This window comes from Bacteroides sp. BFG-606, assembly GCF_024788145.1.
GTDB lineage: Bacteria > Bacteroidota > Bacteroidia > Bacteroidales > Bacteroidaceae > Bacteroides > Bacteroides vicugnae.
In genome coordinates this window covers 5,422,073-5,537,415 of the sequence record NZ_JANUIL010000001.1, presented here as the reverse complement: position 1 = coordinate 5,537,415, position 115,343 = coordinate 5,422,073, and the positions used below count along the sequence as shown (strand labels likewise).

Annotated in this window: 99 protein-coding genes, 2 tRNA genes, 6 pseudogenes and 1 riboswitch (2 of these 108 running past the window's edge); of the genes and pseudogenes, 94 read left to right on the top strand and 13 right to left on the bottom strand. The window is 40.8% G+C overall.

Features of this window, described 5'->3' with window-relative positions; genetic code table 11:
* Together bioA and NXV01_RS21435 are read right to left on the bottom strand one after the other, a co-directional pair.
* A protein-coding gene (gene bioA / locus NXV01_RS21440; protein ID WP_217721075.1) for an adenosylmethionine--8-amino-7-oxononanoate transaminase crosses the window boundary here: on the bottom strand, window positions 1–2,250 show its 5' portion. The gene continues 165 nt to the left of window position 1, outside the view; 2,250 of the gene's 2,415 nt are visible here — the first part of the coding sequence; the start codon lies at window positions 2,248–2,250; its stop codon lies off the left edge, out of view.
* A 91-nt stretch (window positions 2,251–2,341) separates the two neighbouring features.
* Window positions 2,342–3,451, bottom strand: a complete 1,110-nt coding sequence (locus NXV01_RS21435) for a DUF4421 domain-containing protein (RefSeq protein ID WP_259023470.1) — start codon at window positions 3,449–3,451, stop codon at window positions 2,342–2,344.
* A gap of 157 nt (window positions 3,452–3,608) precedes the next feature.
* Here NXV01_RS21435 and NXV01_RS21430 point away from each other — a divergent pair, with 157 nt between their 5' ends.
* From NXV01_RS21430 to NXV01_RS21410, 5 genes are all read left to right on the top strand, one after another.
* Entirely contained in the window at window positions 3,609–6,737 is a 3,129-nt protein-coding gene (locus NXV01_RS21430) for a TonB-dependent receptor (RefSeq protein ID WP_258981238.1), read from the top strand.
* Between the two features lie 14 nt (window positions 6,738–6,751).
* Window positions 6,752–8,233, top strand: a complete 1,482-nt coding sequence (locus tag NXV01_RS21425) for a RagB/SusD family nutrient uptake outer membrane protein (RefSeq protein ID WP_234132883.1) — start codon at window positions 6,752–6,754, stop codon at window positions 8,231–8,233.
* A 172-nt stretch (window positions 8,234–8,405) separates the two neighbouring features.
* Window positions 8,406–8,672, top strand: coding sequence for a hypothetical protein (locus tag NXV01_RS21420; protein WP_117937562.1), 267 nt, complete (start codon window positions 8,406–8,408; stop codon window positions 8,670–8,672).
* Window positions 8,663–8,989, top strand: coding sequence for a type II toxin-antitoxin system RelE/ParE family toxin (locus NXV01_RS21415; protein ID WP_148364897.1), 327 nt, complete (start codon window positions 8,663–8,665; stop codon window positions 8,987–8,989). Before NXV01_RS21420 ends, NXV01_RS21415 begins: the two co-directional genes overlap by 10 nt.
* Before the next feature lie 105 nt (window positions 8,990–9,094).
* Window positions 9,095–9,892 carry a hypothetical protein gene (locus NXV01_RS21410; protein WP_148364898.1) on the top strand — a complete coding sequence of 266 codons (798 nt, stop codon included), beginning with the start codon at window positions 9,095–9,097 and terminating at the stop codon, window positions 9,890–9,892.
* A 92-nt stretch (window positions 9,893–9,984) separates the two neighbouring features.
* Here the strand turns inward: NXV01_RS21410 and NXV01_RS21405 are convergent, their stop codons facing one another.
* The gene (locus NXV01_RS21405) at window positions 9,985–11,190 is read right to left on the bottom strand and encodes an MFS transporter (protein WP_148364899.1); all 1,206 of its coding nucleotides are present in this window, start codon (window positions 11,188–11,190) and stop codon (window positions 9,985–9,987) included.
* A gap of 161 nt (window positions 11,191–11,351) precedes the next feature.
* Here NXV01_RS21405 and NXV01_RS21400 point away from each other — a divergent pair, with 161 nt between their 5' ends.
* The 5 genes from NXV01_RS21400 to uxuA all read left to right on the top strand — a co-directional run bounded on the left by NXV01_RS21400 (window position 11,352) and on the right by uxuA (window position 15,425).
* Window positions 11,352–11,597, top strand: a complete 246-nt coding sequence (locus NXV01_RS21400) for a GlsB/YeaQ/YmgE family stress response membrane protein (protein WP_005678015.1) — start codon at window positions 11,352–11,354, stop codon at window positions 11,595–11,597.
* Window positions 11,598–11,637: 40 nt separating this feature from the next.
* Complete coding sequence (locus NXV01_RS21395; RefSeq protein ID WP_148364900.1) at window positions 11,638–11,925, top strand: YtxH domain-containing protein; 288 nt, start codon at window positions 11,638–11,640, stop codon at window positions 11,923–11,925.
* A 390-nt stretch (window positions 11,926–12,315) separates the two neighbouring features.
* Window positions 12,316–13,389 (top strand): substrate-binding domain-containing protein, encoded by a 1,074-nt coding sequence (locus NXV01_RS21390; protein ID WP_258981233.1) that lies wholly within the window; start codon window positions 12,316–12,318, stop codon window positions 13,387–13,389.
* A 21-nt stretch (window positions 13,390–13,410) separates the two neighbouring features.
* Window positions 13,411–14,223 carry an SDR family oxidoreductase gene (locus NXV01_RS21385; RefSeq protein ID WP_148364902.1) on the top strand — a complete coding sequence of 271 codons (813 nt, stop codon included), beginning with the start codon at window positions 13,411–13,413 and terminating at the stop codon, window positions 14,221–14,223.
* Between the two features lie 32 nt (window positions 14,224–14,255).
* Complete coding sequence (gene uxuA, locus NXV01_RS21380) at window positions 14,256–15,425, top strand: mannonate dehydratase (protein ID WP_259023201.1); 1,170 nt, start codon at window positions 14,256–14,258, stop codon at window positions 15,423–15,425.
* Window positions 15,426–15,500: 75 nt separating this feature from the next.
* Here uxuA and NXV01_RS21375 read toward each other — a convergent pair whose 3' ends face one another.
* Window positions 15,501–16,097, bottom strand: a complete 597-nt coding sequence (locus NXV01_RS21375) for a 3'-5' exonuclease (protein WP_148364904.1) — start codon at window positions 16,095–16,097, stop codon at window positions 15,501–15,503.
* Between the two features lie 75 nt (window positions 16,098–16,172).
* Here NXV01_RS21375 and NXV01_RS21370 point away from each other — a divergent pair, with 75 nt between their 5' ends.
* Complete coding sequence (locus NXV01_RS21370) at window positions 16,173–16,997, top strand: helix-turn-helix domain-containing protein (RefSeq protein ID WP_148364905.1); 825 nt, start codon at window positions 16,173–16,175, stop codon at window positions 16,995–16,997.
* A gap of 80 nt (window positions 16,998–17,077) precedes the next feature.
* Window positions 17,078–17,494 (top strand): pyridoxamine 5'-phosphate oxidase family protein, encoded by a 417-nt coding sequence (locus NXV01_RS21365; protein ID WP_148364906.1) that lies wholly within the window; start codon window positions 17,078–17,080, stop codon window positions 17,492–17,494.
* 179 nt (window positions 17,495–17,673) lie between these two features.
* Here NXV01_RS21365 and NXV01_RS21360 read toward each other — a convergent pair whose 3' ends face one another.
* Window positions 17,674–17,949 (bottom strand): putative quinol monooxygenase, encoded by a 276-nt coding sequence (locus NXV01_RS21360; protein WP_148364907.1) that lies wholly within the window; start codon window positions 17,947–17,949, stop codon window positions 17,674–17,676.
* A gap of 393 nt (window positions 17,950–18,342) precedes the next feature.
* Between NXV01_RS21360 and NXV01_RS21355 the strand changes: the two genes are divergently transcribed.
* The 23 genes from NXV01_RS21355 to NXV01_RS21250 all read left to right on the top strand — a co-directional run bounded on the left by NXV01_RS21355 (window position 18,343) and on the right by NXV01_RS21250 (window position 50,143).
* Window positions 18,343–19,182 (top strand): RteC domain-containing protein, encoded by an 840-nt coding sequence (locus NXV01_RS21355; RefSeq protein WP_259023200.1) that lies wholly within the window; start codon window positions 18,343–18,345, stop codon window positions 19,180–19,182.
* Between the two features lie 108 nt (window positions 19,183–19,290).
* Window positions 19,291–19,893 (top strand): DUF1062 domain-containing protein, encoded by a 603-nt coding sequence (locus NXV01_RS21350; protein ID WP_148364909.1) that lies wholly within the window; start codon window positions 19,291–19,293, stop codon window positions 19,891–19,893.
* A gap of 85 nt (window positions 19,894–19,978) precedes the next feature.
* Entirely contained in the window at window positions 19,979–20,680 is a 702-nt protein-coding gene (locus NXV01_RS21345) for an SIMPL domain-containing protein (protein ID WP_148364910.1), read from the top strand.
* Between the two features lie 217 nt (window positions 20,681–20,897).
* The gene (rsgA, locus tag NXV01_RS21340; RefSeq protein ID WP_259023199.1) at window positions 20,898–21,986 is read left to right on the top strand and encodes a ribosome small subunit-dependent GTPase A; all 1,089 of its coding nucleotides are present in this window, start codon (window positions 20,898–20,900) and stop codon (window positions 21,984–21,986) included.
* A 535-nt stretch (window positions 21,987–22,521) separates the two neighbouring features.
* On the top strand, window positions 22,522–24,768 hold the full coding sequence (locus tag NXV01_RS21335; protein WP_259023198.1) for a hypothetical protein: 2,247 nt from the start codon (window positions 22,522–22,524) through the stop codon (window positions 24,766–24,768).
* Between the two features lie 269 nt (window positions 24,769–25,037).
* On the top strand, window positions 25,038–25,658 hold the full coding sequence (locus NXV01_RS21330; RefSeq protein WP_148364913.1) for a DNA-binding protein: 621 nt from the start codon (window positions 25,038–25,040) through the stop codon (window positions 25,656–25,658).
* Between the two features lie 78 nt (window positions 25,659–25,736).
* Window positions 25,737–27,449: an ATP-binding protein gene (locus tag NXV01_RS21325; protein WP_259023196.1), complete on the top strand. Its 1,713-nt coding sequence runs from the start codon at window positions 25,737–25,739 to the stop codon at window positions 27,447–27,449.
* Window positions 27,450–27,483: 34 nt separating this feature from the next.
* On the top strand, window positions 27,484–28,059 hold the full coding sequence (locus NXV01_RS21320) for an RNA polymerase sigma-70 factor (RefSeq protein ID WP_148364915.1): 576 nt from the start codon (window positions 27,484–27,486) through the stop codon (window positions 28,057–28,059).
* A 145-nt stretch (window positions 28,060–28,204) separates the two neighbouring features.
* Window positions 28,205–29,203 (top strand): FecR family protein, encoded by a 999-nt coding sequence (locus NXV01_RS21315; protein WP_148364916.1) that lies wholly within the window; start codon window positions 28,205–28,207, stop codon window positions 29,201–29,203.
* Window positions 29,204–29,348: 145 nt separating this feature from the next.
* Window positions 29,349–32,603 carry a TonB-dependent receptor gene (locus NXV01_RS21310; protein WP_259023195.1) on the top strand — a complete coding sequence of 1,085 codons (3,255 nt, stop codon included), beginning with the start codon at window positions 29,349–29,351 and terminating at the stop codon, window positions 32,601–32,603.
* Between the two features lie 228 nt (window positions 32,604–32,831).
* Window positions 32,832–34,190, top strand: coding sequence for a RagB/SusD family nutrient uptake outer membrane protein (locus NXV01_RS21305; RefSeq protein WP_409012943.1), 1,359 nt, complete (start codon window positions 32,832–32,834; stop codon window positions 34,188–34,190).
* A gap of 34 nt (window positions 34,191–34,224) precedes the next feature.
* A complete protein-coding gene (locus tag NXV01_RS21300; protein WP_259023194.1) occupies window positions 34,225–35,631 on the top strand; it encodes a DUF5121 domain-containing protein in 1,407 nt (468 codons plus the stop codon).
* Between the two features lie 31 nt (window positions 35,632–35,662).
* On the top strand, window positions 35,663–38,230 hold the full coding sequence (locus NXV01_RS21295; protein WP_259023193.1) for a glycoside hydrolase family 2 protein: 2,568 nt from the start codon (window positions 35,663–35,665) through the stop codon (window positions 38,228–38,230).
* Between the two features lie 45 nt (window positions 38,231–38,275).
* The gene (locus NXV01_RS21290) at window positions 38,276–40,369 is read left to right on the top strand and encodes a hypothetical protein (protein ID WP_259023192.1); all 2,094 of its coding nucleotides are present in this window, start codon (window positions 38,276–38,278) and stop codon (window positions 40,367–40,369) included.
* A 72-nt stretch (window positions 40,370–40,441) separates the two neighbouring features.
* Entirely contained in the window at window positions 40,442–41,398 is a 957-nt protein-coding gene (locus NXV01_RS21285; RefSeq protein ID WP_259023191.1) for a DUF4380 domain-containing protein, read from the top strand.
* A gap of 72 nt (window positions 41,399–41,470) precedes the next feature.
* Window positions 41,471–41,785, top strand: coding sequence for a hypothetical protein (locus tag NXV01_RS25935; protein WP_148364922.1), 315 nt, complete (start codon window positions 41,471–41,473; stop codon window positions 41,783–41,785).
* An 87-nt stretch (window positions 41,786–41,872) separates the two neighbouring features.
* Window positions 41,873–44,032, top strand: a complete 2,160-nt coding sequence (locus NXV01_RS21280; protein WP_234132902.1) for a TonB-dependent receptor — start codon at window positions 41,873–41,875, stop codon at window positions 44,030–44,032.
* On the top strand, window positions 44,029–44,520 hold the full coding sequence (locus tag NXV01_RS21275; RefSeq protein WP_004309723.1) for a DUF4625 domain-containing protein: 492 nt from the start codon (window positions 44,029–44,031) through the stop codon (window positions 44,518–44,520). Before NXV01_RS21280 ends, NXV01_RS21275 begins: the two co-directional genes overlap by 4 nt.
* 156 nt (window positions 44,521–44,676) lie before the next feature.
* The gene (gene nrfH, locus NXV01_RS21270; RefSeq protein ID WP_148364925.1) at window positions 44,677–45,276 is read left to right on the top strand and encodes a cytochrome c nitrite reductase small subunit; all 600 of its coding nucleotides are present in this window, start codon (window positions 44,677–44,679) and stop codon (window positions 45,274–45,276) included.
* A 39-nt stretch (window positions 45,277–45,315) separates the two neighbouring features.
* Complete coding sequence (gene nrfA / locus NXV01_RS21265) at window positions 45,316–46,797, top strand: ammonia-forming cytochrome c nitrite reductase (protein ID WP_004304071.1); 1,482 nt, start codon at window positions 45,316–45,318, stop codon at window positions 46,795–46,797.
* A 12-nt stretch (window positions 46,798–46,809) separates the two neighbouring features.
* Window positions 46,810–48,045, top strand: coding sequence for a cytochrome c biogenesis protein ResB (locus NXV01_RS21260; protein ID WP_259023190.1), 1,236 nt, complete (start codon window positions 46,810–46,812; stop codon window positions 48,043–48,045).
* The gene (locus NXV01_RS21255; protein WP_074557958.1) at window positions 48,042–48,833 is read left to right on the top strand and encodes a cytochrome c biogenesis protein; all 792 of its coding nucleotides are present in this window, start codon (window positions 48,042–48,044) and stop codon (window positions 48,831–48,833) included. Before NXV01_RS21260 ends, NXV01_RS21255 begins: the two co-directional genes overlap by 4 nt.
* Window positions 48,834–48,862: 29 nt before the next feature.
* Window positions 48,863–50,143 (top strand): alginate export family protein, encoded by a 1,281-nt coding sequence (locus NXV01_RS21250; protein WP_259023189.1) that lies wholly within the window; start codon window positions 48,863–48,865, stop codon window positions 50,141–50,143.
* 151 nt (window positions 50,144–50,294) lie between these two features.
* Here NXV01_RS21250 and NXV01_RS21245 read toward each other — a convergent pair whose 3' ends face one another.
* On the bottom strand, window positions 50,295–50,984 hold the full coding sequence (locus tag NXV01_RS21245) for a Crp/Fnr family transcriptional regulator (protein ID WP_143259630.1): 690 nt from the start codon (window positions 50,982–50,984) through the stop codon (window positions 50,295–50,297).
* A 232-nt stretch (window positions 50,985–51,216) separates the two neighbouring features.
* On the opposite strand from NXV01_RS21245, the pseudogene NXV01_RS21240 reads away from it, so the two are divergent.
* The 21 genes and pseudogenes from NXV01_RS21240 to NXV01_RS21140 all read left to right on the top strand — a co-directional run.
* Window positions 51,217–51,660, top strand: a pseudogene (locus NXV01_RS21240) (site-specific integrase); the annotation flags it as partial.
* Between the two features lie 137 nt (window positions 51,661–51,797).
* Entirely contained in the window at window positions 51,798–52,538 is a 741-nt protein-coding gene (locus NXV01_RS21235) for a TetR/AcrR family transcriptional regulator (RefSeq protein ID WP_259023188.1), read from the top strand.
* Between the two features lie 371 nt (window positions 52,539–52,909).
* On the top strand, window positions 52,910–53,974 hold the full coding sequence (locus NXV01_RS21230) for a toxin-antitoxin system YwqK family antitoxin (protein WP_259023187.1): 1,065 nt from the start codon (window positions 52,910–52,912) through the stop codon (window positions 53,972–53,974).
* Between the two features lie 120 nt (window positions 53,975–54,094).
* The gene (locus NXV01_RS21225; protein WP_259023186.1) at window positions 54,095–55,054 is read left to right on the top strand and encodes a hypothetical protein; all 960 of its coding nucleotides are present in this window, start codon (window positions 54,095–54,097) and stop codon (window positions 55,052–55,054) included.
* 124 nt (window positions 55,055–55,178) lie between these two features.
* Window positions 55,179–56,336, top strand: a complete 1,158-nt coding sequence (locus NXV01_RS21220; protein WP_259023185.1) for a hypothetical protein — start codon at window positions 55,179–55,181, stop codon at window positions 56,334–56,336.
* Between the two features lie 129 nt (window positions 56,337–56,465).
* Complete coding sequence (locus NXV01_RS21215) at window positions 56,466–58,058, top strand: hypothetical protein (RefSeq protein ID WP_229128680.1); 1,593 nt, start codon at window positions 56,466–56,468, stop codon at window positions 58,056–58,058.
* A gap of 37 nt (window positions 58,059–58,095) precedes the next feature.
* Window positions 58,096–58,584 (top strand): hypothetical protein, encoded by a 489-nt coding sequence (locus tag NXV01_RS21210; protein ID WP_259023184.1) that lies wholly within the window; start codon window positions 58,096–58,098, stop codon window positions 58,582–58,584.
* Window positions 58,585–58,628: 44 nt separating this feature from the next.
* Window positions 58,629–59,441 (top strand): hypothetical protein, encoded by an 813-nt coding sequence (locus tag NXV01_RS21205; protein ID WP_195650334.1) that lies wholly within the window; start codon window positions 58,629–58,631, stop codon window positions 59,439–59,441.
* Window positions 59,442–59,541: 100 nt separating this feature from the next.
* On the top strand, window positions 59,542–59,694 hold the full coding sequence (locus NXV01_RS21200; protein WP_195650365.1) for a hypothetical protein: 153 nt from the start codon (window positions 59,542–59,544) through the stop codon (window positions 59,692–59,694).
* Between the two features lie 34 nt (window positions 59,695–59,728).
* On the top strand, window positions 59,729–60,772 hold the full coding sequence (locus NXV01_RS21195) for a hypothetical protein (RefSeq protein ID WP_259023183.1): 1,044 nt from the start codon (window positions 59,729–59,731) through the stop codon (window positions 60,770–60,772).
* Window positions 60,773–60,801: 29 nt separating this feature from the next.
* On the top strand, window positions 60,802–61,224 hold the full coding sequence (locus NXV01_RS21190; RefSeq protein ID WP_143259645.1) for a hypothetical protein: 423 nt from the start codon (window positions 60,802–60,804) through the stop codon (window positions 61,222–61,224).
* A 77-nt stretch (window positions 61,225–61,301) separates the two neighbouring features.
* Window positions 61,302–62,258, top strand: coding sequence for a hypothetical protein (locus tag NXV01_RS21185; protein ID WP_259023182.1), 957 nt, complete (start codon window positions 61,302–61,304; stop codon window positions 62,256–62,258).
* 121 nt (window positions 62,259–62,379) lie between these two features.
* Complete coding sequence (locus tag NXV01_RS21180; RefSeq protein ID WP_259023180.1) at window positions 62,380–63,537, top strand: hypothetical protein; 1,158 nt, start codon at window positions 62,380–62,382, stop codon at window positions 63,535–63,537.
* Between the two features lie 88 nt (window positions 63,538–63,625).
* On the top strand, window positions 63,626–64,423 hold the full coding sequence (locus tag NXV01_RS21175; RefSeq protein ID WP_195650337.1) for a hypothetical protein: 798 nt from the start codon (window positions 63,626–63,628) through the stop codon (window positions 64,421–64,423).
* Window positions 64,424–64,573: 150 nt separating this feature from the next.
* Window positions 64,574–65,494 carry a hypothetical protein gene (locus tag NXV01_RS21170; protein ID WP_259023179.1) on the top strand — a complete coding sequence of 307 codons (921 nt, stop codon included), beginning with the start codon at window positions 64,574–64,576 and terminating at the stop codon, window positions 65,492–65,494.
* A gap of 87 nt (window positions 65,495–65,581) precedes the next feature.
* The gene (locus tag NXV01_RS21165) at window positions 65,582–66,331 is read left to right on the top strand and encodes a hypothetical protein (RefSeq protein ID WP_195650339.1); all 750 of its coding nucleotides are present in this window, start codon (window positions 65,582–65,584) and stop codon (window positions 66,329–66,331) included.
* 439 nt (window positions 66,332–66,770) lie between these two features.
* Window positions 66,771–67,604, top strand: a complete 834-nt coding sequence (locus tag NXV01_RS21160; RefSeq protein ID WP_259023178.1) for a hypothetical protein — start codon at window positions 66,771–66,773, stop codon at window positions 67,602–67,604.
* Between the two features lie 9 nt (window positions 67,605–67,613).
* Window positions 67,614–67,823: a hypothetical protein gene (locus NXV01_RS21155; RefSeq protein WP_195650341.1), complete on the top strand. Its 210-nt coding sequence runs from the start codon at window positions 67,614–67,616 to the stop codon at window positions 67,821–67,823.
* Between the two features lie 144 nt (window positions 67,824–67,967).
* Window positions 67,968–68,507 (top strand): flavodoxin family protein, encoded by a 540-nt coding sequence (locus NXV01_RS21150; RefSeq protein ID WP_143259652.1) that lies wholly within the window; start codon window positions 67,968–67,970, stop codon window positions 68,505–68,507.
* 148 nt (window positions 68,508–68,655) lie between these two features.
* A complete protein-coding gene (locus NXV01_RS21145) occupies window positions 68,656–69,477 on the top strand; it encodes an MBL fold metallo-hydrolase (RefSeq protein ID WP_143259654.1) in 822 nt (273 codons plus the stop codon).
* Window positions 69,478–69,494: 17 nt separating this feature from the next.
* Entirely contained in the window at window positions 69,495–72,746 is a 3,252-nt protein-coding gene (locus NXV01_RS21140; RefSeq protein ID WP_259023176.1) for a S41 family peptidase, read from the top strand.
* A 109-nt stretch (window positions 72,747–72,855) separates the two neighbouring features.
* Here NXV01_RS21140 and NXV01_RS21135 read toward each other — a convergent pair whose 3' ends face one another.
* The gene (locus NXV01_RS21135; RefSeq protein WP_074557991.1) at window positions 72,856–73,527 is read right to left on the bottom strand and encodes a YitT family protein; all 672 of its coding nucleotides are present in this window, start codon (window positions 73,525–73,527) and stop codon (window positions 72,856–72,858) included.
* Between the two features lie 154 nt (window positions 73,528–73,681).
* Here NXV01_RS21135 and NXV01_RS21130 point away from each other — a divergent pair, with 154 nt between their 5' ends.
* Window positions 73,682–74,587: an AraC family transcriptional regulator gene (locus NXV01_RS21130; protein ID WP_009000001.1), complete on the top strand. Its 906-nt coding sequence runs from the start codon at window positions 73,682–73,684 to the stop codon at window positions 74,585–74,587.
* Between the two features lie 67 nt (window positions 74,588–74,654).
* Here NXV01_RS21130 and NXV01_RS21125 read toward each other — a convergent pair whose 3' ends face one another.
* Window positions 74,655–76,412, bottom strand: a complete 1,758-nt coding sequence (locus NXV01_RS21125; protein WP_195650345.1) for a 1-deoxy-D-xylulose-5-phosphate synthase — start codon at window positions 76,410–76,412, stop codon at window positions 74,655–74,657.
* Window positions 76,413–76,712: 300 nt separating this feature from the next.
* Window positions 76,713–76,880: a winged helix-turn-helix domain-containing protein gene (locus NXV01_RS21120; RefSeq protein WP_081352720.1), complete on the bottom strand. Its 168-nt coding sequence runs from the start codon at window positions 76,878–76,880 to the stop codon at window positions 76,713–76,715.
* Window positions 76,881–77,031: 151 nt separating this feature from the next.
* Between NXV01_RS21120 and NXV01_RS21115 the strand changes: the two genes are divergently transcribed.
* From NXV01_RS21115 to NXV01_RS21100, 4 genes are read left to right on the top strand one after another with little or no spacing between them, the layout of a single operon-like run.
* Window positions 77,032–78,063 (top strand): alpha/beta hydrolase, encoded by a 1,032-nt coding sequence (locus NXV01_RS21115; RefSeq protein WP_259023175.1) that lies wholly within the window; start codon window positions 77,032–77,034, stop codon window positions 78,061–78,063.
* A 17-nt stretch (window positions 78,064–78,080) separates the two neighbouring features.
* Window positions 78,081–78,626, top strand: a complete 546-nt coding sequence (locus NXV01_RS21110; RefSeq protein ID WP_148364936.1) for a cyclophilin-like fold protein — start codon at window positions 78,081–78,083, stop codon at window positions 78,624–78,626.
* An 11-nt stretch (window positions 78,627–78,637) separates the two neighbouring features.
* Window positions 78,638–79,501, top strand: a complete 864-nt coding sequence (locus NXV01_RS21105; RefSeq protein WP_074638082.1) for a DUF3737 family protein — start codon at window positions 78,638–78,640, stop codon at window positions 79,499–79,501.
* 3 nt (window positions 79,502–79,504) lie between these two features.
* Complete coding sequence (locus NXV01_RS21100; protein WP_195359578.1) at window positions 79,505–80,665, top strand: MalY/PatB family protein; 1,161 nt, start codon at window positions 79,505–79,507, stop codon at window positions 80,663–80,665.
* Window positions 80,666–80,677: 12 nt separating this feature from the next.
* On the opposite strand, the pseudogene NXV01_RS26075 reads toward NXV01_RS21100, so the two are convergent.
* Window positions 80,678–80,766 (bottom strand): annotated as a pseudogene (locus NXV01_RS26075) (anaerobic ribonucleoside-triphosphate reductase activating protein); the annotation flags it as partial.
* Between the two features lie 192 nt (window positions 80,767–80,958).
* On the opposite strand from NXV01_RS26075, the pseudogene NXV01_RS21095 reads away from it, so the two are divergent.
* From NXV01_RS21095 to NXV01_RS21055, 10 genes and pseudogenes are all read left to right on the top strand, one after another.
* Window positions 80,959–82,096 (top strand): annotated as a pseudogene (locus tag NXV01_RS21095) (OmpA family protein).
* 201 nt (window positions 82,097–82,297) lie between these two features.
* Complete coding sequence (locus tag NXV01_RS21090) at window positions 82,298–83,371, top strand: STM4015 family protein (protein ID WP_259023174.1); 1,074 nt, start codon at window positions 82,298–82,300, stop codon at window positions 83,369–83,371.
* A 3-nt stretch (window positions 83,372–83,374) separates the two neighbouring features.
* Window positions 83,375–84,385: an STM4014 family protein gene (locus tag NXV01_RS21085; RefSeq protein WP_234133874.1), complete on the top strand. Its 1,011-nt coding sequence runs from the start codon at window positions 83,375–83,377 to the stop codon at window positions 84,383–84,385.
* The gene (locus NXV01_RS21080) at window positions 84,372–85,226 is read left to right on the top strand and encodes an STM4013/SEN3800 family hydrolase (protein WP_258981178.1); all 855 of its coding nucleotides are present in this window, start codon (window positions 84,372–84,374) and stop codon (window positions 85,224–85,226) included. The genes NXV01_RS21085 and NXV01_RS21080 overlap by 14 nt, the downstream gene beginning before the upstream one ends.
* Window positions 85,223–86,497, top strand: a complete 1,275-nt coding sequence (locus tag NXV01_RS21075; RefSeq protein WP_259023173.1) for an STM4012 family radical SAM protein — start codon at window positions 85,223–85,225, stop codon at window positions 86,495–86,497. Before NXV01_RS21080 ends, NXV01_RS21075 begins: the two co-directional genes overlap by 4 nt.
* 11 nt (window positions 86,498–86,508) lie before the next feature.
* Window positions 86,509–88,074 carry an STM4011 family radical SAM protein gene (locus tag NXV01_RS21070; protein WP_259023172.1) on the top strand — a complete coding sequence of 522 codons (1,566 nt, stop codon included), beginning with the start codon at window positions 86,509–86,511 and terminating at the stop codon, window positions 88,072–88,074.
* Between the two features lie 236 nt (window positions 88,075–88,310).
* Window positions 88,311–89,675: an MATE family efflux transporter gene (locus NXV01_RS21065; protein WP_217721050.1), complete on the top strand. Its 1,365-nt coding sequence runs from the start codon at window positions 88,311–88,313 to the stop codon at window positions 89,673–89,675.
* A gap of 40 nt (window positions 89,676–89,715) precedes the next feature.
* The gene (locus NXV01_RS21060) at window positions 89,716–90,264 is read left to right on the top strand and encodes a Crp/Fnr family transcriptional regulator (protein WP_148364944.1); all 549 of its coding nucleotides are present in this window, start codon (window positions 89,716–89,718) and stop codon (window positions 90,262–90,264) included.
* Window positions 90,265–90,388: 124 nt separating this feature from the next.
* Window positions 90,389–90,607, top strand: a pseudogene (locus NXV01_RS25930) (AraC family transcriptional regulator); the annotation flags it as partial.
* Between the two features lie 69 nt (window positions 90,608–90,676).
* On the top strand, window positions 90,677–91,099 hold the full coding sequence (locus tag NXV01_RS21055; protein WP_259023468.1) for a pyridoxamine 5'-phosphate oxidase family protein: 423 nt from the start codon (window positions 90,677–90,679) through the stop codon (window positions 91,097–91,099).
* A gap of 600 nt (window positions 91,100–91,699) precedes the next feature.
* Here NXV01_RS21055 and NXV01_RS21050 read toward each other — a convergent pair.
* Complete coding sequence (locus tag NXV01_RS21050) at window positions 91,700–92,236, bottom strand: phosphohydrolase (RefSeq protein WP_259023171.1); 537 nt, start codon at window positions 92,234–92,236, stop codon at window positions 91,700–91,702.
* Between the two features lie 9 nt (window positions 92,237–92,245).
* Window positions 92,246–92,342, bottom strand: a riboswitch (purine riboswitch).
* A gap of 200 nt (window positions 92,343–92,542) precedes the next feature.
* Between NXV01_RS21050 and NXV01_RS21045 the strand changes: the two genes are divergently transcribed.
* The 13 genes and pseudogenes from NXV01_RS21045 to NXV01_RS20985 all read left to right on the top strand — a co-directional run bounded on the left by NXV01_RS21045 (window position 92,543) and on the right by NXV01_RS20985 (window position 105,946).
* Window positions 92,543–92,896 (top strand): MmcQ/YjbR family DNA-binding protein, encoded by a 354-nt coding sequence (locus tag NXV01_RS21045; protein ID WP_259023170.1) that lies wholly within the window; start codon window positions 92,543–92,545, stop codon window positions 92,894–92,896.
* A gap of 207 nt (window positions 92,897–93,103) precedes the next feature.
* Window positions 93,104–94,133: pseudogene (locus tag NXV01_RS21040) on the top strand (tyrosine-type recombinase/integrase).
* Between the two features lie 373 nt (window positions 94,134–94,506).
* Window positions 94,507–94,911 (top strand): hypothetical protein, encoded by a 405-nt coding sequence (locus NXV01_RS21035; protein ID WP_259023169.1) that lies wholly within the window; start codon window positions 94,507–94,509, stop codon window positions 94,909–94,911.
* Window positions 94,908–96,209 carry a DUF3575 domain-containing protein gene (locus tag NXV01_RS21030; RefSeq protein WP_259023168.1) on the top strand — a complete coding sequence of 434 codons (1,302 nt, stop codon included), beginning with the start codon at window positions 94,908–94,910 and terminating at the stop codon, window positions 96,207–96,209. Before NXV01_RS21035 ends, NXV01_RS21030 begins: the two co-directional genes overlap by 4 nt.
* Window positions 96,210–96,301: 92 nt before the next feature.
* Window positions 96,302–97,270, top strand: a complete 969-nt coding sequence (locus NXV01_RS21025) for a DUF5119 domain-containing protein (protein ID WP_259023167.1) — start codon at window positions 96,302–96,304, stop codon at window positions 97,268–97,270.
* A 74-nt stretch (window positions 97,271–97,344) separates the two neighbouring features.
* Window positions 97,345–98,628, top strand: a complete 1,284-nt coding sequence (locus NXV01_RS21020) for a fimbrillin family protein (RefSeq protein WP_259023166.1) — start codon at window positions 97,345–97,347, stop codon at window positions 98,626–98,628.
* Window positions 98,629–98,743: 115 nt separating this feature from the next.
* Window positions 98,744–99,820, top strand: coding sequence for a fimbrillin family protein (locus tag NXV01_RS21015; RefSeq protein WP_259023165.1), 1,077 nt, complete (start codon window positions 98,744–98,746; stop codon window positions 99,818–99,820).
* 71 nt (window positions 99,821–99,891) lie between these two features.
* Entirely contained in the window at window positions 99,892–101,595 is a 1,704-nt protein-coding gene (locus NXV01_RS21010) for a fimbrillin family protein (RefSeq protein ID WP_259023164.1), read from the top strand.
* A 611-nt stretch (window positions 101,596–102,206) separates the two neighbouring features.
* Window positions 102,207–102,686, top strand: a complete 480-nt coding sequence (locus tag NXV01_RS21005) for a putative quinol monooxygenase (RefSeq protein ID WP_409012942.1) — start codon at window positions 102,207–102,209, stop codon at window positions 102,684–102,686.
* An 11-nt stretch (window positions 102,687–102,697) separates the two neighbouring features.
* Entirely contained in the window at window positions 102,698–103,522 is an 825-nt protein-coding gene (locus NXV01_RS21000; RefSeq protein ID WP_195650359.1) for a carboxymuconolactone decarboxylase family protein, read from the top strand.
* A gap of 42 nt (window positions 103,523–103,564) precedes the next feature.
* A complete protein-coding gene (locus NXV01_RS20995) occupies window positions 103,565–104,131 on the top strand; it encodes a sugar O-acetyltransferase (protein WP_148364952.1) in 567 nt (188 codons plus the stop codon).
* Window positions 104,132–104,206: 75 nt separating this feature from the next.
* Window positions 104,207–104,770, top strand: a complete 564-nt coding sequence (locus tag NXV01_RS20990; RefSeq protein WP_259023163.1) for a flavodoxin — start codon at window positions 104,207–104,209, stop codon at window positions 104,768–104,770.
* A 12-nt stretch (window positions 104,771–104,782) separates the two neighbouring features.
* Window positions 104,783–105,946 (top strand): aldo/keto reductase, encoded by a 1,164-nt coding sequence (locus NXV01_RS20985; RefSeq protein ID WP_259023162.1) that lies wholly within the window; start codon window positions 104,783–104,785, stop codon window positions 105,944–105,946.
* A gap of 90 nt (window positions 105,947–106,036) precedes the next feature.
* On the opposite strand, the gene NXV01_RS20980 is transcribed toward NXV01_RS20985, so the two are convergent.
* Window positions 106,037–106,110: transfer RNA gene (locus tag NXV01_RS20980), tRNA-Asp, on the bottom strand.
* 55 nt (window positions 106,111–106,165) lie between these two features.
* Window positions 106,166–106,239, bottom strand: a tRNA-Asp gene (locus tag NXV01_RS20975).
* 442 nt (window positions 106,240–106,681) lie between these two features.
* Here NXV01_RS20975 and purU point away from each other — a divergent pair.
* The 10 genes and pseudogenes from purU to NXV01_RS20925 form a co-directional block, all read left to right on the top strand.
* Entirely contained in the window at window positions 106,682–107,539 is an 858-nt protein-coding gene (gene purU, locus NXV01_RS20970) for a formyltetrahydrofolate deformylase (protein ID WP_004297049.1), read from the top strand.
* Window positions 107,539–108,129, top strand: coding sequence for an imidazole glycerol phosphate synthase subunit HisH (hisH, locus tag NXV01_RS20965; protein ID WP_148364958.1), 591 nt, complete (start codon window positions 107,539–107,541; stop codon window positions 108,127–108,129). Before purU ends, hisH begins: the two co-directional genes overlap by 1 nt.
* Before the next feature lie 95 nt (window positions 108,130–108,224).
* A complete protein-coding gene (hisA, locus tag NXV01_RS20960) occupies window positions 108,225–108,944 on the top strand; it encodes a 1-(5-phosphoribosyl)-5-[(5-phosphoribosylamino)methylideneamino]imidazole-4-carboxamide isomerase (RefSeq protein WP_148364959.1) in 720 nt (239 codons plus the stop codon).
* Window positions 108,945–109,047: 103 nt separating this feature from the next.
* Complete coding sequence (gene hisF / locus NXV01_RS20955) at window positions 109,048–109,800, top strand: imidazole glycerol phosphate synthase subunit HisF (protein WP_148364960.1); 753 nt, start codon at window positions 109,048–109,050, stop codon at window positions 109,798–109,800.
* A 122-nt stretch (window positions 109,801–109,922) separates the two neighbouring features.
* Window positions 109,923–110,533, top strand: a pseudogene (hisIE, locus tag NXV01_RS20950) (bifunctional phosphoribosyl-AMP cyclohydrolase/phosphoribosyl-ATP diphosphatase HisIE).
* Between the two features lie 40 nt (window positions 110,534–110,573).
* The gene (locus NXV01_RS20945; protein WP_004304028.1) at window positions 110,574–111,302 is read left to right on the top strand and encodes a cell division ATP-binding protein FtsE; all 729 of its coding nucleotides are present in this window, start codon (window positions 110,574–110,576) and stop codon (window positions 111,300–111,302) included.
* Between the two features lie 13 nt (window positions 111,303–111,315).
* Window positions 111,316–112,635, top strand: a complete 1,320-nt coding sequence (locus NXV01_RS20940; RefSeq protein WP_099146807.1) for an aspartate kinase — start codon at window positions 111,316–111,318, stop codon at window positions 112,633–112,635.
* A gap of 78 nt (window positions 112,636–112,713) precedes the next feature.
* A complete protein-coding gene (gene lysA / locus NXV01_RS20935) occupies window positions 112,714–113,874 on the top strand; it encodes a diaminopimelate decarboxylase (protein ID WP_099146808.1) in 1,161 nt (386 codons plus the stop codon).
* A gap of 141 nt (window positions 113,875–114,015) precedes the next feature.
* Entirely contained in the window at window positions 114,016–114,495 is a 480-nt protein-coding gene (locus NXV01_RS20930) for a ferritin (protein WP_099146809.1), read from the top strand.
* Between the two features lie 153 nt (window positions 114,496–114,648).
* Window positions 114,649–115,343 carry the start of a sensor histidine kinase gene (locus NXV01_RS20925; protein ID WP_148364962.1) on the top strand. Its footprint extends 1,570 nt past the window's final position, so only the first 695 of its 2,265 coding nucleotides appear in the window; its start codon is at window positions 114,649–114,651; the stop codon falls past the right edge of the window.

Genomic DNA, 115,343 nt, shown 5'->3' with positions numbered 1-115,343 from the left:
CATCTCAATGACTCCGATAGCTCCGAGTATTCGTACATCAGCCACTTCCGGAAATCCCCGTGCAGGTGCCAGTTCTTCTTTCAGTTGGGTTTCGATTCGCTTCACATTCTCTTGCCAACCGGATTCGAGTAATAGGCGGACGGAGGCGCAAGCCACTGCACACGCGAGTGGATTCCCCATAAATGTAGGTCCGTGCATAAAAGCTCCCGGCGCGTGGTTGGAGATGGTATCTGCTATCCGGTTACTGGTCAATACAGCAGAAAGTGTCATATATCCTCCGGTCAGTGCTTTGCCGATGCACATGATATCCGGTTCTACTCCGGCGTGTTCCCACGCAAAAAGTTTGCCGGTACGTCCGAATCCCGTTGCTATTTCATCGAAGATAAGAAGAATATCGTGTTTCCGGCAAAGCTTTTCAGCTTCACGCAGGTACTGCGGATGATAAAACCACATCCCGCCTGCTCCCTGTACCACGGGTTCCAGGATAAGTGCCGCCAACTCTTTTGAATGTTTTTCAATCATCTCTTGTAGAGGTCGTATATCTTCCGGATTCCATTCTCCGTCAAACCGGGAAGTGGGGGACGGAACAAAATAACGTACAGGCAATGCCGAACCGAAAAGACTGTGCATACCCGTCACCGGATCACATACAGACATGGCATTCCACGTATCACCGTGATAGCCGGAACGGATGGTCACGAAATTGTTCTTTTCCGGTTTTCCTGCTGCATACCAATATTGTACAGCCATTTTCAGTGCCACTTCTACGGCTACCGAACCGGAGTCTGCATAAAATATTTTCTGCATGGAGGAAGGAACCAAAGGCAATAACAGTTTCCCTAGTTCAATAGCCGGATCGTGCGTCAATCCCCCGAACATGACATGGGACATTTGATCTAATTGTTCTTTTGCCGCCTGATTCAATACCGGATGATTATATCCATGCACTGCACACCACCAGGAAGACATTCCGTCAATGAGCGTTCGTCCGTCTTCGAGGGTAATGGTAACACCGTCTGCCCGTTTCACTTTGTAGACAGGAAGCGGATCGGTAGTCGATGTGTACGGATGCCAGATATGTTCGCGATCAAATTGGGAACCGGCAAAATGATAGCCTTCTTCCTGAATCATCTTTTTATCTTCTGATACTTTGGAGCCGAGTGTTGTCAATAGGTCACCTACGATAGCCGAGTTAATTCCGATATATAATGCCTTGTGCATCGCTTCGGAAGAAAGTTGTGAACGTCCTCCGGCAAAACGCAGAAAAGCGGTCGGATTGATGAAACGAAAGAGTGCGATGGTTTTAAGTATTTCTTCTTCGCTTAAAGGCTGCTCGTTTTCCAGTGGAGTGCCCGGAATCGGGCTAAGCAGGTTGATAGGTATGGATTGAACATTCAGTTCTGCCAGTGTGAAAGCGAATTCAATCCGTTGTTCCATCGTTTCTCCCATGCCGATGATACCTCCGCAACAGATATCCATGCCTACACGACGGGCTGCATCGAGGGTAGCCAGTTTCTGTTCTTGCGTATGCGTAGAGCAGAGTTTGGAAAAATGAGACGGGGCAGTTTCCAGATTACAGTGATAACGGGTGATCCCGGCTTCATGCAGGGAACGCAATTCCTCTTCATTGAGCAGTCCTAGAGAAGCACAAAGTTGAATCGACGAATGTCGACGCATATAGTGGACTGTATCGCAAAGTTGGGTAATCTGTTTGGGAGATGGTTTTCGTCCGCTGGTAACGAGGGAAAATCGGTTGACGTCCTGGGCTTCATTGTATTGGGCCTGTCGAAGACATTCTTCAGCGGGAAGGAGATCGTAAATCTCGGCTTTGGTTTGGTAGTGGGAGGATTGTGCACACCATTTACAGTTTTCCGGACATCGGCCGGACTTGGCGTTGATGATGGAACACATGTCGAACTCGTGCGAAGCACGTGCGACGGTAATCTCATGTGCGGCGGCATAAAGCGCCTCGCTGTTAGCCATATTGGCTAGCCAAGCAGCTTGGTCGGGTGATATGTCGATACCCGCCAACACTTGGTCTTTGATTTCTTGAAGTGTCATAAATGTATGATAAGGGATAGTTTGTGCAGCATTCTGCTTACGAAGAGCAACGTCCACTACATTGGTATGCAGATGACCGATCTGGAATTCGCGTCCCATACTTGCAAAGGCAGCATAGTTCTTTCTTCCCCAGTAGCGAAAGCGGGAAAGAAGAGTGCGTGTGGTCTGTATGTGGCGTTGTTGCTTCATTGATTTTTTACTTTTGCTCGTTAGAACGTGGCAAATGTACAAAGATTCTTTGGATTAGCAAACAAGTTGATGATTTCTAGTTTCTGTGGTATTATTTCTTTTTCCTGTATTCTTTGCGGGTGTTGAAGTTGAATCCGGCATATATTTGGAGAGTACCGAATCCATTGTCTACAGAGAAATTGTTACGATGATAATTGTAGTTTTTTCCAACAAAGGAAGTACCTATGTAATATTTCCCGGTGTTGTAGACAATCCCTGCGCGAAGCAGAAAATCCAGATTGAATTTACCGTACCACGCTTTTGCCTCATTCGTTTCTGCGTCCACATCGGAAGCTTTGTAGGCAATGGCAGGAGTGAGAGACAGACACGCCAGGCAGTTGCGGGCAAAGACCCAATTGTAGGCATAGCCGAAACTGATGTTGGCATTGGTGTATTTAATATCTTTGACTTTCATGGCAGGATTCATCGCCTCCTGGATAAATCCCGGAAGTGCTGTATAATCGAAGTCGAGATGATGCTTTGAAATGGAAAAACCTGCAATAAATGTACCTGCATTGCGTCGTTGATTGGTGGACTGACTGAATGCGGCAGGGTAGGAGAATTTACGGTTATTGAAGATATAATATAGGTTCAGTCCTTTGATATCTACCTTTATTCCGCTGAAATCTTCGGAATAGTTGGAGGGTATATCGTCTGAAAATCCTCTGATTTTGTGTATCTTGTAATTATTACCGGTGCGGCGATAGAAGATGTCCACGCCTAATTTGGAACTGTATAAGCTAAGATCGAACTCTGTTCCCCTGTTCTTTCGGGTGCCTTTTTTGAAAATATCGTTCACATCTACAGACCATCCCAGGAAAATCCATCGCCAGCCGAAATACAATCCTATCTTGTTGTGCGGGTTGGGAGAAAAACTAAGTTTCTGTGGCTGCGGTAATTCACTGGTGATAGAATAATACTCAAAGTTACTGAAATGAGTAACCATCAGCGCATAGTTATAACGGTTAGGACTGATATAGAGCGTATCGAAATCACTGAAGTTCATAAACTTCTTGATCGCTCTTTTAAAAGCACTTGGCTTGGCGGTTGATGTGGAATCTACTTCTGTACTATCGTTGCCCAAAGAGACTTTCTCTTCAGTCTGTGCCTGTAAGGACAGTGAAAATAACAGAAAAAGATATAGAATAACCCGTTTCCCCATGTGGTTCTTTGTTGGTATAGATATTTTTTGTTTCACGAATGTACTACCTTTCGTTGATTTATACTAGCAATCCTCTAAAAAATGTTTCGTTTCCTAAACAAAAAAGTTCAATGTACTGTTAGTTACAACAAGCAAATAAATCTTAAGCCACAAAATTATGAGAATCTATTTACGTTTATTAGTCGTGTCTCTTCTGCTTTTTGCAGGAAATATAGTATATGCGGAAGCACAGCAGGAGAAACGCGTGACAGGCACGGTGACTTCTGAAGGAGAACCTTTGCCTGGTGTCTCCGTACAATTGAAAGGAGCATCTTCCGGCACCATTACCGATATGGATGGAAAGTATTCGATTGAGATTCCTGCTACCGGCACTTTAGTGTTCCGTTTTGTAGGAATGAGAACGGTAGAACAACCGGTGAATAACCGGAGTGTGATTAATGTTACGCTGGAATCGGAAAGTAAGGAACTGGAAGAAGTAATGGTAGTAGCTTATGCTACCGCTAAAAAGTATAGTTTTACCGGAGCAGCTTCGACGATGAAAGCAGGTGAGATTGAAAAGTTACAGACTTCCAGCATATCACGTGTATTGGAGGGTACGGTATCCGGAGTACAGGCGAGTGCGGCAAGCGGCCAGCCGGGTACGGATGCGGAAATCCGTATTCGTGGTATCGGATCTATCAACGCTTCCAGCGCTCCGCTTTATGTAGTGGACGGTGTCCCGTTCGATGGTAGTGTGAACTCTATCAATCCGGATGACATATCTTCGATGACAGTATTGAAAGATGCGGCCTCTGCTGCTTTGTATGGTTCCCGTGGTGCAAACGGTGTGATTATTATCACCACCAAACAGGGAGATCAGAATACCAAAGCAACAGTAAAGGTAAAAGCTTCGTTAGGAGGTTCCAACCGTGCCGTACGCGATTATGATCGTGTCAGTACCGACCAATACTTCGAATTATATTGGGAAGCACTTCGCAATCAGTACGCTAAGAGTGCGGATTATACTCCGGCAACTGCCGCGACGCAAGCATCCAAAGACTTGGTAACGAAATTGATGGGAGGTGGTCCGAACCCCTATGGCCCTCAATATGCGCAACCGGTCGGTACAGATGGAAAGCTGGTGGCAGGCGCCCGTCCGTTATGGAATTCTGACTGGAGTGACGCCATGGAGCAACAGGCACTTCGCACAGAGTTAAATCTAAGTGTTTCCGGAGGTGGAAAAGCGAATCAGTATTTCTTTTCTGCCGGATACCTGAATGATAAAGGTATTGCACTCGAATCCGGTTACCAGCGTTTTAATCTTCGTTCCAATATCACCAGCGAGATGACTTCCTGGTTGAAGGGAGGCGTCAACTTGAGTTTCGCACATTCCATGCAGAATTATCCGGTTTCTTCCGACTCCAAAACCAGTAATGTGATTACCGCAGGACGTACCATGCCGGGATTTTATCCCATTTATGAAATGAATACGGATGGTAGCTACAAATTGGATGAGAGTGGAGACCGTATTTATGACTTCGGTTCCTATCGTCCTTCCGGTTCGATGGCAAACTGGAACCTTCCGGCTACTTTGCCTTTGGATAAATCGGAACGAATGAAAGATGAAGTCTCCGGCCGTACTTTTCTGGAAGCTACAATTATTGAAGGACTGAAATTCAAGACAAGTTTCAACTTCGACTTGATCAATTATAATACGTTGGATTATACGAACCCGAAGTTAGGTCCGGCTAAAGAAAACGGAGGCGGCGTCAGCCGGATGAATACCCGTACTTTCTCCTGGACGTGGAATAATATCGCTACGTATGACAAGACAATCGGTGAACATCATTTTAATGTCCTTGCCGGTGTGGAAGCCTATTCTTACCGTTACGATGAACTGACAGCATCACGTTCTAAGATGGCACAGCCTGATATGCCGGAATTGGTAGTCGGCTCACAGCTGACCGGAGGTTCGGGATATCGTATCGACTATGCATTGGTGGGTTATCTGACTCAAGCGTTATATGATTATCAGAATAAATATTTCTTCTCGGCATCTTATCGTCGCGACGGTTCTTCACGTTTTGCGCCCGAAACCCGCTGGGGAAATTTCTGGTCGCTGGGTACTTCCTGGCGTATCGACCGGGAAGAGTTTATGGCAAGCACTTCCGACTGGTTGTCTGCCTTAACTTTGAAAATGAGCTATGGTGCACAAGGAAACGATAACCTGGGTACGTATTATGCGAGTAAAGGACTTTATACCATTGTTTCCAATCTGGGAGAAAATGCGTTAGTGTCCGATCGTATGGCGACCCCGAACCTGAAATGGGAAACGAACCTCAACTTTAATGTAGGTATCGACTTCTCCCTGTTCAATAACCGTTTTTCCGGTTCGTTTGACTTCTTTACCCGTCGTTCGAAAGATTTGCTTTACTCACGTCCGATAGCTCCTTCCCTGGGATATGGTTCTATTGACGAGAATGTAGGAGCCTTGAAGAATACAGGTATAGAAATGGTGTTGAACGGAACGATTATCAATCAGAATGGTTGGGTATGGAAACTGGGGATGAATCTGACACATTATAAGAATAAGGTGACGGATCTTCCTTTGAAAGATATGCCGCAAAGTGGAGTGAACAAGTTGCAGGTAGGCCGTTCTGTTTATGATTTCTATATGATAGAGTGGGCGGGAGTAGATCCGGAGAACGGAGATCCGTTGTGGTATATGGATGAAGAAGATGAAAATCACAATCCGACCGGAAAACGTGTCACAACAAACGATTACGGTTCGGCTGACTATTATTACGTCAATAAATCGTCTCTTCCGAAGGTGTATGGTGGATTCAATACCTCTCTTTCCTGGAAAGGATTTGATCTTTCTGCCATCTTTGCTTATAGTATCGGTGGATATATCTACAATCGTGATATTACAATGATTTTGCACAACGGAAGTCTGGAAGGACGCGACTGGTCGACGGAGATTCTAAAAAGATGGACTCCCGACAATCGTAATACAGATGTTCCTGCTTTGAGTACTACCACTAATAACTGGAACTCGGCTTCTACCCGTTTCTTGCAGAATAATTCGTATATGCGATTGAAAAATCTGACTCTTTCCTATAACTTACCCAAACAATGGATTAGTAAGTTGGCATTGAGCAGTGTGCAGGTATATGTACAAGGAGATAATCTGTTTACCATTCACCGGAATCAGGGACTAGACCCTGAACAGGGAATTACCGGTATCACTTATTACCGCTATCCGGCTATGCGAACGATCTCCGGAGGTATCAACGTTTCTTTCTAAATTCAGACTAAATTATGAGAAAAATAAAAATTAAATCCATTCTTGCCGCAGTTGCCGGACTTTTCTTGGCAACGAGTTGTAGCAGCAGTTTTCTGGATACGGACCCTACGGATGCGGTAAGTTCAGAAAAAGTACCTGTGCCCGAAAATGCGGAGGCACTTGTGAATGGTGCCTGGTATAATCTGTTTGATTATTCAAGTACCTATGCCAATATCGGTTATCGGGCACTTCAGTGTCTGGACGACATGATGGCAAGTGATGTTGTTTCCCGTCCGAAATACGGTTTCAACTCTTCGTATCAGTTTAACGATATAGCGTTGCCTTCAAACAATAGAACAGAGTTTGCTTGGTATCTGATATATAAAACGATCGATAACTGTAATACTGCCATTTCCATCCAGGGAGATTCGGAGGAACTACGGCAAGCGCAGGGACAGGCATTGGCATTACGTGCTTTCTGTTATTTACACTTGGTACAGCATTATCAATTTACTTACTTGAAAGATAAAGATGCTCCGTGCGTTCCTATATATACCGAACCGAGTAATAGTTCGACAGTTCCGAAAGGAAAATCAACGGTGGCACAAGTCTATCAGCGTATTTTTGATGATCTGAATCTGGCACAGGATTATTTGAAGAACTATGTCCGGAGTGGTGATAATCAGAAATTCAAACCGAATGTTGCCGTAGTGGATGGCCTCTTGGCTCGTGCTTATCTGTTGACAGGGCAGTGGGAAGAAGCAGCGAAAGCAGCTGAAGCTGCACGTACAGGATATGCGTTGATGACAACTACGGCCGAGTATGAAGGCTTTAATAATATTTCCAATAAAGAATGGATATGGGGATTCCCTCAAATACCTTCCCAGTCGGATGCCAGCTACAACTTTTATTATCTGGATGCAACATACGTCGGAGCTTATAGTAGTTTTATGGCCGATCCTCATCTAAAAGATACCTTTACCGAAGGTGACATTCGTCTGCCTTTGTTTCAGTGGATGCGTGAAGGGTATCTGGGATATAAGAAATTCCACATGCGTGCAGACGACACAGCTGATCTGGTCTTGATGCGTGCTTCTGAAATGTATTTGATAGAAGCGGAGGCGAAAGTTCGTGATGGAGTGGCTTTGAATCAGGCTGTCATTCCGTTGAATACGTTGCGCAATGCCCGTGGAGTGGGAGATTATGACGTGACAGGGAAATCGCAGGAAGATGTTCTTAATGAGATTCTGATGGAACGCCGCCGCGAACTTTGGGGAGAGGGATTCGGTATTACAGATGTACTCCGTACACAGGGTTCCGTAGTACGTACTGCTTTATCTGATGAAATGCAGAAGACAGAAGTCGATTGCTGGCAGGAGGGTGGTAGCTTTGAAAAACGAAATCCTTTGGGACATTGGTTCCTTAACTTTCCGAACGGTAAACCGTTTACAGTAAATAGCACCTATTATTTATATGCTATCCCCCAGAAAGAAATAAACGCTAACCCTAACATATAAATAGCTCTCTTAATTTTTTGACTTTGACCTTAACTTGTAGACCGGTATACGTCGTGACGATGCATACCGGTCGTTTTCTTTCTTCTGTTAAGTATGTTAATAGAATAGAGTTTCGTAGGTTATGTAACTGTTTTATTGTAACTTTGTATAATAAAGAAAGGAGATAATTAATATGTCTACAATGGAACTTAGGGCTTCACTTCTTAAAGAGGTGGCTGCTATTATTGCTGATGATGATCTGACGGCTGAAGCTTTAAAAGCCTTAAAAGCTTTGCGTCGCAAATCGCGTGTTGCGCGTAAAGAGCAGGAAGCGGAATCTCCCTGCAAAGATGAAATAGAATGTATAAAGAAACGTGCAGAAAGTGCTTTAGTACGCTATAAACAAGGAGAATATGCTTCGCAGGATGAGATGTTGAAGCGTACGGAACGATGGAAATAGTATGGGATTACGAGGCATTGGATGACTTAGAGGTCATCCTTTGTTATATTGAAACCCAGTTTTCGATGAAAGAGGCTCGCCTTTTCAGACAACAAGTTGTACATGTTATTCGGAATTTATGTGAGTTTCCATTTCTTGGAAAAGTAGAGCCTTTGCTGGAGGATTTTGAAGAGATGGAATTACGCTCTATTCCTGTTGATAGACTATGCAAACTTGTGTATGCAGTTATGAGTGATCGTGTTTTTATTATCGCCCTTTGGGATACTCGTCGTAATCCCAAAACTTTAGAACATGAGGCTAAAGGAAGACTTCGTTAATAATTAGAATAAATAATATAGTGACTTATTGGAATACCGTATGGTGAATATTAGTATTTTTGTAGGATAATTATTACTCACACTCACAAATTAACAAATTAAAGTATGAAAACTAGACTTTTATTTTTATTGTTGTTCATTGGCTTAGGATTAGTATCCTGTGATAACGATGATGAACGTTTCTTTCTTTATGAAATAGATGATATTTATTTCCCAGATCAACCTATTAGTGATATAGTAATGGAGATAACTGATGGTGCTGCTGTAGGAATGACAGGTGGGGTAGCTCCTTATACTGTAGAAACTGGTGATGAAGAGATAGCAAAAGCTAAGATTCAGGAAGAATATGGTTATGTGATGATAGCTCCCGTTCAATTGGGAACAACATTTCTTGTAGTGAAAGATGCGAATGGACTGACTGCTAAAATTGATGTAAAGATAATCAAAGGTACGAAATCGTTTACTACAAAGAAAGTAAGTGTAAAAGTCGAAGGACTTGAGGGTGATGAGAAAGTAGATTTAGAAAATCAAGTTATTGCAAGCTCGGATATGCATGTAACTGGCGGAATTAAATTTATTTATGATACAAAAGATAGTGGTACGCTTACTGTAATTCCTTCAAAGGATGATATATCTAACATTATTACTGCTTCTTTTACCAGAGAGATAAGGCAAACGGATGAAAAGACATTTACTTCTTTTATTTATGTGAATTATAATGATATAGACCATGTGCTTTATTTCACCTCTCCGGAAAAAACTCCATCAGAAGATGATGCTACTCGCGCTCTTGGCCCACTGTATTGTTGGTTAGTAGAAGATGTAACGAAAATATATAATAAAACATATCCCAATGTCACTTCTGTGAAACGTATCTATGAAGGGCAATCAAGTAGATATTGAAGCTAAAAATGTGAAGACGAGTTCAGATTATAAATAATATAAATCGCCCCACTATAATCATTATAGCAGGGCGATTTTATTTATATAGATTTCTATCCAATCTTTTTCTTCTTCAAATTAGGCAAAAAGAACGTGACTAATCCCAGTAGCGGCATATAAGCACAGATATTATATACATATTCAATGCTCGTTTTATCCGCTAAATTGCCAAGTACGGCAGATGCTACACCGGCCACTCCGAAAGCAAATCCAAAGAACAAACCGGATATCAATCCAAGTTTGGTAGGAAGCAACTCCTGTGCATAAAGCAATATGGCAGGAAAAGCGGAAGAAAGCATCAATCCCACGCAGAAGCTAAGGATAATAGTCCACAGCAGATTGGCATGTGGCATTAGTAAACTGAATGGGGCAGCTCCTAAAATAGAAGCCCAAATCACGTATTTACGTCCAATTCGGTCACCTACCGGTCCGCCAATTAATGTTCCGATAGCAGTAGCTACCAGGAAGATAAATAAATATAGCTGCGAATCTTGTACGCTTACATTGAATTTATGAATCAAGTAGAAAGTATAATAACTCGTGAGACTCGCCATATAGATATATTTGGAGAAAATCAGGATCAGCAATATCGCGATTGAAAGGGCCGTTTTATCCATAGGCAAAGGAAGATGAACAGGTTTTCTGATACTGACAGTCTGTGCTTTCATCCGGTTTAGATATGATTTATACCATTTGCAAATGGGGTACATCACTCCGATAGCAGCTAAAGCCACAAATGCAAAAACGATGAGATGTTGCCTGCCATAAGGAGCCACCAACAGGGCAACCAACAAAGGACCTAATGAACCTCCGAAGTTACCACCTACCTGAAAGAGTGATTGTGCCAGTCCACGTTTTCCGCCGGAAGCAAGGAACGTGATACGGGAGGCTTCCGGATGCAGTACGGAAGAGCCAATTCCGATTAAGAATACGGAGGCTAATATCCAGTATAGATTATCAGAGAATGCTAAGTTTATCAAACCAATCAGTGTAAAGCTCATTCCGATAGGCAATGACCATGCGACGGGATGCTTATCAAAGAAAATTCCGGTAATCGGTTGAAAAACTGAAGCGGAAAGTTGATAAACTAGTGTGATAAGTCCGATTTGCGCGAAACTAAGTCCTAAATCATCTTTGAATAAAGGATAAGATGCTGATAGCACCGACTGTAAGAGATCGTTGAGGCAATGCGAAAGACTCAATGCGATTAAAATGGAAAATGTAATTTTTCCTACGGGTTGTTCCTGATTCTGTACCATAATACCTATTTACTTTTGAAGTGTTCCTGAAAAATTGGCTGCAAAGGTACGTAAACTTCCCGTTTCTCTAAGACTAAGGATTGTAAATAGTCGTTAATTCGGTTTTGTGTTATTGAACTATTCTTCATACCCACTGTTGTTAAATAAAAAAGGAGGATTATATGAGCTTTATTTGGTATATCATTATTGGTATTGTGGCTGGATTCCTCGCAGGTAAAATAATGCGCGGCGGAGGTTTTGGTCTTGTTATAAACTTATTACTTGGTATTCTTGGAGGTGTACTGGGCGGTTGGGTATTTGCCCTTTTCGGACTGGCAGCTTCAGGGCTGATCGGAAGTTTGATAACTTCCACCGTAGGAGCTATCCTTGTATTGTGGATTGCTTCCTTATTCTCGAAATCTAAATAGATATATAATTTATTTTTAATCCTAAAAACAGAACTTAATTATGGAATGTAGACATGGGAATTTCTGGATTGGACTTGGAATTGGGTCAATCCTCGGCGCAGTAGCTTATCGTCTTTCACGTACAGCAAAAGCAAAACAATTAGAAAGTGAAATTTATAATGCTATCCATCGCATAGGTCGTGATGCTGAAATAGCTGCTGCTCATGCTGAAAGAAAAGCAGTGGATCTTGGACTTAAAGCAGTAGAAACCGGTGCGGAAATTGCTGATAAAGTAGCGGAAGAAGCCGATAAAGTGGCCGGAAAAGCAAAAGATAAGTGGGGGAAATAAGCCCTCCAAAACGGGTAATCGTTTTAAATAGAATCGGTTACCTGTTTTGTTTTATATATGTATAATCTTTTATTTCTAGCCTCATCAGTCATTATCTGAATAATGTGTGCTCGAACACATATTGGTGTATATTCCCCATTATTTTCACTTCCTTCAAGAATAAAAAGCTACTTTTTTTCTGATTTCTCATCTGATAAGTGCTTTTTTCTCTATACTATCTTTACTTTTTCTTATGTTTAACAACATGTATACTTCCTGAATGTTGTAGTTAAATTGTTGATTATTAATAATATATTCTTTATTGTGTATTATGTGTGTGCGCACACACTGTTGCTTAATTCAATAATTCATTTTACTTTTGCCGATGAAAAACAAGATACTTATCAATAGATGGATAAAGAGTTTTCAAATATTCGGATTGTAGACATTGCCAAGATGGCAGGTGTCTCTGTTGGCACGGTAGATCGTGTCATCCATAATCGTGGAAGGGTATCTGAAGAAAATAGGAAAAAGGTACAGGCGATTCTGGAAATGGTACATTACCAGCCCAATCTAATGGCACGTTCATTGGCAGCCTCCAAAAAGCAATATCATCTCCTTGCAATTACTCCTTCTTTTGTTCAGGGAGAGTATTGGGAAGCTATTTCCGAAGGTATAGATAAAGCGGCGTCGGAAATGGAATCGTATAACATCACCATTACCAAACTCTTTTTCGATCAATATAATAACAAGACTTTTGATGATATCATCCGCAATCTGCTGCATGAGAAAGTGGATGGGGTACTGATTGCGACTCTGTTTACGGATTCTGTTATCCGGCTTTCGCAGGAACTTGACAGGAATGAAATACCTTATGTATATGTTGACTCCAACATTGGAGGGCAACATCAACTGGCTTATTTCGGAACGGAGTCTTATGATGCCGGAGTGATTGCTGCCAGATTATTGATGGACCGGCTTTCTTCGTCTTCCGATATATTGATGGCGCGAATTATTCATAGTGGGAAGAATGACTCAAATCAGGGAAAGAACAGGCGGGAAGGTTTTTGCCATTATCTCACGCAAACAGGATTCAATGGAAATCTGCACGAAGTGGAACTGAAAATAAATGATTCAGTGTATAACTTCATGAAGCTGGATGAAATCTTTGAAGCTAATCCAAACATAAATGGGGCTGTTATTTTTAATTCAACTTGCTATATCTTAGGGAATTATCTGAAAGCGAGAGGAATGCAGTCTGTCAAACTGGTTGGTTATGACCTTATCGGGAGAAATACACAGTTACTTTCCGAAGGTGTGATAACCGCATTGATTGCACAGCGTCCGGAGCGTCAGGGATATGAGGGTGTTAAATCATTGTGCAATCATCTGTTATTCAAACAGAACAGTGAAAAGGTGAATTTGATGCCTATCGATATTCTCCTTAAAGAGAATCTGAAATATTATCTGAACAATAAATTATAAACATATAAATTTGTAAGAACCATGAATGAATTATTTAACGTAAAAGGCAAAGTAGTTGTTATCACCGGTGGAGCTGGTATTTTAGGTAAGGGTATTGCTGCGTATCTCGCAAAGGAAGGTGCAAAAGTGGTTGTGCTCGACAGAAGTGAAGAGGCAGGAAAAGCATTGGTAGACAGTATCAAAGCCGAAGGAAATGAAGCCATGTTCCTTTACACGGATGTGATGGATAAGGAAGTGCTGGAAGGTAACAAAGTAGAAATCATGAAGGCTTATGGCCGTATTGATGTATTATTGAACGCTGCCGGAGGTAACATGGCAGGTGCAACTATCGCTCCGGATAAGACTTTCTTCGATTTGCAGATTGATGCATTCAAGAAAGTGGTGGATCTGAACCTTTTCGGTACAGTATTGCCTACAATGGTATTTGCAGAAATTATGGTGGAACAGAAGAAAGGTTCTATTGTAAACTTCTGTTCAGAATCGGCTCTTCGTCCATTGACCCGTGTGGTAGGTTATGGTGCGGCAAAAGCAGCCATTGCCAACTTTACTAAATATATGGCCGGTGAACTGGCTTTGAAATTCGGTAACGGTCTGCGTGTAAATGCCATCGCTCCGGGATTCTTCCTGACCGATCAGAACCGTACGCTATTGACTAATCCGGATGGTTCTCTGACTGACCGTTCAAAGACCATTCTCGCTCATACTCCATTCAACCGTTTCGGTGAACCGGAAGACCTTTATGGAACAATCCATTATCTGATTAGCGATGCTTCTAACTTCGTAACAGGTACAGTAGCTGTTATCGACGGTGGATTTGATGCATTCTCAATTTAATACTTAATACTTTATACTTAATACTTATCATTATGTATTTATGTGAACAAACTTGGCGCTGGTATGGTCCTAACGACCCGGTTAGCTTGTGGGATATTAAGCAGGCAGGCGCTACAGGTATAGTAAATGCTCTTCATCACATTCCAAATGGTGAAGTGTGGACAGTAGAAGAGATCATGAAGCGTAAGCAAATGATTGAGGAAGTGGGTCTGACATGGTCTGTGGTAGAAAGTGTACCTGTACACGAACATATCAAGACGCAGACGGGTGACTTCATGAAATATATTGAAAACTATAAGGAAAGCATCCGTAATCTGGCGAAGTGTGGCGTAATGGTAGTTACTTATAACTTCATGCCTGTATTGGACTGGACCCGTACAGACCTTGCCTATACAATGCCGGATGGCTCTAAAGCACTCCGTTTTGAAAAGGCAGCTTTTGTAGCTTTCGACCTTTTCATCTTGAAACGTCCGAATGCTGAAAAAGACTACACTCCGGAAGAAATTGCCAAAGCGAAAGCCCGTTTCGAGCAAATGAGCGAAGACGACAAGAATTTGTTGGTTCGTAACATGATTGCCGGACTTCCGGGATCGGAAGAAAGCTTTACTGTAGAACAATTCCAGGAGGCATTGGACCGTTATAATGATATCGATGCCGAGAAGCTTCGTTCCAACTTGATTTTCTTCTTGAAAGAAATAGCTCCTGTTGCCGATGAAGTAGGAGTAAAACTAGTGATTCATCCGGACGATCCTCCTTATACTATCTTGGGCTTGCCACGCATTTTGAGTACGGAAGAAGATTTCAGAAAATTGATTGAAGCCGTACCTAATGAATCTAACGGCCTTTGCTTGTGTACAGGCTCTTTCGGTGTACGTGCTGACAATGACCTTGCCGGTATGATGGAACGTTTCGGCGACCGTGTCAACTTCGTACATTTGCGTAGTACGCAGCGTGACGAAGAAGGAAACTTTTACGAAGCCAATCATCTGGAAGGGAATGTAGATATGTACAGTGTAATGAAAGCTCTTATTCTTTTGCAACAACGTCGCAAATGCTCTATCGCTATGCGTCCTGACCACGGTCATCAGATGATTGATGACTTGAAGAAGAAAACCAATCCGGGATATTCTTGTCTGGGCCGTCTTCGCGGATTGGCAGAACTTCGTGGATTGGAAATGGGTATTGCAAAATCTATTCTATAAGTAGAAATATATAATTAGTATTTTATCATAAAACACTACGGCTATTATTGATTGAAATAGTAGTTGTAGTGTTTTTTATTTGTTTTTTTTCATCGGTTGAGGAATGAGTGAAGCAAATAAATCTCTCACATGTGTATCTTTGTCGGTTTTCTTCGCTTTTTTTGCTTTTTGGGGTTCGGGAATAATAAGTAAAGCTATTTGTGCACAAGCTTCGGCGTCTGCTAATGCGTGATGATGGTTCGTTAAGTCATATCCGCACCGGGCAGCTACCGTATGTAATTGATGATTGGGTAATTCTTTTCCGAATACCTTTCTCGAAGCGCGGCATGTGCAGTGAAATTTGTAATTAGGGTAAGTCATCTCCCACAGTTCGTGAACTGCCCGAAGGCAACCTTCGTCAAAAGGACTGTTGTGCGCTACAAGTGGCAGACCGTCTATCAACGGTTTGATTTCCGCCCATACTTCCGGAAATTCATCAGCTTCCATCGTGTCGTCATAAGTTAAGCCATGGACAGCTGTTGTCCATTGAGTATAATAATTAGGGCGGGGACGGATCAGGCGATAGATTTTATTCGTTATTTTCCCTTCCCTTACAATGACAACTCCCACACTGCATACACTGGTACGTTTGCCGTTGGCTGTTTCAAAGTCTATAGCTGCAAAATTCCTCATTTTATTTTATTGTTTTGGAATACAAATGTATGAATTAGAATTTATTCTCTTTATATTTGTCTGTAAAATATATCCATGTATACAGAATATCAGCCTTCTCATTTACTTGTTCCCTACATTGATAACTATTGGGAATTTAAGGGCAATCCGGAATATGGTATGCGCATCCATATTCTGCCGGATGGTTGTACCGATTTTATATTTACGCTGGGAGAGGTGGCTAATGCTGTTGAAGAAGGAAGTCTGATTATGCAACCTTATCGTTCCTATTTCGTAGGACCCATGACGAAGTACTCCGAACTTGTCACTTATGCTGAATCCGTTCATATGTTTGGCGTTCGTTTTTTACCTTGTGGTCTGTCTTGCTTTACAAACCTGCCTTTGCACGAGTTTGTGAATAGCAGAATCAGTGTTAATGAGATGAAGGCTGTTTTTGATGACACTTTTATTGAAAAATTAGGTGAGCAGAAGCATGTGGCAGATCGAATACGAGTAGTGGAGGAATATTTGCTGGCATATTTGGCGCGCCATTATCAGCCTGCTGATTCGCACGTCGCTATGGCAGTGAACATGATTAATCATTCCGGAGGAAAACGTTCAGTTCGCAGCTTGATGGATGACGTCTGTTTGTGTCAGCGTCATTTTGAGAGGAAGTTCAAGCATTATACCGGATTTACTCCTAAAGAATACAGCCGTATTGTCAAATTTAAGAATGCTGTGGAATTATTGAGAACCACGACATCAGCCAACCTGTTGACTACGGCGGTTGATGCAGGATATTATGATTTAGCGCATTTTTCAAAAGAGATTAAGTCGATGTCCGGCAATACTCCTGCGTCTTTTCTTTCCCTTACAGTTCCGCAAGAAACCACACTTACTTATATCGAGCCACAGAGATAGATTGGTAAAAGTCGCTTTTTTACAATAGAATGTGAAGATATGCCGTTACCTTTGCAAGGTTAATAAAAACCAATCAGTTTATGACCACAAAAACAATGAAAGAGAAAGCAGCAGAATTGTTGCAAAGATGTGAAGTAGTTACCCTTGCTTCTGTGAATAAAGAAGGTTATCCCCGTCCTGTACCGATGAGTAAAATCCTGGCAGAAGGAATTGCCACTATCTGGATGTCTACCGGGGCAGATTCACTAAAAACAATAGACTTCTTATCGAATCCGAAAGCAGGATTATGCTTTCAGGATAAAGGAGACAGCGTGGCGTTAACGGGGAAAGTGGAAGTTGTAACCGACGAAAAGATGAAGCAGGAACTTTGGCAGGACTGGTTTATCGATCATTTTCCCGGTGGCCCCGCTGATCCCGGCTATGTCTTGTTGAAATTTGAATCGAATCACGCAACTTATTGGATTGAAGGAACATTTATCCATAAGAAACTCGACTAATTTTACTCGGAAAGATAAGGAATACCGGATTGATTTAATGAGAGTGTGTCAAAACGCAGATTATCGCAGATTATTTCAATTGTATTGATGTATTAATCGACGACTTATAAAATTATTTCTGCGATAATTTGCGTTAATCTGCGTTTTATTATTCATTATGACACACCTTCGTAATTCATTTAGAATTCGAATCTCTCTAATTTCATTTCAGCCAATTTCTGAATGATACCTACATATTGAGCGAAATGAGGAGATTTTTCGTGTGCTGCCAATACTTCGGCATTCTGCCAAGTTTCGCAAATCATGAAAACGTCAGGACGCGTGCTGCTTTCGAAAGTATCATAAGCAATGCATCCTTCTTCTTTTAAAGAACAGGCAGTCAGTTCTTTTGCCGCTTTTATCGCTTCTTCGCGGTTGGATTCGTTTACACGAACAAAAACATTTAATCTGATCATAGTCTTTTTTATTTATATGATTAAAAGAATCACTTTCTCACAGTATCTGTGAAAAGCCGAAGGCAAAGATACTATTTTTCTATACTTCTGGTGAGCTTATTTCAAAATTTCATATAAACTTCATGCCATCCTGAAAAAACTATTATATTTGCATCTGAATTCTAAAAGCAATGATTTTGGGCACAATTCTTAAATTTGTTATAGCTTACTATTAGCCTCATAAACCACAGGCTAATTTCTTTCGTTTGAGTAGTTCTATACTTGAACAGGTTTTTCATTTTATCATTTTTATTATTCACTGCATCGTTTTTCAAGACTGATGCAATTTAGCTATTCAAGCTTTCAGTCCGGTTCATAGTAATCAGATGGGAGTGGTGGATGCGTTGAGAATGAATGGAAAATTTCGTAAGAAATAGTAAGCTGAACATAGAAGAAGAAATAAAAAGGATCGAGCTACAGTCGGTTGATCCTTTGGATAGAATCAGGCAGATCATTGGTGTCCTACAGGTTTCACTGACTTCGCTGAAAACAGCAGTTGCCGGATATCAGTTTCGAAATGCTGAAGAAGAGATTCTTTTCTTTAAAGTATCGAAACCGCAGATTTCCGGTCTGTTGATGTTTTATGTCCGTTTGTATCAGATTGAAAAGAATCGTATCGGCAAATCTCTGTCCTCCCAATGCAGATATCTGAAGATTGAATTGGAGAACCTGCAAAAAACATTTTCGAATAATAGCTTTTATGAATATTATCGTGCCGGTCGGACAGAGTTTGATAACCACTATTTTATTCGGGAGAATTATGATATTCTTTCTGATATACATTGTCATCTATTGGATAGAGATACTTCTTTTACCACCTTGCATGATTCGAGTGTTGCAGAAATTCTGGCGAATAATCGTTTGATAGAATATATGTCGGAGGAAATTGAGCAGCTGACAGAGAAACTTCATCTTAAATTTACTTCCATTGTAGACAGTAAGCTGTTGCAATGGACGGACAGTAAAGTGGCTTTGGTTGAGTTTATCTACGCTTTGTATGCAGGTAAATGCTTTAATAATGGAAATACGAGTTTGAAAGACATTGCTTTTTGTTGCGAAACACTGTTTAATATCGAGATAGGTGACTTTTATCGTATATTCTTGGAAATCAGGAATAGAAAGAAAAGCAGGACTCAATTTCTGGATAAGTTGAAAGAACAGATTATAAAGATGATGGATGAGCTTGACAGATAAATTTCAGGGCGTCTTGTGACATCTTGTGAATTATACAAATGGCTAATCTCCAACTTTGCGGAGAAATATAATTGATTCACAAAGAAAGATAATCGCTTTTGTATAGTTATGGAAACAACATTTACATGGGAAATAAGGGTGAAGAATTGCCCCTTATTAATTAAGAAATGCAGTCACTGTGATAGTGACCGCTTTTATTGCAGTGATAAGTTCAGGATGAATGCACAGAAGAAAAACATTGATGTCTGGCTGATTTATAGATGTGTGAAATGTGATAACACTTGTAATATGACTCTGTTATCACGAACAAAAACCGACTTGATTGATAAGAAGCTCTTTCACAGCTTTTCTATGAATGACAGGGAAGTTGCCTGGCAATATGCTTTTTCTGCCGGAGTGGCAAGCAGGAATAATCTTCAATTAGATTATGACAGTGTTGAATATGAAGTGATAAATACCGTCTCTTTAGAAGATATCCTGAATATGAGTAGTGAGATCATAAGTATCCGAGTCAAATGTGATTTCGACTTGAACCTTAAATTATCTTCGTTGATAAAAAGATGTCTTCCTCTTTCCAGTACCCGCTTGAAGCTGCTGTTTGAAAAAGGGTATATTTCTTTACTTTCCGGCAAAACATCTTCCAAGTGTAAGGTAAAGAATGGCGATACTATTTTGATAGATCGAAAAAGCCTGATTGATTTCTTGGGATAAAATCGGTTTTACAGTTTTTTTTAATAGCTTTGTGAAATGATCATTCGCATTCTGTAAAAGAGGTTGTACTATTAAGATTGAAGATATGAAAAAGGTATGTTTATTCGCTTTTATTTTGTTTGCTTGGAGTATCGTTGTGAATGCACAGGAAAGTGATGGACGATACGTTGAAGTGACCGGTTCTTCTGAAATAGAAGTCGTTCCGGATGAGATTCATTTTCTGATTCAGATTAAGGAGTATTGGCAAGAAGAATACACCGGTAAATCAAAAAAAGAAGAAGATTTCCGGACGAAAGTGCCATTGGCAATGATAGAGAAAGATTTGCGTAAAAGTTTGCGCAAAATAGGAATAACGGATGATGCTATCCGCACACAGGAAATAGGAGATTATTGGCGCCAGAGAGGAAAGGAATTTCTGATAGGTAAGCAATTGGATATCCGGCTTACGGATTTTGAGCAGATTAACTCTATTATTCGTTCGGTCAATACGTGGGGAATTGAGTCCATGCGCATCGGAGAACTCAAACATAAGGATTTGCCAATGTATCGGAAACAGGGTAAGATTGAAGCACTGAAGGCTGCCCGTGAGAAAGCATCTTATCTGGTGGAAGCGATGGGGCAGCAGTTGGGTGAAGTGATTCGTATCATCGAACCTGCCGATAATAACATAAGCCGTTATCTTCCTTTCGAGGCGCAGAGCAATGTAAGCATGGGTACGGCAGCTACCGAGCAGTACCGGGTTATCAAGCTACGGTATGAAATGACGGCTCGTTTTGCCATTCAATAAAAATAGTCTATCTTTGTCGCATGACAAGAAATAATAAATCGGATTTGGTTTAGTAAACAATCTGTGTTGCTGATACAGATTGTCCTTTCGTTTGCTCTCGGATGATTCCTTTCGGGAGTACTCTTTATGTCTTTATAATTTCAATTTTTAACTTGCGTACAAGGGTGCTAAAAGCATCGTGGTGCTTTGTAACGTGTGCGCTGTATACATTAAGATCATGAATAACGAAAATCAAACAATTCACAAATTCGACGTTAATTTAAACTGGTATGGCTGGAATGATAAACTAAGCCGACTAAAACAAGAATCACTCTACAGCACTCTTCCTCATGGACGTATATCCATAGTACACCGTACCTGCTACGAGGTCGTTTCCGAAAACGGATTGTTTCAGTGTGAACTCACGGGAAACATGATGTATGGGAAATCTGATGCTGAATTACCTTGTACGGGTGATTGGGCGCTTTTTCAACCATTTGATGAGAATAAAGGGATTATTGTCGATATGCTGCCTCGTGAGCGGACATTGTATCGCAAGAAAAGCGGTACAGTTGCCGATAAGCAGGCCATTGCTTCTTACGTCGATAAAGCATTTATTGTGCAGAGCCTTGACGATAATTTCAATGTCCGCAGAGTAGAACGTTTTATGGTTCAGGTATTGGAAGAAAATATCAAGCCTGTATTGGTACTTAATAAATCCGATTTAGATTTTGACAGGCAGAGTGTTGAAGAACAAATAAAGCATATCTCCAATCAGATACCCGTATTTTTTACGAGTATTCATCAACCCCAAACGATTCTCCGGCTGCGGGAATCCATATCAGAAGGAGAAACTGTTGTATTTGTCGGTTCTTCGGGTGTCGGGAAAAGTTCTCTGGTAAATGCACTCTGTGAAAAATCTGTGTTACTTACCACCGATATAAGCCTGTCCACAGGAAAAGGCCGGCATACATCGACCCGTCGGGAAATGGTATTGATGAATGATTCGGGTGTTTTAATCGATACTCCGGGTGTGCGTGAATTTGGCTTGGTTATCGACAATCCAGATTCACTGGCCGAAGTACTTGAAATCTCTGACTATGCAGAATCGTGCCGTTTCAAAGATTGTAAGCATATCAACGAACCGGGTTGTGCTGTTTTAGAAGCAGTCAATAGCGGTGTATTAGACTATAAAGTTTATGCAAGCTATCTGAAACTTCGCCGGGAGGCATGGCACTTTTCTGCTTCCGAACATGAGAAACGTAAAAAGGAGAAGTCCTTTACAAAACTTGTAGAAGAAGTAAAGAATCGTAAGGCAAATCGCTGATTTCTATTTAAACGATGCAGGTATTGGAATTTATTTTTTTCTTCAAAAGAGCAAAAAAGTTTTAGCTGCGCAAAAAGGCTGCGCACCACTGCATCTATCTTTGTCGAAGAAACAAGAAAACAGGTCAAGTACGGGTTACTTCAACAACTCATTTAAGGTATGGAAATCACTCATACGATTATCCGTTTTCCTGTTTCGCAAAGGGGCAGTAGCTCAGTGGGTAGAGCATCATCTTTAATCTTGAGATTATCCTGATGAAAAAGGTCAATTAAGATTTACTCCTATCCCGTGACCGTCGTCGGTTCGACTCCGACCTGCTCCACAAAAAATAAATATGGAGGTAGGACAGTAGCTTCGGGATTATCTGAAATGAGGTCAACCGGGGCTTACTTCTTAACGGTGGATAACGCTGGTTCGAATCCGGCCTGTTCTACCTCTTTTTATCAACTAAGGTCAAGGAAGACTTACTTCAAAACCGCAGGAATGCTCCATTGATTCACAGTCTTCCGATTACCTTACTTAAAAAAACAAAGTTATGAATAAAGATTTGTTGAAAGTGTCTATCAGGCAGAATGCAATCTATTTGCCTTTGATAGAAGAAGAGAAAAAGCAGGAAGAGTTGACTTCGACTACCATTGCATTGGTAGCCCAACTCCGTAAAGTAGGATATAGCTTGTCCGAAGAACTGCTGCATGCCGTTAATCAGTTATATCCGGCTCAACAGATGATGATTCTTCAGGTGATGAAAGAAGCATTGGGTGTGACGCTAAACTGGGCTCCATTGGTGAAAGGGTGGGATGTACCTACCGGAGAAACGCGTTTGGATCATCTGGTTACATGGATCGCTAACCTGTTTAATACCCCCAAAGGCGTTAAACTACCTTGCGGACACGTGATCCCTGATAATACATTTCCTATGGAACGATACAATGGTTGTCCGTTCTGCGGAACTCCGTTCCAAACGGCTACTACGGAATACTTCGGACAGGGAAGTAAACTGAAAGTGCTGGAACTTTGGCAGGACAAGGAGCTGAATGCTTTTTTCTGTGACTTGCTTGAATCGCGTACGGCTCTTGATGCCACACAAGCAGATAGCTTGAAAATAATGCTTGGCGAACTTCCGTTGCCGGCAGTCGGAATCAAAATGAAGGAGACATTGATGTTGGTGATAGATACATTGGTGGAGCAGGATAGAGCGCAGGAAGCGCAAATCTATTTCTCTACTCCGAATGATATATTGCGTTATCTGTGGTATAAGAAAACCGGATTCCTGCAAATCATAGAACCTAAGACTATTATCCGTAAAACTGGTAGAAACAACACACATATATGTGGAGTTTTGGATAAAAGTCGTTCGGCAGCCCAAGCGAAGCGTGAGGAGTTGAAGTTGAAATATACGCGTCGTGAATGTAAAATGGTAGCTCTTTGGTTGAACAACCTGACAATGGCTCCGGAGAAGGCTTGCGAAATCATGCATCCGAAAAGAGAGATGTGGGTACGTATGATACGTGCGTTGCGTCTGGCGGAATATGCCCGTAAGTCGGAATTCGGAAATTTGAAGGAATTGATGGATATATTCTACCGCCAGGCATATACCGTTTGGCAGGGAGAAGTGGAGCGCAACCGTTTGAAAGCGGATGCGGAACAGACATTTGCTTTGTTAAAGCAGCGACCGGGTATGTTTGCACGTTCTTTATTTGCGAATATGCTTTGGTTCGGAGCGGAAGAGACGTTGGCTGCATTTAAAGAAGTGGTTCATTTGTTGCCGGCACGTTTGGTCGTTACTTTGGGTATGTATGCGGAGAGCTACTTTGAACCGGGACGTAAGAGAATGGTGAAACCTTTAGGGGGGAATGCTCTTTTGATAGAACCACACTATTTGGTGGGTCTGTATATGGAGGATCAGCTAAAAGCGATGGTGAAGGATGTACAGGATTTGTGTAAGGAAGTCGTAGCTGCCCGTTTCGCCGGTGTAGCTGCCGGAAGTGAAAACAAAAGTATGTATATTGACCCTATGTTGTTCCATATCCCGTTGTCTATCGGCGATCGTAGCGAAACAATTCAGGATACTTCCTGTGCTTTGCAGGGAACACGTTTTCCGGTAGAGGGGGATAAAGTGCGGTTGTTTATGCAGTGGGGAAAAGGGCTTCCGGCACAGCATCTTGATATGGACTTAAGTTGTCATATCACTTTGCCTTCTACAACAGAAGTTTGTTCCTTCTTCAACTTGCAGGCTATTGGTGCTAAACATAGCGGGGATATCCGAAGTATTCCTAATAAGAAAGGTACTGCCGAATATATCGAGCTGGATTTGAATGAACTGAACCGTGTAGGTGCGGAATATGTTGCTTTCACTTGCAATGCATATAGCAACGGGACTATCTCTCCTAATTTGGTGGTAGGTTGGATGAACTCTGCCTATCCAATGAAGATATCGGAAAGAACAGGAGTAGCTTACGATCCTTCTTGCGTGCAACATCAGGTACGTATTTCCCAAAGTTTGCAGAAAGGACTTGTTTTCGGAGTTCTGAAAGTGAAAGAACGGGAAATCGTTTGGCTGGAAATACCTTTTGGTGGACAGACGATTCTTTCTTTGGATACACAGACCATCGAAAAGTATCTGGATAAACTGGAAGCGAAAACAACTGTCGGTGAACTGTTGACTGTCAAAGCGCAGGCACAGGGATTGAAGTTAGTTGATATTCCGGAAGCGGACGAGATATATACTCGTGAATGGGCATTGAATACTGCCGCTGTGACTAAATTACTGTTAGGTGATTAAATTCTTGGGAGGAATTGTCTTTTTCCTCCTAAGATTTAAAGGTCGTATCGCATAAAGTTATACCTTTGCATGCGATAGATTAATCGTCTGACAGCTGTTGAACTTTCGTCTGACAACTGTTATCTTTCCGTCTGACAACTGTCAGACGAAAAAGATACAGCTGTCAGACGATTATTTTTATATGAACTGAAGATTAAAGTTCAATGAACAGACGATTAAATATACGCAGTGAAAGTAATAAATGTATGAACTAATAAAAAGATATACTTATGAGTGCTCAATATGATTTGTATGAAACACCGGATCCTGATAGTACCGGAGAACAAAAGCCTTTGCATGCCCGTATCGTTCCAAATGGAACTTACTCGAAAAAAGAATTCCTGGAACGTGTATCTCGTTCTTCCCAGACTTTTAACTATAACGTGATAGATGCGGTAGTAGGAGTTGTATTGGATGAACTTGCCGAAACGTTAGCGGAGGGATATATCGTAGAACTTGGCGAACTCGGGCATTTCAGCATCTCTTTGAAATGTACGCATAAAGTAATGACTAAACGGGAGATTCGTGCCGAATCAATCTGTTTTGATAACGTGCATTTGCGCACTTCCAAAGAGTTCAAAAGGAAGATTAAACGTGAGATAGAGTTGGAACGTGTGGATAAATCCAGACACTCTTCTCAAAAAGTGGAATTTTCTATGGAGCAACGCCAGCAGCTTTTACAGGAATTTCTAAAGAAAAATGGTGGTATTACCCGATTGGAATATAGTAGCCTGACCGGACTTTCCCGTCTGAAAGCAATAGATGATTTGAATACTTTCATTGAGAAAGGGATTCTTCGTAAACGTGGAGCTGGAAGAACCGTGTTTTATGTCTGGCAACAAGAGCAATAACAATCAATTCAAAGATTTCTTCTTGTTATTGCTAACAATTTTGTACCTTTGTTTGTCTATAGAAAAAACAGTAGGATTATGGCAAGAATAACAATTCCTTATGCAGTAGCAGATTTCATAGAAATGCGTGAACGTGGTTTCTATTACGTAGATAAGACCCAATATATAACTAAGCTTGAAGATTATAAGGCTCCTGTATTTCTGCGTCCCCGTCGCTTTGGGAAGAGTTTGTTAGTCTCTACTCTAGCTTGCTATTATGACCGTACGAAAGCGCATCGGTTTGACGAACTGTTTGGAGGAACTTGGATTGGTAACCATCCGACAAAAGAACATAACCGTTATATGATAATCCGTTATGACTTCTCCGCAATGGTAATGTCAGACCATATTCAAGGGCTGGCACAGAATTTTAATGACCTGAATTGCGGTCCGGTAGAAGTAATGGTAGCACATAATCGTGATTTGTTTGGTGATTTTGAATTTAGCAATCGTGGCGATGCATCTAAAATGCTGGAAGAAGTGCTTACTTACGCCCGCTCTCACGAACTGCCTAAAGTTTATATTTTGATTGATGAATATGATAATTTCACCAATCAATTACTTACTGCCTATAATGACCCACTCTATGAAGAAGTTACTACTAATGACAGCTTTCTGCGTACTTTTTTTAAAGTAATTAAAAAAGGTATTGGTGAGGGGAGTATCCGTACTTGTTTTTGTACAGGTGTGCTGCCCGTCACTATGGATGATTTGACCAGTGGATATAATATTGCAGAGATATTGACTCTTGAGCCTAATTTCCTGAATATGCTTGGGTTTACATACGAAGAAACAGAAACATATCTACGTTATGTACTGGATAAATACTCTACGGGACAGGATCGTTTTGACGAAATCTGGCAACTAATTGTAAGCAACTACGATGGCTACCGTTTCCGTCCCAATGGAGATCGGTTATTCAATGCCACTATCCTTACTTACTTCTTCAAGAAATTTGCAGCCAATGCCGGCAGTATTCCGGACGAGTTGGTAGATGAAAATCTACGTACTGACATTCATTGGATTCGTCGGTTGACTCTTTCGCTGGATAATGCGAAAGCGATGTTGGATGCATTGGTAATTGACGATGAACTGCCTTATAATGTGGCTGATCTTGCCAGTAAGTTTAATAAGAAAAAGTTTTTTGATAAAGAGTTTTATCCCATTAGTTTGTTTTATTTGGGAATGACAACGTTGAGGGATAAATTTGTGACAACATTGCCCAATATGACGATGCGTAGTGTATACATGGACTACTATAATCAACTGAACAAAATAGAAGGTAATGCACAACGTTATGTCCCTGTGTATCGGCACTATGATTCCAATCGAAGCCTGGAACCACTCGTTCAGAATTATTTCGAACAATATTTGGGACAATTTCCAGCACAAGTTTTTGATAAGATCAATGAAAACTTTATCCGGTGTTCTTTCTACGAACTGGTGTCACGTTATTTAAGTAGTTGTTATACCTTTGCCATCGAACAGAATAATTCAGTAGGCCGATCAGACTTTGAAATGACCGGTATTCCCGGTACGGATTACTATATGGATGATCGTGTGGTCGAATTTAAATACTATCGTATGAGGGAAGCTGAAAAGATGCTTGCACTTTCCGAGCCTCTTCCCGAGCACGTGGAACAGGTGAAAAGATACGGTGAAGACACTAAGAAAAAGTTTCCCAATTATAATGTGCGGACATATGTGGTGTACATTTGTGCTAATAAGGGATGGAAATGTTGGGAAGTATGAGACAATAAAATCTGCAATATTGCACTAACTGTTTATGAAAAATGAGAGTCATATTATCTCTCGAATGATTTCCGGAGATATAAATGCTTTTAAACTTCTTTTCGATCGTTACTATTCTCAAGTGCGTTTTTTCACATTGGGGATAGTGAAAGATTCTTTTGTTGCCGACGATATAGCCCAAAATGTATTTATCAAGGTCTGGACAAAAAGAGAATTGATTGATTGCGAGCGGAAGTTTAACAACTATTTGTATTCCATCACAAAGAATGAGATAACAGATTATTTCCGTTCTTTAGTCATTTCAGAACCTTTGGAAAGCATCTCTTATCTGAAGGATAGCGATCATACAGATGAAATGATAGAAAGTGTTTATGATCTGTCTCATATTAAAGAACTGGTAATGAAAGAGGTGGATAATATGCCGCCGCAGCGTCGTGCAGTATTTGTAATGAGTCGTTTGCAAGGATTGTCTAATGATGAGATAGCCTCTGAACTAGGAATATCCAAACGCACGGTAGAACGCCATCTGAATATAGCATTGCACATACTTCGTGAAAAACTGGGAGGGTTTCTTTATTGGATTGCTGCTTTGTTTATTCTTTCACTCTGATTTTAATTTTTCCGCTCTGCCATACTACTTTCTGTTACACCTCTATCCTTCAATTAATAGTTTATAAATGTTAAAGTCGAAAAAGCATTGGGTGTACTTTTCATAGCTTCCGTATATCAGATATAACCAGATAATACGAAGAAAAATGAAACTCTTACCTCCCGGAATATTGAAAGACTATTTCTATAACTTGAAGAAGGATATCACTTCAAGTGCATTTGGACGATGGTTCATAGAGAATGAGTCTAAACCGGAATTCGATCAGGAATTGCAAGAAATTTGGAAAGAATCGTCTCAAGTAGCCTGTGACCGGGAAATGACCTCTTCTGCCTTTGTGAAGGTCTGTGAAGCTATTGGCGGAGTAGCTCCGTCTCCTCAAAAGAGTACATTCACGAGAACAATACATTATCTGATACGTGTTGCAGCTATTCTGTTTATTCCTTTATTGGGAGCTACTCTTTATCTATATCTGGATAATAAGGAATCACAAGTCAACTGGATAGAAGTCTATGCCGAATATGGGCAAAAGAAAGAAGTTGTTTTGCCCGACCAGAGTAAAGTCTGGCTGAATTCCGGTACACATATTATCTATCCCGAACGGTTTACCCAAGTTCGCCAGATATTTGTTAGCGGAGAAACCTTTCTGGAAGTGACAAAAGATCCGGAACGTCCTTTTATTGTAGATACAAAAGATTTAAGCATCAAAGTACATGGAACAAGATTTAATGTACGTTCTTATACGGAAGATAAAGGCACGGAAGCCACACTGCTTGAAGGAAGTATTTCTTTGTTGGTAAAAGGAGATTTAAATCAGCATGATATTTTCCTTGTTCCGGGTGAGAAAGCCATACTGGATAAAAAACAAGTTAAACTTGAAAAGTTTGACGTCGATGGGTATCAATCCTGGCGAAACGGACAGTATACATTCAGAGACAAGACACTGCAAGAGATTATAACGGAACTTCAACGTCTGTTCAATGTTCAGATTGTGATAAGGGATAAAGCGCTACTCAAAGAAATTTTCTTTGTCACATTTGCCCAGGGACTTTCTTTGGATGAGATGCTCGAAGCATTGAATATAGACAATGAATTATGTATCAAGCGAGATCAGGATATTATTGAAATTTCAAGAAAGACGAGATAGACAACCCAGTTATTAACCTTAAAATACATGTGCGGAATGGATGGATAAACAAATAAAAAAATAAACGAGAAAGTGGTTGCGACACTTTCCCGTTTTGGAAATCAGTTAACAAAATTAATTATTAACTTAGATCATTGCCAAAGGTATGAAATATCATGAAAAACCGGCTCATTTTAGAGAGCTATTTAGCAATCTTTTACCAATTCTATTGGCGCTATTTATCTGGACGAATCCGGTGTTGGCGCAGAATAATGGAGAACTTATCACGCTTAGTCTCAAAAATAAGACAATTGGTGAGGCGTTGGAAACAATCAATAAGCGATACAACTACACGTTTGTTCTTCGAACACCGGATATTGATACAAAAAGAAAAGTTTCAATAGACGCCAAACAACAAAAGATCGAAGATGTACTGAATAACCTGTTCCGGGGGCAGGATGTCTCTTTCGATATCAATAACAAAACTGTCCGTATCTCCAAGAATGTCAGGCAGAAAGACGCAGAATCTACACAGGCGGCTACTGCCAGAAACGTGACAGGACAAGTTACGGATAGTTCCGGCGAACCGATGATAGGTGTCAGTGTGATGGTGAAAGGAAGTAATAATGGAGTGGTGACCAATATGGATGGTAAGTACGAAATCAAAATCGATCATCCTAATCAAGTACTTCAATACTCTTTTCTCGGTTATCTGTCCCAGGAGAAAAGAATCGGAGACAACCGGATGCTGAATGTAACTTTAGAGGAAGATGTGAAGAAACTGGATGAGGTAGTTGTAGTAGGCTATAGCGTACAGAAGAAGAAAGATATAACGGGAGCTGTATCTACTGTTCTGGCAAAAGATATAGAAAATATTCCCGTGAATGATTTCGGTTCGGCACTTGCCGGACGTTCTCCGGGAGTACAAGTTATCACCCCTTCGGGAAAGCCGAATGAAGGTTTCTCTATCCGTGTCCGGGGAGCTACGTCTATCAATGCAGGAAACGAACCTTTGTATGTGGTGGATGGAGTGCCGACCAGTGACACAAAAACGATCAACCCTTCCGAAATAGAAAGTATTACGGTATTGAAAGACGCTTCTTCTGCTGCAATCTACGGAAATGCAGGTGCGAATGGGGTAGTACTGATTACCACCAAAAGAGGCCGGAAAGGTGAAGCGCAAATTGAGTTGAATGCTTACTATGGCTTTTCGGAACGTGCCAAGAGAATAGATGTCTTGAATAAAGATGAATATCAGGATTTACTTTCCGATTTGGGATATCCGACCATGGATACATCCGTGTATAATGCCAATATCGACTGGCAGGATGAAATGTTTCGCAATGCGGCCATGCAGAATTATCAGTTATCCATTTCCGGCGGAAATGAAAAATCCCTTTATTACATTTCAGCCGGATTTATCAAACAGGATGGTATTGTCAAACCATCTTCGTTTGAACGTATGAATTTTAAGATCAATCTGGAGCAGGAATTGAAAAAATGGGTAAAGATCGGAACGAACCTAAGTTACAGTAAGATCAATGATGTCGATGTTTCGGATGGAAATTCCGAGACCGTTATTCTGCAAGCCATCACCACTCCATCTGTGGTAGGTAAATATAATGCGGACGGAACATTTCCTACGCTACCGTTTTTGTCTTCTTTGGAGAATCCTTTAAGTGCGGTAGAGTCATATACTCGTGATTATGTATATCATAAATTGTTGGGTAATCTCTATGCGGAGATTTCTTTTACCCCGGATCTGAAGTTAAAAACAAGTATGGGTATCGAAATGGGTGCTTCCCGGTACAAGGAATTTCTGGACCCGTTCAGTTCAGCTTGGGGACGTAACCAGCAGGGACAAGCGAGTTATAACACTTCGTTAAATTACAAATGGATCAACGAAGAAATTCTGACTTATAGCAAGAAGATAGGCGATCACAGTTTCTCAGCTTTGGCAGGGTTTGTAGCTTCCCGTTATGTGGGAGAATCGGCAAACAGTTCTATACGTGGATTCTCTGATAATAAAATACATTCAATGAACGCCGGAACTGTATTAAACAAGCCCAGTGAAGATTATGGTGCATCTACCAATGCTTCTGTATTGGGGAGAGTGACCTATGACTACCAGAATAAGTACCTCGCCACTGTCAATTTCCGTGCCGACGGTTCTTCCAAGTTTGGTGTGAACAACCGTTGGGGATATTTCCCTTCCTTCTCTTTGGGATGGAGACTGACTGGGGAGGAATTTATGAAACCATTGGATTGGTTGAGTGATTTGAAACTGCGTGTCGGCTGGGGACAGGTTGGTAATGACCAGGTGGGTTATTATAGTTCTTATGGGATTTATGGAATCGGAGCGAATTATAATATGGATGGCGTTATTCTACCGGGATATTATCAGAGCCAGATAGGTAATGATAAGCTACGTTGGGAGAGGACTACCCAGACAAATGTGGGACTCGACTTTTCTTTCCTTAATGGAAGAATAACGCTGACTGCCGATGCATACTATAAGAAAACAACCGATTTGTTACTAATGGTAAAACTGCCTCAAACTTCCGGATTTGATTCGGGTATGCAGAATGTAGGTAGCGTGGTTAATAAAGGACTGGAGTTCCAACTGACTACCCGTAACCTGACCGGAGAGCTGAAATGGACAACAGATTTCAATATCTCTACTAATAAGAATGAGGTGACAGATATGGCAGGAAGTCCTGCTATCTTTACCGGATCACTTGATAAGAAAATCTCCGGAAATGTGTCTATCATTCAGAAAGGACAGGCTTTAGGTTCTTTTTATGGTTTTCAGGCAGCAGGAGTAAACCCGCAAAACGGACGTATGATGTACGAAAAGGCTAACGGAATGTTAGTGTATGAAGAAGATTTGAGTGCAGATGAAGACCGCCGGATCTTAGGTTGTGCACAGCCGAAATTTCTGTATGGCATCAACAATGTCTTTTCATATAAGAATTTTGACCTGTCTTTCTTCTTCCAGGGCTCATACGGGAATGATATTTATAATGCCACCCGTATGTTTACCGAAGGAATGTTCGACTCCCGCAACCAGTCCGACCGTGTCCTGATGCGTTGGCGTAATCCGGGAGACTACACTACTGTTCCCCGTGCGGAGAAAGATAAATATCCGGCTATTTCTTCCCGTTTTGTAGAAGACGGATCTTACTTTAAACTGAAAAATGTGAAACTGTCATATACCTTGCCGCGTTCGTTGACCCGGAAGGCGTTGATGGACAGAGTGACGGTCTATATATCAGGAGATAACCTGGTGACTTTTACCAATTACAGAGGTTATGATCCTGAGGTGAATATCGGTGGGGGCAGTTCTTCGGCTATGGGAATCGACCAAGGTGTCTTCCCCCATGCGAGAACTTATATTCTGGGAGCTACTATTGTATTTTGAGCATTGTTCAACTCATTAAATCTAAAAAAGACATGAAACAGATATATTCTATATTTATATCCGCAGCTTTGCTGCTCAATGTAGGGGCTGACCTCCTGTGATAGTTTCCTGACAGAAACACCACAGGGAGAACTGACCGAAGCCAATGCTTTTACTTCCATAAAAGATGCGGAAGCACTGATTATCAGTTGCTATGACGGAATACAGAAAGGGCATGAAGAATATTATATGTGGTATTACATGATTCTTGCAGACTGTTTTGCGGATAATGCATACAGTGGTGGTGATGATGTGGATATCAATAATGTGTTCTTGCGCGACCTGACTCCCCGTAATGCGGTTGTTATGAAATCATGGAAGTCACTTTACGGAAGTATTATGCGTTGTAATGTAGCTTTGAAATATATACCTCAAATTAATGATCCGTTATTGGACGCAGAAGCTTTTACCGGAGTGAGTAAACGTGAAGAAATGCTTGGAGAAGCTTCCTTCTTGCGGGCGTTGCATTATTTTAATTTAGTAAAGACTTGGGGATGTGTGCCTGTTGTGACTACTACGGGAAGCACTGCTCCGGCTGATGTGCAAGTGCCTCGTGCCGATTCGGAAGAGGAAGTTTATGCACGTATCATTGAAGATTTGGAATTTGCGTTGACCCGTTTACCGGACAAGCGTGCTACGGAAGCTGAAACCAGGGGATTTGCCAGTAAAGGGGCGGTTAACGCTTTGTTTGCAAAAGTGTATGCAACGAAAGGTGCACCCGGCAATGTAGAATGGGATAAGGTGAAGACCTATTCGGAAGCAGTGATGAATTCGCCGGTATACCGATTGGTGGATACATATGACCATCTGTTTGACGATGAACATCGTAATAATAGTGAGACGATTCTGGCTGTACAGTATATTGCCAACAGTACGGAAAATAATTACGTACCTGTTCTTCTATTGCCTCCTTCCATGACAGAGCAGAATTGGCGTAAATATCTGACACCTTCCCAAAGTTTGCTGAAAGCTTTTGATGACGAAGGAGATCAGGTTCGTAAAAACTCTACGGTCATCTTTGAGGACATTAATAATATTTGGTTCGACCAGTATTATGCGCAACTGAAGAATGGACAATGGGAAACCCGTACATTGCCTTTCCCTTACAAGTGCAGGGCAAAGAATCGGGTAGGATGGGATTGCGGAGACTTGATCTATATTTTCCGTCTGGCTGATATTGTTCTGTTGCATGCAGAAGCAGTCAATGCTTTGTCCGGTCCGGCAACTGCAATAGCGGAACCCAATCTGCAAAAGATTCGTACTCGTGTCGGACTTCAGGAATTGAATGCCAGTTCAAGAGAAGAACTGACCCGGCTCCTTTTGAAAGAAAGACGCTTGGAACTGGCTTACGAAGGAGAGCGATTCTTTGATTTGAAACGTTATGGAATTGCTCAAAGCACCCTGTCAAGTCTGACGTGGTCGGAAATTGTGGATGGAGAGCAAACGACTGTTACGGGTAAATTTCCCGCACACATGTTGCTGATGCCTATTCCACAGGAAGAAAGGGATCGTAATCCGAACCTAACTCAAAATCCGGGGTATAATTAATCCTCTTCCTTTATTAATCTTTAAATGAAGAAATATGAAAACGAATTTATATAAGCTTGTTTCATTCTATATATTTATCGGGTTACTGGCTGTTTCTTGCCAGAATCAGGATGAAATGTTTTTCGATCCGTCTGCCGAAGCACCTGTCATTGGAAAGTTATCCTTGAATCAGGAACAGTTGCAATATGGTGGGTCGGTAAAATTAAACGTGGAGGTGACGGATGCAGATGCCTTGTCGCATGTAGAAATACGCTTGGTTGCCAATCAGGCGGTGCTTTATTCCAAAACTCTTCCGGGAAATAATCAAAAGACATTGAAAGTGGAAGAAGAAATCGAAGTGCCGTTCGGACGTTTGTGTGGCGAGCAACTTGCTTCTCTGGAGGTTGTGGCTACAAATAAAAATGTGAAAACAGCAGAACAATCTTGCGAGATTCCATTGGAAAGGCCGGATTTTGCACAATTATATGTAGTGGTTGGTGAAACAGGGGAAGAAATTGTGCTGCAAAGGGATGAAAGTAATCCGTTAACTCCTTATTTATATAAGGCTACTGTAGACTTGCCGAATAATACAAATGTGTTTATATATAGCGAGCCGGAAAAGAAAGGAATGGTATGGGGATTTGATGCCAGTACGAATACTTGTGAGTTGGCTTCGTCGCGTCCGGTTTCCCTTTGTGATTCACAGAGTACGGAAGAGAAAGTGAGAGAGGTGGTATTCGATGCTTTTTCTTTTGAGATTTCACCTCTGAAAAAGGAAATGACGGTAAATGATGTTGTCTTCATGCTGTATAAGAAGAATGCGTCGGATAATGATTTTGTAAATAATACACTTCGTGCCCAGAATGTTTCTTTGACAAACGGTGAAGAAGTGAGGACAGAATTGATTGATCTCAATGCGTTGAAGTTTGATCCGGATTTCTTTAAACTGGAAGGAGATAAGTTGATGTATATCGGGCAGACAGGTAATGTGACGTTATATATGAATACGATGTTCAACTTTGTTTTTGTAGAGAGTGCGGAAAATCCGTTGACTACTAATGTTTCCTATCCGGAGGTTTTGTTTGTGAATGGTTGGGGAATCGGTCGCCCGGAATTGTGGAGCTATAATCCGGATTGGGATTTTAATAATGCGGTTATTTTCCGTAAGGTTTCGGAAGATGCTACCCAAACAGTTTACTCGCAGACTGTCATTGTCAGTAAATGGGTTCAATTCAAATTCTATAATCAAAAAGACTGGGGAGGTGAGTTCTCTTGTCCGAATATAACGTTTGAAGATGACAACTTTAAAGCCGTAGAAGAAAGCGGTAAACCGGGAAATTATAATATATCACCTTCGTTGGGCGATGATACGAGTTATAAATCAATTACATTTATTGTTCCGAAATCGGGAAATACAACTCATTTCCGGAGTACTATTCTGGTAGAGAGTGACCTGGATTGAGCAATCACTTATCATTAAACTAATTTGTATTATGCATAAAAAGATTCAATATATATTATTGCTTATGTTATTTACCTGTTTGATATCTGTTACGGCGAAAAACAAAAGCCGGATCAGTCTGAATGATGAATGGCAGTTCAAGCAATCTATATCTCAAAATTGGCTCCCGGCACAAGTGCCCGGAGCCGTACATACCGATTTGATGAATAATCGTATGATAAAGGACCCGTTTTACGGAGTGAATGAGAAATCCCTGCAATGGATTGGAGAAAAGGACTGGGAATATAAAAAGACTTTCACAGTAGACGAGGCTCTGCTTCAAGCACCCAACGTACAGCTTGTTTTTGCCGGACTTGATACGTATGCCGATATTTATATCAATGATTATATGGTGATGAAGTGTGACAATATGTTTCGTACATGGACTTTGAATCCTCTTCCTTATTTGAAGAAAGGGGAGAACACTATCCGCATCTATTTCCATTCTATATTTAAGGTGGATATGCCTAAGTACCTGGCATCTCCTTTCCAGTTGCAGGCATGGCCTAATAATGATCAGTCAGATATTATGTTAAGCCTTTATGCCCGCAAAGCCGGATATAATTATGGGTGGGATTGGGGTCCTCGTTTGATTACTACCGGTATTTGGAGAGATGTTTATCTGGAATACTGGGATGATATCCATATCGATGGGACTCAAATTATTACCCGGAAACTGGAATCGGGAAAAGCGAAGATGGAGGCTGTTTGTACGGTGATGAGTGATGAAGATACGAAGGCAACGTTTACGGTGGAATATGATAAGAAAGAGGCTGTTCGTAAACAAGTAGCATTGACTAAAGGGATGAACACGGTGCGAGTAGACTTCGAAGTGAAGAATCCTGAATTATGGTGGACTAACGGATTAGGCAATCCCCGGATGTATGATTTTGATATTGTATTAGATAAAGAAGGACATAAGGTGACAGACCGTGTAAAGACGGGTATCCGTACATTGGAAATAGTTCGTGAAAAAGATGAACAGGGGCAGTCGATGTTTGTGAAACTGAATGGAAAAGCGGTCTTTATGAAAGGAGCCAATTATATTCCTTTGGATAATTTTCCGAACAGGGTGCCTGAAAGTTGGTACGAATATATCATAAAGTCGGCAGCTGATGTGAATATGAATATGTTGCGTATTTGGGGCGGAGGTATTTATGAGATGGATGCGTTTTATGAGATGTGTGACAAATACGGTATTCTTGTCTGGCAGGATATGATGTTTGCCTGTGGCATGTTCCCCGCTGACGAGCATTATTTGAATAGTGTGGCCGAGGAAGTGAAGGACAATGTGAAACGTTTGCGTAATCATCCTTGTATTGCACTCTGGAATGGAAACAATGAAAATGAGATTTCATATTTTGGATGGGGATGGAAAGATCGTTATACGCCCGAAGAAGACAGAATTTATCAGAGTAATCTGCATAAACTCTTTTATGACGTAATTCCGGAAGCGATACAGGCTGTGGATGAAACGAGGTATTATCACCCGACATCTCCTGTGACCGGCTATAATAATATAGATTATAATATGGGAGATGTACATTTCTGGTCTGTCTGGAAAGGAGGATGGCTTGAAGAATATACGGAAGCTAAAAACATAGGTCGCTTTATGAGTGAGTATGGTTTCCAGTCTTATCCGGAGATGCGCACCATCCGTCGTTTTGCAAGTGAACATGATTTGCGTTTGGATTCGGAAGTTATGTTGTCTCATCAGCGTGCCCGCAATGACCAGACCCGTGATCCGAATTTCGGGAATAATATGATGAAGATGTATATGGAGAAATATTTTAAAGTTCCTGATGATTTTAGTGAATTTGTTTATATGAGCCAGTATTTGCAGGCGGAGGCGGTGAAGATCGGAATTGAAGCTCATCGTCGTGCAAAACCCTACTGTATGGGAACACTTTATTGGCAGATTAATGATTGCTGGCCGGTAGCTTCGTGGTCGAGCATTGATTATTATGGCAGATGGAAGGCTTTACAGTATTATGCCCGTGATGCTTATGCTGAGGTATTGGTTTCTCCTTATGCTTCCGGAAAACAAGTTGTGTTCAAAGTCATTTCCGATCGTTTACAAAAGATGAAAGGAGAGTTGGAGATAACGACTCTGACCTTGGAGGGACAGACGGTGTTCTCAAAGAGAGTTTCACTTGAATTGGGTGCTAATGGGTGTGAAGATGTGGCTTCGATAACAACTACGGAACTTTATGGAGGTAAGAAAGAGAACGAAGTTTTCACTTATGTGACGTTGAATGAAAATGGTAAAACGGTTTCTTCGAACATCTATTATCCGGTCTATTCCAATCAATATGCTTATTCAAAGGTAGCTCCTGTTATAACGGTGGAGAAGACCAATGATGGAGTCAATTTACGGCTTCGTTCTTCTGCACTGATTAGAGGGCTTTATCTTTATGTAGATGACGATGAAAGTTTCTTTGAGCAGAATTACGTAACGCTGATACCGGGAAAAGAGGAAGTGGTTCAGGTGAAGACTCATCTTTCAGCGGCGGCTTTTGAGAAGCAATTGAAATATCTCTCGGTAAATCAAGTCAATTGATTGTGAAATGTATATCTCAATCGGACCTATTAATACATAATAAAAATGAAGAAGATAATGAATAATATATTGGCAGCTTGTCTGCTTTCCAGCCTGATAGCTTGCACTTTGGATGATCCCTATATGCCGGTTAATCCAGAAGAAAAACCGGCTCCTCCTGTGGTTACGGAGTATCAGCCTATCGCTTTAACGATAGGGGCTAATGGTCGTTTTGATGTTTCCGGTTCCTCTGTAAAAATAGGGTTAAACGGGAAGAATTCTACTTATGGTGTTTGTCTGCCACAGATTGCGCAGGGACATTTTATTGCGGAGGTAACAGCTGATAAAACAACTAACTTTGGCTTGGCTATTGTCCGGGAGAAGAACGGGAAACCGGATTTCAATAATTATACTTCGGTGAGTGTGTGTACAGAATCCGGTGTGTCGACCGTACGGGTATTGGATCGTCAGGACGGAATAGATAACGTTTTGGATAATACGAAGAAGATAAATAAAAACGATTATTCTTTCCGTTATTCCATACCTCTCAATAATAGCTATTTTTCTGTTCCTTTTACAGCTTCTACAGGTAAGGCACGTATCATCAGGAATAAGATATCCGGTTTCTTTCATTTTTATGTGAGTGTTGGAAAAGAAATTGATGGGAAATTTCATGAGAACTGGATTGAACTTGCTCAATCGAAAGATTGGGGAGGACAGGGACAGAACTATTTTATTTGTCCGATAGTCAGGAATGGTAATGAAAACTCGACAGAAGTGAACTTTTCAGATATTCGTTTTGAAGAGTTTTCGGCTGAAGATGTCGTGGAGTCCTCTCCGGAATTTGATGTAAAACAGCGTAATTTTACATGGGCTGGCTTTCCGGGTGATGCAATGGTAATCAGTTTCAATCCGAAACATTGCCCGGCTGCTGCACAAAACAGACAATTTGTTTTCTGGTCGGAGGCAAACTTTGTACCTGCCTGGCACATGAGCAATGAATTGCTTTATTGCTATGAGTTTGCTGAAACATGGTCGGATTTGAATAAAGGATGTTTTGAGCCGATGTCGGATCGTTTGTTAGCGTATGCAAAAGTAGATATCATAGAGAATAACAAAGTACGGAAAGTGGTTAAGTACCATTATGCGTTGGTAAATCCGGATTATAAGGCTCCTTATCCTGACGGGATATATCCGGAAGTAGACGAGTATTATACTTTCTATGCTGACGGAGTAGGTGTGAGACGCATCGAGTATATTCAGAAACAGGCGGGACAGGCTTATTATCGCTATCATGAGTTGAGTGAACCCATGGTTATTTCCGGCAGTTCATCCATTCCGTCAGATCATGTGAAACAACCGGCTTTTAGTATTTCTAATCTTTCAGGCAACCGGTATGATCTTTATCCGGCTAAACCATTTGATGAAGTCAACCAGAATGTGAAAAACTGGAAAGAGCAAATCTATACTGCTCATTTAAATAATGCTCCTGATGCTTTTTCTGTTTTCTCTTATACTCCCGAACGTCCGGAAGTCTCTCCGTTGCCGATTGAGAATGACTTGACCTGGCATGATATAAATTATCAGATGTCTCATTGGCCGGTAGATAAACAACCCTATTTAAATGCCCGTTATGGGGATTATGATAAGTCGACGGCTACCTGGCCGTCACAGGTCTCTCATTCTTCTTTGATTGGTGTGGAGGCTAAAGGGGACGTTTCCTGGAATACTGCTTATCAGATTAATTCGGATGGAAATAAATATAGAGTATATCTGATGCTGTTGGGTATCAATCAACCTGATGCGGCTTCTGATATAGATGCGTATACAAGAGGATGGCTGTATATGGGAAGTCCGACGAATCTGAACGGAGTTTCTTATAATCCGGATGTAACAGGGTATTCCAAACGGGAGATGGTTTTGATGAAAACGGCAGGTACGGAAAGTTGCCAGTTTACTTGTAACCCTACCGGTGCAGTGAAAAATCCTGTATTTAGAATTGATAATTGGATCGGAAGCGGAAATGTAACGGTCAAGGTTGATGGAAAGGCATTGGTGTCTGATAGTGACTATTTGAGTGATACAGTAGGAGGAAGCCTCGTAATCTGGCTTAATAAAACAATATCTTCTACATTCTCTGTCGAAATTATTCCGGTATAAAATGATCCTTTGGAGAGGACTTTTCAAATCCTCTCCAAAGGATTTTAAATGAATCAAGAGAGGTTGGCTTTTATGAGATATATACTATTCATTCTTTTGTTTTTTCTCTGTTTATCCTGTTCACATCGTCCGGTTCAGGAGGTTGATACAGTTTTTTACAGAGGGTGGGAGAACTGTCTTAAGCTATCTAACAGGGTTGTTTCCGTTATTGTTAATCCGACGTATGGCGGACAAATTCTATATTTCGGCTTAGAGAGTCGTGGAGATAATATATTGTGGAGTGATTCTGTTATCAACGGCTGGACTGTAGAGAACTATATACGAACAAGACGAAGTCCTGATGCCGGTAGATTTGATATCGGTAATGAACGTAAAACGGAGAATATCCATGATTCAATTTGGGCAGGACCTTATCAAACCTTTGTTGAGGAAGATAAATTGCGCTTGGTCAGCCATCCATCACAGGCGATGGGTATTCAGGTGGAGCGGATTTACTTTTTGGAAGAGAACCAGCCGGTTCTGCATATTAAACAGCGAATGTCTAATATATCAAATGGGGAGGTTGAATATTGTTTTTGGACACGTACATTACTGCCTGCCGGTGGTATTTACTATTGTGAAGCGATTCCAAATTCACAATATCCATTGGGATTTAGTGAGATTTCATTGTCAGCAGATACATTAATTCCCTCTCATCATTTGCAGGAACGTATTCATGTAGAGAATCGTTATTTTACAGCCTTTCCCGGAGGAGACGAGCAAAAGAAATATGGGATAAATACTACAAACGGTATGTATTTTTATCAGTTCAATGATTATTTGTATATCAAACAAAATAAGTATGTTCCGCAGGGGAAATATGATAATAATTTGCGGGTGTGCTTTCCTAACATGATTTATTTTAATGATGAATTTTTGGAAATGGAACCGAACAGTCCTATGGTCAAGCTAAAGCCGGGAGAGGCTTATGAATATGAGGAGATTTGGACATTAAGGGAGTTGAACTCTATTACTGATAACACATATTAAGACTGATTATTTGCTGGTTCTTTTTCATACCGGTATATTTGTCCCGCTATTCTATTAATCAATAGAGAGAGAATGTATCAAAAGAAAAATATAAGGGTATATATAGCATGGATGTTATTCATGACATTCATTCCTTTCTTTGTAGTGAAGACCTTTCACTATCATGGAAGTGAGGATGAAAAGTCGTGTTCCCATGCAAAGCATTCCCATAATTCTTCCGATGATTGTGCGATATGTAAATACTCTCTTTCTCTTTTCACGGAACCTCAATTAATAGAATATCATACTATACTGACGCTCGTGCCCTACGAGCCGGTTATTTACCAGGATAAGGTTGTTTGCAAACCAACTTATTCGCATCATTTACGCGGGCCTCCGTTCGCATGATTACATACTCATATTTTCAATGGAGATAGATTGGCTTTCAATCTATCCTCACATTCATTTTACACATTAAATAAAAGATTGTAATTGATGCGTATCGGAATTATTTCGGGCGTAATAGGGTTATTTGTAACCTTATCCGTCCATGCACAGAAATCCGATTCAATCAAGAGCATGCTTTTGCCTGATGTTGTGGTAACCGAAACGTACCAGCAACGTCAAGTAAAAAAGTCTGCCCTTACGGTTGATGTAGCCGATCAGGATTTTTTGCGCAAACATTTTACAGGAAACTTCATGCAGGCGATGGAGAACATTCCCGGAGTACAGGCAATGGATATTGGTTCGGGCTTCTCCAAACCGATGATTCGCGGAATGGGATTCAACCGGATTGCTGTATTGGAAAACGGAATCAAACAGGAAGGACAACAATGGGGAGCTGATCACGGACTAGAACTGGATGCTTTCAATATCGGAGCAGTCAATGTATTGAAAGGACCCTCCTCACTGCTCTATGGCAGTGATGCAATGGGAGGAGTGATTGATGTTGTTCCACCGGCTGTTCCTGCTGATAATCGTGTGTTCGGAGATGTCACACTGCTAGGTAAATCAGTCAATGGAACCATCGGAGGATCACTGATGCTGGGAATCAGGAAGAATGCCTGGTACTCCTATATCCGTTATTCGGAACAACATTTCGGTGACTATCGTATTCCGACGGACTCTATTGTCTACCTGACACAAAGAATTCCCATATATGGGCGTAAACTCAAGAATACAGCAGGCATTGAACGTAATATCGGACTTTTTACCCAATATCAACGAAGAGCCTATAAAGCGAATTATGCTGTGAGTAATGTATATCAAAAGACGGGATTCTTCCCGGGGGCACATGGCATACCCGATGCGTCACGTGTGGAAGATGATGGAGACAGCCGTAATATTGAATTGCCATTCAGTAAAGTGAATCACCTGAAAGTGACTACCCACCAGCAATATGCATGGGAGAAACTGATCTTGTCAGGCGATTTAGGTTTCCAGAACAATCACCGTGAAGAGTGGAGTGCTTTCCATACTCACTACGGTTCGCAACCCGCACCGGAGAAAGACCCCGACAAGGAACTTGCTTTTAATCTGAACACTTTCAGTGCTTCGGTGAAAGCTCGTTTTATTGGTTCTTCTTCGTGGGAACATACATTGGGGTGGGATGGACAACATCAACGGAACGACATTTCCGGCTATTCGTTTTTACTGCCTGAATATCGCCGTTCCACTACCGGAATGCTTTGGCTTACGACATACAGACCTAACAATGTGTTTTCAGTCAGCGGAGGAGTGCGATATGACTACGGATATATGAATATCTCTTCGCATGAAGATGCTTACCTTGCCGATTATCTTCGGAAACAGGGCTATGATCCGGAACAGATAGACTTCTACAAGTGGAACAGTCACTCTGTGAATAAGCACTACGGTGATTATTCTCTTTCTCTGGGACTGGTATGGACTCCCTCCGACAAGCATCTGGTAAAGGTGAATATCGGGCGTAGTTTCCGCCTGCCCGGTGCGAATGAGTTGGCTGCCAACGGTGTACATCACGGCACTTTCCGCCATGAACAGGGAGATGCAAACCTAAAGTCCGAACAAGGCTGGCAACTGGATGCTTCTTATCATCTGAAGTACCGGGGAATTTCTTTCTCCGTCTCTCCATTTGTCAGTTGGTTCAGCAATTACATCTTTCTGCGTCCTACCGGAGAGTGGTCTGTATTGCCTCATGCCGGACAAATCTATCGCTATACCGGAGCGGAAGCGCTATTTGCAGGAACTGAAGCTACCGTAGATGTTGATTTTCTGCGCAACTTCAATTATCGGATTTCCGCTGAATACGTTTACACCTATAATTGTGATGAACATATTCCATTGAGTTTCTCGCCACCTCCTGTCATGCGCAATACATTAACCTGGCAAAAGAATCGGTATATGTTGTATGCAGAATGGCAGAGCATTGCCCGGCAAAATAGAGTGGACCGTAACGAAGACCGTACAGCCGGAGCAAACCTCTTTCATCTGGGTGGTTCATTGAATATTCCGATAGGTGGAAACAACGAGATTGAAATCACCCTGACCGCCCGGAATATATTCAATACCCGATATTACAATCATCTTAGTTTTTACAGGAAAGTTGAGATCCCCGAACCGGGACGTAACTTCCAGATATTAATCAAAGTTCCATTTAAAAAATTACTGAAATGAAAAATAAATTCTATCTCCCAATGATTAGCCTTTTGGCAACAGTTACTTTCATGTTTTCCTCTTGTGATAATGATGACTCCAGCGATACGACCAAACCTCTGATTGAACTTCACGAACCGGAAGAAGGTCAGGCTTTGGAGATCGGAAACGAACATGGGGTTCATTTTGAAATGGATTTGTCGGATGATGTCATGCTGAAATCCTATAAGATTGAAATTCATAGTAATTTCGACCACCATTCACACGGAGGTAATAGCAGGGCTGCACAGGAAACAGTAGATTTTAGTTTCAACAGATCCTACGATGTGTCCGGACAGAAAACCGCCCATATTCATCATCACGATATTGTAATACCGGCCAATGCTACTGCAGGAGATTATCATTTGATGGTTTATTGCACGGATGCCGCAGGTAACGAATCTTATATCGCGCGCAATATTAAATTGAGTAATGAGGTGGAAGACGAAGACCATCACCATGATGAATAAGATAGATTGCAATACATAAGGAAGGAATGTCTACTATCCATAGGACGATAGATAGACTGTTTTTTTGTAATGAGTATTTTTTCTTTTGAAAGGTGTAATATCTATTACACCTTTTTTGTTTCCAATCCTTTACTTTTGTGAAAAATACTTTTTCATATGATGAAGTTTCCAATAATAAATCGACTCTTTCCTTCTTATAAATGGAAGGTAGCGGCTGTCATCATTGGCGGTGTTATTGTGGGTGGAGGAGCACTGTTTATGTATATGCTCCGGGCGCATACCTATCTTGGGGATGACCCGGCTGCGTGCGTGAATTGCCACATTATGACTCCTTACTATGCAACTTGGTTTCATAGTTCGCATGCCCGGAATGCCACCTGCAATGATTGTCATGTGCCGCATGAAAATGCTGTGAAGAAATGGACCTTTAAAGGTATGGACGGTATGAAACACGTGGCTGCATTTCTTACCAAAAGTGAGCCGCAGGTCATTCAGGCTCATGAAGCCAGTTCCGAAGTGATTATGGATAATTGTATCCGTTGTCATACACAACTCAATACGGAATTTGTGAAGACGGGGAAGATCGATTATATGATGTCACAAGTAGGAGAGGGGAAGGCTTGCTGGGATTGCCATCGTGATGTTCCTCATGGTGGAAAGAATTCTCTGTCCGCTACTCCGGGAGCGATTGTTCCTCTTCCGGAATCGCCTGTTCCCGAATGGCTCCGGAAGATGGTGAATCAGAAAGATAAATAAGAAATGAAATACGTAATAAAATAATAAAACCGATATACAATGGAAAAGAAATTAAAATCATGGCAAGGATGGCTGTTGTTCGGAGGTTCAATGGTCGTTGTATTTGTTTTGGGATTATGCGTTTCTGCGTTGATGGAACGGAGGGCGGAAGTTGCCAGCATTTTCAATAACCGTAAAAACGTTATCAAAGGGATTGAAGCACGGAATGAACTGTTTAAGGATGACTTTCCCCGTGAATACCAGACTTGGACGGAGACTGCAAAGACTGACTTTGAGAGTGAATTTAATGGGAATATTGCTGTAGATGCTTTGGAAAAACGTCCTGAAATGGTGATTCTATGGGCGGGATATGCTTTCTCAAAAGATTATTCCACTCCACGGGGACACATGCATGCCATTGAGGATATTACGGCATCTTTGCGTACCGGTTCGCCCATGAGCCCGACCGAAGGTCCTCAACCGTCTACCTGTTGGACTTGTAAGAGTCCGGATGTTCCCCGTATGATGGAGGCATTGGGTGTCGATTCTTTCTATAACAATAAATGGGGGGCTATGGGCGCTGAAATTGTGAATCCTATCGGATGCTCCGATTGCCATGATCCCGAAACAATGAATCTTCATATCAGTCGTCCCGCTTTGATAGAGGCTTTCCAACGTCAGGGTAAAGACATCACTAAAGCTACTCCGCAGGAGATGCGTTCATTGGTATGTGCACAATGTCATGTGGAATATTATTTCAAAGGGGATGGCAAATACCTGACTTTCCCTTGGGACAAAGGTTTTACGGTAGAAGATATGGAGGCTTATTATGATGAGGCCGGTTTCTATGATTATATTCATAAATTGAGCCGTACTCCGATTCTGAAAGCGCAGCATCCTGACTATGAGATTTGTCAGATGGGTATCCACGGACAGAGAGGTGTCTCTTGTGCCGATTGCCACATGCCGTATAAGAGTGAAGGTGGTGTGAAATTCAGCGATCACCATATCCAAAGCCCGTTGGCTATGATTGACCGCACCTGTCAGGTTTGTCACCGTGAAAGTGAAGAGACTTTGCGTAATAATGTGTACGAACGCCAGCGTAAAGCGAATGAAATCCGTAACCGTCTGGAACAGGAATTGGCAAAAGCACATATCGAAGCTAAATTTGCCTGGGACAAGGGTGCCACAGAAACACAGATGAAAGATGTGCTCGCACTGATTCGTCAGGCACAATGGCGTTGGGATTTCGGAGTAGCTTCACACGGAGGTTCTTTCCATGCACCGCAGGAAATTCAGAGAATTCTTTCTCATGGATTGGATCGTGCCATGCAAGCCCGTCTGGCTGTATCCAAAGTATTGGCGAAGAACGGATATACGGGAGATGTTCCGATGCCGGACATTTCAACAAAGGCAAAAGCACAGGAATATATCGGCTTGGATATGGATGCTGAAAGAGCGGCTAAGGAGAAATTCCTGAAAACAACTGTTCCGGCATGGTTGGAGAAAGCGAAAGAAAACGGTCGTCTGGCACAGAAATAAGAGAGTTTATATATGTGGAGCAAACCATGGAGTTATAAAGAAGGGCTGGTGATTGGCGCAGGATTACTGGTGATAGGGTTATTGCTGCAAATGACAGTGGGAGCCATACATTGGGATCTGTTTGCCTGTCCGGTCAATGTGATTGTGTTAGTGGTTTATATCATTGCTTTGCTAGCCATGCACCTTCTTCGCAAACGTATCTATTTATTCGGATGGTTGAGTCATTATTCCGCTGCTGTCTCGTCTCTATTGTGGGTGGTCGGCATGACGGTGGTGATGGGACTGATCCGGCAAGCTCCTTCCGGTCATGCTCCGGCTGATCTGCTGGGGTTTTCGCAGATGATTTCTTCCTGGCCTTTTGTCCTGCTCTACTTTTGGATGGTCACCGCCTTGGGGCTGACAATCCTTCGCACCGGTTTTTCTTTGAAGATCAGCAGGATTTCTTTCCTTCTGAATCATATCGGATTGTTTATTGCACTGATAACAGCCACTTTGGGAAATGCCGATATGCAAAGGTTGAAAATGACAACCCGGATGGGAAGTGCCGAATGGCGGGCTACGGATGATAAAGGTCAACTGATTGAGCTTCCGCTGGCTATCGAACTGAAGGATTTCACAATCGACGAATATCCTCCGAAACTGATGTTGATTGATAATGAAACCGGCCGTACGCTTCCCGACAAATCTCCTGTACATGTATTGTTGGAAGAGGGAGTGACAAATGGCAGCTTGCAGGATTGGCAGCTAACTATCGAGCAATCTATTCCGATGGCTGCTTCTGTGGCTACCGAAGATACCTTGAAGTTTACAAAATTCTATTCGATGGGAGCGACTTATGCTGTCTATCTGAAAGCAGTCAATCAGAAGAATCAAACAACCAAAGAGGGATGGGTAAGCTGTGGTAGTTTTCTTTTTCCCTATAAGGCAATCCGGCTGGATTCTTTAACCAGTATTGTAATGCCGGAACGGGAACCGCAGCGATTTGCATCGGAAGTGAAGATTTACACACAAGAAGGAACGATCACGGAAGGAACCATTGAAGTGAACCGTCCGATGGAGATAGAAGGTTGGAAAATTTATCAACTTAGTTACGATGAAACAAAGGGACGATGGAGCGATGTCAGTGTTTTCGAGTTGGTTCGCGATCCGTGGTTGCCGGTTGTTTACACAGGAATTATAATGATGATGGCAGGAGCCATCTGTCTGTTTGTCAGCGCACAAAAGAGGAAAGAGGAGGACAAAGCATGAGTTGGGAATACTTTATACTATTTGCAATAGCTGCACTGGTTTGTTGGGCTTTGGGAGCTTTTGCTGCCTGGAAAGGTACAAAACCGGGATGGGCTTATGGATTTACTTTCTTAGGTCTGGCTATTTTCTTCAGCTTCATTATCGGAATGTGGATTTCATTAGAACGTCCTCCGATGCGGACAATGGGAGAGACACGGTTGTGGTATTCTTTCTTCCTTCCGTTGGCGGGATTGATAACCTATGCACGCTGGAAGTATAAATGGATTTTAAGTTTCAGTTGCATCCTTTCATTGGTCTTTATCTGTATCAATATCTTCAAACCGGAGATTCACAATAAGACGTTAATGCCTGCTTTGCAAAGCCCGTGGTTTGCCCCTCATGTCATTGTGTATATGTTTGCTTATGCTATGTTGGGAGCGGCGACGGTGATGGCTGTCTATCTGCTTTGGTTCAAAAAGAAGGAGATTGAACGGAAAGAAATGGATTTGTGTGACAACCTCACCTATGTAGGTCTGGCATTTATGACATTAGGTATGCTTACCGGAGCTATCTGGGCAAAAGAAGCCTGGGGACATTACTGGGCTTGGGACCCGAAAGAGACTTGGGCGGCAGCTACCTGGTTCGCTTATCTGGTGTATATCCATTTCAGATTAGGCAAGCCATTGAAGGCACGTCCTGCGTTGATTATTCTGTTAGTATCATTTGTCCTGTTGCAAATGTGCTGGTATGGAATCAATTACCTTCCGGCCGCGCAAGGAGTCAGTGTGCATACTTATAATTTAAATTGAAATATCGTATCACTAAAACTTCAATATCAATGAAAACATTTTATTGGTCATTCTTGCTTATGCTATTGCCAAGCATGGCATATACACAAAACACGGAGAAAGAGAATGAATTTACGATGTCTATGCAAATCAGACCTCGTGCGGAGTATCGGAATGGTGCACTGACTCCACGGGATGAAGGGGTAGCTCCTACCTCTTTCATCAATAACCGTGCACGCCTCTCGATGGATTATAAACGTTCGGATTTGGAACTAAAGATGTCGGCACAGCATGTCGGTGTTTGGGGACAAGACCCGCAGATTGAGAAGAATGGGCGTTTTATGTTGAATGAGGCTTGGGCGAAACTGAACTTTGGTGAAGGGTTCTTTGCTCAACTGGGACGTCAGTCATTGATTTATGATGATGAACGTATTTTGGGAGGACTGGATTGGAATGTAGCGGGGCGTTACCACGATGCATTGAAGCTGGGATATGCCAATAAAAATAATGAAGTCCATCTGATTCTTGCTTTTAACCAGAATAATGACAATAGAACAAGTGGAGGTACTTACTATGATTCTTCTACCGGACAGCCATATAAGAATATGCAAACTGTCTGGTATCATTATAAAGCGGACAATGTTCCGTTTGGAGCTTCTTTGTTGTTTATGAATCTGGGATTGGAAACGGGCGATAAAGCCACGGATGATTCTCATACCCGCTATTTACAAACAATGGGTACTTACCTCACTTATAAGAATAGCAACTGGAATCTGGATGGTGCTTTCTACTATCAGATGGGTAAGAATAAAGTGGCGGAGAAAGTTTCAGCTTTGATGGGTAGCATACAAGCCGCCTATACGTTTAATCAGACATGGGGAGCCGTAGTTAGTTTTGATTATTTAAGCGGTGATAAAGGAAATGGCGGTAAGTATAAGGCTTTTGATCCTCTTTATGGGACCCATCATAAATTCTATGGAGCAATGGATTATTTTTATGCTTCTACATTTGCAAATGGTTATGCACCGGGATTGATGGATGCTCGTATCGGAGGTCGTTTCCGTCTATCTGACAAGGTGGATATGGAACTTAATTACCATTACTTTAGTACAGCAGTTAAAGTTCAGGACTTAAAGAAATCATTAGGTTCGGAAGTTGATTATCAGATAAACTGGTCAATCATGAAAGATGTGAAACTCTCTGCCGGATATTCTTTTATGCGTGGCACGAAGACAATGGATATTGTGAAAACAGGTAATCATAAAAGCTGGCAGGACTGGGGTTGGGTATCATTGAATATCAATCCGAAAATATTGTTCGTAAAATGGTAAACCCAAGGAAATAATAAGAATTAAATAGAGAGAGAATTTTTGAAAAGTTTTGAGTTTATAAAATCATCCTTACTACACATATTGCAGTAAGGATGATTTTTTGTTTTAGAGACTTCCCTGATAATTATCTTTATTGTTATGGAATAGATTATTACAGATATTTCTCTAAAGTTATTTGATCTAAAATCTCTATTCGTTTTCCTTCCATAGTGACAAGCCCTTCTTTAATCATCTTATTGATTTCCTTAGATAGGGCGGGACGTGATACATTTAAGTATTCGGCAAGTTGGGATTGAGTATGCATGATATTTACCACCAATGAATCTTTTTTCTTATGTTCATATAGATAAACAATGAATCTTTCCCGTACGGTTTTGCGTGAAAGAGGTTTCAGGCGGGATACGGTACAGATATTGCAATTTCCTGCTATGCAAAGAAAATTATGTAATACTTGTGGATCCTGACTGATTACTTTGAAAGTTGACTCTTTTGTTGCCATGAGTAATATGCTGTCTTCCAAGGCTGTGAATGTAGCTGGCAATGTGTTGTTTGTATTGAATAGGTGAGGAGTAGCAAAAGTTCGTGGAGCAATGATATATTCAATCATTACTTCGTTTCCAAGTCCGTCTATAATGTCTGTGCGTAGTTTTCCTTCTAATAATACATATAATTTATTGCATGGGGTACCTTGGGTTACAACAATCTCTTTTTTTTCTGCTGCATAGATAACAAATTCAAGTTTCTCAAGCAAAGAAAGTTTGATATTCAGAGGTAAATCCCGAAAAAGAGGGATTTGAAACAGCTTATCTTTATGAGAGTCAGTCAGTAGTATTTTCTTCATTGTATTATATTGTTCGTATCCTGAACAAAGATATGAATTAAAATTGAGACTTAGCGCAAAGCGTAGTAATAAGGCTGACAAATAGCGATTTAGGCGAGAGAAAGAACAGAACAGAACGCCATCCGAAACCAACAAAAAGCCAAGTGAGGACAAAGTTACATTACTATCCCGTTACTTTCTTTTGGCAGGCAGATGATTGCAATATAGTTTTCAAAGTGCTGAGTTACATGGATTTCAAATGCTAAATAACGGTTGGCTACAGTGTGATCCGTTCTACGGGTACAGCATCACAAAAGAAGAAACCAAACGGGGCTTTCTGACAAAAGAGGAAATCACACTGCTTATCAACGGCACGTTCAAGAAGAAAAGCTATGAATTGATTCGTGACTTGTTCATTTTCTGCACATTCACAGGGTTAAGCTGGACGGACATGTATCACTTGACGAAAGAGAATCTGGAAATATCCTTTGACGGTCATCTGTGGATTAAGACCAAACGCCAGAAAACGGGTACGGAAAGTAACATCCGTCTGTTGGAAGTTGCCAAACATATCATAGAGAAATACGAGGGTATGGCGAAAGACGGCAAACTGCTGCCCGTTCCCTGCTATCCCAACTGCAAAAACGAATACCATAATACAAGTATGATTGAAGGGATAAATAAGCAAATTAATTAGTCTATTATCTAAATATCAAGCCACCATTGGCGTTATCTTTATCACCAATATATTGCTTGTAAAGTGTAAAACACCTATATTTGCAATAAAACCATCTATAGAAAAGCAGATATAGCCAGTATAAATACAATATAAGAATGAAGCAGGAAGAGAAAAAAACTCGAAACAGACGGACTAATGAACAATTAGACAGGGATGTAATGTCCGAACTCGAAAAACTCGTGGCGGAACAGGGTTTCGGCAATGTCAATCTAAGCACCTTGACGAAAGCCGCAGGGGTGGAAGCCAACGTATTCTATAGAAGATACGGTTCGATGGATAATCTCTATGACAAACTTGCCAAGCAATATGACTTCTGGATAAACAATGCCATCGATATTTCCAACTTGAATGTATTGGGACCTAAAAAGTTCTTCGCTGAAACACTCAAGATACTCTTCAAGAACTTGTCTGATAATCCCGTTATGCAAAAGCTGTTGCTTTACGAAATGTCAGTTGTCAATGATACCACAAAAAGAACGGCGGAAACGCGAGATGTCATGAACCTTAATTTGATTACATATTACGAAACGCTGTTTAAACCTGCAAAAGTCAATATTAAAAGTATCGCTGCAATCCTAATCGGAGGAATTTACTATTTGATACTTCATAAGGAGTGTGCCAAAATCTGCACGATAGACTTTAATACCCCGGAAGGAGAAAAAGCCTTTTCAGAGGGAATAGACTTTTTGACTGATACCATTTTCAATAGATTGGAAGCGTATGAAAGAGACAGAAACGCAGTCCGGCAAATGCTGGCTGACGGCATAAGCGAGTTAAAGGTATGCAAATACATGGGCATCAGCAAGAATGACTTGAAAATGTTGCTCTCAAAGTAACCACGGTACAACTTTTTATATAGCCATATCAAATATGGCTATATTTCTTTTTCGTACAATGCGATTGGGATAATCATGTTTCCATTTTTAAAAGGATTCGGATGAAATAATATTCAGCTATAAATCAATAGATTGAGGGTAGTTTAGTTATGTGCTCATCCGAATCACAGGCATATTAATTTAGCTCAAATCCTATAATAATTAAAATGTATATTATATTTATAAGCAAAATACTTTTCTTATAATTTATTTGTATTACTTTTGTCGGTTGAGTATTAGCCCGTCATAGCAACCAAGAATTGCAGGTTGCCTGGACGGGCAAAAGGACTATACACTAATTAAATGAAACTCAAGTAATACAATAAAAAAATATGAAAAAAATTATGTTACTGCTCCTTTTCGGAGTAATGGTACTCACGAGTACGGCACAGGAAAAAGTTTACCAAATAGAAGAAATCACTGTTATCAACTATGGGGATGGTCGGATGCTCTTTCGCTTGAATAATGAAGAAAAGACCCCGCTCAACGGCTCTCACCGCCTGATTGACGGCTACCACTCGGAGTACATTCTCGCTGACTTTAAGGATGGCATGTATCATGGTAATTACCGACATTTCAAAGAGAACAAACTACTTGAAGAGTGCCGTTACAAAGAGGGAAACAGGGATGGATTATACAAGCGCTATTATGGTGACGGACAGACCGTGCAAAGTGAGCGAACGTTTATAGACGGCAAAGTGGATAGCGTGAGCAGGACATATCACTCGAACGGCAAAGTTGAAACAGAAAAAGTATATAAGTTAGGGATTGAAGATGGTTATGACCGCCGATACGACAGCGACGGCACTCTGACGCTCGACGAATGTTATAAAGACGGTAAACGCGATGGCAAATGGACTGAACATTTGTCGGGCAACGTAGGTGATGTGACTCGCATCAGTTTCTATAAGAACGGCTTGCCCGATGGTCAGTGGAGCGAAACGTGGAAAGACGGCAAGCCCCGTAGCAAAAGTAGCTATAAAGACGGCAAAAAAGAGGGTGTCTGGATTAGATATGGTAAAGGCGGCAAGCCCGAAAAGTCCACCACTTACAGAAACGATGAAAAGAATGGAGAAGAGATTACTTATTTCACTGACGGCACTCCTGAAAAGTCGTCAAACTACCTCAATGGCAAATTGAACGGAGTAACAAAGGAATTTTATTTTGGATCAGGCCAATGTAAATCGGAATATACTTTCAAGAACGGTAAGCGTGAAGGAGCATATAAACGTTACTTTGATACCGGAAAGTTGCGGGAAGAGGGCCGTTGTGAAGCTGATAGCGAGGTCTATCGCAAGGAGTATTACGCTAACGGCAAGCTCAAATCGGTTGCCGAGCGCAAGGGCGGAGGCTGGAATACCATTGAAAGATATGATTCGGAGGGTAACAAAGAGTAAATATTATAATATCCCTATTCCAAGCAGGTAATATTTTGGCAATTTTACCATTTTTGATAAATATCAAATTGAATAATTGGTTGGCTTTAGCTGTATATATATGACAAGAAAACAGATGAAATGAAGCAACGGAAAAAAAAGAGCAACAAGCAATCGAGGCGTGAAATCATAGCCGATGTCAAGCGTAGAGAGGCTGAGTGGAGAAAGAAAAAGAGAAAGGAAAGGTGGCGTATATGCAAATCCCATATCATGTTGTGGGGCACATTTATATCTTTCTTCCCATTACTTATATTCGTCACGCTGTCAGATATACGTAATACCTTCACCAATGTCATGCTTGGATTGATAGCCATTAACGGTGGGATTTACCTGTTTATGTACATCCTGTCTAAAGAAGCCCGGAATCTGGCTATCCGGATACCTCTGAAAAATGGCGAAAGTACGGGAAATACGCAATGTTTGCCGGATTCTTCGGAAACTTTGGTAGAGCCTGAATATTTAAGCCGGTGTGATGACAAACAGATTGTCATTGATAATGATGACGTATTGGCGAGGATTTTTCTGTTTTTGCTCCTTTTTATTATCTTTTTAGCCCTGGTCTATTTTGCAGATGCCACTCCTTCAAAACTTACAACTGAAGATTATGGAAGTACATTACTGCTTCTTGAGTTGTACTTGCTCATCCTGACACCAGGAATAAGTGCCATTCTACAGCCTTGGCGGCGGATTGTTTTTGATCGTGTTTCCAGGACCGTAACTATACCAGGACGACTTCTGCTGCATAAAAAAGAAACGATACCTTATAGTCAGGCTGAACTCACGATTCGTTATTACATGGGGCCTGGTTCGCTGGGGTGTGTGTCAAGTATAATAATTTCCAATTCCAATTCACCCAGTCTGTTAAGTGGAGTTTCCTTGATGGACGGTGATATGGATAAAGCCAGACGTTTTGCCCGCTTCATACAACTATACATGGAGGAAGAGGAATTGCCGGATATGCCGGAATTTGAGAAATACAGAAATAAGAAGGAGCAGGAACATACTGAAATTGAGAAAGAAATCCCTATATGGAAGAGATGAATGTACCTTTAGATGCAAGAAGGCTTCTTTATCACGAAGCAAAGACTGTATTAGAACAAGTATTTATATCTCCGGACAGTAAAGATGTGTGGGATTTTTGAAAAAAATAGAAACAGGTATGGAAATGGAAACAGATAGAAACCGTCCCTCTACAATCAGAATAATATTTGGCATCATTGTATTGCTATGCGGAATTCCGGTATTTTTGGTTTGTTGTAATGGAATGTGGCGCTTTACCAATTGGCCTTATGAGGAGCTATGGATTTTTGAGTATGTATGGGGTAAGCTATTAATACTTTTCGTATCCGGAATGATATTTTTGATGTCAATAGGACTGATTTTGGTAGGTGTATTAATCGCAACAAAGATATGGATGGGGAAAAGCAGAATGATGGAGCATATTATATATCCCTTTCCAACTGTATTAACGGCTGAGCTTGCCGATAGCATGAATGTAGAAAGAGCTGATGATAAATTTTTCGTCTTCAATCCGAGTTCCTTAATCCGGAGTACTTTGATAGTCATCGGGGGGATTCTTTCATGCGTAGGAATAATCGTCATTTATCGAGAAATAAATGATCCATCTAGTGATCTTTATTCACCTCCCATAAGTGGAGGAATAGTAGCCTCTTTTTTTCTGCTTTTAAACGGATTACTTGCTCCTTCCCGTCGTTTTGTACTAGACAGAATGAAGGGTACTGTGACTTTTCCCCGCCATTTGTTTTTTCCACGTTGTACCATTCCCTTTTCAAAAGTAATTCCGGGGTATTCTAACGGAAACTTAGGTTTTGCACATCCTTACAGTGGAATTGTCATTCCTGTCCTTGGTGCGTATGATTCCGGCTGGTGGTCATTTTATGTCCTCTATATGGATAAAAATCGTCCGTTACCTCAAGGGGACACTTTCGATCCTTACAGGGAGAAAGACTTTTTACGCCGGAAGGCAGAAGGATTCCCTAAACCGATATATCCTAATACCATACTTGTTACAGATGCTTATATGGGTTATATATATGGTACGGATGAGTTTAAGCAGAGATTATCTAAAATAAAACACAGAATAGTATATTATTATGACAGAGTGTCATGGTATTGTCAGAAGCATGAAATAGAAATACCGAATGATAACGATTTGGTCTTAATCGGTATCTGGAAAAAACAATTTGTATTTAAGTTGTTCGCTCCTGAAAATGTGGAATATATCATACTTCCCGACGACACCGTACTGACCGACTGTTTTCTTTGTGATAGTAACACAGCGGAGGTAAAATATATCAAATAACCTGATATCTTTATGATAGCGTTAGATTATTATCAAGGATACAATAATTGGAGATGGAAATTTTAATTAAGTGCAAACATTATCAGGGAGATGAATATTAATACGGAATTTTAATTTGACATATCAGTTATGAGACTAAAGACAGTTATAATCACGGGAGTAACAAGTCTTTTCGGCTTGGTTGGTTGCACAAAGGCACAGGTAGGGAAACCGGTTTTCAACTTAGACAATCCGGACTACGGCCTAAACGTAGCCGCTATGATGTCTTCCCTCTTAGATACCACACAGCAGAAGATTGAAGCGCGGTACAAAGTAGATACCCTTAAATTTTACAACACGGAAACGGATGAACTGTTTCCGCCTTTGGTGGCTTACAGAAACAAGGGAGGCAGTAAAAGAACGGAAGCCACTTTCCGGGGATTTGACTTTACAGACCTCGGCATGGTAACAACAGAACAAGGCGAATTAGTGCAGGTAAAAGGCAAGAGGGAAACAGACGAAGAAGGTTTCGCCAAGTTGGTGAAAGCAGCCACAAAGAAATATGGAAAACCACATTTTGAGGAGGGAACCGATTTTGAAGGACGACCCGGGAAACTGTACCGCTGGGAAACAAAGAAAGAATATATCCAGTTATATGCCAAAAGTAACAGCAGTAAAGACACACTTGTCATTGCGGCGGCAGGCAATGAAAACGGGCTTGTCAACATGGAAAACGACAAGCCGCGTCTGGACGTAACACTATGGCGATGGAAAAAAGAATATCACGATTGGCTCGTCTTCGAACTGGACTATTGCGTGCTTGGAGAGGAAGCGCCAAAACTATCCAGCTTGTCTAATATTCAAAGTGCAGAGATGTATACACCGGAATGGGTGAAACCGTTCCTTATTACTGCACATAATCTGGATGCTTTGGAAAACTCGGGTGATGTATGGGGTAAAATCGAAGCCAGTTTCTATTATCGTATTCCGAACGGTAAAGTAATCGATGAAACCGGTATAACAGATTCTGTAGAAATCAACCGGGAGGCTTGCCTTCCTTGCTGGGACTTTGAAGAGTTTAAGAGCAATTTCAAAGACGGACTTAGCACCACAGCATATATGGCTCGCCAAATGGAAAAAGGCATGAAGTTTACGGAACTGATGGAAGACAAAGAGCTGTGCCCCAATATTACGTATTATGGTGAAGCGAGATGGAGGGAAAAAGTGACAAAATCCGTTATTGTGACGTTTCATTCGAATGGGAATATAGAATGGGAGGAGAGATACCTGACGGAAGATGAAGAACAGCTCCCCCTTGTTGCCGGTGAAACGAGATTGCGGAGAACAAAAAGACTATCCGGTATTGTGGAGTTTGAACGGAATGAAAAAGGAGATATGACACTGAGAAGTCCTGATGCAGATGAATATGACATATGCGATATGTGCCTTATTATTGATGACAATGTACAAGAACGACTGCATGGAAGGTGGTATATTATGGAGGATAAAATAGCATACATGATAGAAATACAAGAAGAATTGCGGAAAAGCGGTTTGGATTTGGAGCATACAACAGCACGTCTGGTGAGAATGCCGGCAATTCCTTTCGCTTTTTTCACTGACGGGAAAAAGGATATGTTTATGAATATCGACAAACAAGGCTCCAGTATCTATACTCCTAATGGCCGTGAATGGAAAGCAGGCAAAGTTTACCGGCTTTATGATTATCTGATAAGTTGGTGATTAATCATGGAATCGCATTATATGAAGTGAGGGATTAATGTCAAATGAAAAGATAAGCAAAGCAGTTTTTGTATTTGTGTTATCCCTGTTTGTTTGCGTGCAAATGGGATGTACACATCATCGTTGTGTTCCATTCAACCGGAAAGGTTGGGACGAATGGGGCGGTCATTATTATTCCAGAAAGTTTATGATTGACGATTTGATAAATAACCGTTTGAAGACAGGGATGACCTTCCGGGAAATACTGGACCTATTGGGAGAATCCTATTTTGTGAATGAAGAGGATTCAATGCCCGGCATCCGTTACGAAATAGACGTTGAGTATCAATTCCTCGACATCGACTTCTACAAAGGAAAAGACCTATTCATAAAATTTGATAAAGACTCCTTAGTGGTCAGCTATAAACTTATTGATAGTAAAAGAGTGTATTGGGATTATTATGGCGATGGATCGTATAGTATAAACGGAATAGATAATATATTTACTTCAGCACCTAATAATTACAAATATGTTTATTCTGAATAATATCATTTAATTAACCGATATGTATAACTGTAAAAATTGATAAGATGAATAGAAATTATTTCGCATTAATAACTTTCGTGTTATTATTAAGTTGTTCTGGAGCAGCAAACAGAAAATCCACTTTAACACCCACAAACGATACTATTGTTACAAACATAGCGTCTGATACACTGAATAGTATGAATAATGTCTCAATAGATAAGAAAACCGCTCTTGATAGTGTTAAGATGTTACTTCCGGGAGGAAGATATACGATAGGTAAAGAATCCCAAATTATAAATAACAGTTGGAAAGAATTTTATCGTGATACTATTACTGGGAATTATTGTATAGATAGAGCAAAATATACAGTAAGCACTTATACAGACGAATGCCTTGGGATGGAGTGTGAATACATTAAAAGCGGTAGAAACAGTCTGTTCTTTATTAATATGCCTACTTTAAAGAATGGTATTGTAGATAGTATCCCTATAGGAACGGGATATATTGCACCTAAAACGCCTATGGTTATAAACTTTAATTCTTCTAAGTATACTATCAGTGTTTTTGCAGAACTTTCGGATGAAAATAAAGAAGAATACGAACCTAATAAAGAGTATTCATATTGGTGTAATTATAAAATGACTCTCTGTAAAGACAATTCACAAGAAGTGGAGTTATTTAATATCGATAAGTTTTATGATTCAGTACTGCGTCTTTTATTTGCCGGTGACATAGATGGAGATGGGAAACTGGATTTAATATTTGACTCACATATAAACTACGAAGAAGAATCAATCACATTGTTTTTATCATCTTTAGCCGGTAATGGTATAATTACTCGTGTCGCAAAGGCTTCTATTTCCTATGATTGTTAATAAACGTCTATAGGAAAGTCCTGCGTGGAGTAACTCCCAGACCTATCTGCTCTACCCGATACAGAGATTATTTTGACAAAACCTTTAAATGGGAGATACAATGAATGATTTTCATTTTAACGATTATTTCCCGGAAGAAGGAGATGAAATATCCGGTTTCATAAAAGGTCTGTTCATGAGAAAAAAACAAGAATATAAACGATTAACGATGCGGGATTTGCAAGAGGGAATTATTAAAGAAAAAATCTATTGATTTGCCGACGCTATCCTGCCCTAAAATTAAGTATATGAAAATAAAATTATTGCTTTTGGTCGCCGTTTTGTATGCTTGTGGAACTAAAACTGTTTCGGAAGAGGAAACTTATGACCGCATAACCGTGACGACTTATGAAAACAAGTACGATGAAAAGAATCGTTTGTCAGAGGTGCAATGGACCAGAACATCTCGTATGTATGAAAAAGATGCTGAAACAATGGAGGTGACTGAAAATAAGAGTACGGATTATTATACGTATACGGACAATGAAAAATTTACCGTAGAAAGAAAATCGAAGACGTCGGGCAATATTGAGATGATGAGATACGCTCCCCAAAGTGAGGAATCGTTAACATTGAATGCCCAAGGGGATACCGTTGATTATTCGTTGCGGAAATATTACGACAAACGCAAGCGCAAACCGGTATACGTCAGAAACATAAACAATGACTACGTATTGCTTGAAGACAACGACTATGAGGAAAAGAATGAATACGACGGAGGTGGTAATCTGAGAAAAAGTGTGCAATGCTATTTTGACACGGGGAAAAAGAGAACCACTTACTTCTTTCGGGGACTATCTTATGAAGAAGCCGAAAAAAGGATTCCCCGTACAGACGGGGACTATGACATCGTGTGCAATATAGAGAAAATATCAGGAGACACTCTTATCGGAGAAAGTATAAAGAATGGTATTGTCAGTCATATCGAAAAGACGATTGTCGAAAAAAACGGAAAGAAGGAATTTAGATTCGATGCTGACATGAAGCTCACAGGCAGTTTCACGGAACTTAAGTCGGATGGTTTTGATATTCACGTTGATTGTATCGGGAGCGATTTCATTGATAGCACTTATTATAAGAATGGGAAAGAGGTTAGATGTGTTTATCTTTCGGATACATCCAAAGATATTGTACTTTTTAAATATGACAAACAGGGAAATATTGTAGAAAGGGTGGAAAAGACAAAGTATTTTGATACACGCAATGAAGAGGATTTAATCAATGAAATGCTGCAGGTAGTGAAAGAGAATGAGAAGAAGAAAGAAAATAGAAAGCGATTGAAAATAAAATAGGTTATGGGAAGTAAATATTTAATCGGGATATGAAGGGATTTGACAAGTTCTTAGACAGAATGACCATTATTGTTACGATAATCTTCACGATATTCGTGATTATCAAAATCGGAAACTTGTGGATCGGGCTCCATAGCCTCATCATCTCACCCATGACTGGGCTTTTTGTGCTTGCCACCTATGAGAACTGTGCCGCCGGATACAGGAGATCGATGGAACAATACAGGAAGGTGCTGGAATCCGACAGGAAGATGCTGGAACGAGCGAGAAGACAGAAATTGAAAAAATCATATCATGATTTTAAAAAAAGAGTTGAGAAAATCCGTTCAAAAGAGTTAAGAGAAATCCGTTGGAAATATATATATTGTGTCATCATGGTAATAATGTGGAATATAACCGAATTCATAATAATGGCACTCCTTATGGACGAACCTCGGTATTCTTTTTTTTGAGGCATTCCGGGAATTTTAATAGAAAATATGGATTTGCCATTTAAATAAAATTATAATATGACAAGGAAACAGATGAAATGAAGGAACAAAAAAAAAAGAGTAACAAGCAATGGCGTCGTGAAATTATAGAAGCTGTCAAGCGTAGAGAAGCCGAAAGGAAAAGAGAAAAGTGGCATGTAAGGATATGTTGGATATCAATATTTGCAGTAGCTTCGATCACGGGTTGGGTTCCGGTTTTGATGGTAATACTAAATAAGGGTAATAATACAGTAACCTTCACCAATATTTCACTCGGCTTAATTACGATTACGGGTGGCGCTTGTCTTTCCGGAATGATTGTGTTATATATTATTTGGAAATTGTTTCCCAATATATCATTAAAGAATGACGGTAGTTTAAAAGACATACCTTTGCCGGAATATTTAATACCTTCTGTTGGAGAACATTCATTCAAGAGGATTGATGATAAACAGATTATTATCGTCAATGATGGTATTTATGAAAGAGTTCTTTGTTTTCTTGTGCCTTTTATCCTATTCATATATTTGGTGGGTTATGGTAAAATTACTCCTCAGAATGTTGTGCCAGAAGGCTACTCAAGAGCCTTACTTCTTCTTCAACTGGATGTTGCTATGTTATTAGGTATGATAGGTATTTGCCTCAAACCATGGCGTAAAGTAGTTTTTGACCGTACTACTAAAACGATAACTATTCCTGCCCGATTTCGCTTTCAGAGGAAAGAGACTATTCCTTATGAACAAGCGGTGGTTACCATGTCTTTTAATTCAGAAGCGAAGTCATTTAGTGGTAAGGGTGAAGAGCAGATTGTAATAGCCAATCCGTCCCGTTTTTTGGGTGGAATCACTTTAAATATATATGGGGGTATGGATGCTGCATTACGCTTTGCCCGCTTCATACAAGTATACATGGAGGAAGAGGAATTACCGGACATGCCGGAATTTGAGAAATACAGGAATAAGGAGGAGCAGGAACACGCTGAAATTGAGAAAGAAGTCCCTATATGGAAGAGATAAATGTACCTTTAGATGCAAGAAGGCTTCTTTATCACGAAGCAAAGACTGTATTAGAACAAGTATTTATATCTCCAGACAGTAAAGATGTGTGGAATTTTTAAAAATAGAAACAGTTATGGAAATGGAAACAGATAGAAATCGCCCCTCTACAATCAGAATTATAGCCGGAATCATGGCATTGCTATGTGGATTTCCGGTATTTGGGGGTTGTTGTTATGGAATGTGGCATTTTATAAATTGGCGTTATGAGGAGCTATGGTTTTTTGAGTATATATGGGGTAAGCTATTGATACTTTTTGTATCCGGAATGATATTTTTGATGTCGATAGGACTGATTTTGGTAGGTGTATTAATTGCAACAAAAATATGGATGGGGAAAAGCAGAATGATGGAGCATATTATACATCCCTTTCCAATTGTATTAACGACTGAGCTTGCCGATAGCATGAATGTAGAAAGAGCTGATGATGAATTTCTTATTTTCAATCCGAGTTCCTTAATCCGGAGTACTTTGATAGTCATCGGGGGTATTCTTTCATGCGTAGGAATAATCGTCATTTGTATAGAAATGAATGATCCGTTTAGTAAACTTTACTGGCCTCCCATGAGTGGAGGAATAGTAGCTTCTTTTTTTATGCTTTTAAATGGATTACTTACTCCTTCCCACCGTTTTGTACTAGACAGAATGAAGGGTACTGTAACTTTTCCCCACCATTTGTTTTTTTCCCGTTATACCATTCCTTTTTCAAAAGTAATTCCGGGGTATTCTAACGGCAACTTAGGTTTTGCCCATCCGTACAGTGGAATTGTCATTCCTGTCCTTGGGGCGTATGATTCCGGGTGGTGGTCATTTTATGTCCTCTATATGGATAAGAATCGTCCGTTACCTCAAGGGGATGCTTTCCATCCTTACAGGGAGAAAGACTTTCTGCGCCGAAAGGCAGAAGGATTCCCTAAACCAATATATCCCAGTACATCGCTTGTAACTGACGCTTATATGGGTTATATATATGGTACGGATGAATTTAAGCAGAGATTATCCAAGATGAAACTCGGAATAATACATTGTTATACAAGAGTTTCATGGTTTTGTCAGAAGAAAGAGATAAAATATGGCAACCCTAACGATTTGGTCTTAATCGGCATCTGGAAAAAACAATTTGTATTTAAGTTGTTCGCTCCTGAAAATGTGGAATATATCATACTTCACGACGACACCGTATTGACCGACTGTTTTCTTTGCGATGGCAACACTGCGGAGATAAAATATATCAAATAACCTGATATCTTTATAATAGCGTTAGATTATTATCAAGGATATAATAATTGGAGATGGGAATTTTAATTATTTATACAAACAGAAAAAGATGAAGTCTATAATAATATTGTTCGGCATTGGTTGTATATTCATGCTGTCTTCGTGCAACAGTTGTGCTTCTACCAATGATAAGTTATTGAATGGAATTGATAACCTGATAGGTAAAGTCGACCGGTTTTTAGAAGAAAACAAAGCCGTTGCTAAACCCCAACCGCCTATTGATTACGAGAAGGAAGGGGTAAACACCAAGCACTTGTTTATTTTTACGGATACCACCATGACCTACAATGGCAAATCGTTTATGCCGGGAATGACAATCGGTGAGCTGTGCGAGATATTTGGACAATACGAACGCCTTGCAGAGCCCGGAATTTATATTTGGGACTCTATAGGGCTTCGGATGACTTCATTGGATAAAAGTGGAAAAAACAGTGCTCCTATTAACGGGATACTTATCAATTGGAATATAGATTTGCGTGGAGTTATCAGTGAAGACAATATAAAATGGCTAAGAAACCGTGGTCCTCGTCACTATTTCACAGGTAAAATCATTGTAGGTGGTGCTGTTTTGGGTAGAGGGATGCATATTGATGAGTTCTTAAAAAAAACGAGTTTGGAGTTCGATAATGATCCGTTCCCGCTACTTTATTTTTGTCATCTTGATAAGTGGGACTATACGAAAGCTCCTATTCACCGCAAAGAAGAATACTATACTTATGAGATTGGAAAATCGGATGATGGTACTGATATTAAACATTTTTATATTGGAACCAACTCTCGTGTCATTGGCTCTCCCGTTCCTCCCTATGATGGTCCTGAATATGAAAAGTATGTGAATGTAGAATGATACAGCAAGAGATATGGGAATACAGAACTATAAATCAAAGTGATATGAAACCAGAAACAGCATACAAGTTGGTAAAGATGGTAAATTATATACATCTCCTAAAGCAAAAAAAGAAGAATTGGAAATTTATGAAATAAAGAAAGAAATACAATGAAAAGCCATAAACAATATAAAAATGAAAATCAACGTTGGACTGAGGAGATTCAAGCGTTAAATGAAGCAGTACAACGTGATACGAAGAAATGGAAAATTATTGGATGCTTCTTTGCCTTGTTTGCAAGTCTATCATTTTGTGGCTCATTTTTTGCGGCTTGCTTTATCTGTGAGATAGCAACAATAACTAACTTGACTTTATCAGTATGTATTGCAATATTGGGATTTTTTTTTTGGTTAGTTCTGATATTTTACAAAGTAACTCCTAAAGTTTTTCCTAAAATTCCCCTCACAAATAATGATAAACTTTGGAGGTATAGTTATTTTGATTTCCGAGACAAATGGGTGTATAAATACATTGATGTATTTATACAGTTCGACGAAAAGAGAATCGTAATAGATGCCACCGATTCTACAAGGAGAGGAGCACCAATATTTTTCCTTCTTATCGTGATTATATTGCCTTTATTAGGCATATATCCTTTTCAAGGAGGAAATAATAGTTTTGCTGAAAACTACACGATTATTTTGATTAATTGCGTTTTAATATTGTCGGGAATATTTAAATTCTTATCCCCCCGAAGAACAATTGTCTTTGACCGGGAAAAGAAGACAATCACTATTCCTCGCCGTTGGCTAATCCATAAAGAAGAAACGATACCATTTCAAAAAGCGGTGATTTCCTTTGGGCAGGATGCTCTCCGAGGAATTGATGGCGTAGTCATAGCCAATTACCAGCATCTTGTTGGTGAAGTTTCTTTGCAGTTTGCCGGCCGCACAAACGGGTATTGTTTTGCTCGTTTGATTCAAGCTTATATGACTGAAGACGATTTATCAAATCATCCTGAATTTGAAACTTTCAAGCAGATACAAAAGGAAATAAGAATAAACAAACTACGGAAAGAGACTGAAAAGTAATGAGAGAACAAACATTTCAAATTATAAAATCATGTCTACAGAATAGAATAAGTAGATTTATTTTTCATAATAACATGCCTAAAAGTGATGCTTGGATTGATAACTATTAATGGTGGATTTTTCTTGTGTGTATACATTGGGTTAAAAGCTGTTTGGAACATGTACCCCAAAATACCTCTGAAAAATGACGGAAAATTAAAATTGATAGCTTTGCCGGATCATTGGAAATCCTCGACTGGTGAAAAATATGAATTTAACCGGATTGATGACAAACAGATTGTCATTGATAATGATTACGTATTGGCGAGGATTTTTCTGTTTTTGCTCCTTTTTATTATCTTTTTAGCCCTGGTCTATTTTGCAGATGCCACTCCTTCAAAACTTTCGACCGAAGGTTTTGTAAATGCGTTATTATTCCTTGAAGCTGATGTAGCTATGTTATGGATGGCAATCTGTCAAATTCTTAACCCTTGGCGGCGGATCGTTTTTGATCGCGTTTCCAAAACTATAACTATACCTGCCCGATTTATATTTCAGAAAAAGGAGACAATACCTTATGACCAGGCAGTGATCACACTTTTTGGCAATTATCATGCGAAGACTCTCAGCGGCAAGGGTGAAGAGGAAATAGTAATCGCCAATCCACGCCGTTCACTGGGCGGAATCCCCTTGGGCATTGCTGGCGGTATAGATGCTGCTAAGCGCTTTGCCCGCTTCATACAAGTATACATGGAGGAAGAGGAATTGCCGGACATGCCGGAATTTGAGAAATACAGGAATAAGAAGGAGCAGGAACATGTTGAAATTGAGAAAGAAATCCCTATATGGAAGAGATGAATGTACCTTTAGATTCAAGAAGGCTTCTTTATAACGAAGCAAAGACTAAATTAGAACAAGTATTTATATCTCCGGATAGTAAAAGCGTTTGGAATTTCTAATTATAATAATGAATATGGAAATAGATAGAAACCGCCTGTCCACAATGAGGATAATTGCAGGAATAATTATGATTATAAGCGGCATAGCAATAGGAGCATTAGGATTTTATAGCATGGCGTATCTTAAGGAGTTATCCTATGGCAAATTATGGATCTTCAATTTTTTATGGGGCAAGTTATTGTTACTTCTTGCATCCGGAATGACATTCATCCTAATAATAGGATTAATAGTTATTTGCACATTGATAGCACTAGCCATTCTTCAAGGTAAGCAGCGTCTAATGGAGCATATCATATACCCATTTCCCACTGTATTAACCAACGAAATTGTCCGAGATATGAAAATAGAAAGGGTAGATGATGAATTTTTGATTTTCGACTTGGGATTTCTAATAAGGAAAACTTTAATAATTGTTGGAGGAGTTCCGGCCTTTGCCCTTGCATGGGCTATTTATGCAGACATGGATAACCTTTACGGTGATACATATTTCTCCCCTATACCCGGAATGACAATTGTAATGTTCGTCATGTTTCTATATGGGTTATTTCCTCCTTCTCGACGTTTTGTATTGGATAGGATGAACGGAACTATCACTTTCCCCCGACATTTGTTTTTCCACCGTTGTACCACTCCTTTTTCAAAAGTAGTGCCGGGTTATTCTGTAGGCATGTTGGGATTCGCACATCCCTATACTGGAATCGTTTTATCTGTCCTAGGACAATATGATTCCGGCTGGTGGTCGTTTTATGTTCTCTACATGGATAAAAATCGTCCGTTACCACAAGGGGATGCTTTCGACCCTTACAGAGAGAAAGACTTTTTACGCCGGAAGGCAGAAGGATTCCCTAAACCGATATATCCTAATACCATACTTGTTACAGATGCTTATATGGGTTATATATATGGTACGGATGAGTTTAAACAGAGATTATCCAAAATAAAACACAGAATAGTATATTATTACGACAGGGTGTCATGGTATTGTAAGAAGCATGAAATAGAAATACCGAATGATAACGATTTGGTCTTAATCGGCATCTGGAAAAAACAATTTGTATTTAAGTTGTTCGCTCCTGAAAATGTGGAATATATCATACTTCCCGACGACACCGTATTGACCGACTGTTTTCTTTGTGATAGTAACACAGCGGAGGTAAAATATATCAAATAACCTGATAGCATGAAAGTACAGAAACCTATGACTAATTTGAAAGCACTGTCTTTAATGATATTGCTTATAGCATTTGTGGGGCATAGCAATACCCAAGTGGAAACAAAAATAGGTATGAAACAGCAAATAGCAAAAATGGAAGAACTGATAAAACAAGAGTTCCAAATGGTAAAGACTTATCCCGAAAAGCCGGCTTACTATGTACAAGAGATTGGGTAAAATTACCAGTAAAACATGGAATCTGTAATTTAGGTATCTTTCTCTGTAATTTGTCTACATTCGATCTGCTTTTATTTCTCTACTTTTGCAAAGTGAATCGTTGATAGAAAGAATTCTGAAAATAAAAAGTAATAAAGTAAAGTTATGGCTAAAAAGGTTTTGATAATTTCATCCAGTCCACGTAAAGGTGGTAATTCTGATTTATTATGTGATGAATTTATGAAAGGTGCTCTCGAAGCAGGTAATGAAGTGGAGAAGATTTTCCTGAAAGACAAAACAGTTCATCCTTGTACGGGATGCAGTGTTTGCAGTATGTACGGCAAACCTTGTCCGCAGAAGGATGATGCAGCGGAAATTGTAGAGAAGATGATTGCTGCAGATGTGATTGTGATGGCAACCCCGGTCTATTTTTATACCATGTGCGGACAGATGAAGATTATGATCGACCGCTGCTGTGCACGCTATACGGAAATAACCAATAAGGAATTTTATTTCATTATTGCGGCTGCGGAAAACAATAAAGCAATGATGGAACGTACCATTGATGGTTTCCGTGGCTTCCTCGATTGCCTGGAAGGACCGCAGGAAAAGGGAACGGTTTATGGAATTGGTGCATGGAAGGTAGGGGAAATTAAGGATACTCCCTATATGCAGGAAGCTTACAAGATGGGAAAAATGGTATAACCTTTTGAAGGATAAAAATAAGGATTCAATCAGAAAGATTGAAAAGTCAAGAATTTTAATTGATTAGATTGCTTGTTCTGCCACAGAATTATTATAATTTTGTGGCAGAACTTTTTATTTTACATTATTTGTTTGATAACTAAATGTCATGAGCTATAAAATAACGACTCTTGTGGAGAATTGTGTCTATGGACGTAAATTGCAGGCCGAGCATGGTCTTTCTCTCTATATTGAGATCCAAGGGAATAGAATTCTTTTCGATACGGGAGCATCTGACTTGTTTATCCGTAATGCCCGTCTGTTGCACATTGATTTACAAAAAGTTGATTATTTAATATTATCCCACGGTCACAGTGACCATACGGGGGGACTGCGTTATTTTCTGGAATTGAATACACAGGCAACCGTTGTCTGTAAACGTGAAATCTTTTCTCCTAAATTCAAGGATGAACGCGAGAATGGAATGAAGCATACGCAAAATCTTGATCTTTCCCGTTTCCGCTTTATCACAGAGCAGACCGAACTGCTTCCCGGAGTTTTTCTTTTTCCATCTATTGATATTATCAATCAGGAGGATACCCATTTTGAACGCTTCTGGGTTCAGCAAGAAGATGGTTGCAAAATACCGGATACCTTTCAGGATGAATTGGCAATGGTGTTAGTGGAACCGGAAGGAGTTTCTGTGTTGAGCGCCTGTTCTCACCGGGGGATCACCAATATCTTGCGTACCGTTCGGGCTGCATTTCCTGAATCTTCCTGCAAGTTACTTCTCGGAGGTTTTCACATTCATAATGCGGAAAAACAAAAATATCAGATCATTGCAGATTATTTGCAGGAATACCTTCCCCGGCAAATTGGCGTTTGTCATTGTACGGGAGTGGATAAATACGCCTTCTTTTTCAAAGATTTTGGTGACAAAGCATTCTATAATTACACGGGAAAACTAATTCAAACTGATTTTTCAGAATAAATATATAATAAATTGATATGAAGAAACTAATAACTTCGTTAGCACTGGTATTATCAGCATTATCCAGCTATGCAATCACTCCTTTGTGGATGCGTGATGCACGTATTTCACCGGATGGAACCGAGATTGTCTTCTGTTATAAAGGAGATATTTATAAAGTTCCCGCACAAGGAGGAACTGCCGTTCAACTTACCACACAAGCCTCTTATGAATCCAATCCCGTCTGGTCTCCCGACGGAAAACAAATCGCATTTGCCAGTGACCGGAATGGAAATTTCGACCTGTTCATCATGCCTGCCGACGGAGGTGTCGCCCGGAGACTGACTTACCATTCCGCATCGGAAATTCCCTCGGCTTTTACACCGGATGGAAAGTATGTCCTTTTCTCCGCTTCCATACAAGATCCTGCAAACAGTGCTTTGTTTCCTACGGGAGCAATGACAGAATTATACAAAGTTTCTGTAGACGGAGGACGCACCGAACAAGTATTGGCAACTCCCGCCGAACTCGTTTGTTTTGATAAAGCAGGAAAGAACTTTCTTTATCAGGACCGCAAAGGTTTTGAGGATGAATGGAGAAAACATCACACTTCATCCATTACGAGAGATGTTTGGTTATACAATACCCAAACCGGAAAACATACGAACCTGACAAACCGGGGAGGGGAGGACCGTAATCCTGTATATGCACCTGATGGTAATACAGTCTATTTTTTGAGTGAACGTAATGGAGGTTCTTTTAATGTGTATACTTTCCCATTGAATACTCCACAAGAAGTAAAGGCTGTCACTACTTTTAAGACTCATCCGGTACGTTTCTTGTCTGTCAGCGATAAAGGAACTTTGTGTTATGCCTATGACGGTGAACTTTATACCCAGAAACCCGGTGCCCGTCCGGAAAAAGTAAAAGTAGAGCTTGTCCGTGACGATGAAGAGCAGGTTGCTGCACTTAAATTCTCACAGGGAGCCACTTCCGCTTCCGTATCTCCGGATGGCAAACAGGTTGCTTTTATTGTACGTGGTGACGTTTTTGTAACTTCAACTGACTATGCTACAACCAAGCAAATTACAAATACTCCCGCGAAAGAAGCTGCCGTCTTTTTTGCTCCGGACAACCGGACACTGGTTTATGCCAGTGAACGCACCGGTAATTGGCAACTTTACACTGCAAAAATAAGCCGTAAGGAAGATCCTAATTTCCCTAATGCCACTCTTATTGAGGAGGAAGTTTTATTACCGTCCAAAACGGTAGAACGCGCCTATCCGCAATATTCGCCGGATGGTAAAGAGCTGGCTTTTATCGAAGACCGCAACCGTTTGATGGTACTCGATTTGAAAACGAAGAAAGTACGTCAGGTGACGGACGGTTCTACATGGTATAACACCGGAGGTGGATTTGACTACGAATGGTCACCGGATGGCAAATGGTTTACTCTTGAATTTATCGGCAACCGTCACGATCCTTATTCGGATATAGGTATTGTCAGTGCACAGGGAGGAGCGATAACCAATCTGACTAATAGCGGATATATCAGCGGTTCTCCGCGTTGGGTACTCGATGGAAATGCCATTCTTTTCCAGACCGAACGTTATGGTATGCGTGCGCATGCTTCCTGGGGATCGCAACAGGATGTTATGTTGGTATTTCTCAATCAGGATGCTTATGATCGTTATCGTTTGAGTAAGGAAGATTTCGAATTGCTCAAGGAACTTGAAAAGGAACAAAAGAAAGCAAAGGAGAAAGATGATAACAAGAAGAAAGACGGTGATAAGGAGAAGGCGGATGAGGAAAAAGTAGACCAGAAAGATATAGTAGTCGAGCTTAACGGTATTGAAGACCGTATCGTACGTCTGACTCCCAACTCTTCTGACTTAGGCAGTGCCATACTATCCAAAGATGGGGAGGATCTCTACTATTTCTCTGCTTTCGAAGATGGATATGACCTTTGGAAAATGAATCTCCGTGAGAAAGAGACAAAACGTCTGCATAAACTCAATACCGGATGGGCATCGCTGATGCTGGATAAAAAAGGAGATATCTTCTTATTGGGAAGCCGCAATATGCAAAAGATGGATGCCAAGTCGGATGCTTTGAAATCAATCAGTTATCAGGCTGAAATGAAAATGGATTTGGCAGCTGAACGTGAAGCGATGTTTGACCATGTGTACAAACAACATCAGAAACGTTTTTATAATGTCAATATGCACGGGGTAAACTGGGATGCCATGACTAATGCTTATCGCAAGTTCCTGCCTCACATTGATAACAATTATGACTTTGCAGAACTGTTGAGTGAATGGTTGGGCGAGTTGAATGTTTCACATACCGGAGGACGCTATTCTCCCAAAGGTAAAGGTGATGTTACTTCCAATCTGGGACTTCTGTTCGACTGGGATTATCAGGGAAAAGGGATGCAGATTGCCGAAATTATCGAGAAAGGTCCGTTCGACCATTCGCGTACCAAAGTAAAAGCGGGATGTATCATTGAAAAGATTAACGGTGAGGAAATAACTCCCGATCATGACATCACTTGTCTGTTGAATAATAAAGCAGGGAAGAAGACCTTGATTTCAATCTACAATCCGCAAAATAAAGAACGTTGGGAAGAAGTTGTGATGCCGGTTACGAGCGGCCAACTGAATGGGTTGTTATACAAACGTTGGGTGAAACAGCGGGCGGCAGATGTTGAGAAATGGTCGAAAGGACGTTTGGGATATGTTCATATTCAATCCATGGGAGATGACAGTTTCCGTACCGTTTACTCGGATATTCTGGGAAAATATAACAACTGTGATGGAATTGTGATTGATACTCGGTTCAACGGTGGTGGTCGTTTGCATGAAGATATTGAAATACTGTTCAGTGGTCAGAAATACTTCACTCAAGTAGTCCGCGGACGTGAAGCGTGTGACATGCCAAGCCGTCGTTGGAACAAGCCGTCTATTATGCTGCAATGTGAAGCCAACTATTCGAATGCACATGGAACTCCATGGGTATATAAACATCAAAATATAGGAAAACTTGTCGGTATGCCTGTTCCGGGTACAATGACGAGCGTGTCTTGGGAAACTTTACAAGATCCTTCACTCGTCTTTGGTATTCCTATCATTGGCTATCGTTTGCCTGATGGCAGTTATTTGGAAAACACCCAGTTGGAACCGGATGTGAAGGTTGCTAATGATCCGGAGACGGTTGTTAAGGGAGAGGATACCCAATTAAAAGTGGCTGTCGATGAACTTCTGAAAGAAATAGATAAGCAGAAGAAGTAAATGCAAGTATAACTATAGATGAAATAAGAAGTCGCTTCTTTGAAAAGAATTTGAATCTTTCAAAGAAGCGACTTTTTTATAAGGTGTTTATCTAAAACTGACGCAGGATTTACTTCCAGACTGGTAATAATTTATGGAGGGTCTTTCTCGTCATTATCTTTTGATTCAGGAAACTTACAATATATCCGGTTATGCAGGCTGCAATGAGTGACCCCTCACGTACTCCTTGAATACCTTGTGTCAGTAAGAGGGAGAGAATTACGGCCATTGTAACCAAAGTAATATCAAAATAGACTTTGAACTTTCCGAACTCCTTGTTATAATGGCGGGACGCATATTTCACGAATGCTTCTGCACTCATCATGGCTACTCTCGGTTTAAGTTCGAGAACTACTCCGATAGATTGCACCATGCATCCTGTAAGTAATAAAGCGATTGACATGCCATAATTGGCGGGATGCAGTTCGCTTGTCAGCATCATATTAAAATCAATGAATGCCGAAAAGATAAAAGAGAACGGCATTTGAAGAAGAATTTCAATAATATCCTGCCGGGTTCTGTTCTTCCGGATTAACCAGAATTGTCCCAGGATAAGAACCATATTGATGATGAAGGTGCAAGTACCCAATGACAAAGGACTATTCAAGCTTAATACATAATTGATGCTCGATATGGGAGTAGTTCCTAGTGCCGAGCGTATAATCAATACAATGCCTGCCGCTAAAAAATAGAGTCCGATAACAAATACTAAATACCTCTTGAAAACATCTTTCATTTCCATACCTTTTTGACCTCCTTTATTTATTTTCCTTTCATGCATTGAAAAGGATATGCAAAGGTCTCGTTTTTTACTCTGAAACAGATTATCTAATTCCGTACACTTTTTGTCATATCCGAAACAAATCGTATTTTTACGTCATAAAAAGAAGATGTAAATGGTAAAATCTCGTATATTTGATAATACGCAGCTGTTGAAGGAGCATCCGGAACTTCCTCATTATAAAGAGGAGGTAGTCTGTTTTAGGAGTGAATATAAAGACAGAAGTTATCCGGCAAATGAATGTTATTTCAATCGGGAACTTTATATGATATTCGTTCTTGAAGGTCGTTCGGAGATTCTGCTGAATGGAGAGTTTATTGCGATAGAGCCGAATATGCTGCTTATTCATGGAGCAAATTATCTCACGGAGCATCTTTACTCAAGCCGTGATATTCAGTTTATTACTCTTGCCCTTTCCGAATCCATGCGGACAGACGACTCTTATTTGACACAAATAACGGCTATCTTATTGGCGACAATGAGGCAGAATAAACAATATACGATACAGTTGACAGAGTACGAAGCCCAAATCATCCGTAAGGAACTGGAAGTGTTGATGCGCCTGCTGAATATTGAACATCATTTTCTTTTCCGGCGCATACAGGCAGCGTGCAATGCTTTATTTCTTGATATAGCTGATTTTCTTTCCCGAAAGACAATTATTAAAAAAGAGGTCAGCCGTAAAGACCACGTTTTACAGGAGTTTCATGCATTGGTTACCCGGAATTTCAGGGAAGAACATTTTGTGAGCTTTTATGCGGATAAACTGGCTATCAGTGAGCAGTACCTGGCCCGTATTGTACGCGCCGGAACAGGTAAGACTATCAATAGTATTATAAACGAACTGTTGGTTATGGAAGCGCGTACCTTGTTGAGTTCTACAAAATCTACGGTTGGTGAGATTGCTTCCAAGTTAGGGTTTAGTGATGCGGCAGCTTTTTGTAAGTTCTTCAAAAGGAATGCAGGACAGACTCCATTGAATTATCGAAAAGGATTGTTACTTCATATCGAAATGAAATAGGTTGATGTAATTGTCTTAACCGACAATATACATCAACCTGTTGAATATATAGTGAATGGGTTTGATTTTAACCGATAAGTGCTGTGATATCTTCTACAATCTGCTCATCTGTCAAGTGATTGGCACGGAGAAACTCCTGTAAATCAAAACGATCTACAAATTCCTTTTTAGCTCCATAGTTCAGGACTTTCATGTCTGTAGCACCATAGTAGCGGGTAATTTTTTCGCCGAAACCGCCATCCAATACACCGTCTTCCAATGTTATCACTAACTCGTGATCTGCTTTCAGTTCATCCATCAGTCTGTTGTCTACACCGGTGATGTAACGCGGGTTGATGAGTGTTGCGTCGATATTGGCTTTTTCTTTCAGAAGTGATGCAACCGACTGTCCTAATCCATAGAATGAACCCAAAGCCACAATGGCCACTTTCGAACCGCGATGAGTAACTTTGTAACGATTGAGAATGCTGTAATCGGAATCTACCGGTTCTCCGCTACTGATTACATCTGTTGCCGGCACGCGGATAGCAACCGGGTGTTCATTCTGGCGGATACTCCATTCCAGCATGGCAATATATTCTTCCTTACAAGTCGGAGCCAGATAAACCATATTAGGAATATTGCTGATAAGCGGAATATCGAAGAAACAGAGATGAGTCACATCATTCATTCCGGATAACGTACCCCAGAAGACCAACAAAACAGCCGGATTGTTATTGATACAAAGGTCTTGTGAAAGTTGATCGTAGGAGCGTTGGATGAATGTACTATATACTCCGTAAACGGGTTTCCCACCATTGGCTGCGATACCCGAAGCAAGAGCTACTGCGTGTTCCTCGGCAATGCCTACATCTACGAATTGCTTGCCTGCTTCCTGACGACGGTCCGGAGTAAATCCCAGAACGGTGGGAGTACCAGAAGTGATTGTTACCACACGCGGGTCCTCCTTCATCTTTTTCAGCAGGTATTGGGCGGTTACCTCGCTGTAATCTTCTTCTTCATCACTCACTTTTGCTTCTCCGGTTTCTACATTGAATGGAGTACGCCAGTGGTAAGTCTCTTTATCTTGCTCGGCACGTGCATAACCCTTACCTTTTAATGTATTGATGTGTACTACTATCGGATGCTGAATATCTTTCACTTTAGAGAAAGCTTCAATCAATGCCTGTACGTTATTACCATCATTTACATACATATAATCCAGTCCCATTGCCTTGAAGAAGTTGCATTCGCACTGACCGTTACTGTCACGTAATTCTTTCAGATTCTTGTACAATCCTCCGTGGTTCTCGGCAATAGACATCTGGTTGTCATTAACGATAATAATCATGTTAGTACCAAGTTCTGCTACATAATCCAATCCTTCGAAAGCTTCACCTCCGCTTAAAGAACCATCCCCTATGACGGCTATGATATTTTCATTGCCGCCTGTAAGGTCGCGTCCCTTTGCCAATCCGCTGGCCAGGCTGACAGAAGTAGAAGTATGTCCGATGATGAAGAAATCATGTTCACTTTCTTGCGGTTCGGTATAACCTGATACGTTATCGTATTTTTCTGGATGAAGGAACGCATCTTTACGACCGGTCAGCATCTTGTGTACATAACTCTGGTGCGATACGTCAAATACAATTTTGTCTTTGGGTGAATTGAATACATAATGTAAAGCAATCGTTGCTTCCACCATTCCGAAATTAGGTCCGAAATGCCCGCCATGTTCACTTAATTTTTGCAGGAGTGCTGCACGGATTTCTCCACCTAACTCGTTTAGCTCTTTTTCCGACAGTTTCTTAACATCTGCAGGAGAATAAATATTTTCTAAATACATATCAAACAGTTTTTCTAAATAATGTTTTTACTTATTTCTTTATGACACCGCAAAGATACTGCAGGATTTGAAATCTGTTTGTATATGAATTACGGATTAATTTACCCATATTACAGTTCCCCATAATAGGATAACTCAACTTTTATAAGGAAAAGTATTGATGTGTTATTAAAAAAAGAAACGTTTTCATTTTTGTGGAAGCATTTCTAGATTATATATGCGGAAAATACCTTATTATTATGAGCGATAAATATTCATAAGGTTATTTATGCAGTAGCATAATACGGCTATCTTTCTTATTTACAACAATATTATTTTCTCTTGCCAACCAATAGCTAAAACTGCTTCTTCAAAAGTCATAGTTAGCTTTTGACACAACTCTTGTATGGAAAATTCGAATGTTCTTTTCTCAAGTTCATTCCATACACGTCCGGCATTACTGCCAATTTCTGTAATTCTTAAATTCATTTGTCCAATTACATTCTTTCTTAATATTCTACAATCTGTAATTGGGGTTATAATGTCAGTAATTCGTCTACAAATGGTCTCTTTCTTTCATCGTACTTTTGCAATGTCGAAAATAGGTAATCAATTTATTAATTATTAAAGCGCAAGAGATATGAAACGGATTTTATTATTAACGGCTGTATTTATGATGATGCTCGGAACCAGTTTTTCCTCAGCACAGACAAATGCTGATAATTTTTATAAAAGTGATTGGGTAAATGTAGAAAAAGTCTCTTTTTCTAACCAATATAAGATGAAAGTAGTGGGTAATCTTTTTCTGCCCAAGAGTATGAAAGAAGGGGAAAAATATCCTGCAATCATTGTAGGGCATCCGATGGGGGCTGTTAAGGAGCAGAGTGCGAATCTCTATGCAACGAAAATGGCGGAAAGGGGATTTGTTACACTGTCCATCGATTTGTCTTTCTGGGGTGAGAGTGAAGGCGAGCCGCGTAATGCTGTTTTGCCGGAGGTTTATTCGGAGGACTTTAGCGCCGCGGTTGATTTTTTAGGTACGCGTCCGTTCGTCGACCGGAATCTTATTGGGGTAATTGGAATTTGTGGGAGTGGAAGTTTTGCTATCAGTGCAGCGAAAATAGACCCTCGTCTCAAGGCCATTGCAACAATCAGTATGTATAATATGGGGGCGGCCAACCGTAATGGATTAAATCACTCATTAACGTTGGAACAGAGAAAGCAAATAATGGCTGAAGCGGCGGAACAGCGTTATACAGAATTTTTGGGTGGGGAAACTAAATATACCAGTGGCACTGTACATCAGTTGACAGAAACGTCCAATCCGATCGAACGGGAGTTTTATGAATTCTACCGTACGCAGAGAGGAGAATTTACTCCTGACGGAGCAACTCCTATGACCACTACACACCCTACGCTCTCAAGCAATGTGAAATTTATGAATTTCTATCCTTTCGAAGATATTGAAACTATTTCACCCCGCCCCATGCTTTTCATCACCGGAGAGAATGCCCATTCACGTGAGTTTAGTGAAGACGCCTATCGATTGGCTGCCGAACCTAAAGAACTGTATATAGTACCCGGTGCCGGACATGTAGATCTTTACGACCGTGTGGGTCTTATCCCGTTTAGTAAGCTGGAATCTTTCTTTAAGGAGTATCTGAAGAAATAAGTTTCAATACTATAAATATGAGATACTATATAATAACAATTCTTGCTATACTGACATTATCAGTCGGTTCCGCATCATGTAGTGAAGATGAACCTATACAGGGAACAGGGCAACAGGTAATTCCGGGTAATGGCTCTAGTGATAATGGCAGTAATAATAGTGGTAATAACACTGGTGATAATGACGATAACAATGATGATAATCCTGTGAGTAATAATCTTAAAGTAACAATCGGGACTGTTTCATTCAATGCTACATTGGAAAATAATGAGACAGCAAAAGCATTTGAGAGATTGCTTCCTATGACAGTGAATATGTCCGAATTGAACAATAATGAAAAGTATTATTATCTACAAAACGGTTTACCAACAACCCCATCCAGCCCAGGTACGATTCGGACAGGTGATTTGATGCTTTACGGATCCACTTGTGTGGTACTTTTTTATGAAACTTTTTCCACTTCATACAGCTATACCCGTTTAGGGCGTATAACTAATCCTTCAGGGCTGCTTTCTGCCCTTGGAGCGGGAAGTGTAAATGTGATTTTTGAAATAACAGATTGAAAAATAAAATGATGCAACAAATAAGAAATAAAGAATATGGAGGCGAACGCCCTCTATTTGCAACCCATGACATTCAGTTAGAAGATGTAACGATTCATGCCGGTGAATCGGCACTGAAAGAATGTAGTAATATCATAGCGATAAACTGCCGTTTTGAAGGGAAATATCCTTTCTGGCACACCAATGGATTCATTGTGAAGAATTGTCTTTTTACAGAAGGAGCTCGTGCTGCCCTATGGTATTCTCAAAGTCTGCAAATGGCGGATACCTTGGTGGAAGCACCGAAGATGTTCCGTGAAATGGATGGGGTAAAACTCGAAAATGTGCAGTTGCCCAATGCCTTGGAAACGTTTTGGTATTGTCGTAATATAGAACTGAAGAACGTACAGATTGATAAAGCAGATTATCTTTTTATACATAGCGAGAATATTCATATACAAAATTACGCTCAAAATGGAAACTATTCGTTTCAATATTGCAAGAATGTAGAAATCCATAATGCAGTCATCAACTCCAAAGATGCTTTTTGGAATACGGAAAATGTAACTGTCTATGATTCGGAACTGAACGGAGAATATCTGGGATGGCATTCTAAAAACCTGCGTTTGGTAAATTGTAAGATTTCGGGCACTCAACCTCTTTGTTACGCACATGATCTGGTGATGGAAAATTGTACGATGGCGGAGGATGCTGACCTTGCTTTTGAGCACAGTAGCGTGAAAGCAACGATTAAAAGTCCGGTTCATAGTGTGAAAAATCCTCGTACAGGGAGTATTGTTGCCGAAAGCTTCGGCACAATTATTCTGGATGAAAATCTGAAAGCACCGGGAAATTGTGAATTGAAACTCTGGGACGACCTAACCTGTTTTGATTGAAATATGAAGTATAATTTCGATGAAATTATTCCACGCAGAGGTACGAATTCTTATAAATGGGACTCGTCCGCAGATGCGGATGTCTTGCCGATGTGGGTGGCTGATATGGATTTCCGTACGGCTCCCCCCGTCGTGGAGGCATTGAAGAAGCGGGTGGAACATGGGATTTTCGGATATGTACGCGTGCCTGACGCATACTACGAGGCGATAACCAACTGGTTTGCACGACGACATGCCTGGCGGATAGAAAAAGAATGGATTATCTATACTACCGGAGTTGTGCCGGCAATATCTGCTGCAATTAAAGCACTGACAGTACCCGGGGATAAAGTGATGGTGCAGACGCCTGTATACAATTGTTTTTTCTCCTCTATCCGTAATAACGGGTGCGAGATGATTGCCAATCCTTTAGTATATAGAAACAAAGGGTATCAGATTGACTTTGATGATTTGGAGAGGAAAGCTTCCGATCCGAAGATAAAACTCATGTTGTTATGTAATCCGCATAATCCTGTCGGAAGAGTATGGAGTAAGCAGGAATTAAGGCAGATAGGTGAGATTTGTATTCGGAATAATGTGTTTGTGATCGCTGATGAAATTCATTGTGAATTGGTTTTTCTGGGGCATGAATATACTCCTTTCGCTTCTATATCAGAAGAGTTTCTTGTGAATTCGGTAACCTTTGTTTCGCCTAGCAAGGCTTTCAATCTGGCAGGGCTTCAGATAGCCAATATTATTTCTGCAGATGCAAATGTACGGGTGAGGATAGATAAAGCGATTAATATAAATGAAGTATGTGATGTAAATTCTTTCGGAGTGGAGGCGTTGATGGCTGCTTACAATGAGGGTGAAGAATGGCTGGAAGAACTTAAAATCTATTTGTTTGCGAATTACATCTATTTAAAAGGTTATTTTGATGAATATCTTCCGGAATTTCCCGTAATGATGTTGGAAGGTACGTATCTGGTTTGGGTAGATTGCTCGGTCTTGAATCAAACGTCAGCAGAAATAGTAAAAGACTTGTTGAAGAAAGAAAAGCTTTGGGTGAACGAAGGCAGTCTGTATGGAGAGACTGGTGAAGGGTTTATCCGTATCAATATTGCATGTCCGCGACAGCGGTTGATAGAAGGATTAAACAGATTGAAGCGGGTACTGAAATCATAAATACGAATGAAAAGCTAATTGTTCCATTTCTGCAGGTGAAGCATCACCCCCATGAAACAGACACAGGTAATCGCTTTTCCATATTTACCAAGCAGGATAGAAAACCTTCTTCATATTTTAGATTTTCTGAAAGCATAATAGATGTTAATAGGGCTCATAGCTTGCGAACTAATTTTTGGTATGATATGTTGTCTAAAGTGAATAACGAATTAAAAAATGAACTAGAAAGTTAGACATGAACATACAATACATTTCTAATGATTTAGCAGATAAAACATTACATTTAAAAACTTATGAATATGAGAAAATCTATTATTTTATTAGCTTTTATATTGGGTGGCTTTACAGCAGCAAATGCCCAATCAGTTGTAGAAGGTACCAAACTTACAGATAATTGGTCTGTCGGAGTAAATGCCGGTGGAGTCACTCCCCTTACTCACAGTGCTTTCTTTAAAGGTATGCGTCCCGCTTTTGGAGTGGGAGTCTCAAAGCAATTAACTCCTATCTTCGGTTTGGGATTCCAAGGAATGGGATATATCAATACCACATCCAGTAAAACGGCTTTCGATGCTTCGGATGTCAGCGTATTGGGTAAAGTCAATTTGATGAATCTATTTGCAAGTTACACGGGCGAACCTCGTTTGTTTGAAGTGGAAGCTGTGGCCGGAATGGGTTGGTTACATTATTATGTGAATGGTGATGGCGATCAGAATTCCTGGTCTACGCGTTTGGGATTGAATTTCAATTTCAACTTGGGTGAAAGTAAAGCATGGACATTGGGAATCAAACCTGCCATTGTGTATGATATGCAAGGTACTTACCCTGAAACAAAGAGCCGTTTCAATGCTAATAACGCAGGTTTTGAGTTGACAGCCGGATTGACATACCACTTTAAGACAAGTAACGGAACACATCATTTTGCCAAAGTGAGAGTATATAATCAAGCCGAAATTGACGGACTGAACTCTTCAATCAATGCACTTCGTGCAGATGTAAACAACAAAGATGGTGAGATCAGCAATGCAAACCGACGTATCAACGGATTGCAGGAAGAACTTGAAGCATGCCGCACAAAAGTGGTTCCGGTGGAGACTGTAGTAAAAACCGCCCGTGTACCCGAATCTATCATTACTTTCAGACAAGGTAAATCGTCAGTTGACGCTTCCACAACTTCCTAATGTGGAACGTGTAGCTGCCTACATGAAGAAGTATGCTGATTCAAAAGTGGTTATTAAGGGATACGCTTCTCCGGAAGGTAGTGTTGAAGTGAATGCCAGAATTGCTGCAGCACGTGCAGAAGCTGTAAAAACGATCTTGGTTAACAAGTATAAAATTAGTGCATCTCGTATCACTGCCGAAGGTCAGGGTGTAGGCGATATGTTTACTGAACCGGATTGGAACCGTGTAAGTATATGTACTATTGAAGATTAAACTGATGTATTACAGAAATAGAATAATGAAGGCTGCCCCCAAAGGCAGCCTTTGTTGTATATCTTGGGTTGTATTTTTGAATACTCTGAAAGTTTAGTAAACAGATTTCTTTGTACATTACATAAAATGGTTATTTTTGCAGGTATTGTTCATGCGCGTTCTGTGTTGAGTGTGCAAATATCAACCATTAAAAACTGTATTATGAAGAGAGTATTCGTTTTTCAAGATTTTAAATCGCAGAAATTCTGGAGTATAGATGTAGTCGGAACAGATGTTACTGTAAATTATGGTAAGTTGGGGACCGACGGACAAACACAAGTGAAAAACTACGCAACGACTGAAGAGGCTGAAAAAGCAGCCGGCAAACTGATTGCTGAAAAGACCAAAAAAGGGTATGTAGAAACTGCTGAAGAAACTGCACGTGAAATGAAAGTGGAAGCCAAGAAATATACTTTGAGTTACGATGAGTATGAAAATAATGTGAATCTTCTGGATAAGATATTGAAAGATAAACATCTCTCTGAATATAAACAAATAACAATCGGTTGTTGGGATTATGAGGGTGGCGACTGTTCTGCCTTATTACAGGGAATGATTGAAAATAAGGAGAAGTTCGCACAAATAGAAGGCTTGTTCTGGGGAGATATTGAGCAGGAAGAACAGGAGATTTCATGGATTGAACAAGCTGATATTAGTCTGCTACTCGATGCCATGCCTAAATTGAAGGATCTGAAAATCAAAGGAACCAATAATCTGCGTTTGGGAAAGACTTCACGGCCGGAGTTGCGGTCACTGGAAATTATCAGTGGTGGCCTGCCTACTGAAGTGGTAGAAGATATTCTTGGTTCTGATTTCCCCAATCTGGAAAAACTGATTCTATATGTTGGTGTGGAAGATTATGGATTTGAAGCTGATATTGAGATATTCCGTCCGTTGTTCTCCAAAGAACGTTTCCCGAAGCTGACTTATCTGGGGATCGTCAACTCTGAAGAACAGGACAAGATTGTAGAAATGTTCCTGGAGTCGGATATTCTTCCCCAACTTGAAACAATGGATGTTTCGGCCGGTACTCTCAAAGATGAAGGTGCCCAATTATTGCTGGATAATATGGATAAGATCGCTCATTTGAAGTTTATCAATATGCGCTACAATTATTTGAGCAAGGATATGAAGAAACAGCTGCAGAATCTTCCTATGAAAATAGATATTGCTGAAACTGAAGAAGCGGATGAATATGATGGTGAATTGTGGTATTACCCGATGATTACAGAATAGGAGATGCAGATAATCGTTGTCAGCAACTCTCTGTCCAAACGTATAGAATACTTTATTGAAGCAGGTAAATACTTGCAGACGGAAGTTCGTTTTATGACTTACGGGGAACTTTTTAATTGCTTGCCGCAATTACGGCAGGCAGTTATCAAGCTGGAACCTTGTGTAAGCAATGAAACGGATTTCCTGAAATATGCGCTGTTGAATCAGGCATATAAGGAAACACTGCAACGTTTAGGCGAGATGAGGCTATCTGATGACGTGCACTTTTTGAACACTCCCCATGCTTTGTTGCGTGCTCTTGACAAAAAGGAGACTAAACAAGTGCTGGTGGACAGAGGTTTGAGAGTGACTCCGATGTTATCTTCTCCCCATTCTTTTGATGAGTTGAGAGAGCTTCTTGCCGATTGCGGTAGAGGATGCTTTTTGAAACCCCGTTACGGTTCGGGGGCGGGAGGCATTATGGCTGTTCGCTATCAACCCAACCGGAATAAATGGGTAGTCTATACTACCTTGCAACAAGTGGATGGAGTCATTCATAACACCAAACGTATCCACCGTTTGAGTACGGAAAAAGAGATGATCCCGTTGGCGGAAGCGGTGATGCAAACAGAAGCTATTTTAGAAGAATGGATTCCTAAAGAGCAGTTGCAGGGAGAGAATTATGATCTCCGGGTAGTGTGCCGGGAATCTGAAATCGATTATATCGTTGTGAGATGCAGTAAAGGAAGCATAACCAATCTGCATCTGAACAATAAGGCACATTGGTGGAACGAGTTGGCTTTGCCGGACATAGTACGACAACAAATCTATTATCAGTCTCAGGAAGCGGTCCAATCCTTGGATTTGCAGTATGCCGGAGTGGATGTCCTGATGGAGAGAGGAACAGATATACCTTATATAATAGAAGTCAACGGACAGGGAGATCATGTGTATCAGGATATGTTTGCTCATAATTCTATTTATATTCAACAGATAAAAAACATAAAAAAGAGATATAACCATGCAAATAGATGAACTGCCGGCTGGCGAACAGACCCAAAATCCGGATCTGGATATGAATCAGGTGGTGGGTACTCATGATATATTGATGCTTTGCTTTGATACCTTGCGTTATGATGTCAGCAAGGAGGAAGAAGCGGCAGGAAGAACACCGGTACTGAATAGTCACGGAGGAGAATGGGAAAAAAGACATGCGCCGGGAAATTTTACTTACCCGTCTCATTTTGCCATCTTTGCAGGATTTCTGCCTTCTCCGGCGGAACCTCATTCGCTACGCAGCCGTAAGTGGTTGTTTTTCCCTGTGCAAGCTGGTACGGGACGTATTCCGCCTGCGGGAAGTTATCCGTTTACGGAAGCGACTTTTGTGCAAAGCCTTGCCAATGTAGGTTATGAAACGATTTGTATAGGAGGGGTGAACTTCTTCAGCAAGCGTAATGAACTGGGGCGTGTGTTTCCCGGTTACTTTACTAAAAGTTATTGGCTGCCGACCTTTGGATGCACGGCACCCGATAGTGCTGAAAAACAAATTGATTTTGCATTGAAGAAACTCGAAAACTACCCGGAGGACAAACGGATTTTTATGTATATCAATTTTTCTGCTATTCATTATCCGAACTGTCATTATGTGGAAGGCAAAATGAAGGATGATAAGGAATCACACGCTGCCGCGCTGCAATATGTCGACAGTCAGCTGCCCCGTTTGTTCCAGGCCTTTCAGAAGCGGGGAAATACGCTGGTGATTGCTCTTTCCGATCATGGCACTTGCTATGGAGAGGATGGATATGAATATCATTGCATATCCCACGAAACGGTTTATACAGTCCCTTACAAACACTTTATTTTAACGAAAAAATGAATCAACCGCTACCACGATATGTAGACTATATGAGTTATCCACATAAAACTGCTTATCGTTCTTTTCCGTCCCCGGTTTCGCTGGTTCCTTACCTGAAACAGGTGGAAGGACAGAAAGCATCGCTTTATTTCCATATTCCTTTTTGTAGTCATAAATGTGGATATTGCAACCTGTTTTCTCTGCAAACAAATCGTGCGGATTATATCGCAACTTACTTGGAAACTCTTCACAAGCAGGCGCAACAGTTGTCTCCACTCACCACCGGGCTGGCATTTGATAGTTTCACCATTGGAGGAGGCACACCGTTGCTCCTCACTGTTCCTCAACTGGAATACCTATTGGATACAGCTGCCTTATTCGGAGTGCATCCTTCACATACCTTTACTTCCGTAGAAACATCGCCGGAATATGCCGATCCTGCCCGTTTGGACTTGTTGAAGCAAGCAGGAGTGGCTCGTGTGAGTATTGGCGTACAGAGTTTCCTTGACGAAGAATTAACAGCTTTGAAAAGACGCCCCCGGCAAGACACGATTAATCAGGCGCTGGAGGCTATCCGGAAGAGGCAATTCCCGTTTTTTAATATCGACTTGATCTACGGAATCAAAGGACAAACTGTAGCCAGTTTTCTTTATTCATTGGAACAGGCTCTTCTGTTTCAGCCTAACGAACTCTTTATCTATCCGCTATATGTACGACCGGGAACGGCTATCACGGAGCGGGAATCCGATGATGTCTGTTTTCAGATGTATTGTACCGCTTGTGATTTGTTGAAAGACAGAGGTTTTCTACAAACTTCGATGCGACGTTTTATTCATCATCCGTCTACTGATGCGGAAATCTCATGTGGGGATGAGGTGATGCTGTCGTGTGGCTCCGGCGGACGCAGTTACCTGGGTAATTTGCATTATGCCACCCGGTATACTGTTTGCCAGCGTTGTATTGCCGGAGAGATAGATGATTATATGACCACTACTGATTTTACAGTGGCTCGTAATGGATTTGTTCTTTCGCAGGAAGAACAGCGAAAACGTTTCATCATTAAAAATCTGATGTATTACATGGGGCTTGATAAGGCTGAATATAAGCGTCGCTTTGGAGAATCACCGGATAATGTGCCGTTGTTCCGACAGTTAGCTGAACGGCAATGGATAGAAAATACGGATAACGGTCGTATTTGTCTGACTTCCGAAGGAATGGCATACTCCGATTATATTGGTCAGTTGTTCATTACTCCTGAAATAAGAGAACTGATGGAAACTTATTCTTATTGAACGAAATAGAAATGGAAAACGAAGGCTCTTTACTTTCCTTCAGGCGTATATATTATCGCGGCAAATTGAATAGCTGCAACTATACCTGTTCTTATTGCCCTTTCGGCAAGAAGTCGCATCTGGCAGATACGACCCGGGATGAACAGGCATGGAATCGTTTTATAGCAGCTATTGAACAATGGAAAGGGGAGCCGTTGCAGTTATTTATTATTCCTTACGGTGAAGCATTGATCCATCGTTATTATCGGAAAGGAATGATGCATTTGGCAGCATTGCCACAGGTGGCTGGAATTTCCTGTCAGACTAACCTTTCTTTTCCGGCCAAACACTGGCTTGATGAGATTCGTGTGACTCCCACTGTGATAAGTAAGATAAGGCTCTGGGCCAGTTTTCATCCTGAGATGACTTCGGTAGAGAAATTTGCGCATCAGATTCATATACTCCATCATGCGGGAATACAGGTATGTGCCGGAGCGGTAGGAAATCCCTCTGCAAAGGCCGTACTCAATGATTTACGGAATACTCTTTTGCCGGATATTTATTTATTCATTAATGCTATGCAGGGGTTAAGGGCACCATTAAGTCAGGAAGATATTCAGTTTTTCAGTCAACTGGATAATCTTTTTGAGTATGACTTGAAGAATGCTCCGGCACAATGGGAAGTTTGTGCAGGAGGAAGAAACAATTGTTTTATCGATTGGAAAGGGGATATGTATGCTTGTCCCCGAAGCCGGGTGAAGATTGGTAATTTTTATCAAGGTGATGGAGCTGTTCTGCCGCTATCTTGCGAGAGGAAAGTTTGTGATTGCTATCTTGCGTTCAGTAACCTGAACAATCACCCTTTACATCGAATCATGGGAGAAGGGGCGTTCTGGCGAATACCTGACAAGCCACTTATTACGACTGTTTTCTTCGATGTGGATGGAACACTGACTGATTCACAGGGAAAAGTTCCTGAAAGTTATGCTAACGCTTTGCGATATATGGCACAGTCCGTTTCCTTATATTTTGCCACTTCTCTGTCAATGGAGCAGGCGAAGAAAAAGCTGGGAAAGGCTCTTTTCGATTTATTCAGGGGAGGAGTGTTTGCAGATGGAGGTTTATTATCTTATTCGGGCCAGATCAGGTGTTTGCCGGTGAAAGTATATCCGGAGGTATATGGAGAACCGGCAAAAGTCACTATTCATAGTTATGAAGGAGTGGTTTACAAGTATAGTATATTGGTACGTGATAAAGAACAGAGAGAAGCTATTCTTACCCGGTTGAAAGAGAATCCCTGCCAGGTCTTTCATAAAGCTCCGCTGATAACAGTCATTCATCCTGAAGCAAGTAAAAAAGAGGGGGTGCTTCAGTTATGTAAGGCTTTGACTTTATCTTTTGAACATACTTTAGTTGTAGGAAATTCGTTAAAGGACTGGCCGATGATGTCCGTGGTTTCTCATTCTTGTGCCGTAATGAATGCGGAACCCTTATTAAAAGAACGCGCACGTTATACGCTGAATCCGGATCGGTTGGCAGCTTTCTTTCGTTTTTCTAACGGAGATTCTATAGATCAAACCTCGTCTGATAATAGTTGATATATAGCTAGTTACATCTCCGTGAGAAAATAAAAGCTGGTTAAAATTTGGTAATTATGAAAACAAAGCCCATATTTGCAGCCCTGAAATAGGGACAGGCATAAAAATCCTCATCGGAGGGTGCTATAATAATAATTATAGTGCTGGATAAGATGAATGGTGCAAATCATTCGCTTGTCCGGCACTTTTTTATGTTGTAACAAAATAAGATAAAGAGGAAAAGTATCGAAGAAACTATGAAAGAGTTAGATTTGACACAAGGAAGCGTACCGAAGGTATTGTTGCTGTTTGCAGTACCTTTTTTAATTGCCAACGTGCTTCAGGCGCTTTATGGCGGGGCTGACCTCTTCGTTGTCGGACAATATGATGATTCGGCAAGTGTGGCAGCCGTAGCTATTGGTAGTCAGGTGATGCAGACAATAACAGGTATTATTCTGGGTATTACTACCGGAACAACCGTACTGATTGCTATTGCTACCGGAGCCAAAGACAATCGGAAAGTAGCTTTTACAATCGGGTCTTCCGTATGGTTGTTTTCAATAACCGGCGTAGTGCTAACTTTGGTCATGGTACTTTTCCATGGTCAGATAGCAGAACTGATGCATACTCCCGTCGAAGCTATGGCAGATACGAAAAACTATATTTTGGTATGCTCTCTGGGTATTCTGTTTATAGTGGGATATAATGTTGTATGTGGTATTTTGCGTGGATTGGGTGATTCTAAAACACCGCTTTATTTTGTCGGACTGGCATGTGTGATAAATATAGTGCTCGATTTTATATTGGTCGGTTATTTCCATTGGGGAGCTACAGGAGCGGCTATTGCTACTATATCTGCACAAGGTGTCAGCTTTGGAATAGCACTCTGGTTCTTGTACCGGCACGGATTTTCTTTTGACTTTTCACGGAAAGATATTCGATTGAACCGGAATCTGTCTAAAAAGATCATGGTGTTAGGAGCGCCTATTGCTTTGCAGGATGCTTTAATCAATGTTTCTTTTCTGATTATCACGGTCATTGTCAATCAGATGGGAGTCATTGCATCTGCTTCCCTGGGTGTTGTTGAGAAAATCATCGTGTTTGCTATGCTGCCTCCGATGGCTATATCATCGGCTGTGGCAACCATGACTGCACAGAACTATGGAGCGGGGCTTATCAAGAGAATGAATAAATGTCTGGCTTCGGGGATTGGGATTGCTCTTGTTTTCGGTGTGTCGGTTTGCGTGTATTCGCAATTCCTGCCGGAGACTCTTACTGCTTTCTTTACGAAAGATGCTGCTGTGGTGGCAATGGCGGCAGATTATTTGCGAGGGTATAGTATCGACTGTATCGTGGTTAGTTTCGTGTTCTGCATTAATTCTTATTTCAGCGGACAAGGAAACTCGTTATTCCCGATGATTCACAGTCTGATAGCCACTTTCCTGTTCCGTATACCGTTGTCATACTGGTTCAGCCAGATAGATAGCTCGTCGCTGTTTATCATGGGATTTGCTCCACCCATTTCAACGGTCGTTTCATTATTGATTTGTATCTGGTATTTACGATATACCCAAAGGAAATTATATTTGAGAGGCACAATGATGCCTGCTATGTCGAATTAGGTGTTTTTAAGTGACATATATTAACTAAAATCTATTTTGTATGGAAGCTTATTTGAAGAAACTCTGTTTTGAGTATCAGGTGGATGAAAGAGAAGTGAAAGAGCTGTTGGCTCGAATGGAAATGGTGTATCTGGATAAAGGAGAAACGATTGCTTCTGCCACAATGCCGGAGCAGAGCTTGTACATTATTGTTTCCGGTATTCTGCATACATATACCACTCATGAAGGAGAGGAGAGAACCAGCCGGTTTTTCTCTGCGGGTGATGCTGTGTTATGCTATAATTCAAGTCTGTATTCTATCAAGACACTGACGAAATGTGCTGCTTATTACATCAGCGAAGAAGAGATTGAAGAGTTGTGTGCATCTTCAATTTCATTTGCGAATCTGGTCCGTCAACTGATGGAGTATCAGTTTTATTTTAAAGAGGAAGAGAATATGAGTGTCCGCAAACTGACAGTAAGGGAAAGGTATCTCTCTTTATTGGCGGAAATCCCGGATATTCTGTACAGGGTGCCATTGAAGCACATTAATCATTACTTGGGGGCAGATGTAACCAGTTTGGGGTATCTGGCCGGAGGTTCTAAATAGGAAATATAACCTAGACATATTTTTTCTATGTATTCCTTATCAGATGGCTCATGGCTTATTCAATCGAATCGATTTTGGAAAGTCTTTGGATTATTTGGTAAGGAATACTATTTTTGTATTCTGAATGAAAAACTCAATACCTCGATATACTTTTTATAAGCATAAGTATGGGAGTGAACTTTTGGTCGATGTAGTAGAACTGAAGTATGTGAAGAAGTTCCTGGCTAAAAGTACTGTCCACACTCTCAACTATTATGATATTACTTTCATAACAGAAGGTAAGGGAGCTTTTGCAGTCGATAACCAAACCTATGAAGCAATTCCATGTGACGTCCTTTTCTCTTTTATTGCATTACTTTTCTGGTATTTCTCTACTTTCGCATCAGATAATAAACCAATAATAAAAAGTAAAATGATGAGAGACGCGGAAAAAACAGTAGGCAACATGATTGATAAGCTGAAAACAGTTTTTATCGGTTCGGTAGACGGTGAAGGATTTCCTACCATCAAAGCAATGCTGCAATCTAGAAAAAGAGAGGGCATAAAAACGATTTATCTGACAACAAACACTTCGTCCATGCGTGTGGCGCAATACCGGGAGAATAACCATGCATGTATCTACTTCTGTGATACGAGATTTTTTAGAGGTGTTATGCTACGCGGCGCGATGGAGGTCTTGACGGACAGTGCCAGTAAAGAGATGATCTGGCAGGAGGGAGATACCATGTACTATCCGGAGGGAGTGACGGATCCCGATTACTGTGTATTGAAGTTTACTGCTATTTCAGGACGTTTCTATAGTAATTTTAAATCGGAAGATTTTGTGGTCGGGTAACTGATACCTGTGTCAGACGCAAATGTGTGTGAAAATATGGTAGATACGGCAAATCGTAATTGAAGTTTTGGGTTTAATTAACGAATTGGGAAAAAAGAAAGATGGAATGTGAAGAGGAAATCTGATTGTGTAAATAAGGATATAAATGAAATAGTGTGTATTTATATTACTTGTAAGACGTTGTAGATATTTTTATGGTGAATCCTGAAAAACTTGTTTGCTCTATTTTTGACAAAATAAAACTTGTTTTTTAATAAACCCGAATCCTGTTTATAATAAACTTTTTGATAGTTTTAGTAAAACGGTATTCGAGTTTATTATAAACTATTTTAGAACAGTTTGAGAATCAGACGAGAGATTTTAAGCTGAATTATAAACAAAATGGGGCAATAATCATTCGACTATTGCCCCATATCATATAGGAATCGGTATTGTAAAATACCGGGTTATTTATGATTTATGTATGATTATTTCTTTCTTCTTTCATGCTATTTATACTTTTTCTTTTCTCAAAGATACAACATAAGAAGTCATTTGTCAAGTGTCTGATGAGAAAAGTATCTTATCGGTTTTAAAAACAGAGTTCGTATGCCATTTAGCTTATGGGGTACCAATCTCTGCTGATAAACTTATAAATTCATCTTCAACGATTGAAGGGTTTATAAATTCTAATGTTGGTCTGGATAAAATGAACTTATAATCATCAGAAATGCTTTCAGACATAAGGTGTATGAATTCATAAGAAAGCATCTCGTCGTCAATTTCAAATATTGCTTTCTTTTCTGTATCCGCGAGAGGTTCGCTAATAAAATGATTCCAAATCATATTTTGCAGGTGATCTTCGAATTTAAGATATTCTGTAAGTTTGGCTTTTATCGGACGTGTCACATCTGACAGGTAAGCTTCACTGCTGTCATGCAACAAACACCCCAACTGTATACGGTTGGAAAGCCCTCGCGTTTTAGCCTCTTTGCAGCACGCGATAGAATGTTGGGCGACAGAATAAAAAAAACGGGTATGACCGTTTGCACGACAGATCAAAGACAAAGCATGAGCGATGTCTTTCACATCAATTTTTTCAGGAACAGGGTGGATGGGGTCGAAATGCTTCCCCGTAAAAGTTGTAATGTAACTCATAACTATAGTATTTTTTTAATTGACTGTTATAAGTAACTATTTACGGTAGTTTGTAGAAACGCTTGTCCAATTACAAGTATATATAACATGGGTGCAAAGATATAATAATTAATTGGTATAATTTTATTTTTTATATTTCTCTTCTGCCTGATGCAAATATCATTTTGCTTTGATTATACAAATGTATACTTTTGCAAAGTAAAAAAGCTAAAGAATATGGAGTAACGGAAAGTAACTGCTATATGGTCATTCATCCGTCCGATGGATAAGAAATTCGGAACAGAAAAAGAAATTGTATAACTTATAATGAATATAGAAGAGTTTAGAGAATTTTGTTTATCCTTACCCGGCGTTACAGAGAAAATGCCCTTTGGGGCATTTCGTTGGGCGAAAGATATACTTGTCTTTTATGTGAAAGGCAAAATGTTTTGCTTTTTTGATATAAGTAAATTTGATAGGTGCACCATTAAATGTGATCCAATGGTGATTGATGAACTAAAAGCGATGTATAATGCGGTAGGTGCACCTTTTAATTCAAGTCTCAAATATTGGATTAGCATCCGGTTCAATGATGATATGCCGGATGATGAGATAAAAAGACTCTGTGAAGAATCATATAATTTGATATGCGTAAAAAACAACTCTAAATTTAGTATTTAAAATTATTTCACTATTCTAAAAGAAAGATTAGATAGTTACCTATTTCTTCACCAATATTTCATTGTCTGTATTATTTTATGCAATGTATTCTGACTTGTTTGTTACAAGATACCATTCTTCGGATGAAAAATGTTGCAGGTATAAACATTTTGCAGAGCATGTCTGTTGCAAGCAGAACGCATGATGTGAAAACTAAAATTTAGAATTATGGATAAAAATGAAATGGATGTGGAAGTAGTCTGTCTGGCTTCCTATATGAAGGAAGTAATGAAGAAACTGGAGGAGGACAAGAAGCGCCCAGCGGTGCATATCTACAATGCTACACTGAACTCTTTTACAAAGTTTTCAGTGGAGAGTGAAGTGGAAAAGGCATCTGGCTGTGAAACTATAAAACTGCTACCTGAAGGTGAAAAGAAGAACATACCTGTAACGGGGGGTATTTATTCCTGGCAGGTTGAAAGAGTACGAAATCTGGTTGCGGGATAGAGGTGCAAGCTGGAATACGGTATCGACGTATATGCGTACGCTCAAAGCAGTATATAACCGGATGGTGAAGGCCAAGTTGCTGGAATATGACAAGAAGCTGTTTGATGATGTGTATACCAAGGTCGAAGCGCAGACAAAACGGGCACTGACAGAAGATCAGATGAATGTACTGTTTTGTGCTGATGTAGGGAAACTGCCTGAAGAATTGCAAAGCGTATTAGCCTATTTCCTGTTAATGTTTTTATTTCGGGGAATGCCGTTTATTGACCTTGCTTATCTGCGCCGACAAGATGTGAAGGGGAACTGTATCACCTATTGTCGTCACAAGACCGGAAGGAAAATAGTGGTACGCATCGCGAAGGAAGCTATGCCACTGTTTGAGGAATATCGTAGTCGTGGTGCAGGCTCCGGCTATCTGTTTCCCATACTGGATGATATGGTTAAAGAGGATAAAGAGGTATATGCACTTTATCGAAAAGCCTTGCGCGACTTCAACCATAAGTTAGCGAAGCTGGCTACACTGTTGCTCCCGGGCACCGGAATTAGTTCGTATACCGCCCGCCACACGTGGGCAACTCTGGCATTTTATGCAGGCATTCCTATCGGTATTATCAGTAAAGCACTGGGGCATTCATCCATTAAGGTAACGGAAACTTATCTGAAACCTTTTGAAAATGAAAAGGTTGACGAAGCCAATGACAAACTAATTCTGTCGATTGCTAAAAGCGATGCAAATAAAAAAGTTGCATAAGAAAACTGAATAACAACTTGTTTCTAAAGAGAAAATTACTTACCAAGTAATGGATGGTTTAGAGTGCAAAGTTTCAAATTTTCTTTCATAAATCCAAATAAAAGTTTAATTATCTATACTAATTTTGTTCTTTTATCTATTTAACTACATACCACACAAGAGAAATACATATTATTCTAGCGTGCGTTCTGAAAAACACACAAAATCTTCATTCCATTTCTGATATTTCAAAAACGGAACTCATTTTTTTACACTTTACTTGACAGTAAAACCTCCTTGCAACTTAATAGCCGATAAAAAACGCTTTTTTTTAGCCTGAATGAATAATCATGGACCCATTACTTGGTAAGTAACGGTGGCAAAGTAGATTATCATGTTGTCTATACATACACGTACACAAACAGCTATCGCCGTGCTGCATGACCTTTCTTCGAGTAATGTTTTGCAATCGGTCAATTACCTCCTTTCAGAAGGCGAATGGAAAAGCTTGTTTGATGAACTCGAAGAGGGACAGCTCATCCGCCTTCTGCCCAAAAAAGAACCAGGAACACTTTTCTCGTATGAATTATGCCGTTCACTATCGGAAATATCCTTATTAGATGTACTTCAAGCCATAGATAAATCTACCCGTATAAGTATGTCTACCTTTAAAAGAAATTCAACTTTTAATACGCAGATAACCAGTAAAATAAATATTCTGAAACAAATAGCACGCGCGTCATTGGAAGAAGTTAAAATATCAGAATATTCAATCAATAAAACATACCTATCATTATGAATATACCTAAATACATAAGGGATATCAAACGAGGAATTGTTTGCTGTGGATTGCTGTTCACCCTTCTTTTAAACTGCTATGCCGGACAAAAAGAGATGAAGGAAGTGTCTGGTAACATGATGATGCTCTATTTCCGTTTTGACAAATTTGTGGTAGATAGCGGATACATGAATAACAGTAGAACTCTTTGTCATTGGGATGAGTTGTTCACTGACTGTAATTTGTGTGCACGTATCGACTCTATCAATATTTACTCTTTTGCTTCACCTGAAGGGAACAGTGTTTACAATGAACAACTGGCACGTCAGCGTTCAACAGCTGTGAAAAGTTATCTGAAATGGAAATACCCTAACCTCGATCAATGCCACATCCATTTATATCCACAAGGGGAAAATTGGAAAGAATTCCGACAATTGATCATAGACGATAAGAATCTTCCGGATAGGAAAGAAGTGTTACAAATAATAGAACGAAATGAAGATCCTGAACGGTGTAAAGCATTACTGAATAAATTGGATAATGGTGTTCCTTACCGCTACATTCATGATCACTTATTACCTTATTTACGCAATGCCGCCATTTGTGTGGTATGGATAAAGCCGGATTGTTTGCCTGCACTTCCTGAAGTTGCCCATATAAATTCTGATAGCCTGAAAAAAGAATTATATCCGGTACCGCAATTTACAAATGAGACAACAGATAGAGCAAAAGAGAAAAAATTTACTTCTTCCGGATTACGCAAAAAAACGGGACGTCCGCTTTTTGCCCTGAAGACCAACTTACTATTTGATGCTGCCCTGATGCCAAATGTGGAAATCGAAGTACCGATAGGCAAGCGCTGGTCGATTAATGGGGAATATGTGTTTCCATGGTGGTTGTTGAAAGATAATCGATATTGTCTTGAAATCCTTTCAGGAGGATTGGAAGGACGTTACTGGTGCGGAAGTTCCCAAAAACGGGAACGCCGTGAAATACTGACAGGGCATTTTTTCGGACTTTATGTCGGAGGAGGAAAATATGATTTGCAATGGAAAGAAAACGGCTATCAGGGTGAGTTTTTTATTGCAGCGGGTATCAGCTACGGATGGGTGACAAGGATTGCCCGCAATCTACATCTGGAATTGAGTGCCGGGATAGGGTTACTGCGTACAGACTACCGTCACTACCACGCCCAAGATCATTACCAAACCTTATTATGGCAGGAAAACGGAAACTATACATGGCTCGGTCCTACGAAAGTAAAAGTATCATTAGTGTGGCTGTTGAACCACAAGACGAAGAGAGGAGGTGCAGAATGAGTTGTAAGGGGGGAGTAATAAATCATAAACTACTTATATTGACATTTACTCAACTATCAAAATGGATACTTCTTTGCTTGTTGTTTTTTGAGATGAGTTGCGAGCGGCGTGATCTTACTTATTATGAAACGGCGGAAATTACTCTGACCGTCGATTGGAGTCAATCCGGTTTGGATAATATGGATGAGGCGGCGCATGGTGCCACTGCGATATTCTATCCGGTGGATGGTGGAGAGCCTAAAATCTTTTTAATGGGTGACTATTCACGGGAAACTGTGCGGTTGCAGCAAGGAATTTACAATGTAATCCTTTTTAACCGCTCTTTTACAGATTTCAGTAATATTGCTTTTCAGGGCAATGACAGATATGAAACTCTGGTGGCATATAACAAGAAAATAGAAACACGGGTAAACGGGAAGACGAATATACGTACTGTCACTGCTTCGCCCGAAAAACTGGCTGCTGCTGCGGTGACAGGATTTGCTGTTACGGAGGACATGCTTGGTAACTATACCCAAGTAACCACCGGCAAGTCGGAATACTTCACTACGACAGGAGGTGAAAGTTCTATTCTGCACTTCATACCGCAGAAACGATCGTATGAAGTGGTAGCAATGATTCGTGTGGAAGGGTTGAACAACATCCGTTCCGTTGTCTGTCGGCTGGACGGCATCTCCGAATCTGTATTTCTTGCTACGGGTAAGGGATCAGAACAAAATGTGGTACAGGAATTTCCACTTTCCCATCCGGTATTTGATGAAGGTTCGCCTTTTAATGGAACGCTGACAGGCACATTTAATGTGTTCGGCATTGATTTTTCCCAAAATCACCATTTGCATCTGGAGGCGCAGCTGGTAGATGGGAAAACTCTTTTTACAGGAGATTATGACAATGTGAAAGTGACGGAGAAAGACAATGGTGAGGGAATTGTAACCATCTATGTGGAAGCCACGATCGATAAGATTCCGGATGTGGAGCCCGAAACAGGCTCCGGTTCAGGATTTGATGTGGATGTGGACGGTTGGGGAGATGAGGTAGATACGGATATACCGATTGGATAATGTATCAACGATAGGAGATTAGAATAGGGACAGGAAATGAATTAAAAATAAAACGTAATTTAAAAGTTAGGAAAATGAAAACGATTAATGTTATGACAGTATTGCTTGCTGCTTTGCTAATGGCAGGTTGCTCGCAGAATGAAGTGATGGAGGTCAGTCCGGACGCGCATCCACAAATGACGTTTGGCGGATATACAAGAACCTCCACCCGCGGGGTAGACATGGATAATAACAGTATCCAGAAAGATCCCGATGCAGCCGATGAATATGGTGGTTTCGGTATCATGGGTTATTTTACGGGTAATAAACCATGGGACGAGGCAAAGACCTCAACTGCACCCGGCTTTATGCACAATCAAAAAGTGAAATGGGATAAAACACTGAATAATGGCAATGGGGGATGGACTTATAGCCCTGTCAAGTATTGGCCCAACAATCAGAAAGATATGATTTCCTTCTTTGCTTACGCTCCGTATGAAAGTGCATGGGAGACTGGAACAAAAACAGGTGTAACTGTTTGTAGTGCCACTACGACGGGTATCCCTTATATAAATTTTAAACTCAAGGAAGGGGCTGATCTTCCTAAAATGGTCGATCTCGTAGTTGCCGAAAAGACTGACCAGAAATATGATTCCAGTACCGGTGGGAAAATAAAATTCCAGTTCAATCATACCCTTTCCCGTGTCTCCTTCAAGGCAAAACTGGGAGATGGTGAATTTAGCGGTATGGACGGTACTGAAAGTTTCGTCTATATCACCGAGATGTGGATTGTGGGAAGCAATCATGGATCAACAGCAGAACAAGGTAATATGTCACTGCTCAACCCTTCGGCGTCCAGCAATGCCAACTCCAAATTCTATACTGCTGCTACATGGAAGGAATTACACTGGAATTATGAGGGGGCAGTTATTCCTGAAAAAGATTTCAGCTTGAAGTCTATGCTGGATGTAGACAGTGGTATCACGGAATCCAATCCGACTGAAGGACATAGCAAAACAATTTCAGGCGTAAAAGTAACAGAAGCATCACAAACCAAACCTGTTTCCTTATTTCCTGACAAACAATATCTTTACCTGATTCCGGTAGGTGATACGTATGTTGATGCAACCAAAGGGAGCGGCTGTGCTGATGGAGAAATCCAGATTGGTTTCCATTACGACATTGTGAGTAAGGACGAAACGAATGCTGACCAATACATTGCCAGCCATGCGGAATCTGTTATTAAACTTCCGGTAGGGCATATGAAACGTCAAAAAACATACCAATATACGCTCACTATCAATCTACATGCTATTGTTATTGATGAAGCTAAAGTGGATGACTGGGGAAAGGAAGTAACTGAATCTCCAGTGGAATAAACCTATCCGGTTTCCTGTGAAGATACGGATATAATTAAAAGGCCGGACGAGGTTGAATGTCCTTTTCCGGTCACCAGCATAAAGAAATCACGTGTAACAGAATAGAAAAAGAAACATGAATGGAGAAACTGGAAGTAGAAGTATGAGGATAAAGTATCTGTATGATATTCTTTTTACGTTGTCTTTGTTGTTGGGGGCTTGCAGTGGGGAAGAAAGTACATACGAATTTCCACAAGGGAATACTGCTGTAGGCTTTTCAGGAGATATTCCTCTGACAAGAGCTACAAAGGAGTATATTACAACAGACAACCTTGAAAATATAGGTGTGTTCGCCTATTTTACACATGGGGATTTTGACCAAAGTGTTGCAACGCCCAATTTCATGTATAACCAACTTGTTGCAAAGCAATCGGGTAGCGGATGGTCTTATAGTCCGGTCAAATTCTGGCCGGACAATTCAACAACAGACCGGATCAGCTTTTTTGCCTACGCCCCTTATGTGAATGATGTTGAAAGCACTACCCCTTCCTTTCAGGATAGAGGGACGGCAAAAGGATTTCCGGTGTTAACTTATATCGTTCCTGTCGGCGAAAACAATCAGATAGATCTTCTTGCTGCAACTCCGGTGATGAACCAAAACAAGGGTAATATAAGCTTCAAATTGTACCATACGCTGACTAAACTCAATATTTATGTGAAAAGTAATGATGATACAGAAGGAAAATCAGTAACCGCTTTCTCCGTTTCGGGTATGAAAAGCGGACGATTGACTTACCATGCTCCTACCACTGATACCGACAAAGGTTGGAAGTGGACCTATCCATCATCTGATGAGAAGGAAACTTTTATCACTGATATCACAAATTTTCCTGTGCCAAATACTAGTACGGAAGAAAAGAAATTGCTTGCCACTTTTTTTCTACTTCCCAATGGAGAAGGAAGTACATTTAGTATCACTTATCAATATACGGCAAAGGGTGCAAATGATGATTCCATTACTCAAATTATCAAGATGGAAAATCAATCTTTTCCTTCCACTGACAATTGGATTCCGGGAGCTTCTGTAGGTTATACCATTGGCATCGCAAGAAAATCAATATCAGTGATGCCGGAGGATGGTCCCGTGCCATGGGAAGAGAACACTGACTCTGAAACCGTCAACGGAACAGTAGACAAACAGGAGACTGACTAATCCGGCTGAAGAGTGTAAACATCGCGAAGAAATATCAGTTTGTTTAAAATGATAATATGATTAAAAGGTATATGAAATATCTCATCGGCATAATTTTTTGGAACATTCTTTGGGTTTGTTGTGCATGCACCGACGAAAACGAAATAGACAACGGAGGAAGAACGAATCACTGTAATGGCATACCACTTACTATTCGGACTATAACCACTGATTTTGAAAATTTCCCGAGTTCCGGACAACATTCAACACGTGCTTCTGTGAACGATAAGCATCTTAAAACAGAATTTGTTGACGGTGATTTGATTGGTGTCTTTGCTGTGAAAAATGGCACAATAGTGGATGATGTCGATAATATTCCATTGGTTTACAGTGCATCGACCGGTAGTTGGAATTCGGTAGAGAATGGTAGGATACTTTATTGGTATGACGGAGTGAACTATGTTGCATATTATCCATACAGAGAAAAGATCACGATAGATGCCTCACAAGATACTAAGGCAATCATTAATTCATTGATTGGTAATGATAAATTGCAACCGGCAAAAGACCAGTCTACATTAGAACAATATACGACCAGCGATCTGATGATTGCTACCGGTACGCCCGATGTCAGTAACCCTTCCCGGATCATCTTGAATTTGCTGTTTCAGCATCAGTTTACGTTGTTGCTACTACAGCCACAAGCATATATAGGCTGTTTTGCACCTAAAAATGCGGGTTTTGTTTACCATCAGGAATCGAGGGTTTTAGCTATAGACTCAATGACTGTGGGAGTGAATTTGAATGATGTTATTCCTTACCAGATAGATTCATTGAGATATTGTGCCATTGTTACACCAAAAGAAGAAGCAAAGATTTTCGGAAACTATCGGACCACTGACGGTAGAAATAATGAGGAAACAAAGATAAACTATTCGGGTAGTACCATCACTTTTTCCTCGGGAAAATGTTATACGCTGAAAGTTATCAGTCCTGTACCCGGCAAAGGAAGTACAGAAAGGAAACTGCGTCCGGGAGATTTTGTGTTTCAGAATATAACAGAGAAACGAATAGAGGTACATCCGGGAGATGACCTGCTGGAAGATGACGGGAAAATATATGATTATCAAAATGCTATCGGAATGGTAATTACTTGTGAACCTACTAAAATGACAGATCCGAAATGCAATGAAAAAGGATGGAATCATGCCTATGTGATGGGGCTGGATAATGTAAGATCTGTTTGTTGGGGGGAAGAGAATAAACTGGAAAAAGATATCACTCCGATGACAAAAGACGACAACATTGAGGATAATATGAATGGTTATTCTGAAACGGAACAATTGCTGGAAAATAATGTAGATGTTTCTGATGACAAGTATGTTTTCACAGCGATAAAGAAGTATAGAGATAAGACGGGGTTACCCGATGGTATCAACCGTAGTCCGTGGTTCATCCCGAGTATCGGTCAATGGGTTGATATGCTAGTGAATATCTGTGGAAAGTCTCCGAGAACGTTTCGGCATAATACAGGTAATGGCTTGAATGATACAGGATGGGGAAAAGAAACGTATGGTAAATTAACGAAACAGCTATCAAAAGTAGGTAGCTTATTGCCGGAATTCACTCCTGATCGCAGACTTGGTTTTAGTTGCAGTTCCCAGTATGATAAAGACAAAAACTGGATGTTACTCTGGCACTTTGATGACCCTGATTATCCTACTTGGGATAGAATCTGTTTGCAAGGATATAAAAAAAGTGCATCCTGGCATCTACGTCCGTTTTTTGCTTTTTAGGTGTGAAAAAATATCGGATAATTGTATTTAGAATGGTTCCGTTATAATTGAGATTAAAAAGGCTTTGAGGCATTGTCTCTGCAATTCATCACCACTAATAAAAGTTTTTAATTCCCTTCACCCGTGAATTTCCTATTTATCGGGTATTCGGAAGAAATGTGTAAGGGATAGATAAAATGATATATCTGTAGAAAGAACGATGTACCTCTTGTTAACTCTCAAAAGCATAGCTTTAAACTGGCTAAAGCTATGCTTTTTATTCCCTAAAGCTATGCTTTAGGAAGGTAAAACGAGCTATCCGTGCAATAATTCCGTTTAAATACTTGCTGGAAGACAGCTGGTTTACTTGTACCGGGCTATTTGTACCGGGCTTGTGAATTTTGTTTTCAATTCTCACAAGAAATTCCATCTTTTGGCTATGGCTAAGATGGAAAATACAAAATATGTTACTAAGAAATGGGGGAAGTCTCTGTTGAAGCAATCATTGGAAAGCTAAAGAGTTTAACCGATGTGAAACTATTGCAGAATCGGGAATTTTGGTACAAATATCCGTAAATCATATACAAATCTATTCATTTTATCGCAGTAAATTTGCAATTGAAAGTTTAACAATGAAAAGATTGAAAATGATGGATTACAAAATCTTTTTAAAAAAGGCATCGCGCCTTGTAAGTGTTCTGTCTTTGTTTGCCATGTTGTCATGCAGTACGGCAGTGAAAAAGAATACGGAGCAACAGCCCGGAATGTGTGCCAAATTGCCTATGGCAGCTGACGGTATTGTGCGGCTGTCGAAGATAGAGGTTTATCCGGAGTATCTTGAAGAATATATGAAATATGCGACCGAAGTGGGTGAAGTCTCCTTGCGTACTGAACCGGGAGTGCTGACTATGTATGCCGTCAGCGAAAAAGAGAATCCCGGCAGGATAACTATTCTTGAAACTTACGTGAGTCAGGAGGCTTATAAATCTCATATTGCATCGGAGCATTTTCAAAAGTACAAGCAAGGAACGCTGCACATGGTTAAGACTCTCGTACTCTCTGACCAAATGCCGCTTAACCCCGCAAATTGCATTAATAACTTCATTCAATAAACGAAATGATTATGAACAAACTCCTTTTATTTTCAGTATTTAGTATTTTAACACTCAATGTTATGGCACAAGAAAAGATAGTACAGACGGCAGGACGTGACCAGTTAGGAACGTTTGCCCCCAAGTTTGCGGAACTCAATGACGATGTTCTCTTTGGAGAAGTTTGGAGCCGCACTGACAAACTCGGTCTGCGTGACCGCAGTTTAGTAACCATTACCTCCCTTATCAGTATGGGAATCACGGACAATTCGCTCGTTTATCATCTTCAGTCGGCGAAGAAGAACGGCATCACCCGCACGGAGATCGCAGAGATTATCACTCATATAGGTTTCTATGCAGGTTGGCCGAAGGCGTGGGCAGCGTTCAATTTGGCAAAAGGAGTATGGTCTGAAGATATTGTTGGTGAGGATGCCAAAACAGCTTTCCAGCGTGAGATGATTTTCCCTATTGGCGAACCCAATACAGCCTATGCACAGTATTTTATCGGTAACAGTTATCTTGCTCCGGTTTCGCGCGAGCAGGTGAATATCTCTAACGTTACTTTTGAACCGCGTTGCCGCAATAACTGGCATATTCACCGTGCAACGAAAGGTGGCGGACAGATGCTTATCGGTGTAGCCGGTCGAGGATGGTATCAGGAAGAAGGTAAACCGGCGGTAGAGATTCTGCCTGGTACGGTTATCCATATTCCTGCCAATGTGAAACACTGGCACGGGGCTGCTGCCGACAGTTGGTTTGCTCATCTGGCTTTTGAAATTTCCGGTGAAAACACCTCCAATGAGTGGCTTGAACCGGTTACAGATGACGAGTATAACAAACTCGAACAGACGAAATGATGATTTCTGCTAATCCTGTTTTATCTTTTGAAAGGAAATACTATGACTACCGAGGAATTTAAGGAATATGTAAAGACGCGCAAGGCGCTTAATACAGAAGAAATACATCGTTTGATGGATGATATGAGTAATGAGGCAAGACGTATCACCTTCCAACTGAATACGGCATATCACACACCGGACGAAGTGCGCCGATTACTCTCCGGGTTGTTCGGTTATCAGGTGCCATCGTCGCTCCGGGTTTTTCCACCGTTTTATACGGATTTTGGTAAGAATATTACCGTTGGTGAGGGTGTGTTTATGAATGCCTGCTGTCATTTTCAGGATCATGGTGGTGTGACTATTGGTGACGGTTGTCAAATCGGGCATAATGTGGTTTTTGCTACACTTAATCACGGGTTGGCTCCGCAAGACCGTAAAACGACTTATCCTGCACCTATCGTACTCGGTAAGAATGTATGGATAGGTTCTAACGCGACGATTCTTCAGGGAGTGACTATCGGTGATAATGCTGTTGTTGGTGCCGGAGCTGTAGTGACAAAAGATGTGGAAGCGAATACGGTTGTGGGTGGTGTTCCTGCACATTTTATCAAAGTAATAGAAGAATGAGAAGCCTGTGGGGTTACTCCATCGTGATAATGTCTAAACTAATTAGTGATAAGAAATATTTAAAATCAAAATAAAATGAAACAGATTATATTCATATTTATGAGTCTCCTTTGCTTTAGCTGCTCATCAAAAGCGCAGAATCAGACAGCGAATACTAATGTACAGTCCGATAAGAAAATCCTGGTTGCCTATTTCTCTTGTACTGGAACTACAGAAAAAGTTGCCGATGCCATTGCAAAAACGATTGGCGGCAAACTTTACCGGATAACTCCCGTTACGGCCTATACCTCAGCAGATCTCGACTGGAACAACAAGAGTAGCCGTAGCTCAATTGAAATGACGACTGAAAATTCACGTCCGGAATTGGGTGGAGAAGCGCTTGAACTGAAAGATTACGACGTGGTATTCCTTGGTTATCCGATATGGTGGAATTTATGTCCGCGTCCGGTCAATACATTCCTTGAGAAATATGATTTCTCCGGTAAAACCGTTATTCCATTCGCGACTTCCGGAGGAAGCTCGATAACTAATAGTGTAAAACAACTCAAGAAACTTTATCCAAAAATTACATGGGGAGAAGGGCAGTTGTTGAACGGAAGCGTTAAACAAGCCGGAGAGTGGGCGAAAGGAGTAATATAAAAACGTAAATTTATGGAAGAGAACAATAAAATGAATATTAGCCGTCGCGGATTTCTCAAGGCGACGGCACTGGCGGGAGCAGCATTGGCTGTGCCAACTGGATTGGATAAGGTTTTTGCATCTGAAACGAAGCAACCCGAAACATCCCGTACTGACAATGAGTCTGCACGTATTAGAGAGCATCGGGTATTGGGTACAGGCAAGGCGGCTTTCGAAGTATCGGCACTCGGTTTCGGTGTGATGGGGATGACTTACAACCGCAGTCAACATCCGGACAAGAAACAGTGCATCCGCTTGTTGCATGAAGCGGTAAATCGTGGCATTACGCTTTTCGACACCGCTATTATCTATGGACCGCTAACAAATGAAGAACTGGCCGGGGAAGCATTATCCGAATTTAAAGGCCGGATTAACGTAACGACTAAATTCGGACATGAGGTAATTAACGGAAAAGCCACGGGGCGTCAGAACAGCCGCCCGGAAACCATCCGTCGTTATTGTGAAGAGTCACTCCGTCGTCTCCGACTCGATTCACTTCCCATGTTTTACCAGCACCGCGCTGATCCGGATACTCCGGTGGAAGAGGTAGCATCGACTATTGCCGACCTGATGAAAGAAGGGAAGGTGCAGCGTTGGGGAATGTGTGAAGTGAGTGCCGAGAGTATTCGCAAGGCTCATGCTGTATGTCCGCTCACAGCGATTCAAAGTGAATATCATTTGATGCATCGTTTGGTGGAAGAAAACGGAGTGCTCGACACCTGTCGGGAATTGGGTATCGGGTTTGTTCCATATAGTCCGTTAAATCGCGGTTTTCTAGGTGGTTGTATCAATGAATACACGGTTTTTGATCCGAACAATGATAACCGCCAGACCTTGCCACGTTTTCAGCCGGAAGCGATGCGGATGAATACCCGTATCGTGAATGTTCTACAAGCTTTCGGCCGCACGCGAGGCATGACCTCGGCGCAAGTAGCACTCGGCTGGCTGTTGCAGAAAGCACCTTGGATCGTACCCATTCCCGGAACGACGAAACTGTCACATCTCGAGGAAAACCTATATACATTGTCTTTTGCTCTTTCGCCCGAGGAGTGGAAAGAATTGGAGGATGCCGTTGCAGCTATTCCTGTTATAGGAGACCGATATAATGCAGAACAGCAACGGCAGGTAGGTCGTTGAGAATCTCTTTTCTTTGTTATATAGAACTTGGAACAGGATAAGCATTTATTATCAACAAAAAAGGAGAATGATTTTACTCATTCTCCTTTGCGGTGCGTACGGGACTCGAACCCGTGACCCCATGCGTGACAGGCATGTATTCTAACCAACTGAACTAACGCACCAAATTTTAATTGGATTAACTCATTTCTATTCTCTTTGCTTCTTAATGAAAAAAAGCGGTGCGTACGGGACTCGAACCCGTGACCCCATGCGTGACAGGCATGTATTCTAACCAACTGAACTAACGCACCAGAATTTCAATTTATTAATCTGCCTCTCTCTCGATTGCGGGTGCAAAGGTAGTTGTTTTTTGTAAACCTGCAAGCGTTTTGAGAAAAGTTTTTTTCAAGAAAAAACGAGAAAAATGCTTAGTGTCTCATTTTGAGTACTTTTGTAATGAAAAAAAATATTCGTTTTTCTTCAGATCGGATAGTGACGGTATCCGGTTATTATAGTGATGCTATCACGATGGAATACCGTCACTATCCGAAGGCAATGGCGTCACTATCCTAAAGTTTGTCATTCTTTTCATTGAAAATAACTCCCGATATCTTTCTATCTGTAAGAAATCACCGTTTTTATATCAACTTTCTGCTTGAATAATTCGTAATTTTGCAATAAATCGTTATTTTTGCGGACTAAAATTAGAAAGGTGGAAAATAATCCGCCTAGAATCGTTAATTAGTAAAAAGAATGATGACAACAGCCAAACTGTTATTGCACTGTCCCGACAAACCGGGAATCCTTGCGGAAGTGACAGACTTTATTACGGTAAACAAAGGAAATATTATCTATCTGGATCAGTATGTAGATCATGTAGAGAACATCTTCTTCATGCGTATTGAATGGGAACTGAAAGATTTTCTGGTTCCGCAGGAAAAAATTGAAGATTATTTCAGAACACTCTACGGGCAAAAATATGAAATGGATTTTCGTCTTTATTTCTCTGATGTTAAACCGCGTATGGCTATTTTTGTATCCAAACTGTCACATTGTCTTTTCGATATGCTAGCCCGGTATACGGCAGGAGAGTGGAATGTAGAGATACCTCTTATTATAAGTAACCATCCGGATTTGCAGCACGTAGCAGAGCGCTTTGGAATTCCTTTCTATCTGTTCCCTATCACTAAGGAGACGAAAGAAGAACAGGAACGCAAGGAGATGGAGCTGCTTGCTAAACATAAGATTACATTTATCGTATTGGCACGCTATATGCAGGTGATCTCCGAACAGATGATTAATGCTTATCCGAATAAGATTATCAATATTCATCACTCTTTCCTTCCTGCGTTTGTAGGGGCGAAGCCTTATCACGCAGCTTTCCAGAGAGGGGTGAAAATTATTGGTGCAACTAGTCATTATGTAACGACAGAACTGGATGCCGGACCGATTATTGAACAGGATGTAGTGCGCATTACTCATAAAGATGCTATTGAAGACCTTGTAAATAAAGGAAAGGATTTGGAAAAAATCGTTCTTTCGCGTGCAGTGCAGAAGCACATCGAGCGCAAAGTTTTGGCTTATAAAAATAAAACAGTAATATTTAGCTGATGAAAGTAGCAGTTGTAAAATACAATGCCGGCAATATTCGTTCTGTGGATTATGCTTTAAAGCGGTTGGGGGTAGAAGCGGTGATTACTGCTGATAAAGAAGAACTCCAATCGGCTGATAAAATTATTTTTCCCGGAGTGGGAGAGGCGGAAACTACCATGAACCACTTGAAAGTAACGGGACTGGACGAACTGATTAAGAATCTCCGTCAGCCTGTATTTGGAATTTGTCTTGGCATGCAGTTGATGTGCCGGCATTCCGAAGAAGGAGAAGTCGATTGTTTGAATATCTTTGATGTGGACGTGAAACGTTTTGTCCCGCAGAAACATGAAGATAAGGTGCCGCACATGGGATGGAACACCATTGGGAAAACGAATAGCAAATTGTTTGAAGGGTTCACCGAAGAAGAGTTTGTCTATTTTGTGCATAGCTTCTATGTGCCGACCTGCGAATTTACTGCTGCTACAACTGACTATATTCACCCGTTCAGTGCTGCACTGCATAAAGATAACTTTTATGCTACCCAGTTCCATCCGGAGAAAAGTGGCAAGACAGGAGAGAAGATTCTGACAAACTTTTTAAACCTCTAAGATGCATATCTTAGTTTCTAAAATAGATTAGAGATACCCGAAAGCGTATGCAGCTAAATAATTAAATAGTAAATTGTCAAATAGTAAATAAACAGATGATAGAAATTATTCCAGCCATTGATATTATTGACGGAAAGTGCGTACGCCTTTCCCAGGGAGATTACGATAGTAAAAAGGTGTATAATGAGAATCCGGTGGAAGTTGCTAAGGAGTTTGAAGCGAATGGTGTTCGCAGGCTTCATGTGGTAGACTTGGACGGTGCTGCTTCTCATCACGTTGTTAACTATCGGGTGTTGGAACAAATTGCTGCACGCACTTCTCTCGTTATTGATTTTGGTGGAGGAGTAAAGAGTGATGAAGATTTGAAAATAGCTTTTGAGAGCGGTGCGCAGATGGTAACCGGAGGAAGCATTGCGGTGAAAGATCCGGAATTATTCTGTCATTGGCTGGAAATATACGGCAGTGAGAAGATTATTTTGGGGGCAGATGTGAAAGATCATAAGATAGCCGTCAATGGTTGGAAAGATGAAAGTGCCTGTGAACTTTTTCCATTTCTCGAAAATTATATAGATAAAGGTATACGAAAAGTAATCTGTACGGATATTAGCTGTGACGGAATGTTGAGTGGCCCTTCTATTGATTTGTATAAAGAGATGCTGGCAAAATTCCCTGACCTTTATCTGATGGCTAGTGGCGGGGTGAGCAAGGTGGATGATATTGTTGCCTTGGATGAGGCCGGTGTTCCCGGAGTTATTTTCGGTAAGGCATTATATGAAGGACATGTCACTTTACAGGATTTGAGAATCTTTCTATAATGAGCGTATCGGAATAAATAAGATGCCTTTATTATAAGGGAGATAAGAATCAAGCTTCAGGAATATAGATTATAAATTGTTGAACAATAAATAAAATAGGATTGTGTTAGCAAAAAGAATAGTACCTTGTCTGGATATAAAAGACGGACAAACCGTGAAAGGAACGAATTTTGTCAACTTGCGCCAAGCTGGTGATCCGGTGGAGTTAGGCCGTGCTTACAGTGAACAGGGAGCAGATGAACTTGTTTTTCTGGACATTACTGCAAGCCATGAAGGACGTAAGACTTTTACGGAATTGGTAAAACGGATTGCTGCTAATATCAATATCCCATTTACCGTAGGTGGTGGAATCAATGAATTAAATGATGTAGACCGTCTGCTGAATGCAGGAGCGGATAAGATTTCTATCAATTCTTCCGCTATCCGCAATCCCCGGTTGGTTGACGAAATTGCAAAGAATTTCGGCTCACAGGTTTGTGTGTTGGCTGTGGATGCTAAACAGACCGAAAATGGTTGGAAATGTTACCTGAACGGAGGGCGCATCGAAACGGATAAAGACCTGTTCGAGTGGACTAAAGAGGCACAGGAACGCGGAGCAGGAGAAATACTCTTCACAAGCATGAATCACGATGGTGTAAAAGCCGGTTATGCAAATGAAGCACTTGCTGCTTTAGCGGATCAGCTCTCCATTCCCATCATAGCTTCGGGAGGTGCGGGCTGTAAGGAGCACTTCCGTGATGTCTTTTTACAGGGAAAGGCAGATGCTGCATTGGCTGCCAGTGTTTTTCACTTCGGAGAAATTAAAATTCCCGAATTAAAATCGTATCTTTGCGGCGAAGGAATTACCATCAGGTAATTGCTGTGCTGCAAAAATTAGCCTATAGGCTGCGGCGAAGGAATTACCATCAGGTAAAAAAAACATTCGTAGGCGATAGATAGTAATTGTAAATTGAAATAGTAATTAGAACTTATATAAAAATGGAATTGGATTTCGATAAAATGAACGGACTCGTTCCGGCTATCATACAGGACAACGAGACACGTAAGGTCTTGATGCTGGGTTTCATGAATAAAGAAGCTTATGATAAAACGGTAGAAACCGGAAAAGTAACATTCTTTAGCCGTACGAAGAATCGTTTATGGACAAAAGGTGAAGAAAGCGGTAACTTCCTTCATGTTGTATCTATAAAGGCCGATTGCGACAATGATACATTACTGATTCAAGTAGAACCGATAGGCCCTGTGTGTCATACAGGCACAGATACTTGTTGGGGGAGAAAAACGAAGAACCGGTCATGTTCCTGAAAGAATTGCAGAACTTCATAGACAAGCGTCACGAAGAAATGCCCGAAGGTTCTTATACGACCAGTCTGTTTGAGTCGGGAATCAATAAGATAGCTCAAAAAGTAGGTGAGGAAGCTGTGGAAACAGTGATCGAAGCAACGAACGGTACTGACGAACGTTTGATCTACGAAGGAGCCGACCTCATTTATCACATGATTGTATTGCTTGCTTCAAAAGGCTATCGCATTGAAGATCTTGCACGTGAACTGCAGGAAAGACATAGCAGTACATGGAAGAAGCATTAATAAGTAAAGATTAGAAATTAAAATTAAAACGGGAGTCGGCATGGATGACGGGGCGTTGATACAATATAAGAACGTAGAAATCCATCAACAGGAACTCTGTGTGCTAAGTGATGTAAATCTGGAATTGCACAAAGGAGAGTTTGTCTATTTGATCGGAAAAGTAGGCTCGGGAAAAACGAGTCTGCTCAAGACTCTTTATGGCGAACTGGACGTAATTGACGGTGAAGCGGAAGTGCTGGGCTATAATATGCGATCTATCAAACGTAAGCATATCCCGCAGCTGCGCCGCAAATTAGGCATTGTATTCCAGGATTTTCAGTTGCTTACAGACCGTACTGTATATAATAACCTGGAATTTGTGCTTCGTGCCACAGGTTGGAAAAACAAACAGGAGATACAGGATCGCATTGAAGAAGTGCTTCAACTGGTAGGAATGTCCAACAAAGGTTATAAACTTCCGAACGAACTTTCCGGTGGCGAACAGCAGCGCATTGTGATTGCACGTGCCGTACTCAATTCTCCGGCTATCATCCTGGCGGATGAACCTACCGGAAATCTGGATGTAGAGACAGGTAAAGCTATCGTTGAATTGTTGCACAATATCTGCGAATCCGGCTCATCGGTAGTGATGACGACGCACAATTTGCAACTGCTGAAAGATTATCCGGGCAGGGTATATCGTTGTGCCGACCATCAGATTGTAGATGTGACCGATGAATATATGCCCAGACAGAGAACAATAGAAATAGATTTAAATATAGATAACTAAAACAGTAACGAAAATGAAAGTTTTAAAGTTTGGAGGAACTTCCGTAGGTTCTGCTCAGCGCATGAAGGAAGTAGCCAAATTGATTACCGATGGTGAACAGAAGATTGTTGTTCTTTCTGCTATGTCAGGAACAACAAACACATTGGTGGAAATTTCGGACTATCTGTATAAGAAGAATCCGGAGGGTGCCAACGAGATTATTAATAAGCTGGAAGCAAAATATAAACAGCATATTGATGAGCTTTTTGCAACCCAGGAATATAAACAGAAAGGTCTTGAAGTTGTCAAATCCCACTTCGACTACATCCGCTCCTATACTAAAGACCTTTTCACTTTGTTCGAAGAGAAAGTGGTTTTGGCACAGGGAGAGCTTATTTCTACGGCGATGGTAAACTTCTACCTGCAGGAATGTGGTGTGAAGTCCGTGTTGCTTCCGGCTTTGGAATTCATGCGTACTGATAAGAATGCAGAACCGGACCCCGTATATATTAAGGATAAGTTACGTGCTCAACTCGATCTTTATCCGGATACGGAGATCTACATTACGCAAGGTTTCATCTGCCGCAATGCTTACGGTGAGATAGACAACCTGCAACGTGGTGGTAGCGACTACACCGCTTCTCTGATCGGAGCAGCAGTGAACGCTTCCGAAATCCAGATCTGGACAGATATCGACGGTATGCACAATAACGACCCGCGTATTGTTGACAAGACCGCTCCGGTGCGTCAGCTTCATTTTGAGGAAGCAGCCGAGTTGGCTTACTTCGGTGCAAAAATTCTGCACCCTACTTGTATCCAGCCGGCTAAATATGCCAATATCCCTGTCCGTTTGTTGAACACAATGGATCCGGAAGCTCCGGGTACACTAATCTCCAACGATACGGAAAAAGGTAAGATCAAGGCAGTAGCTGCAAAAGATAACATTACTGCTATCAAGATCAAATCCAGCCGCATGTTATTGGCTCACGGTTTCTTGCGTAAGGTGTTCGAAATCTTCGAAAGTTATCAGACATCCATCGATATGATCTGTACGTCAGAGGTCGGTGTATCTGTTACGATAGATAACACGAAACATCTTAATGAGATTCTGGATGACCTGAAGAAATACGGAACAGTAACCGTTGATAAAGGAATGTGTATCATCTGTGTTGTAGGTGACCTTGAATGGGAAAATGTCGGTTTTGAAGCAAAAGCACTCGATGCGATGCGCGATATACCGGTGCGAATGATTTCGTTTGGGGGAAGTAACTATAATATCTCCTTCCTCATTCGGGAGTGCGATAAGAAAGTAGCTTTACAATCGTTGAGCGATATGCTTTTCAACGGCAAGTAATTCCATAAATAACACGAGCGCTTTTACCGAACTGATAAAAGCGCTCTTTTTTAACCAACTAAACAAGTTTTTCGAATTATGAAGGGAATATTTCCAATCGATAAATTCCGCACTTTGCAGACACCTTTCTATTATTACGATACCAAAGTGCTGCGTGATACATTGTCGGCTATTAACCATGAGGTTGCTAAATATCCTAATTATTCAGTGCATTACGCTGTCAAAGCAAATGCCAACCCAAAAGTACTTACTATCATCCGTGAGAGCGGAATGGGAGTCGATTGTGTGAGCGGTGGAGAAATCCGCGCCGCTATCCGTGCAGGATTCCCGGCCAATAAAGTCGTTTTTGCAGGAGTAGGTAAAGCGGACTGGGAAATCAACCTCGGGCTGGAGTACGGAATCTTCTGTTTCAATGTAGAGTCTATTCCCGAACTGGAAGTAATCAATGAATTGGCTGCTGCTCAAAATAAGGTGGCTAATGTTGCTTTCCGTATCAATCCGGATGTAGGCGCACATACTCACGCAAATATCACTACCGGTTTGGCAGAAAATAAATTCGGTATCAGTATGCAGGATATGGACAAGGTGATAGATGTGGCACAGGAGATGAAAAACGTAAAGTTTATCGGCCTTCACTTCCACATTGGTTCGCAGATTCTGGATATGGGCGATTTTGTAGCTCTCTGTAATCGTGTTAATGAATTACAGGATAAATTGGAAGCTCGCAGAATTCTGGTAGAACATATTAACGTAGGAGGTGGTTTGGGTATTGACTATGGACATCCCAACCGTCAGGCTATCCCGAACTTCAAAGACTATTTTGCTACCTATGCCGGGCAACTGAAATTGCGTCCTTATCAGACGTTACATTTTGAATTGGGGCGTGCTGTTGTAGGACAGTGCGGTTCCTTAATTTCTAAAGTTCTGTATGTAAAACAAGGTGCTCGGAAGAAATTTGCCATCTTGGATGCTGGCATGACCGATCTTATCCGTCCGGCTCTGTATCAGGCATTCCATAAAATGGAAAATATTACTTCCGAAGAACCATTGGAAGCATACGACGTGGTAGGACCGATCTGTGAATCGTCGGATGTTTTCGGAAAAGCGATTGACCTGAACAAAGTGAAGCGTGGTGACTTGATAGCCCTTCGCTCTGCCGGTGCTTATGGTGAAATAATGGCTTCCGGATATAACTGCCGTGAACTGCCGAAAGGATATACCTCTGACGAACTGGTGTAAGTAAAAAGTGAACCGCTACAATCAAAGTGTGAATGTAGTTTAAAAATGTAGGGTGCGTGGAACAATTTTAACTGAAAGCTTGTTATTTTTGTAATGAGTTCAAAAAGAAACTACATTAACAACTTAATAAAAAATACGATTATGATTTCAGAAAAATTACAGAATGCAATTAACGAACAGATTACTGCTGAAATATGGTCTGCTAACCTGTATTTAGCAATGTCTTTCTATTTCGAGAGAGAAGGTTTCAGTGGATTTGCTCATTGGATGAAAAAGCAATCTCAAGAAGAAATGGGACATGCTTATGCCATGGCAGATTATATTATCAAGCGTGGAGGAGCTGCTAAAGTTGATAAAATAGATGTTGTTCCTAACGGATGGGGTACTCCTTTGGAAGTATTCGAACACGTTTACAAACATGAATGTCATGTTTCTCAATTGGTAGACAAGCTGGTAGACGTAGCTGCTGCTGAAAAGGATAAAGCGACACAGGATTTCTTGTGGGGATTTGTTCGTGAACAAGTAGAAGAAGAAGCTACAGCACAAGGCATTGTTGACAAGATCAAGAAAGCCGGTGATACCGGAATTTTCTTTGTAGACTCACAATTGGGACAGCGTTAATGATGCTACTCTGAAAATAGTTCTTTAATATATTATAGAAGCTGCCTGAATTCCAGTTCGGGCAGCTTCTTTTTTTCACTTATTTGGCTTATGTTCGAAAATAAACTACCTTTGTATTACGAGTCAGAGAGAAATTAATCCCGGTTATTATAAATGAATGGTTTGAACAGAGGAATTATAAGATTGCTCCTTTTATCTTTATTGCTCCTTTTAGGGGTGAGTAGTTGTTCTCAAAAAGAGGAACGACGTATTTTAGTTGTCCACTCTTATGAGGAAACTTATGCAGCTTATCCGGAATTTAACCGGATGATAGCGGAGCAATTTGAAAAAGAGAAAATTGATGCTGATATTCGTACCGTTTATTTAGACTGTGAATCTTATTGGGAGGAACCGGAACTGGAACGGATGCGCTTTCTGGTTGATTCCGTTTCGAGAGACTGGCGACCGGAAGTGATTCTGGTGAATGAAGACCAGGCCACTTATTCATTGATGAAATGTGGAATTCAGTTGGCGAAAGAAGTGCCTGTGGTTTTTGGTGGTGTCAATTATCCGAATTGGGGATTGTTGAAACATCATCCCAACGTGACAGGTTTTCATGACAAGATAGCCTTTAATGAGAATATCAGTGTGGCAAAAGAGCTCTTCGGTGAGCACGTCCGCTTGTTTACCATGCTCGACACTACCTATATCGACAAACAAATCAGACGAGATGCAAAGGAGCAGTTTAAAGGATGTAAAGTGACCGGATTCATAGATAATCCTGAACTTTCTCCGGAAGAACAGATACGTTTGGTGCAGGAAGAAGGTTATACCCGCTTCATGGCTATTCCTTTGCGTAATGCCAGAAA

Bases quoted from the DNA above. Each gene is read 5' to 3' on its own strand.
- NXV01_RS20930 (WP_099146809.1), top strand. From the start codon at position 114,016: ATGATTTCAGAAAAATTACAGAATGCAATTAACGAACAGATTACTGCT.
- NXV01_RS21145 (WP_143259654.1), top strand. From the start codon at position 68,656: ATGAGCTATAAAATAACGACTCTTGTGGAGAATTGTGTCTATGGACGT.
- NXV01_RS21035 (WP_259023169.1), top strand. From the start codon at position 94,507: ATGTTGTCTATACATACACGTACACAAACAGCTATCGCCGTGCTGCAT.
- NXV01_RS21390 (WP_258981233.1), top strand. From the start codon at position 12,316: ATGGATAAAGAGTTTTCAAATATTCGGATTGTAGACATTGCCAAGATG.
- NXV01_RS21055 (WP_259023468.1), top strand. From the start codon at position 90,677: ATGATGAGAGACGCGGAAAAAACAGTAGGCAACATGATTGATAAGCTG.
- NXV01_RS21020 (WP_259023166.1), top strand. From the start codon at position 97,345: ATGAAAACGATTAATGTTATGACAGTATTGCTTGCTGCTTTGCTAATG.
- NXV01_RS21285 (WP_259023191.1), top strand. From the start codon at position 40,442: ATGAGATATATACTATTCATTCTTTTGTTTTTTCTCTGTTTATCCTGT.
- NXV01_RS21175 (WP_195650337.1), top strand. From the start codon at position 63,626: ATGAAGTCTATAATAATATTGTTCGGCATTGGTTGTATATTCATGCTG.
- NXV01_RS21110 (WP_148364936.1), top strand. From the start codon at position 78,081: ATGAGATACTATATAATAACAATTCTTGCTATACTGACATTATCAGTC.
- NXV01_RS21395 (WP_148364900.1), top strand. From the start codon at position 11,638: ATGGAATGTAGACATGGGAATTTCTGGATTGGACTTGGAATTGGGTCA.
- NXV01_RS21220 (WP_259023185.1), top strand. From the start codon at position 55,179: ATGGAAACAGATAGAAACCGTCCCTCTACAATCAGAATAATATTTGGC.
- NXV01_RS20985 (WP_259023162.1), top strand. From the start codon at position 104,783: ATGGAAGAGAACAATAAAATGAATATTAGCCGTCGCGGATTTCTCAAG.
- NXV01_RS21345 (WP_148364910.1), top strand. From the start codon at position 19,979: ATGAAAAAGGTATGTTTATTCGCTTTTATTTTGTTTGCTTGGAGTATC.
- NXV01_RS21365 (WP_148364906.1), top strand. From the start codon at position 17,078: ATGACCACAAAAACAATGAAAGAGAAAGCAGCAGAATTGTTGCAAAGA.
- NXV01_RS21170 (WP_259023179.1), top strand. From the start codon at position 64,574: ATGAAAAGCCATAAACAATATAAAAATGAAAATCAACGTTGGACTGAG.
- NXV01_RS21400 (WP_005678015.1), top strand. From the start codon at position 11,352: ATGAGCTTTATTTGGTATATCATTATTGGTATTGTGGCTGGATTCCTC.
- NXV01_RS21210 (WP_259023184.1), top strand. From the start codon at position 58,096: ATGTCAAATGAAAAGATAAGCAAAGCAGTTTTTGTATTTGTGTTATCC.
- nrfA (WP_004304071.1), top strand. From the start codon at position 45,316: ATGGAAAAGAAATTAAAATCATGGCAAGGATGGCTGTTGTTCGGAGGT.
- NXV01_RS21025 (WP_259023167.1), top strand. From the start codon at position 96,302: ATGAGTTGCGAGCGGCGTGATCTTACTTATTATGAAACGGCGGAAATT.
- NXV01_RS21135 (WP_074557991.1), bottom strand. From the start codon at position 73,527: ATGGAAATGAAAGATGTTTTCAAGAGGTATTTAGTATTTGTTATCGGA.
- NXV01_RS21180 (WP_259023180.1), top strand. From the start codon at position 62,380: ATGGAAACAGATAGAAATCGCCCCTCTACAATCAGAATTATAGCCGGA.
- NXV01_RS21295 (WP_259023193.1), top strand. From the start codon at position 35,663: ATGCATAAAAAGATTCAATATATATTATTGCTTATGTTATTTACCTGT.
- NXV01_RS21435 (WP_259023470.1), bottom strand. From the start codon at position 3,451: ATGGGGAAACGGGTTATTCTATATCTTTTTCTGTTATTTTCACTGTCC.
- NXV01_RS21115 (WP_259023175.1), top strand. From the start codon at position 77,032: ATGAAACGGATTTTATTATTAACGGCTGTATTTATGATGATGCTCGGA.
- NXV01_RS21300 (WP_259023194.1), top strand. From the start codon at position 34,225: ATGAAAACGAATTTATATAAGCTTGTTTCATTCTATATATTTATCGGG.
- NXV01_RS20990 (WP_259023163.1), top strand. From the start codon at position 104,207: ATGAAACAGATTATATTCATATTTATGAGTCTCCTTTGCTTTAGCTGC.
- NXV01_RS25935 (WP_148364922.1), top strand. From the start codon at position 41,471: ATGTATCAAAAGAAAAATATAAGGGTATATATAGCATGGATGTTATTC.
- NXV01_RS21215 (WP_229128680.1), top strand. From the start codon at position 56,466: ATGAGACTAAAGACAGTTATAATCACGGGAGTAACAAGTCTTTTCGGC.
- NXV01_RS21370 (WP_148364905.1), top strand. From the start codon at position 16,173: ATGTATACAGAATATCAGCCTTCTCATTTACTTGTTCCCTACATTGAT.
- NXV01_RS21275 (WP_004309723.1), top strand. From the start codon at position 44,029: ATGAAAAATAAATTCTATCTCCCAATGATTAGCCTTTTGGCAACAGTT.
- NXV01_RS21420 (WP_117937562.1), top strand. From the start codon at position 8,406: ATGTCTACAATGGAACTTAGGGCTTCACTTCTTAAAGAGGTGGCTGCT.
- NXV01_RS21205 (WP_195650334.1), top strand. From the start codon at position 58,629: ATGAATAGAAATTATTTCGCATTAATAACTTTCGTGTTATTATTAAGT.
- NXV01_RS21155 (WP_195650341.1), top strand. From the start codon at position 67,614: ATGAAAGTACAGAAACCTATGACTAATTTGAAAGCACTGTCTTTAATG.
- NXV01_RS21150 (WP_143259652.1), top strand. From the start codon at position 67,968: ATGGCTAAAAAGGTTTTGATAATTTCATCCAGTCCACGTAAAGGTGGT.
- purU (WP_004297049.1), top strand. From the start codon at position 106,682: ATGATGACAACAGCCAAACTGTTATTGCACTGTCCCGACAAACCGGGA.
- hisH (WP_148364958.1), top strand. From the start codon at position 107,539: ATGAAAGTAGCAGTTGTAAAATACAATGCCGGCAATATTCGTTCTGTG.
- NXV01_RS21315 (WP_148364916.1), top strand. From the start codon at position 28,205: ATGAAACTCTTACCTCCCGGAATATTGAAAGACTATTTCTATAACTTG.
- NXV01_RS21255 (WP_074557958.1), top strand. From the start codon at position 48,042: ATGAGTTGGGAATACTTTATACTATTTGCAATAGCTGCACTGGTTTGT.
- lysA (WP_099146808.1), top strand. From the start codon at position 112,714: ATGAAGGGAATATTTCCAATCGATAAATTCCGCACTTTGCAGACACCT.
- NXV01_RS21330 (WP_148364913.1), top strand. From the start codon at position 25,038: ATGAGTGCTCAATATGATTTGTATGAAACACCGGATCCTGATAGTACC.
- NXV01_RS21100 (WP_195359578.1), top strand. From the start codon at position 79,505: ATGAAGTATAATTTCGATGAAATTATTCCACGCAGAGGTACGAATTCT.
- NXV01_RS21045 (WP_259023170.1), top strand. From the start codon at position 92,543: ATGAATATAGAAGAGTTTAGAGAATTTTGTTTATCCTTACCCGGCGTT.
- NXV01_RS21305 (WP_409012943.1), top strand. From the start codon at position 32,832: ATGTGGTATTACATGATTCTTGCAGACTGTTTTGCGGATAATGCATAC.
- NXV01_RS20995 (WP_148364952.1), top strand. From the start codon at position 103,565: ATGACTACCGAGGAATTTAAGGAATATGTAAAGACGCGCAAGGCGCTT.
- NXV01_RS21010 (WP_259023164.1), top strand. From the start codon at position 99,892: ATGAAATATCTCATCGGCATAATTTTTTGGAACATTCTTTGGGTTTGT.
- NXV01_RS21425 (WP_234132883.1), top strand. From the start codon at position 6,752: ATGAGAAAAATAAAAATTAAATCCATTCTTGCCGCAGTTGCCGGACTT.
- NXV01_RS21085 (WP_234133874.1), top strand. From the start codon at position 83,375: ATGCAGATAATCGTTGTCAGCAACTCTCTGTCCAAACGTATAGAATAC.
- NXV01_RS21200 (WP_195650365.1), top strand. From the start codon at position 59,542: ATGAATGATTTTCATTTTAACGATTATTTCCCGGAAGAAGGAGATGAA.
- NXV01_RS21090 (WP_259023174.1), top strand. From the start codon at position 82,298: ATGAAGAGAGTATTCGTTTTTCAAGATTTTAAATCGCAGAAATTCTGG.
- NXV01_RS21355 (WP_259023200.1), top strand. From the start codon at position 18,343: ATGGAAAATTTCGTAAGAAATAGTAAGCTGAACATAGAAGAAGAAATA.
- nrfH (WP_148364925.1), top strand. From the start codon at position 44,677: ATGATGAAGTTTCCAATAATAAATCGACTCTTTCCTTCTTATAAATGG.
- NXV01_RS21080 (WP_258981178.1), top strand. From the start codon at position 84,372: ATGCAAATAGATGAACTGCCGGCTGGCGAACAGACCCAAAATCCGGAT.
- NXV01_RS21415 (WP_148364897.1), top strand. From the start codon at position 8,663: ATGGAAATAGTATGGGATTACGAGGCATTGGATGACTTAGAGGTCATC.
- NXV01_RS21310 (WP_259023195.1), top strand. From the start codon at position 29,349: ATGAAATATCATGAAAAACCGGCTCATTTTAGAGAGCTATTTAGCAAT.
- NXV01_RS21360 (WP_148364907.1), bottom strand. From the start codon at position 17,949: ATGATCAGATTAAATGTTTTTGTTCGTGTAAACGAATCCAACCGCGAA.
- NXV01_RS20945 (WP_004304028.1), top strand. From the start codon at position 110,574: ATGGATGACGGGGCGTTGATACAATATAAGAACGTAGAAATCCATCAA.
- NXV01_RS21325 (WP_259023196.1), top strand. From the start codon at position 25,737: ATGGCAAGAATAACAATTCCTTATGCAGTAGCAGATTTCATAGAAATG.
- NXV01_RS21125 (WP_195650345.1), bottom strand. From the start codon at position 76,412: ATGTATTTAGAAAATATTTATTCTCCTGCAGATGTTAAGAAACTGTCG.
- NXV01_RS21075 (WP_259023173.1), top strand. From the start codon at position 85,223: ATGAATCAACCGCTACCACGATATGTAGACTATATGAGTTATCCACAT.
- NXV01_RS21385 (WP_148364902.1), top strand. From the start codon at position 13,411: ATGAATGAATTATTTAACGTAAAAGGCAAAGTAGTTGTTATCACCGGT.
- hisA (WP_148364959.1), top strand. From the start codon at position 108,225: ATGATAGAAATTATTCCAGCCATTGATATTATTGACGGAAAGTGCGTA.
- rsgA (WP_259023199.1), top strand. From the start codon at position 20,898: ATGAATAACGAAAATCAAACAATTCACAAATTCGACGTTAATTTAAAC.
- NXV01_RS21065 (WP_217721050.1), top strand. From the start codon at position 88,311: ATGAAAGAGTTAGATTTGACACAAGGAAGCGTACCGAAGGTATTGTTG.
- NXV01_RS21070 (WP_259023172.1), top strand. From the start codon at position 86,509: ATGGAAAACGAAGGCTCTTTACTTTCCTTCAGGCGTATATATTATCGC.
- NXV01_RS21190 (WP_143259645.1), top strand. From the start codon at position 60,802: ATGAAGGGATTTGACAAGTTCTTAGACAGAATGACCATTATTGTTACG.
- NXV01_RS21405 (WP_148364899.1), bottom strand. From the start codon at position 11,190: ATGGTACAGAATCAGGAACAACCCGTAGGAAAAATTACATTTTCCATT.
- NXV01_RS21160 (WP_259023178.1), top strand. From the start codon at position 66,771: ATGAAAATAGAAAGGGTAGATGATGAATTTTTGATTTTCGACTTGGGA.
- NXV01_RS21195 (WP_259023183.1), top strand. From the start codon at position 59,729: ATGAAAATAAAATTATTGCTTTTGGTCGCCGTTTTGTATGCTTGTGGA.
- NXV01_RS21005 (WP_409012942.1), top strand. From the start codon at position 102,207: ATGAAAAGATTGAAAATGATGGATTACAAAATCTTTTTAAAAAAGGCA.
- uxuA (WP_259023201.1), top strand. From the start codon at position 14,256: ATGTATTTATGTGAACAAACTTGGCGCTGGTATGGTCCTAACGACCCG.
- NXV01_RS21430 (WP_258981238.1), top strand. From the start codon at position 3,609: ATGAGAATCTATTTACGTTTATTAGTCGTGTCTCTTCTGCTTTTTGCA.
- NXV01_RS21060 (WP_148364944.1), top strand. From the start codon at position 89,716: ATGGAAGCTTATTTGAAGAAACTCTGTTTTGAGTATCAGGTGGATGAA.
- NXV01_RS21235 (WP_259023188.1), top strand. From the start codon at position 51,798: ATGAAGCAGGAAGAGAAAAAAACTCGAAACAGACGGACTAATGAACAA.
- NXV01_RS21015 (WP_259023165.1), top strand. From the start codon at position 98,744: ATGAATGGAGAAACTGGAAGTAGAAGTATGAGGATAAAGTATCTGTAT.
- NXV01_RS21410 (WP_148364898.1), top strand. From the start codon at position 9,095: ATGAAAACTAGACTTTTATTTTTATTGTTGTTCATTGGCTTAGGATTA.
- NXV01_RS21105 (WP_074638082.1), top strand. From the start codon at position 78,638: ATGCAACAAATAAGAAATAAAGAATATGGAGGCGAACGCCCTCTATTT.
- NXV01_RS21120 (WP_081352720.1), bottom strand. From the start codon at position 76,880: ATGAATTTAAGAATTACAGAAATTGGCAGTAATGCCGGACGTGTATGG.
- NXV01_RS21245 (WP_143259630.1), bottom strand. From the start codon at position 50,984: ATGAAGAAAATACTACTGACTGACTCTCATAAAGATAAGCTGTTTCAA.
- NXV01_RS21185 (WP_259023182.1), top strand. From the start codon at position 61,302: ATGAAGGAACAAAAAAAAAAGAGTAACAAGCAATGGCGTCGTGAAATT.
- NXV01_RS21130 (WP_009000001.1), top strand. From the start codon at position 73,682: ATGGTAAAATCTCGTATATTTGATAATACGCAGCTGTTGAAGGAGCAT.
- NXV01_RS21165 (WP_195650339.1), top strand. From the start codon at position 65,582: ATGCTTGGATTGATAACTATTAATGGTGGATTTTTCTTGTGTGTATAC.
- NXV01_RS21290 (WP_259023192.1), top strand. From the start codon at position 38,276: ATGAAGAAGATAATGAATAATATATTGGCAGCTTGTCTGCTTTCCAGC.
- NXV01_RS21000 (WP_195650359.1), top strand. From the start codon at position 102,698: ATGAACAAACTCCTTTTATTTTCAGTATTTAGTATTTTAACACTCAAT.
- NXV01_RS21375 (WP_148364904.1), bottom strand. From the start codon at position 16,097: ATGAGGAATTTTGCAGCTATAGACTTTGAAACAGCCAACGGCAAACGT.
- NXV01_RS21140 (WP_259023176.1), top strand. From the start codon at position 69,495: ATGAAGAAACTAATAACTTCGTTAGCACTGGTATTATCAGCATTATCC.
- NXV01_RS21335 (WP_259023198.1), top strand. From the start codon at position 22,522: ATGAATAAAGATTTGTTGAAAGTGTCTATCAGGCAGAATGCAATCTAT.
- NXV01_RS21280 (WP_234132902.1), top strand. From the start codon at position 41,873: ATGCGTATCGGAATTATTTCGGGCGTAATAGGGTTATTTGTAACCTTA.
- NXV01_RS21260 (WP_259023190.1), top strand. From the start codon at position 46,810: ATGTGGAGCAAACCATGGAGTTATAAAGAAGGGCTGGTGATTGGCGCA.
- NXV01_RS21225 (WP_259023186.1), top strand. From the start codon at position 54,095: ATGAAGCAACGGAAAAAAAAGAGCAACAAGCAATCGAGGCGTGAAATC.
- NXV01_RS21230 (WP_259023187.1), top strand. From the start codon at position 52,910: ATGAAAAAAATTATGTTACTGCTCCTTTTCGGAGTAATGGTACTCACG.
- NXV01_RS21320 (WP_148364915.1), top strand. From the start codon at position 27,484: ATGAAAAATGAGAGTCATATTATCTCTCGAATGATTTCCGGAGATATA.
- NXV01_RS20940 (WP_099146807.1), top strand. From the start codon at position 111,316: ATGAAAGTTTTAAAGTTTGGAGGAACTTCCGTAGGTTCTGCTCAGCGC.
- NXV01_RS21350 (WP_148364909.1), top strand. From the start codon at position 19,291: ATGGAAACAACATTTACATGGGAAATAAGGGTGAAGAATTGCCCCTTA.
- NXV01_RS21050 (WP_259023171.1), bottom strand. From the start codon at position 92,236: ATGAGTTACATTACAACTTTTACGGGGAAGCATTTCGACCCCATCCAC.
- NXV01_RS21030 (WP_259023168.1), top strand. From the start codon at position 94,908: ATGAATATACCTAAATACATAAGGGATATCAAACGAGGAATTGTTTGC.
- NXV01_RS21250 (WP_259023189.1), top strand. From the start codon at position 48,863: ATGAAAACATTTTATTGGTCATTCTTGCTTATGCTATTGCCAAGCATG.